This is a genomic window from Kitasatospora sp. NPDC032121, assembly GCF_055580145.1.
On record NZ_JBVILX010000008.1, the window covers coordinates 1 to 95,752 of the forward strand.

Here is a 95,752-nt window from a genome sequence, read left to right on the forward strand (position 1 = left end):
ACATTCCGAACCCGGAAGCTAAGCCTCACAGCGCCGATGGTACTGCAGGGGGGACCCTGTGGGAGAGTAGGACGCCGCCGAACAATTCTTCTGAAAAGCCCCTGATCCATTCGGATCGGGGGCTTTTCGCATTTATCTGAAACCGGACTCGACGGACTCGACGGGCTCTATGGATTCGAGGGATTCGAGGGATTCGACGGATCCGACAGAGCGACGGATTCGATCGACTCGCCAGACGGCCGCGTCAGCCGCGATCAGGGCACCGGACGCACTGCGTCCCCCGCCCAGCCTTGTCTACGCCCGTAGCACCCCTTCACGGCCCGTCTCAAGGGTCGTGGGACCCCATTGGTGTCAGTGGCCGGGTTTGGCGCTGGTGATGACGGCGAAGACGGCGCCGTGGGGGTCGACCAGCTGGGCCAGCCGGCCGACGCCGTGCACGTCCATGGCCGGGATCCGTACGGTCGCGCCGAGGGTGGCGGCGATGGCGAGGCTGGCGTCGGTGTTGGGGACCTCGAAGTAGGGGAGCCAGTGCGAGGTGGTGCCGCGCGCGGTGTGCTCGGGGCCGAGCTGCATGATGCCGCCGTGGGCGTCGTCCGTGCCGCCGCCGGCCGGGGTGAGGACGGTGTACATCACCTCGCCGAGCGGGACGTCCTGCTCCTGCCACTCGAAGACGGCCCGGTAGAAGGACTTGGCGCGTTCGGCGTCGACGCTGTAGCACTCGGTCCAGCAGAGGCTGCCCTCCTCGGTGACGAGGTCCAGGCCGCGGGTGTCGTGCGGCTGCCAGACCGCGAAGTCCGCGCCGGTCGGGTCGGTGTAGCCGGCCATCCGGCCCGCGGAGAAGACGTCGAAGGGGGCGAACCGGACGCGGCCGCCGGACTGTTCGACCAGGGCGGTGGTGTGGTCGGCGTTCTCGGTGGCGAAGTAGATCGTCCAGCCGGGAGCGGCGCCGTCCTCGGCGACCGGGCCGAGGGCGGCGACGGTCCGGCCGTCGAGCTGGAAGAAGCCGTAGCCGCCGGCCTCGGGGCCGGCCGAGTCGAAGGTCCATCCGAACAGCGCGGTGTAGAAGTCGACGGACGCCCGGGTGTCGGGACTGCTCAGGTCGAGCCAGTCCGGGGAACCGGGGCGGAAGTCGGTGTTGAGCATGGCGGCACTGCTCCTCGGACGGGGCCCGGGCGGGCGCGGTCGACGGCGGCCCCCCTCGGTTCCTCCCACCTTGGCACCTCGGCCGGGGCGCTGCACGGCAGCGACGGTTCCGGGGCTGTCGGGGCAGGGCGGTACGGTGCGTAGCGGAATGATCCACCCGTACCGGTCGAAGGGGGTCCGGTGAGCAAGCAGGCGTCGCAGTCCGGGCAGCAGGTGCCGCGCCAGTTGGCGCAGGTCGAGGGCGTGCTGGAGCGGATCACCTACGCCAACGAGGAGACCGGCTACACGGTGGCCCGGGTGGACACCGGCCGGGGCGGGAACGACCTGCTGACGGTGGTGGGCGCGCTGCTGGGGGCGCAGGTCGGCGAGTCGCTGCGGCTGCACGGGCGGTGGGGCTCGCACCCGCAGTACGGGCGGCAGTTCACGGTGGAGAACTACACCACGGTGCTGCCCGCGACCGTCCAGGGGATCCAGCGGTACCTGGGCTCGGGGCTGATCAAGGGGATCGGGCCGCGGTTCGCCGAGCGGATCGTGGAGCGCTTCGGGGTGGACACCCTGGAGGTGATCGAGAACGAGCCGGGCCGGCTGATCGAGGTGCCGGGGCTGGGGCCGAAGCGGACGAAGAAGATCGCGGCGGCCTGGGAGGAGCAGAAGGCCATCAAGGAGGTGATGGTCTTCCTGCAGGGGGTCGGGGTGTCCACCTCGCTGGCTGTGCGAATCTACAAGCAGTACGGCGACGGCTCGATCGGTGTGGTGAAGAACGAGCCGTACCGGCTGGCCTCGGACGTCTGGGGCATCGGCTTCCTGACGGCGGACCGGATCGCCCAGGCGGTGGGCATCCCGCACGACAGCCCGGAGCGGGTGAAGGCCGGCCTGCAGTACGCGCTGTCGCAGAGCACCGACCAGGGGCACTGCTTCCTGCCGGAGGAGCGGCTGATCGCGGACGGCGTGAAGCTGCTCCAGGTGGACGTCGGGCTGGTGATCGACTGCCTGGCGGAGCTGGTGGCGGCCGAGGGGGTGGTGCGCGAGGCGGTCCCGGGGGAGGGCGGCGAGCCGGTCACCGCGGTGTACCTGGTGCCGTTCCACCGGGCGGAGATCTCGCTCGCCAACCAGTTGCTGCGGCTGCTGCGTTCGGACGAGGACCGGATGCCGTGGTTCGGGAACGTGGACTGGCCGGTGGCGTTGGACTGGCTGGCGAAGCGCACCGGGGCGGAGCTGGCGCCGGAGCAGGAGCAGTCGGTGCGGCTGGCGTTGACGGAGCGGGTCGCGGTGCTGACGGGCGGTCCGGGCTGCGGCAAGTCGTTCACGGTGAAGTCGATCGTGACGCTGGCGCTGGCGAAGCGCGCCAAGGTGGTGCTGGCGGCGCCGACCGGCCGGGCGGCGAAGCGGCTGGCGGAGCTGACCGGGGTGGAGGCCTCGACGGTGCACCGGCTGCTGGAGCTGAAGCCCGGCGGGGACGCCGCCTACGACCGGGACCGGCCGCTGGACGCGGACCTGGTGGTGGTCGACGAGGCCTCGATGCTGGACCTGATCCTGGCGAACAAGCTGGTCAAGGCGGTGCCGCCGGGTGCCCACCTGCTGTTCGTGGGGGATGTGGACCAGTTGCCCTCGGTGGGTGCCGGGGAGGTGCTGCGGGACCTGCTGGCCGAGGGCGGGCCGATCCCGTCGGTGCGGCTGACCAGGATCTTCCGGCAGGCGCAGCAGTCCGGCGTGGTGACCAACGCGCACCGGATCAACGAGGGCAGGCCGCCGCTGACGGACGGACTGGCGGACTTCTTCCTGTTCGCCGAGGACGACGCGGAGCGGGCGGCCGGGCTGACGGTGGACGTGGTGGCGCGCCGGATCCCGCAGAAGTTCGGCTTCGACCCGCGCCGGGACGTGCAGGTGCTGGCGCCGATGCACCGCGGCCCGGCCGGCGCGGGGAACCTGAACACCCTGCTCCAGGCGGCGGTGACGCCGGCCCGGGAGGGGCTGGCCGAGCGCCGCTTCGGCGGCCGCACGTTCAGGGTGGGGGACAAGGTCACCCAGATCCGCAACAACTACGACAAGGGGCGGAACGGCGTCTTCAACGGCACAGTGGGAGTGGTGACCGCCCTCAGCGTGGACGACCAGCGGCTGACGGTGCTCACCGACGAGGACGAGGAGGTGGTGTACGAGTTCGACGAACTGGACGAGCTGGCCCACGCGTACGCGGTGACGATCCACCGCTCGCAGGGCAGCGAGTACCCGGTGGTGGTGATTCCGGTCACCATGTCCGCTTGGACGATGCTCCAGCGGAACCTGCTCTACACCGCTGTGACCAGGGCGAGGAAACTGGTGGTGCTGGTGGGGTCACGCAAGGCGATCGGACAGGCCGTTCGGGCCGTCAGCGCAGGTCGGAGGCACACCGCGCTCGATCATCGGCTGTCAACTGGATGATTATCCAACGGGATGGTTGCCTCTAATGTTCTCTTGACGTGAAGAGATTTACGGCAGAGCCTAGGGTGGTGCCGATCTTGTCCGGTTCGTACCGGCTGCGGCGGCAGGTTTTGTAGGGGCGGGCCCTTTCGGGCCACCCCGGGTGCGCGACTGTCCTCCGGATGGGGGATGGTAGAGACAGTCAGGGCACCTTGGAAGAGGATTCATTTCGTCGGTGAGGAAGACGTGAGCGACAACTCGGTAGTACTGCGGTACCAGGACGGCGAGTACGAATACCCCGTCGTCGAGAGCACTGCGGGCAACTCCGGCTTCGACATCTCGAAGCTGCTCCCGCAGACCGGCCTGGTCACCCTGGACAACGGCTTCGGTAACACCGCCGCGTACAAGTCCGCGATCACCTTCGTGGACGGCGACAACGGCATCCTGCGGTACCGCGGCTACCCGATCGAGCAGCTCGCCTCCGATGGCGGCTTCATCGAGACCGCGTACCTCCTGATCAACGGTGAGCTGCCGAACGCGGACCAGCTGGCGGAGTTCAACCGCGAGATCACCCAGCACACCCTGCTGCACGAGGACGTCAAGCGCTTCTTCCAGGGCTTCCCGCGGGACGCCCACCCGATGGCCATGCTGTCCTCGGTGGTCGGCGCGCTGTCCACGTTCTACCCGGAGAGCCACAACCCGTTCGACGCGGCCCAGCGCCACCTGTCGACCGTGCGCCTGCTCGCCAAGCTGCCGACGATCGCCGCGTACGCGTACAAGAAGGCGATGGGCCAGCCCTTCGTCTACCCGCGCAACGACCTGAGCTACGTCGAGAACTTCCTGCGGATGACCTTCGCCGTCCCCGCCGAGGACTACGAGCTCAACCCGGTCGTCGTCAACGCGCTGGACAAGCTGCTCATCCTGCACGCGGACCACGAGCAGAACTGCTCGACCTCCACCGTGCGCCTGGTCGGCTCCAGCCACGCCAACCTGTTCGCCTCGATCTCGGCCGGCATCTCGGCCCTGTGGGGCCCGCTGCACGGCGGCGCCAACCAGGCCGTGCTGGAGATGCTGGAGAGCATCCAGAAGGACGGCGGCGACGTCGACGCCTTCATCACGAAGGTGAAGAACAAGGAAGCCGGCGTCAAGCTGATGGGCTTCGGCCACCGGGTCTACAAGGCCTTCGACCCGCGCGCCGCCCAGGTCAAGCTGCTCGCGCACGAGGTCCTCGGCCAGCTCGGCAAGAACGACGAGCTGCTGGACATCGCGCTCAAGCTGGAGGAGCACGCCCTCAAGGACGACTTCTTCATCTCGCGCAAGCTGTACCCGAACGTGGACTTCTATACGGGTCTGATCTACCGCGCCATGGGCTTCCCGACCAGCATGTTCACCGTGCTGTTCGCGCTCGGCCGGCTGCCGGGCTGGATCGCCCACTGGCACGAGATGATCAACGACCCGACCAGCCGGATCGGCCGCCCGCGCCAGATCTACACCGGCACCGCGATCCGCGACTACGTCCCGCTGGACGCCCGCTGACCGGAGCGGAGCCGACCACCGGCCCGCACGGAAGCTGAAAGGGGCCCGGCCGCTGCCTGAGCGGTCGGGCCCCTTCGCGTCCCGGTGGCGCGCCCGAGGGCCCGCGCGGGGACGGAACCGTACGGCGCACGACTCCGGGGCCGGCCGCAGCCGGGGACGGCCGCTCAAAGCGTCCCAGGCCCGCCAGAACCCCGGCGTCGTGCGCGAAGGCCGTCGAGAGCCGACGACCGTTCCCGGGGCCCGCCGGAGCCCCGTCGACGACAGCCGCTGGAAGCGCGGGGACACGATGCCGTTCAGCGTGTCCCCGCCCATCGGAAAACTGCCGCACTACCAACCTAAGACGTATCAGGGTGCGAGAAGTTACGCCGGGGGGGTGTGAGCTGCCTCTCGCCACGCTCCGTGTGCGCGTCGTACCTCGCTCATACCACATGTTCACACGGGCGGGACGTCACCCTCCCCGCAGTCACGGCAACCGAGCGTGATAGGAATCGTGGCATTCCGGTACGGACCGTCGCGCCATTCGCCACGTGACGGCGGAACTGGGGAGGGAGTGGGCAGATGGCCAGGAACGTCGTCGTCACCGGCGGTGGCACGGGAATCGGGTACGAAGTCGCGCGTCGGTTCGTCGAGGCCGGCGACCGCGTGGTGATCGTGGGCCGCCGCCGGGAGGTCCTGGAGAAGGCCGCGGCCGACCTCGGGCCGAACGTCACCCCGCTGGTGTGCGACCTCGCCGACCCGGACGCCGTCGAGGCCGCGCTCGCCGATCTGCCCGAGCGGATCGACGTCCTGATCAACAACGCCGGCAGCCGGGAGACCGTGATCGGCGGCGGCCCGCACGCCCTGCTGGCGCGCTGGCGCGGCGACTTCGAGCGCAACGTGCTCACCGTGGTGCTGCTCACCGAGTCGGTCCGCGACCGGCTCACCCCGGGCTCCGGCCGTGTGGTCACCATCAGCTCCATCGCCGCCCTGCGCGGGGCCGGTTCGTACGGCGCGGCGAAGGCCTCGCTGCACGCCTGGAACCACTTCCTGGCCGCCCAGTTGGGCACGTCGGGCATCACCGCCAACATCGTCGCGCCGGGCACCGTCGCGGGCACCGAGTTCTTCGGGCCGCGGCTGGACGAGGCCGAGGTCGCCCGCCGGGCCGCCCGCACCCTGCTCGGCCGGATCGGCGAGACCGGTGAGGTCGCGGCGGCGGTGCACTTCCTGGCCTCGCCCGAGGCCGGGTTCATCACCGGCGAGATCCTGCACTGCAACGGCGGCGAGCTGCTGGGGCGTTGAGACGCGCCCGGACAGGCCAGAGGGCCCCGGACCGGTGTCGGTCCGGGGCCCTCGCGCGTGCGGCCGGGGTGTCCGGGCCGCGGGGGTGTCCGGGCGGGGGTGTCCGGGCTCAGGCGGGCCGGAAGCGGCGCAGCCGCAGGCTGTTGGTGACCACGAAGACCGAGGAGAAGGCCATCGCCGCCCCGGCGATCACCGGGCTGAGCAGGCCGGCCGCGGCCAGCGGGATCGCCGCCACGTTGTAGCCGAAGGCCCAGAACAGGTTGCCCTTGATGGTGCCCAGGGTGCGGCGGGAGAGCCGGATCGCGTCGGCCGCCGAGCGGAGGTCGCCGCGGACCAGGGTGAGGTCGCCGGCCTCGATGGCGGCGTCGGTGCCGGTGCCCATCGCCAGGCCCAGGTCGGCCTGGGCGAGTGCGGCCGCGTCGTTGACGCCGTCGCCGACCATCGCCACGACCCTGCCCTCGGCCTGCAGCCGCCTGACGGTGGCGACCTTGTCCTCGGGGAGCACCTCGGCGATCACGTGCTCCGGCGCGATGCCGACCTCGGCCGCCACGGCCCCGGCCACCGCCCGGTTGTCGCCGGTGAGCAGCACCGGGGTCAGGCCCAGTGCCCGCAGTCTGTCGACGGCCTCGGCGCTGGTCGGCTTGACCGCGTCGGCGACCTCCAGCACGGCCCGCGCCTCGCCGTCCCAGCCGACCGCGATCACGGTGCGGCCGGCCGCCTCGGCGGTGGCCTTGGCGCGGGCCAGGGAGGGCGGCAGGTGCAGGGCGCGGTCGGCCAGCAGGGCCTCGTGCCCGGCGACGACCGCGCGGCCCGCCACGACCCCCTCCACGCCCCGGCCGGGCACGTTGCGGAAGTCCGCGACGGCGGGCAGTTCGCCGGCCTCGGCGGCGGCCTCGGCGACCGCCCGGGCGATCGGGTGCTCGGAGGCGTGCTCGACGGCGCCGGCCAGGCGCAGCGCCTCGGCCCCGTCCACGCCCTCGGCGGTGTGCACCGCGACCAGGGCCATCCGGCCGGTGGTGACGGTGCCGGTCTTGTCCAGGACGACGGTGTCCACCGTGCGGGTGGTCTCCAGCACCTCGGGGCCCTTGATCAGGATGCCGAGCTGGGCGCCGCGGCCGGTGCCGACCATCAGCGCGGTCGGGGTGGCCAGGCCCAGGGCGCACGGGCAGGCGATGATCAGTACGGCGACGGCCGCGGTGAAGGCCTCGGTGGGGCTGTCGGTGGTCAGCAGCCAGACCACCAGGGTGGCCAGGGCGATCAGGATGACGACCGGGACGAAGACGGCGGAGATCCGGTCGGCCAGCCGCTGGGCGGCGGCCTTGCCGTTCTGGGCCTCCTCGACCAGCTTGGCCATCCGGGCCAGCCGGGTGTCCGCGCCGACCCGGGTGGCCTCGACCACCAGTCGGCCGCCCGCGTTGACGGTGGCGCCGGTGACGGCGTCGCCGACGGTGACCTCGACCGGGACGGACTCGCCGGTCAGCATCGAGGCGTCGACCGCCGAGGCGCCCTCGACCACCGTGCCGTCGGTGGCGATCTTCTCGCCGGGGCGGACCACGAAGCGGGTGCCGACCGTCAGCCGGTCCACCGGCAGCCGTACCTCCCGCCCGGCCCGGAGCACCGCGACGTCCTTGGCGCCGAGGTCGAGCAGGGCGCGCAAGGCGGCGCCGGCCCGGCGCTTGGAACGGGCCTCCAGCCAGCGGCCGAGCAGGATCAGCACGGTGACGGCGGCGGCGGTCTCCAGGTAGAGCGAGGAGGAGGGGTCGGTGTCGCCGACGGACGGCGAGAACTCGTGGCGCATCCCGGGCCGGCCGGCGTGGCCCCAGAACAGCGCCCAGCAAGACCAGCCGAAGGCGGCCAGGGTGCCGAGCGAGACCAGGGTGTCCATGGTGGCGGCGCCGTGCCGCAGGTTGGTCCAGGCGGCGCGGTGGAAGGGCAGGCCGCCGTAGACCACGACCGGGCCGGTGAGGGCGAAGGCCAGCCACTGCCAGTCGGTGAACTGGAGGGCCGGGACCATCGACAGCAGGACGACCGGGAGGCTGAGGACGGCGCTGATCAGCAACCGGTCACGCAGAGGGTCGGCGGGCTCGGGCTCGGATCCGGGCTCGGGGGCGGCCGGGGCCGGGGGCGGCGGGAGTACGGCGGTGTAGCCGGTGCGCTCGACGGTGGCGATCAGCTCCTCGACCGTGGTGCCGGGGCCGAAGTCGACCCGGGCCTTCTCGGTGGCGAAGTTGACGGTGGCCTCGACGCCGTCCATCCGGTTGAGCTTCTTCTCGATCCGGGCCGCGCAGGAGGCGCAGGTCATCCCGCCGATCGACAGCTCGACCCGGTCCCGGGCCCCGAGGTCCGGGGCGGACGTGCTCATGCGGATCAGCTCCTTGGTCGGGCGGACGGCGGGAGCGGTTCGAGGCCCCCGCCGTGCCGGGGGGTCAGGCGCTGCGGCCGACCAGCTCGTAGCCGGCCTCGTCGATCGCGGCGCGCACCTGCTCGTCGTCCAACGGGGCGGCGGAGGAGATCGTCACGGTTCCGGCCGCGGCGTCGGCGGCGACCTCGGTGACCCCGGCCAGGGCGGAGACCTCCTCGCTGATCGCCTTCTCGCAGTGGCCGCAGCTCATGCCGGACACGGTGTAGGTGATGGTGCTGGACATGGAGGCCTCCGGGAGGTCAGGGCGGCCCGGGTGCTGCCCGGGATGCGGCGCCGACAACGACTCTGCTACCGACAGCATACCCCTCCAGGGTATTTCCGGGCGGGGCGGGGTGGGATGTCCCGCGGTGCGGGGGACGGGCCGGTAGGCCTCGCCCGTGATCGTCCCTTATGTTCGGTATGTGTTTCCGCTCCGCCGCGCCCAGTCTCCCTCGGCTCCCACGGCAGCCGGACTGCCGCCGGACCGGCAGCGCGGCGCCCTGCTCGCCGCCGACCTCCAGGACGTGCCGTTCTGGCGGCGTGCCACCCCGGCACTGATCGCCGTCCTGCTGGTCGGGCTCGCGGACTTCCTCTCCGGCAAGGACCGCTACCTCGCTCCGCTGATGACCGTGGTGCCGACCATCGCGGCGCTGACCCTGAAACCCGGCGAACTGCTCCTGGTCTGCTTCCTCGGGCTGGTCACGGTGTTCGGGCTCAGCCACCACGACGAGGTCGACAACATCAACGACGCCCGCTTCCTCTACGGGGCGATGGTCAGCTACGTCGTGCTGACGCTGTTCTCGGCCTGGGTCGCCAAGATCCGGATGCGGCGGGCGGCGGCCTTCGCGGCCGTCAGCTCCGTCGCCGAGGCCGCCCAGCGGGCGCTGCTGCAGCTGCCGGGGCCGACCGTCGGACCGCTGCGGCTCGCGGTGCGGTACGTGTCGGCGGCGGACGCCTCACAGATCGGCGGGGACCTGTACTCGGTGCTGGAGACCCCGCACGGCACCCGGGTCGCGGTCGGGGACGTCCGGGGCAAGGGGCTGGCGGCGGTGCAGACCGCGGCCGTGGTGCTGGGCGCGTTCCGCGAGGCGGCGTACGACGAGGCCGGGCTGCGGGGCGTCGCCGCGCGGATCGAGGCCAGCGTCGAACGGCACGTGCCGGACGGGGAGTTCACCACGGCGCTGTTCGCGGAGTTCCGGACGCCGGGGGCGATGGAACTGCTGCAGTACGGGCACGTGCCGCCGATCCGGGTGGACGGCGAGGGACGGGCGCACGTGCTGCACGCGCCCGACCCCTGGGTGCCGCTGGGGCTCGGCCGGCTGGCGGCGGGGGAACCGACGACCTGGGAGCAGCCGTTCGGCGCGGAGGACGTGCTGGTGCTCTGCACGGACGGGGTGATCGAGGCGCGGCACCGGACGAACGGGGAGTTCTACCCGCTGGCGGAGCGGGTCGGGCCGCTGGTGCGGGGAGCCGCGCGCTCGGCGGGGGAGCTGGAGGCGGCGGTGGGGCGGGTGTACGCGGACCTGCTGGCGCACACGGGCGGGGAGCTGCGGGACGACGCCCTGCTGCTGCTGATCGCGCGGATGGACGGGTGAGGGGCGCTCCGCAGGGGCCTGGGGGCCGGGGCGGGGCGTGGTGCGGGTGGGGGGCCTCCGCCCCGCGCAGTTCCCCGCGCCCCTGCCGGGGGGCTCGGGGAACTGCGCGGGAAACAGGCAGGAAGGGTCCCGGGGATCTGCCTGAGAGCGAGGGCCGGGAGGGGCGCGCTCGGGGAACCGGGCGAGGGGGCCCTGCGGGGGCTCAGGTGGCGGTGATGTCGGCGAGGGTGCGGAAGACGAGGGCGGTGGAGGTGGCGCCCGGATCCTGGTGGCCGATGCTGCGGTCGCCGAGGTAGGAGGCGCGGCCCTTGCGGGCCCGGAGCGGGACGGTGTCGAGGGCGCCCTGTTCGGCGGCGTCGGCGGCCGCCGCGGCCGCCGCGGGGAGGCCGGCGCCGGCCGCGGCGCGGAAGGCGGCGACGGCCGGGGTCCAGGCGTCCACGATGGTCTTGTCGCCGGGTTCGGCCTTGCCGAGGAGGCGGACGGCGTCCAGGCCGGCCGACAGGGCCTCGGCGACCGCGGCCGGGCCGGCCGGCTCGGGCAGGGCGGCGCCCATCGCGCGGAAGGCCTTGCCGTAGAGCGGGCCGGAGGCGCCGCCGACCTTGGAGATGAGCGTGGTGCCGGTTTTGGTGAGGACGGCGCCCGGGCCGGCCGGCCGGAGGCCGTCCAGGGCGGTCAGGGCGGCGGCGAAGCCGCGCTGGAGGTTGCTGCCGTGGTCGCCGTCGCCGATCGCCGAGTCCAGCTCGGTGAGCCGGGAGCGCTCCTTCTCGACGGCCGCGGCGATCGCGCGGATCCAGGCCTCGGCCAGGGCGGTGTCGAAGTCCATGGGGTCTCCTTCGGTGTGGCTCGGGGCTGGGGCGAATCGCTCGGACACGCCCTACGCCCGCTTGAGGGCGGGGGTGTCGACCGGGGCGTCCCAGAGTTCGAGCAGCTGGGCGTCGGCCTTGGTGAGGGTGAGCGAGAAGCCGGCCATGTCCAGGCTGGTGACGTAGTTGCCGACCAGGCTGCGGGCCACCGTGATGCCGCGCTCGGCGAGCCTGGCGGCGACCTCGCCGTAGACCACGTACAGCTCCAGCAACGGGGTCCCGCCGAGGCCGTTGAGCAGGGCGATCACCTCGTCGCCAGGGGTCAGGTGGTGGTCGGTCAGGATGGTCTCGACCACCTCGGCGGCGAGTTCGCGGGCCGGGCGGAGCTTCTCGCGCCGGCGGCCGGGCTCGCCGTGGATGCCGACGCCGACCTCGATCTCGTCCTCGGGCAGGTCGAAGCCGGGCTTGCCGGCCGCCGGCACGGTGGCCGCGGTGAGCGCGATCGCGAAGGAGCGGGAGGCGGCGTTGACCCGCTCGCCCAGGGCGGCCACCTCGTCCAGCGGGGCGCCGCGCTCGGCCAGCGCGCCGGCGGTCTTCTCGACCAGGACGGTCGCGCCGGTGCCCCGGCGCCCGGCCGTCCAGGTGGAGTCCTCGACCGCGACGTCGTCGTTGACCAGGACGGTGCGGACCTCCAGCCCCTCCTCGGCGGCGAGTTCGGCGGCGAGCTCGAAGTTCATCACGTCGCCGGTGTAGTTCTTCACGATGAAGACCACGCCGGCGCCGGTCTCCACGGCCTTGGCGGCGGCCAGCATCTGGTCCGGCACGGGCGAGGTGAACACCTCGCCGGGGCAGGCGGCGTCGAGCATGCCGGGGCCGACGAAGCCGCCGTGCAGCGGCTCGTGGCCGGAGCCGCCGCCGGAGATCAGCGCGACCTTGGCGGTGGCCGGGCGGGCGGCCCTGGTGATCACCCGGTTGGGGATGTCCACCGCCAGCTCCGGATGGGCGGCGGCGATTCCGGCCAGCGCGTCCTCCAGGACGCCCTCCGGGGTGTTGATCAGCTTCTTCAACGTTCTTCGCTCCCTTGGTGACCTGGGTGACCTGGGCGGGGACGCCACGGCCGTCGACGCCGTCGCCCCGACGCTACGCCAGACGGGGGTGGTGGGCACGGGGTGCGACACGCGGGATTCCGATCACTCTCCCGGAGCAGCGGGTTCCGGCCGTAGGGTCGGCCGCATGAGTGAGAACGTGGGCATTGTTCTGGTCTCGCACAGCGCCCGGCTCGCGGAGGGGCTGCGCGAGCTGCTCGGCGAACTCGCCTCGGACGGCGTGCGGGTGGTGGTCGCGGGCGGCACCGAGGACGGCGGACTCGGCACCAGCTACGACCTGATCGCGGCGGCGATCGCGCGGGCCGACGCCGGGGCGGGCGTGGTCGTGCTGCCGGACCTCGGCAGCTCGGTGCTCACCGCCGTCACGGTGCTGGAGGACGAGCCGCGCCCGGGCGTGAAGCTGGCCGACGCGCCGTTCGTGGAGGGCGCGGTGGCCGCCGCCGTCACCGCCTCGACCGGGGCCGGGCTGGCCGAGGTGGTCGCGGCGGCCGAGGACGCGCGCGGTTTCCGGAAGCTCTGAGCTCCGGGCAGCGCCGAAGGGAGTCCGGAAGGAAGCGCCGGAGGAAGCCCGGACGGGAGCGCCGAAGGGAGCCCCGGCCGAAGGGAGCTCCGGCCGAAGGGAGCCCCCGCGGGACGCCCCCGGGGGAAGCTCCGGTCACTTGGCGTCGGCGTAGCAGTCCACCACCGCCGTGCTGAGCGGGAAACGCACCGGGGTGTCGCCGAACACCAGCCGGCGGGCCTCCTCGGCCGCCTCGGCGATGGCGGCGGCCACCTCGTCGGCGAGGTTGGCCGGGGTGTGCACGATCACCTCGTCGTGCTGGAAGAACACCAGGTGCGGGCGGTCCGCCGGGCTGGGCACCGGCAGTCCGTTCAGTCGGCGGCGCAGCGCCGCGAGCAGGGCGAGCGCCCAGTCGGCGGCACTGGCCTGGATGACGAAGTTGCGGGTGAAGCGCCCACGGGCGCGGGCGGTGCGGCCGCCGGCCTCGCCCGCCGTCTCGCCCTCGGTGAGGTCGAGGAAGTCCGCGGAGGCCGGCGGGCAGACCCGGCCGAGCCGGGAGGCGACCACGCCGCCGTCCTCTCCGGTGCGGGCGGCGGCCTCGACGTAGCCCATCGCGGCCGGGTAGCGGCGGTGCAGGGTGTTCAGCAGCGGGCCGATGTCGCCGCTGGTCTGCCCGTACATGGCGCCGAGCAGGCCGAGCTTGGCCTTCTCGCGGTCGCCCTGGAAGGCGTGGGCGGCGAGTGCCTCGTACAGGTCGCCGCCGGCGGCGGTGCGGGCCAGCCCGGCGTCCTGGGAGAGCGCGGCCAGCACTCGTGGCTCCAGCTGGGCGGCGTCGGCGACGACCAGGTGCCAGCCCGGGTCGGCGACCACGGCGCCGCGCAGGATGCGCGGGATCTGCAGGGCGCCGCCGCCGCGGCTGGCCCAGCGGCCGGAGACCACGCCGCCGACCACGTACTCGGGCCGGAACCTGCCGCCGCGGGCCCAGGCGTCCTGCCAGGCCCAGCCGTGGGCGACGTGGATCCGGGACAGCTCCTTGTAGCGGACCATCAGCCGCGCGGCCGGGTGGTCGACGCCCTTGAGCTCCCAGGAGCGGGTGGAGCCGAGCTGGAGGCCCGCCTCGGCGAAGGCGCGCAGCACCTGGGCGTGCGAGTCGGGGTTGAACGGCTTGGCGCCGAGGGCCTGGTGGAGCTCGACGGCGAGTTCGGCGAGGAGCCTGGGCTGGGTGCCGGAGACGGTCGGACGGGGGCCGAGCAGCTCGGTCAGCAGCCGGTCGTGGACGTCGGCCCGCCAGGGCAGCCCGTCGTGGGCCATCTCGGCGGCGACCAGGGCGCCGGCCGACTCGGCGGCGACCAGCAGCCGGAACCGCTGCCGGGCGGCCGGGTCGGTGAGGGCGGCGATCCGGCGCTGCTGTTCGGCGTGGACGGCGACCACGGCCGCCAGTGGGTCGGCGCCGGGCGGCAGTTGCAGCCGGTCGGGGGCGAACAGGGTGTCCTGGCCGTCGTCCGCGTCGGCCAGGCCGGGCTCGGGCAGGTCGTCGGGGACGGGCAGGCCGCGCAGCCGGGCCCAGGCCGCGCCGAGTGAGCGGGGCGCGCCGAAGCGGCCCTCGTGCGCCAGCAGCAGTGCCTCGACCAGCCGGAGGTCGTGGCAGCGGGCGAGCCGGTCGGGCAGGCGCGGCAGCAGCGGGGTGTACGCCGAGTCGGCCGCGGCCCAGACCCAGCGCGGACTCTCGGCGGCCTCCCGGGCGGCGACGGCGGCGGCGAGGTCGCGCACGGCCTCCGGCGGGCCGAGCGGGGCGCCCGCGTCGTCCAGCGGCTGGAGCCGGCCGCCGGGGCCGTGCGGGTCGGGCGCGAGGGCGGTCCTGGGTGCCACGGGGGCTGCTCCTCTCCGGCGCGCGGTCGGGCGTGCGGGGACGGGGACGGGACGGGGTGCGAGCCCGCGGGCGGGGCGCGCCGCGGCCCGCGACCGACGGGTCCGCGCCGTCGACGTTAACGGGTGGGTCCGACAACGGGCGGCAGGCGGGTGCGGCGGGGGTCGGCGGGCGGGTGCGGCAGGGCCCACGGGCGGCGGTCCGCGGCGGGCGGTAAAGCGTATGAGCGGGGCGGGTGACACGGCGTATGGTCGCGAAATGACCGAGAACCCGTTCTTCCAGGCCAGCCCGCTGGTCTACGAACTCCCGCCGTTCGCCGAGATCCGCGAGGAGCACTACCTGCCCGCGTACGAGCGGGGCATGGCCGAGCAGCTGGCCGAGATCGCGGCGATCACCGCCGACCGGAGCCTGCCGACCTTCGAGAACACCCTGGTGGCCCTGGAACGCTCCGGGGAGCTGCTGCGCCGGGTCGACGCGGTGTTCCTCAACCAGTCCTCCTCGGACACCACCGACGTGCTGGACGAGGTGGAGGCGAAGGTGAGCCCGCTGCTCGCCGCCCACCACGACGCGATCCACCTGGACCTCGCGCTGTTCGCCCGGATCGAGGCGCTGTACGAGGAGCGCGCCGGGCTCGGCCTGGACCCGGAGTCGCTGCGCCTGCTGGAGCGCCGGTACACCGCCTTCGTGCGGTCCGGAGCCCGCCTGGGCGCGGCCGAGCAGGCCCGGCTGCGCGAGCTGAACGCCGAACTCGCCGCGCTCGGCACCACGTTCCAGCAGAACGTGAACGCCGTCACCCGCTCCGCTGCGCTGGTGCTGGACTCCGCCGAGGAGCTGGCCGGGCTGTCGGAGGGCGCGATCGCCGGCGCCGCGGAGAACGCCCGCGTGCTCGGCCACCCCGGGAAGTACGTGCTGAGCGTGCGGAACACCTCCGGCCAGGCGGAGTTGGCCCAGCTCACCGACCGCTCGGTGCGCGAGCGGCTGCTGGCCGCCTCGCTCGGCCGGGGCCTCGACGTCAACGGCCCGCTGGCGATCCGGATGGCCGCGTTGCGCGCCGAGCGGGCCGCGCTGCTGGGGCACCCGAGCCACGCCTCGTACGTGGTGGCGGACGAGACGGCCGGCACCGTCGAGGCGGTCTCCGGGCTGCTGTCCCGACTGGTCGGCCCGGCCGTGGCGATGGCCCGCCGGGAGGCCGGGGAGCTGGCCAGGGAGGCCGCCGCGGACGGGATCGGGGAGACCGCCGCGCACGACTGGGCGTACTACTCGGAGAAGGTCCGGCAGAGCTCCTACCAGGTGGACGCGGCGGTGCTGCGCCCGTACTTCGAACTGGAGCGGGTGCTGAGGGACGGCGTGTTCTTCGCCGCGAACCTGGCGTACGGGGTGAGCTTCACCGAGCGGCCGGACCTGATGGCGCACCACCCGGACGCCAGGGTCTTCGAGGTGTTCGAGGAGGACGGAAGCCCGCTGGGCCTGTTCATCGGCGACTTCCACGCCCGGGCGTCCAAGCGCGGCGGCGCGTGGATGTCCGAGCTGGTCGCCCAGTCCGGGCTGACCGGGCGGCGGCCGGTGGTGCTGAACAACCTGAACATCCCGCGTCCGGCGCCCGGCGAGCCGGCGCTGATGGACTGGGACGAGGTGCGCACGCTGTTCCACGAGTTCGGGCACGCGCTGCACGGGCTGTTCTCGGACGTGCGCTACCCGCTGTTCTGGGGCACCTCGGTGCCCCGGGACTTCGTCGAGTTCCCCTCGCAGGTCAACGAGATGTGGATGGTCCGGCCGGAGGTGCTGGCCAACTACGCCCGCCACCACGCGACCGGGGAGGCGCTGCCGGCCGAGCTGGTCGAGCGGATGAAGGCGGCCGAGGGCTTCGGTCAGGGCTTCCGGACGGTGGAGTACCTGGCGGCCACGCTGCTGGACTGGGCGTGGCACACCGTGCCGCGGGGCACGGAGATCGCGGACGCCGAGGAGTTCGAGGCGCGGGCGCTCGCCGCGGCCGGGATCGCGGTGGACGCGATCCCGCCGCGCTACCGGACGGCGTACTTCCAGCACATCTTCGCCAGCGGCTACAGCGCGGCGTACTACGCGTACATCTGGTCGGAGGTGCTGGACGCGGACACCGTGCAGTGGTTCGAGACCAACGGCCGCCCGGTGCGGGAGAGCGGCGAGCTGTTCCGCCGCGAGCTGCTGTCGCGCGGGTTCAGCCGGGACCCGCTGGAGTCCTTCCGCGCGGTGGTCGGGCGGGCGCCGGAGACCGGGCCGCTGCTGGCCCGCCGGGGGCTGGCGTGAGCGGCCCGGCCACGACGCTCGCCGGGCGGCTCACCGGGTTGCTCGTCGGGCGGCTCGCCGGGCGGTTCACCGCGCGGTGAGCGTGACCGTCACGGTCGTGCCCGGGCGGGCGTGCGGGAGCCGGATGCGTACGGTTCCCGCGTGCCCGCCCGTCGGCTGCTCGACCTCGACCCGGGCGCCGGCCGGGGCGACGGTGACCGCGGCCCCGTGCGGGAACGCGGCCGGGGGAAGCAGGAGTTCGCTGCCGCGTCCGGTGCCGTCGGCGCGCCAGCTCACGCCGGTGGCGGCCGTCCGGACGTCCGTGCCCGCGACGGCCACCGGGTACGGGCCGAAGGCGGGCTCGTCGCCGGGGGCGGGGCGCCCGGCCGGGTCGAGCGCGCAGTAGCCGCCGGCGCCCCGGCACCAGTACCACATCGTCCAGCCCTCGGCGAAGCCGTCCATCGCGGCGACCTGACGGCGGACCAGCTCGGCGTTGCCCGGGGTGCGGGAGTTCGGCGGGCCCCACTCGCCGACCAGGACGGGCAGGCGGTGGGCGGCCGGGTAGTCGGTGATCGTGGCGGTGTACCGCTCGACGAAGCCGCCGGCCGGATCCCAGTCGGCGCCGCCCTCGACCGCGGTGTCGTAGAAGTGCGGCGCGTAGCCGAGCCGGGGTGCGCCGGGGCGCGGGTCGGCGAAGCCGGGCAGCCGGGTGGGTACGCCCTGGCCGACCAGCACGGTGGGTTCCACGAACAGCCAGGCGCGGGAGTCGGACCGGCGCACGGCGGCGATCAGGCGGCGGTACATGTCGGCGAGCCGGCCCTGCTCCAGGGCGGCGGCGGAGGCGGCCAGCACGGCCGGGTCGCTCGGGTCGCCGTCCACCGGGCCGAACGGCTCGTTGAACAGGTCGTAGCCCAACAGTGAGCGGTGGCCGCGCAGTTCGCGGGCGAGTCGGGTGTAGAAGTCGGACTGCCAGGCGCGCAGGTCGGGGTCGTCGTAGAGGTGCCGGAAGGCGGCCTGGACGGCGGGCTGGAAGTAGCCGGCGAACCAGTCGTCCGGGTCCGGGGTGAAGGGCAGGTCGTCGTCCCGGGTGGCCCAGGCGGGGACGCCGTTGTTGCCGCCGACGAACTTCGGCCCGTAGACGTCCTGGTGGAAGTCGACCAGGACCAGCAGGCCGAGTCGGTCGGCCCGGTCGAGGAGCCGCTGGAGGCGGCGCAGCTCGGTGGTGTCGAGGTGGCCGCGCCGGGGTTCCAGCCTGGTCCAGGAGACCGGCAGCCGGACCAGGGTGAAGCCCTGGGCGGCGACGGAGTCGAGGTCGGCCGCGGTGGCCTCGGCGTACTTGTCGAGGTTGAAGCCGCGCAGCCGCAGGTGGCGGCCCTGGGCGTCGGTGAGGGAGGTGCGGCCGTCGGCGGCGGTGGCGGTGCCGGTGGGGAATCGGTCCGGCGGCCCGTCGTGGGCCGAGGCCGGGACGGCGGTGAGGGCGACGGTGGCGGCGAGCAGCAGGGCGACGGCGGTGCGGCGCAGGCGCATCGGGGACCTCGCACGGCGGGGGTGGGGGTGGGGCCCGATGATGCCCGGACTGTCGTGTGCCGCACAAGGGTTCAGTCGGCGGACGGTGCTTCGCAGGTGCTCCGGCCGGCGGGCGTCACGGTCGGCGGACGTGTCGGCCGGCCGGCGGTTCAGTCGGCGGACGGTTCAGTCGGCGGACGGTTCCGGCGCGGGCGGCAGGACGGCGGTCGGCAGGTCCGCGGCGGCGGCCAGCCGGCCCCAGAGCAGGTCGGCCAGCGCCTGCACCATCCGGGTGCGCGAGCAGGGCTTGCTCTCCAGCCACCAGTCCCCGGCGGCCAGCACCATGCCGGTGATGCCCCGGCCCCAGGCCTCGGCGAGCAGGTCGCGGTCGGCGCCGAGGTCGACCTGGCTCTGCACGGCCCGGGTGATCTCCTCGGCGATCTGCCGGAGCGCGGGGGCGAGCGCGTTGCCGGCGCCGCTCGGGTCGCCCGGCTCGGGGTGGGTGAGCAGCCGGTAGACCTGGGGGCGGGCCTCGATCCCGGCGAGGTAGGTGTCCAGGACGTGCTCGACCCGGTCGCGGCGCTCCAGCGGTTCGGCGAGGGCGGCCCGGACGGCGGCCAGCAGGCCGCCGGTGTGGCGTTCGGTCAGGGCTCTGATCAGGCCGTTCCGGTCGCCGAAGTGGCGGTAGAGGATCGGTTTGGTGATGCCGGCCTCGGCGGCGATGGCGTTCATGCTGGCGCCCGGCCCCTCGCGCTGGATGACCCGGTCGGCGGCGTTGAGCAACTGCTCGCGGCGGGGCTCTCGGGACATGCGCTGCTCCTCGGGTCGGGTTTCGGCGGGGTCTGCCTGGGCGTTGACACCGGTTACCAATCAGTAGCAGACTCCGACGATGTTACCCGAGGTAACACCCCGGTCGGCCGCACACGTCTTCGGAGGCAAGCACCATGAGCAGCACGTTCTCGCTGGATCCGGGCGCGGACCAGCTCGCCGTACGCGACTGGCTGCACGGCTTCGCCGCCGACGTGATGCGCCCGGCCGCGGCCGAGTGGGACGAGCGCGAGGAGACCCCCTGGCCGGTCATCCAGGAGGCCGCCAAGCTGGGCATCTACTCGCTGGACTTCTACGCCCAGCAGTACTTCGACCCCTCCGGCGTCGGCATCCCGATCGCCATGGAGGAGCTGTTCTGGGGCGACGCGGGCATCGGGCTGTCCATCGTCGGCACCACCCTCGCCGCCGTCGCGGTGCTGGCCAACGGCACCGACGAGCAGATCGGCACCTGGACCCCGCAGATGTTCGGCACCCCCGAGGACGTCAAGGTGGCCGCCTTCTGCTCCTCCGAGCCGGACGCCGGCTCCGACGTCTCGGCGCTGCGCACCCGGGCGGTGTACGACGAGGCCAAGGACGAGTGGGTGCTCGACGGCGCCAAGACCTGGGCCACCAACGGCGGGATCGCCGCCGTCCACGTGGTGGTCGCCACCGTCGACCCGGAGCTCGGCGCGAAGGGCCAGGCCTCCTTCGTCGTCCCGCCGGGCACCCCGGGGCTGAGCCAGGGCCAGAAGTTCAAGAAGCACGGCATCCGCGCCTCGCACACCGCCGAGGTGGTGCTGGACGGCGTCCGGGTGCCCGGCAGCTGCCTGCTCGGCGGCAAGGAGAAGCTGGACGAGCGTCTCGCCCGGGCCCGCGAGGGCGTCAAGCGCCCGGGCGGCAGGGGCAACGCGGCGATGGCCACCTTCGAGGCCTCCCGCCCGGCCGTCGGAGCGCAGGCGATCGGCATCGCCCGGGCCGCGTACGAGGTGGCGCTGGACTACGCGAAGACCCGGGAGCAGTTCGGCCGGCCGATCATCGACAACCAGGGCGTGGCCTTCCAGCTCGCCGACATGCGGACCCGGATCGACGCGGCCCGGCTGCTGGTCTGGCGGGCCTCCTGGATGGCCGTCAACAACCAGCCGTTCATTGCGGCCGAGGGCTCGATGTCCAAGCTGTACGCGGGCGAGACCGCCAAGTACGTGACCGCGCAGGCGATGCAGATCCTCGGCGGCAACGGCTTCACCCGCGAGTACCCGGTGGAACGGATGCACCGGGACAGCGCGATCTACTCGATCTTCGAGGGGACCAGCGAGATCCAGCGACTGGTGATCGCCCGGGCGATCTCGGGGATGCCGATCCGCTGACTCAGCGGGCCAGCCAGAAGGTGAGCCCGGCGGTGACCGCGCCCACCACCGCGCCGACGACGGTCTGCGCGGTGGTGTGGTCCCGCAGCACCACCCGGGACCAGCCGATCACCGGGACCAGCGGGCCGAGCAGCAGCCAGAGCGGGCCGAGCGCGACGGCGAGGCAGACCACCGCGCCGGTGGCCACGGCGGTGTGCACGGAGACCTTCCACCAGGCGGTGATCACCAGGATCGGGACCAGCGAGGCGAACATCGCCAGCACCAGCGCGGTCAGGTCGGTCGGGGCGTCCAGTGCGATCATCACCGCGAAGCTGAGCAGCACCGAGGCCATGATGAGCGGGAAGACGGTCAGCCGGCGCTGCCGCCGACCGACGTGGCGGTCCGTCACGGTGCCCCTGCGCATGCCGTAGCGGATGATCAGGGTCGGGACGACGGCGGCGAACAGGACGGCGAACAGCGCCCAGCCGATGCCGGGCCAGCCGTAGCGCAGGCCGCCCAGCAGCGGGAGCAGCGCGAGGATCACGTTCTTCGGCTCCAGGCCGTCGGTGATCCGGCGGGCCCATATCGTCCGGCTGGTGGGGGCGGGCGCGGTCTCGGCCTCGGTCGTCATCGGGGTGGTACTCCGGGGGCGTGTGGGGGCGGGCGGGTCTCGGTCGGATGATCGTATGGATCGCGGGGTGCGGCCCGAGCCCTCAGGAACAGGCGGGGCTCAGGAGCGGGCGGGACTCAGGAACGGCGGGGCTCAGAAGCGGGCGGGGCGGCCCTCCAGGAAGGCGGCCAGGCCCTCGCGGACGTCCGAGCCCTCCCGGGAGCGGAGCAGCCAGGGAGCCAGGACCTCGTCGGCCCGCTCGGGCGGGGCGTCCAGGACGGCCTTGGCCGCGCCGATGGTGTGGGTCGAGCGGTGGGTCAGCAGCCGGGCGAAGTCCAGGGCGGCGGCATCCAGTTCGGCGTCCGGCAGGACGCGTTCGGCCAGGCCCAGCGGCAGGGCGTCCCGGCCGGTCACCAACTCGCCCGAGAACAGCAGGTACTTGGCCCGGGCCGGGCCGATCAGCCGGGACAGCCGTACGGTCGGCACCGCCGAGTAGACCACGCCGAGCTTGGCCGGGGTGATCCCGAGCCGGGCGTCCTCGGCGACGAAGCGCAGGTCGCAGGCGACGGCCAGTTGGCAGCCGCCACCGACGCAGGCGCCGTGCACCACGGCGAGGGTCGGGTGCGGGAAGGCCGCCAGCGCCTCCTCGGCGGCGACGTTGGTCGCGTGGTAGGCCTCCGCGCGGTCCGGATCGCCGTACACCTCGGAGAGTTCGGCGATGTCCGCGCCCGCGCTGAAGGTGTTGCCGGCGCCGGTGAGCAGCAGGACGCGCACGCCCTCGTGGCCGGCCAGCTGCTCGAGCACCTTGGGCAGCGCCTGCCAGATCGCCAGGGTCACCGCGTTGCGGCGGTGCGGGCGGGCGAACTCCAGCACCGCGACGCCGTCCTCGCCGACGTACGCGTTGACGCCCTCGGCCTGCGCGGGCAGGGCGGAGCGGTCCCGCGTGAGCAGCGGCTGGTCCATGCGCACCTCCGGTCGGTCGTGGTGCGCCAACTCTCTCAGGCGGCGCCGGAGCCGTAGTCGCCGAGGCCGTGTTCGATCAGGGCGAAGACGCGGCGGGCCTGGTCGAGGGCCGCGGGCAGGGCGTCCGCGGCGCGCTCGCCGGCCAGCATCCGGCGCTGGTTCTCGCCGGTCAGGGTCATTTGGGCGGCGAGCAGTTGGGCGGCGGCGATCCTGGCGGTGAGCTCGTCGCCGGCCGGGTCCTGGGCCAGCAGCTCGGTCGTCAGCAGGGACTGCGCCCGGTGGTCGTAGCCGGTGGTGGCGCGCAGGAGCAGGGCCGGGGTCCGGTGGATCACCCGGACGACGTCGAGCACGACCGGGTCGTCGCTCAGCCCGGTGGAGGGGTCGAACCGCTCCAGCGCGGCCAGGTAGTGCGCGCGCAGCGCCGCCACGGCGGAGGTGCCCGGGGCGCGTTCGCGCACCACCCGGGCCGGCTCGTCGAGGTGCTGCTCCATCGGGCTCATGACCAGGTCTTCCTTGCTGGGGAAGTAGTTGAAGACGGTCATCTTGGACACCTCGGCGGCGGCCGCGATCTCGGCCACCGAGACCTGGTCGAAGCCGCGTTCGGCGAAAAGCCCGACTGCGGTGCGCCAGAGCCGGATGCCGGTCTGGATCTTCTTGCGCTCCCGCAGGGGGAGTGCGTCGAGGTCGAGGCCGGCGTCGAATCCGGGGTGGGTCGCCATGGGGGGACTGTACCAGGCTCAAATGTTGACCAGGCAGAAAGATTGGTCTGGATGAAGAATTGACCCAGTCCAAAAAGACTGCCATGGTGAGGGCGTAGCGCCGACCACCCCGGTTCCGGCGCGAACTCCGCACACCCTGGGGGGACTTGACCATGGCCGTCACCGCCGCACCCGCGCCGCCCGATGCCGCCGCCGCGCTGATGACACCCGTCCAGCGCAAGGTGGGCATGCTGCTCTGCCTGGTCACGATCGTGCTGGCGGTGCTCGACATGAACATCGTGTCGGCGGCCACCGTGCCGATCGTCCGGGACCTCGACCCCGTCCACGGCGTCGACCGGCTGCCCTGGCTGGTCAGCGCGTTCGCCCTGGCCGCCACCGCGCTGCTGCCGCTGTACGGCAGGCTCTGCGACGTGTACGGCGCCAAGCGCGTGCTGCTCGGGGCGGTCGGCACCTTCCTGCTCGGCTCGGCGCTCTGCGGGGCGGCGCAGTCGATGGGCCAGCTGATCGCCTTCCGGGCGGTGCAGGGCATCGGCGGCGGCGGGCTGATGAGCGTCACCATGGTCGTCATCGCCCAGTTCAAGGAGCCGGAGGAGCGCGGCGGCAAGGGCGGCGCGGTGGGCGGGATCGTCGCGGGCCTCGGCATGGCGGTCGGGCCGCTGGTCGGTGCGCTGTTCACCGACCACCTGGGCTGGCGGTGGATCTTCTACCTCAACCTGCCGCTCGGGCTGCTGGTCCTGGTCGGCGTCGCCCTGGTGGTCAGGGTCCCGTCGACGACCGGCCGCCGGAGCCTGGACTTCACCGGCGCGGCCCTCGCTGCGGCCTTCTCGGTCGGTCTGCTGCTGGTCACCGAGTGGGGCGGCACGGAGTACGCCTGGACGTCCCCGGTGATCCTCGGGCTGGCGGCCGCGACCCTGGGCGCGTTCGGCCTCTTCCTGTGGCGCCAGGCCGCCGCCGCCGAGCCGGTGCTGCCGCTGTCGCTGTTCCGGATCCGCGCGGTGCGGCTGGGCTTCGCGATCCAGGGCCTGGTCGGGATGGGCATGATCGGCTCGATCGTCTACGTGATGCTCTACCTGCAGGTCGCCCGGGGCGTCGCCCCGACCTCGGCCAGCCTCTACCTGATCCCGATGGCGGCCGGGATGACGGCGTCCGGGATCGTGGCCGGCCGGCTGAGCGGGCGCGGCCACTCGACCCGGACGTTCCCGGTGGTCGGCGCGGGCTGCTCGGCGCTCGCCCTCGCCCTGCTCGGCCTCAGCGGACCGGACACCGGGCTGTGGGCGGTGCTGGCCGAACTCGCCCTGCTGGGCTGCGGGCTGGGGCAGTTGATCGGCCAGCTGATCACGGTGGTGCAGGAGGCCGCGCCCCGGCACCAGCTGGGGGTGGCGACCACCGGCATCCGGTTCTTCCAGAGCCTCGGCAGCGCGCTCGGCGCGGCGCTGTTCGGCACCGTGCTGTCCCGGGTCTTCGCGGCGGGGGAGCCGGGGCGCTCGCTCGGTGCGGTGGGCGCGCTGGCCGGTGCGGCGCGGGAGCACGCGGTGCGCAGCTTCACGGACGCGGTGGACGTGGTGTTCCTGTCGGCGGGCGGGGTGCTGGCGCTGGCGCTGGTGTGCGCGCTGCGGCTGCGGTCGGCGGAGGAGGCCCCGGCCGCCTGACGGGGGTGGCGGCCGAGGCGGCGGGGCCCGGTGGGCGGGGGAGTCCACCGGGCCCCGCGCTGTCGCGGTTGCGGGCCCGGTCGGCTCCTCAGGCCCGGCCGGTCCACTCCGAGGCCAGGATGGACCAGATCTCCTTGTCGTAGCGGACCCCGTTGTACGGGAACCACTCGCGCAGGACGCCGTCGCGGGTCATGCCGACCCGCTCGGCGACCGCCCGGCTGCGGGCGTTGACGGAGGAGCACCACCACTCGGCGCGGTGCATGCCGCGGGTGACGAAGGCGTAGTCGAGCAGCTGCCTGACGGCCGCGGTGATCAGCCCGTGGCCCTCGCCGGCCGGCTCGGTCCAGGCGCCGATCTCGCAGACGCCGGACCGGGCGTCGAAGTTCACGAACATCACGCCGCCGACCAGCGTGCCGTCCAGCCAGATGCCGTAGATCCGCTTCTGGTCGGCGTTCAGGCCGTCGGCGTAGCGCTGGAGGGTGGCGCGGGCGGAGTCCAGGTCGACCGAGAAGGTGGCCCAGGGGATCCACGGGTCGGTGTGGGCGCGGGCGCGGTCCAGGTGGGTCAGGAACTCGGGGGCCTGCCAGGGCTCCAGCGGGCGCAGTTCGGCGTTCTCGGTGAGCGGTACGGCAAACACGGGGCGGCCTTTCAGGGTGGTGCCGAGGTTGGCTGGATCATTCATAACAAACGTTTGGTATGTACGATAGCCCCTATGACACCGGCCCGCGGAGACCACGACGCCCGACGTTCCGAAGTGTCCGAGGGGGTGTGGCGCGTGCTCTCCAGTCGGGGCTTCGAGGGGCTGACGCTGCGCGCGGTGGCCGCCGAACTGGGCGCCTCCACCGGGATGTTGACGCACTACTTCCCGAACAAGCGGGCGCTGCTGAGCCACGCGCTGGAGGAGTTGGACCGGCGCTCGCTGGCCCGGCCGCGGCGCACCGAGCCGGCGGACGGCGGCCCGCCGCCGTCCGGGCTGGCCCGGGTGCGGGCGTCGCTGCTGGACGTCCTGCCGCTGGACGACGAGGCCGCGGCCGACAACCGGATCTGGGTCGGCTCCTGGGACCACGCCCTGGCCGATCCGGAACTGGCGGCCGCCCACGCGGGCCGCTACGCGCGCTCGCGCACCGCGCTCACGGCGCACGTCGCGGACGCCCAGCGGCTGGGGGAGCTTCCGGCGCAGGCCGATCCGGCGGCGCTCGCGGCGGGGGCGCAGGCCTTCGTGCTGGGCCTGGTGGTGCAGGCGCTGTTCGCCCCGGAGGAGTTCCCGGCGCAGCGGCAGACGGAGCTGCTGGACGCCTATCTGGCCGGGCTGGCGGAGTAGGCCGGATCCGGTGGGCGGAGCGGGGCGGGCTGTTCCGTTCCGTTACGTGCGGGGGATTCGCCGGGAATTCCGGTAGTTCCGGTTGGCCCCGTTTTCGGCTCCGTATTCGCGGCGCTCGCCGACATGCACACGCATGGTCACGAGTTCTGCGCGATGCGTGGGCGGCTTGTTCGCCGCGGGGGATTACGCGGTGGCCCGGAACGGATACGGAAAGTGTTCGCCGGCTCGTTGGCCTGCGGAATTGCCGAGTGGTGCCCCCAGCAGGATTCGAACCTGCGACCTACCGCTTAGAAGGCGGGTGCTCTATCCGCTGAGCTATGGGGGCGGGACGGGCGGCGCCCTGGCGGGCGCGACCGTGGCCGGGATCGGGCTGGCGAGCGCCGGGGCGCGCGCTGTCCGGCCCCGTACCTGAGGGAGGGGTGGGGTGGTGGGCCCTCGCCCTGTCGGGGACAGGATAAGGGTGACCGGTTCCCCGGCCGGGTGTGACGACACCGCCGTTGGTGTGTCGGTTCGGTGGAGCGGTCCGATAATCGCAGGTGAAGGCCGTGAGTGCAGCGGTCTGGGAGTGTTCCGCGCCGGACGTTGTGCAGTCGTTACGGGGCTGCCTCCTCACCCGTTATGGATTCGGCACGGAGAATGTGCCGCCGACGGCGCGGGTGGGGGGCCTTAATCGCGCTTGCCCCGGTCGGATGACGTGCGCGGACGGCCGGCGGGGCGCGTTCCGCCGCGTGTTCCCGGGCGGGTTCGGCGGCGCGTCGGCGGGGCGGAGAGCAGCGGGTTTGTTGTCATGGCCGCGAAGAAGCGGGGGTGAAGCGGCCGCGGAGGGCTGAAATTCACCCCTGCGAGTGACAGCAGTTCCGTAGTGGCGAGTTATCCACAGGATTTCGGAAGTCGGTGGCCGGGATTTCCCCGGAAGTGCACGCTCAAGGCGCACCGGTCGATTCCGTACGGTGCATCGGCGAGAGCGGAGGGTGTGCCGTGAGCGAGACGCAGGTGACGGTGATCGGCAATGTGGCGACGGAGGTGAGCTACGGCGAAACCAGCGGCGGAGTGCCGATGGCCAACTTCCGGCTCGCCTGCACCGAGCGGAGGTACGACCGGCAGCGCGAGTGCTGGGTGGACGGCGAGACGCAGTGGGTGACGGTGACGGCCTGGCGGGCGCTGGCGGTCAATCTGATCGGCTCGCTGGCCAAGGGCGATCCGGTGCTGGTGAGCGGTCGGCTGCGGGTGCGCGAGTGGACGGAGGGGGAGGTGAAGCGGAGCCGGGTCGAGATCGACGCGCGATCGGTCGGACACGATCTCACCCGTGGTACCACGGCGTTCCGGTGGGCGGCGGGGGTGCGCGGGCAGCCGCCGGCCGGCCCCGGGCCGGGCGGCGCGGAGGCCGGGGGCGAGGTGGTGCCGGAGTGGATCGTCAGCGCGGTGGAGGCGCGCAGGGGTTCCGGGGCGCCGTACGGGGCGGCGCCCGCCCCGGCACCGGTGGCGGCAGCCGCCGTACGGGCGCTGCCGGCGGGCCGGCGGTCGGCCACGGGGGAGTCGGGAGAGGTGCCCGGGAGGGAGCGGGGAGGTGACGCCGGAGGGGTGCTCTGATCCGACGGGTCGGTGACCTTCCTGTCGACAAATATGTTGATCGAGACGGTCGTTGTACCCGCGTGCGCAATCCGACGGGATAACAGAAAACTGCACGCGAGTTTCTGGTCGGCCGTCAGCTTGTGTGGGACCTGAGGGGATTGATAACGATCCAGATACGGAATCGTCCTGATTTCGCATGGGGGTTTCGGGGCCTCCGGGGCTCAATAGGATTCGTCTGGTTCATACCCGTAGCGGTGCCACAGGGGGCACGCGCGGGACGGCAAGTCGGCGGGCCGCCCACTCGGTGCGGCCCGGCCCGGAGGGATCCCAGATGTTCCAGAGGCAGGGGCGGAGTCTGTCCCGGATAACCACTGTCATGCTCACGACCAGCTTGGCGTTGGGCGGAGGCCTGTTCGCGGCCGGTGCGGCGGCCGCTGCCGGCGCCGGTGCTCCGACCTCGGGCGTGACCGCCGAAGTCCTGAACGAGATGCTCGGCGAGAAGATCGATGTCGGGAACAGGACCGTCGACGGTGGTCTGTTCACCCTCAAGACGGACGCCGGCGAGAAGCTCCGGACGTACTGCATCGACTTCGACAACCCGGTCTACCTGGACAGCGGCGCCAGGTACCACGAGGCGGACTGGGCGTCGAGCTCCCTCAACAGCAATGCCAACGCGCCCAAGATCCGCTGGATCCTGGACAACTCGTACCCGCAGGCGGGCCTGGCGTCCCTGGCCACGGCCATCCAGGTCGACAGCCTGAGCGAAGCGGACGCCGCCGCCGGCACCCAGGCCGCGATCTGGAAGTTCTCGGACAACAAGAACGCCGTCCCGCGCAACGAGAAGGCCAAGAAGCTGCGCGACTACCTGGTCGGCGACGCCAACAAGGGCGTCGCGGCCGAGCCGAAGCCCTCGCTGACGATCTCCCCGGACTCGGCCTCCGGGAAGTCGGGCGGCAAGCTCGGCCCGTTCCTGCTGAACTCCAGCGCGAACGAGGTCAAGCTGAGCGTCACCGGCGACGCCGCGGACAAGGTCAAGCTGCTGGACAAGGACAACAAGCCGGTCAACGGCAGCCTGGCCGGCCCGATCGGCAAGGACACCCCGCTGTTCCTGGACGTGCCGGCCGGCACCCCGGACGGCAAGGCCGCCATCAGCGCCACCGCTGAGGCCAACGTGCTCAGCGGCCGGGTCTTCATGAGCAAGGTGGACAAGCAGGGCCGCCACAGCCAGACCATGATCCTGGCCAGCTCCACCAAGGTGAACGTCGCGGCCGGCGCCAAGGCCACCTGGAAGCAGGGCAAGGGCGCGCTGATCGACAGCTCCGCCAAGGAGGAGTGCGCCGCCGGCGGCGTGCGGGTGTCCGTCACCAACAGCGGTGACGAGGCCGCCACCGTCACGGTCGGCAAGCAGCAGGTCGCCGTCCAGCCGGGCAAGACCGAGACCGTGCTCGTCAAGGTCGAGGAGAAGGCCAACTACGACTTCACCGTGACCGGCCCGAACGGCTACACCAAGCAGTTCACGGGCGTCCTGGACTGCAAGGTCGGCGTGACCCCGACCCCGGCCCCGACCACCCCGGCCGCGACCCCGTCGGGCACCCCCGCCGCGACCCCGTCGGGCACCCCGAGCAACGGTGCCGGCCAGCCGGCCCCGGCGACCACCAGCGCCGCCCCGGGCACCGGTGGCCTGGCCCAGACCGGCGCCAATGACTCCACCCCGATCCTCGCCGCCGTCGCCGGTGGCCTGGTCGTGGCCGGTGGCGCCGCCGTCTTCGTCCTGCGCCGCCGCGGCCGCCACGGTCGCACCACCGCCTGAACCGGTCGGACCGGTCGAACCGACTGAACCGGTCGAACCGACGGAACCGACTGAACCGCCCGAGTGGGCCGGGAGGCACTGACCTCCCGAGGCCCTGAGAGCGGCGACCGGCCCGGCTCCCCGCACCCGCTGCGGGGAGCCGGGCCGTCCCGCGTTCGGGGCCCGGCCGGCGCACCTGGAGGGCCCGGCCGGGCCGGGGTGTTGCCGGTGGGGCGGGAGCGGCGGGGCCGCGGCGCGTGGGGAGGGGCTCCGAATACCCCCAAGGGGTCACCTGGGCGATTCGGGCCTCCGGGCCGGGTGCGGCACAATGGAAGGCTGCAAGCCGAATACTCCCGACGACGCCGGAGCGATCTCACGTGGCGGAATACATCTACACGATGCGCAAGGTGCGCAAGGCTCACGGAGACAAGGTCATCCTTGACGACGTGACGCTCAGCTTCCTCCCCGGAGCGAAGATCGGCGTCGTGGGCCCCAACGGTGCCGGTAAGTCCACCGTGCTCAAGATGATGGCCGGTCTGGAGCACCCCTCCAACGGCGACGCCTTCCTCTCGCCCGGCTTCACCGTCGGCATGCTGCTGCAGGAGCCGCCGCTCGACGAGTCCAAGACCGTCCTGGAGAACGTCCAGGACGGCGTCAAGGAGATCAAGGGGAAGCTCGACCGCTTCAACGAGATCGCCGAGCTGATGGCGACCGACTACTCGGACGCCCTGCTGGACGAGATGGGCAAGCTCCAGGAGGAGCTGGACCACGCCGAGGCCTGGGACCTGGACGCCCAGCTGGAGCAGGCCATGGACGCCCTGGGCTGCCCGCCCGGCGACTGGCCGGTCACCAAGCTCTCCGGTGGTGAGAAGCGCCGCGTCGCGCTCTGCAAGCTGCTGCTGGAGGCCCCCGACCTGCTGCTGCTCGACGAGCCCACCAACCACCTGGACGCCGAGTCGGTGAACTGGCTGGAGCAGCACCTGGAGAAGTACAAGGGCACCGTCGTGGCCGTCACCCACGACCGGTACTTCCTGGACAACGTCGCCGAGTGGATCCTGGAGCTCGACCGCGGCCGCGCCTACCCGTACGAGGGCAACTACTCCACCTACCTGGAGACCAAGCAGTCGCGTCTCAAGGTCGAGGGGCAGAAGGACGCCAAGCGCGCCAAGCGCCTCAAGGAGGAGCTGGAGTGGGTCCGCTCCAACGCCAAGGGCCGCCAGGCGAAGTCCAAGGCCCGTCTGGCCCGCTACGAGGAGATGGCGGCCGAGGCCGACAAGATGCGGAAGCTGGACTTCGAGGAGATCCAGATCCCGCCGGGCCCGCGCCTGGGCAACGTCGTCATCGAGGTCGAGAACCTCAACAAGGCCTTCGGTGAGAAGGTCCTGATCGACGACCTGAGCTTCACCCTGCCGCGCAACGGCATCGTCGGCATCATCGGCCCGAACGGCGCCGGCAAGACCACCCTGTTCAAGATGCTCCAGGACCTGGAGACCCCGGACAGCGGCACGGTCAAGGTCGGCGAGACGGTCAAGATCAGCTACGTCGACCAGACCCGCTCCAACATCGACCCGAAGAAGACCCTCTGGGAGGTCGTCTCCGACGGTCTGGACTGGATCAACGTCGGCCAGGTCGAGATGCCGTCCCGCGCCTACGTGTCGGCCTTCGGCTTCAAGGGCCCGGACCAGCAGAAGCCGGCCGGCGTGCTCTCCGGCGGCGAGCGCAACCGCCTCAACCTGGCGCTCACCCTCAAGCAGGGCGGCAACCTGCTGCTCCTCGACGAGCCCACCAACGACCTCGACGTCGAGACGCTCTCCTCGCTGGAGAACGCCCTGCTGGAGTTCCCCGGCTGCGCCGTGGTCATCTCCCACGACCGCTGGTTCCTGGACCGAGTGGCCACCCACATCCTCGCCTACGAGGGCGACAGCAAGTGGTTCTGGTTCGAGGGCAACTTCGAGTCGTACGAGAAGAACAAGATCGAGCGGCTCGGCGCCGACGCCGCCCGTCCGCACCGGGCCACCTACAAGAAGCTGACCCGAGGCTGACACCCAGCCGTCACAACGGCCCGGCAGACTGCCCTCCGGGGCGGCCTGCCGGGCCGCGGCCCGTCGCCACCGCCCGTCGCGTGACGCCCTGCGCCACCGCCGGCCGACGCCGAGAAACGGCGCCGGCGGGCGACCGGACACCGAGGAGAACTTCCGTGGCTCGCCACATCTACGCCTGCCCGCTGCGCTGGTCCGACATGGACGCCTTCGGGCACGTCAACAACGTGGTCTTCCTGCGCTACCTGGAGGAGGCCCGGATCGACTTCATGTTCACCCAGGCCGCCGCGGCCGGCGCCGGGGAGTTCGCGGGCGGCTCGGTGGTGGCCCGCCACGAGATCGACTACAAGCGTCCGCTGGTGCACCGGCCCGAGCCGGTCACCATCGAGACCTGGGTGACCAGGATCGGCGGCGCCTCGCTGACCGTCTCGTACGAGATCAAGGACGTCGCCGAGGACGGCGGCGACATCGTGTACGTCCGGGCGTCCACCGTGGTCGTCCCCTACGATCTGGCCGAGGGCCGGCCGCGCCGGATCTCGCCGGTGGAGCGGGAGTTCCTCGGCCGCTTCATGGACGAAGAGCCGGCAGTCGCCACCGTCTGACCCCATCTGACGATTCGAGCTGAACGACCGTGACCATCACCGCCCGTCTCGCCCTGACCGACACCGGGGAGGCCGTCGACCTCTCCGCCTTCCTGCTGCGCCTGCTGCGCTTCGACCGGGCGGCGGCCGTCCGGATCCAGGCGGTGGGCCCGGGTGAGGGGGACGGCGTGCTGGCTGTCTTCGGACGGCTGCCGCTGGGCGGCAGCGGTGCGCTGGCGATCCGCACCGTGCGGCTGAGCGGCCTGGACGAGGCGGTGGACCTGACCGTCTCGGCGGGCCAGTTGCTGGACGGCGTGGACACCGACGCGAGCGCCGTCGCGCTGCCGGCACCGGTGACCGGCCCTGCCTGGGCCGGGATGCTGCCGCCGCGCACCGGCTGGCGGCCGGTCGGCGCCCCGCCGGTGGCCGAGGTGTACCCGGAACTGATGGCCGGGGTGCGGGAGTTCCGCGAGCGCAGCGAGGCCGTACCGGCGCACCACCGCACCCGCGCGGTGCTGGACGCGCTGGCCGACGAGATCTGGTCCCGGCCGGTCACCGCGCTGCCCGAGCTGCCGCTGCGGGTGCCGCACGCCGCGTACGTGATCGGCTTCCTGCGGCCCGACGCCCCGCTGACCGTGCACCGGGCGGGCGGCTGGCTGCGGCTGAGCGCCCCGGCGGGCTCGGTGGTGGTGCGCACCGTGGCCGCGCCGGGCGCGGGGCTGGGGCTGAGCCCGATCCGGTGACCCCCGGCCGGATCCGGTGACGGCCCGCCGGGGCATGGTGTCCCCGGCCGGATCCGGTGACCGCTCGCCGGAGCATGGCGACCCCCGGCCGGATCCCGGGGACGGGCCGGTTCAGCCCGGGGTGTTGATCATCGAGGCGGCGGCGTACGTCAGGTACTCGAGCAGCTGCCGCTCGTGCTCGGCCGACAGCTCCAGGCTCGCCACGGCCGCCCGCATGTGGGTGAGCCAGGCGTCGTGCGCGGCCTTGTCGACCTTGAACGGCACGTGCCGCATCCGCAGCCGCGGGTGGCCGCGCTGCTCGCTGTAGGTGCGCGGGCCGCCCCAGTACTGCATCAGGAAGAGCGTCATCCGCTCCTCGGCCGGCCCGAGGTCCTCCTCGGGGTACATCGGCCGCAGCAGCTCGTCCTGGGCGATGCCCTCGTAGAACCGGTGGACCAGCCGTCGGAAGGTCGGCTCACCGCCGACCTGGTCGTAGAAGGTCTCCTCGCTCAGCGTGCCTCGCCGGATCTCTGTCACCCGACCATGGTCGCAGACGCCGACGGGGTCGTACACCGGGACCAAAGGCGTACGACCCCGTCGGGATCGGTGGACGTCGACCAGCGGACGCCGGTCGGCTGGTGTCCGCGGACAGGTCTGCGGACAGGTCTGCGGACATCAGCCGGGGAGGGTCAGTCCTCCCAGCGGAACAGCTTCCAGGAGATGCCGGTCAGCACCGCCGCGAAGAGCAGCAGGCCGCCCATGGTCGGCAGGGCGTCCATGACGCCGCCGCCGCGGGTGAGCACCGACTGGGCGGAGTCGACCAGGTAGTGCAGCGGCATGACCTGGGAGACGCCCTTCAGCCAGCCCGGGGCCCCGTCCAGCGGGAAGAACGAGCCGGACAGGAAGGACATCGGCAGCACGATGATCTGCGAGATGCCGTTGGCCGCCTCCTCGGTCTTGGCGACCGAGCCGGCCAGCAGGCCGATCGACATGAAGGCGAGCGTCGCGCAGGCCACCAGCGGGATGACCAGCCACCAGTTGCCGGTGAGCTTCAGTCCGAAGAAGCTCGTCGCGACCACCAGGAAGACGGCGGTCTGCAGGAAGGCGGTCAGCAGCGACACCAGGATCCGGGAGCTGACCACGGTTCCGGCGTTGATCGGGGCCAGCCGCAGCCGGCGCAGCACCTTGGACTTGCGCCAGTTGACCAGCGTCAGCGCGGCACCGAACACCGCGCCGGTGGCGACGGCCCAGCCGAGCAGGCCGGGGGTGAGGAACTGGATCGGCTTGAGCGACTTGTCCTCGACCTGCTGGGAGTCCAGCACGAAGGCCGGCTTCTGGCCGGTGGCCGCCTGGTTGGCGTTCTGGACCACCGAGTTGAGGATGCCCTGCAGCGCGCCGGCGCGGACCTGGTCGGCGGCGGTGTAGCGCAGCTCGACCTTGCCGTCCGGGCCCTGCTTGATCAGCGCGTCGTAGTCGCCCTTGCGGACCTTCTCCAGCGTGGCGGCCTCGTCGTCGGTCTTCGTGATGGTGAGGACCTTGTCCAGCCCGGCCCGCTCGTCGCCCTGGATGGAGTCGAACAGCTTCACCGCGCCGACCTGCGCCACCTTGGCGTGGGGGCTGCCGGAGCCCTTGGTCACGGTGCCGAAGAAGACCAGGAACACCAGCGGGAAGAGCAGGATGAAGAAGGTCGCGGTGCGGTCGCGCTTCATCCCGAGCAGCATGGCGCGGGACAGGCTCCAGAACGCGCTGACCCGCTCCCGCTCGCCGGCGGCCGGGCCGCCGCGCCGGGCGGGGGCCTGCGGCTCGGTGGGGGTGGTGGCGGTCATGCGCGGAACTCCCGTCCGGTCAGCTGGAGGAACACGTCCTCCAGGGTGGCGCCGCGCACTTCCAGGCCGCGCAGCGCGTTCTGCTCGGCGAGGACGCTGAGCACCGGGGCCGGAAGGCGGGTGGAGACGGAGAGCGAGACGGTGTCGTCCTCGAGGTTGGCGATGTCCGCGCCGGCCGCGGTCATCAGCTCCCGGGCCCGGTCGAGCGGGAGCTGGCCGGAGGCCACGCTGATCCGGACGGTGTCGTCGATCTCACGGATCAGCGCCGCCGGGGCACCGGTGTGCAGGACCCTGCCGTGGTCCATAATCGAGACCCGGTCGCAGAGCACCTCGGCCTCGTCCAGGTAGTGGGTGGTCAGCACGACGGTGCGGCCCTCGGCGTTGATGTCCCGCAGGAGGTCCCAGAGGTTGCGCCGGGACTGCGGGTCCAGGCCGGTGGTGGGCTCGTCCAGGAAGACGAGTTCCGGGTCGTGGGCCAGTGCGCAGGCGATCGACAGGCGCTGGGCCTGGCCGCCGGACATCTGGTCGGTCAGGGTCTCGGCCTTGTCCGAGAGGCCGACCCGCTCCAGCATCGCGTCGGCCCGCTTGGGGCCGACCCCGTAGAACGACGCGAAGGTGCGGATGGTTTCCCGGGCCGTCAACTTGCGGAAGAAAGCGGTTGCCTGGAACTGCACGCCGATTCGCGGCAGCAGTTTCGGATTGCGCGGCCAGGGCTCCATGCCCAGCAGCTCGATCCGGCCCTCGTCCGGTTTCCGGACGCCCTCCAGGATCTCCATCGTGGTGGTCTTCCCGGCGCCGTTGGGGCCCAGGATCCCGTAGAACTCGCCGGCCTCGACGGTGAGGGACACCCCGTCGACGGCCTGCACATCCCCGTACCGCTGGCGGATGCCGTCAGCGGATATAGCAGCAGTCATGTGCCCTGAGCCTAGGGGTTGTGAAGGCTCCTGTGCACATCTGTGCGAGCGAATTTGCGGACATTTTGAAGGCGGTGCAAACAAAGCCGGGCCGGGCGGATGTCGAATTCCGCCCGGCCCGGCCGGAGTTGGCGATGACCGGCGCTGATCGACCGTCGGAAAATGATCGGACGGACTTTCAGCTCACGGCCTTTCAGCCGCGGTGCACGGTGATGGTGGTCCAGGCTCCGATGTGGATCCGGTCGCCGTCGTTCAGCGGCACGGCGACGTGCGGGGCGATCGGCTCCGCGCCGCCGTTCATGGTGGTGCCGTTGGTCGAGTCCTGGTCCACCAGGACCCAGCTGCCGTCCGCCTGTTCGGCGAGCAGCGCGTGCTGGTGCGAGGCGCCCGGGTCCTCCGGCGGGACGGACAGGTCGATCTCCGGGACGGTGCCGCGGTGCTGGCTGCGCCGCCCGATCCGCAGCTGGCCGCGGCCGGTCAGCGGGATCCGGCGCTCGGGGCAGTACGGCGGGAAGAACAGGCCGGCCGCCTCGGGGCCGCTGCGGGCCATCATCTCGGTGAAGTAGTCCCGGTCGGCCGAGACCACGGCGATCCAGTTGGTGCGCACCGGCTCGGCCGGGGCGGGCTCCTGGGGCTGCGGCGGGGCGAGGTTGAAGGAGGTGCCGAAGTCGCCGCCGCGGTTGTTCGGGCCGGGGCCGGCCGGCTGGGCGTACACCGGGCCGGAGTCCTCGCGCACCGCCGGGTCGGGGAACGCGCCCTCGGGCACGGGCTCCTCCTGCCCGATGCCGGGCGAGGAGGGCGGGTAGCCGTAGGTGTGCGGGTGCGCCGGGGCCTGCGGCTGCTGCGGGACGGGCGGGGCGACGGCCTGCTGGGCCGCCGGCGGCTGCCCGAACGGGGCCTGGCCGAGCGGCGGCTGCCCGAACGGCGGCCGGCCGAGGGGTGGCTGACCGGCCTGGGAGTGGCCGGCCGGGGCCTGCGGCGGGGTGCCGCCGTAGGCCGGCGGGATGTTCAGCGGCGGCTGCTGGGCAGGGCCGGGCGGGGTGTGGCCGGCGCCGGGCACCTGGCGGCGCGACGGCGTGGAGAGCTCGTAGTCGTAGCCGCACTCCTCGCAGAACCGTCCGGTCTGGGGGCTGCGGCAGATCGGGCAGACGGCCAGGCCCGCGGTGAGGCCCTGCGGTCCGGCCTGCGGCGGGACGGCCCCGTGCGGCGGGACGGCGCCCTGCGGGGGAACGGCCCCGTGCTGCGGCGGGGGCACCATGCCGGGCGGCGGCAGCGGAGCCCCGGGCGGCGGGACGGCCCCCGGCGGCATCGGCGGCGGAGGCGGCGGCGCGCCGAAGGAGGCGCCACCGTACCCCGGGTGCCCGGCGTGCGCACCGGGCGCGGGGTCGCTCCCGGGTGCCCCCGGGTAGCCTCCGTGCGCCCCCGGGGTGGGGGCCGGCGGAGTCATCGGGAAGCCGCAGAAGTCGCACCAGTCCTCGGCCTGCGACTCGTGGCCCCTCGGGCAGATCGGCATCAGGTCCCCCTCGTTTCGGGCCGGCGCGGTGCGGCGTCGCGCCGGGGTGCCGGCCCGGTCACGTCTTCAGCGGTCACTTCTTCACACGTACCGTCTTGGTCGACCGGGTCTCAAGGGTCATCGAGTCGGCCTCGCTCACGTTCTTACGGAACCGAACCGTACCCTCCTTCGGGTCCACCACGTCCACCACCTTCTGGAGCAGCTTGTAGGTGCCCTCGTTCCCGGTCGCGTGTGCGATCCGGACGGCGGCGCCCAGCTTGGAGGTCGCGCGGTCGACGTCCCCGGCCCGGTGGGCCTCCAGGCCCTCCTGGATGGAGGAGGCGAGCTCGGCCTGCCCGGTGTAGTGGGCGACCTGCGGGCTGATCCGGGTGGAGGAGGCCAGGTCGTCCGTCCAGACCGCCTTGACCAGGCCCTGGGTGAGCACCTCGGGGGTGCCGCCGGCGACCTGCTCGGGCAGCACCAGGCTGACCCGGGCGGCCAGCATCTCGTTGCCGACCGCGGCGGCCGGCACCTCGACGCAGACGTGGTAGTCGCGGCTCTCGTCGCCCCAGGAGCCGGTCGGGTAGTCGCCGGCCCGGGGGCCGGCCCCGGTGCGGCGGGAGGTCAGGTCCTCGACCGCGGGGGCGACCTGCTTGACGAACCGGACCGTGGCGTTGGCCGGGGTCCAGATCCGCAGCGCGACGTCGGCGACCTGCTTGCCCATCGCGCCGGCCATCATCGAGCGGAAGTCCTCGGCCAGGCCGGAGGGCTCGGCGACGATGTCGGTGGTGCCGAGCAGCGCCGAGGAGATCCGGCGCAGCTCGTCGATCCGCCAGTCGGTGCCCACGCCGCGGCAGTCGGCGGTGAAGTGGCCGGTCACCCGCTCGATGTTGCGGGCCAGGTCCTCGGCCGACTCGTGCTCGTTGTTGCCGTCGGTGAGCAGGACGGCGTGCCGGATGGCGATGTCGCGGCGGGTCAGGAAGAGCTTGTCGGCCTTGGCCAGCCAGGTGCCCATCGCGGTGCCGCCGGCCGCGGTGAGTCGGCGCAGCGAGTCCTTGGCCTGCTCGCGGGTGGTGGCGGAGGCGATCGCGAGGGTGCCGTCGCCGGGGTAGATGTCGCGGGCCTCGTGGGTGCCGGCGACCACGGCGAAGGCGGTGCCGTCGCGCAGCGCGTCGACGGCGGCGGCGGTGGCCTCGCGAGCGCCGTTGATCTTGGTCTTGGGGTAGTCCATCGAGCCCGAGCAGTCCACCAGGATGACCACGGCCGCCGCCGTCCCGGTGCCCGCCGGGGTGGCGTCGGCGAAGCCGAGCGGCCGGCCGCCGGAGGTGCCGCCGCCGGTCGCGGTGACGGTGACGATGGCGTTGACCTCGCGGGCGCCGTCGGCCAGGTACTCGTTCTGGAAGATCTCCACGTGGAACCTGGGCAGGTTCGGCTTCGCCAGTGTTGCCATGGGGCGGTCGGCTCCCGTCGGGTGAGGGGTGGACGTGCTCAGGACGGTGGGGCGGCCCGCCGGGCGGGCCGGCGGGCCGTGGCGCCGGGGCGTCCGGCGGGTGGTCGGTCAGGCCGTCGGTGGGTGCGGCGGCTGCGGCGGGACGGGCGGTGCGACGGGAGGGGCGGGAGCGGCGGGGGCGGTCGGCGGGACGGGCGGCGCCGGGGGGACCTCCGGGGGCGCGGGCGGGACCGGGGGCAGCGGGGCCGCGGCGGAACCGATCACCGGGAGGTCCGGCAGGGTCGGGTCGTGGTCCTCGTCGTCCCCGCCGTCCGCCGCCGGGGCCGGTCGCGGAGCGATCACCGGCAGGTCCAGCGCGGTCGGGGTCTGGTCGGCGTCCTCGGCGGCGGCCGGCGGGTCGATCGGCAGCACGGCGACGGTGATGTTGTCGTGGCCGCCGGCCGCGACCGCGAACTTCACCAGGGTCTGCGCCGTGGCGAGCGGCTCGGTGCGGGCGTCCGGGCGCACGTAGTACGCCAGGTCGGTGGCCGCCTCGGCGTAGTTCCACAGGCCGTCGGTGCAGATCAGCACCACGCCGGGGACGTGCGGGGTGAAGTCGAGGGTGTGCGGCACGACCTCCTCGGCGTCGGCGCCGAGCCAGCCGGTGATCGCGTGCGCGCGGGGGTCGGAGTAGGCCTCGGCCTCGCTCATCAGCCCGGCCTCGACCATCCGGGCCGCCCAGGAGTCGTCCTGGGTGAGCCGGAACGGCTCCGCGGCGGCGCGGTCGTCCGGGATCCAGTACGCCCGGGTGTCGCCGACCCACCCGATGGTGACCCGGCCGCCGGCGGCTATCGCGCTGACGTAGGTGCAGGCGGGCGCGTTGAGGTCGGGCCGGGTGGGGCCGGCGCCGTCGGTGGCGAGGTCGGCGACGGCCTGCGCGGCGTCGGCGATGGCCTGGCGCATCGCCTGGTTCGGGTCCCGGCCGGCCTCCAGGGCGGTCAGCAGCGACTCGGAGGCGGCGTCGACGGCGGTCTCCGAGGCCTCGTCGGGGCGGTCGGAGGAGGAGACGCCGTCACACACCACGGCGACCACGACCGGCTCGCCGCCGGGCAGCGAGGTCGCGGCGACGGTGAAGGAGTCCTCGTTGCGGTGGTGGCGCACGCCGCGGTCGCTGACCCCGGCGACGCCCCCGAGGGCCTTCTCCATGTGGTCGCGCGGGCGCGGCTGGGCGCTGCCGCAGCCCTCGCAGTAGCCGTCCGGGGCGACCTGCGGCTGCCCGCAGTGCACGCAGACCGGTCCGCGCGGCGACGGTACGGCCTCGCCGCGTGCGGCGGCCCAGCTCGCCGGCATCGAGCCGGGGGCCGCCCGGCCGTCCCGGCCCGTCCCGCAGGAGCCGCAGTAGGCGTCCTCCGGCTCCATCGGCTCCGAACAGCTCGGGCACTCGGTCTGCTGCGGCATCTGCTACACCCACGTCCTGGGACGGGCACGGTTGGCCCGCTCCACCATCTCGATCCTGTTCTCGGCCCGGTCGGCCAACCGGGCGAGTACCCGGTAGGACTGCTCCAGGGCGAAGCGCAGTTCCCGCTCCTGTGCGGGACGTCCCAGGACCACCAGTCCGGTGGCCCGCCGGCCGGCGGCCGCCTCGGCGCCGACCCAGCCGAGGGCGGCGTCGAGCACCTCGACGGCGAGCTCCTCGCGGCGGCGGTCGTCCAGCCGCAGCGCGGTCAGCTGCGCGGAGCTCGCGTCGAGGTCGGCGGCCAGGTCGTCGGTGGGCCGGCGCTCGCGCAGCCGGGCCCGGACGGCGGCGATCCGGGCGGCGGTGTACTGGCTGGAGGTGGCCGGGACGGTCTCCAGGACGCGGACCGCGCCGGTCCGGTCCCCCTCGGCCAGCCGGACCCGGGCCAGCCCGAAGGCGGCGCTCAGGTAGGCGTGGTCGGTGGCCCACACCAGCCGGTAGAACTCGGCCGCGTCGCCGCCGTCGCCGAGCAGTTCGGCGCAGATGGCGAGGGCCAGCTTGGGCGCGGCCTCGCCAGGGAAGGCGTCGTAGACCGCGTCGAAGGCCTCCGCGGCGGCTGCGACTCGCCCGTTCGCCTCGGGGCGCTCCTGGCCTGGCGCCGACGCTCCCGCCTGGCTCCCTCGCTCGTCGCTCTCGGTACCGGCGCGCCCTTCGGCCCGGGCGCGGGAGTCCCCGCCGCCGACCAGCGCGGTCAGGCCGCGGTACCAGACCACCCGCCAGTCGTCCGGCTGGTCCCGCTCCAGCTCGGCGAGCCGGCTCGCGGCGTCCTCGTGGCGGCCGAGTTCGAGCAGGGCGCGCAGCTCGCGCAGCCGGCTCTCGACCGAGACGGTGGGTGCGGCGGCCAGCGCGGCGAGCGTCTCCTCGGGGTCGGGGGTGACCAGGACGGCCAGGAAGCCGGCGTTGGGGTCGCCCGGGTCGACCCGCGGGACGGGCAGCGCGAGGGCGGCGGCGGCCGGGTCCAGCGGGGCCACCGCGAGCTTCCCTGCCTGCTCGGTGGGAAGCACCAACTCGGTGTCCACGACGCGCAGTTCGGGGCCGAACAGGGTGGAGGGCGCGGGCCTGGGCCGGTCGTCCTGGAGGGCCAGCACCTCCCGCAGCACGCCGGTGAGCTGGTCGGCCATCTCCTCGGCGGAGGCGAAGCGGCGGGCCGGGTCCGGGTCGGTGGCGCGGACCAGGAAGCGGTAGTACGACTCGTACCGGGCGAAGATCTCGACCTGCTCGGGGCCGGGCAGCGAGTAGCGGTAGGTGCTGCTGTAGCCCTGGAAGTCGAAGGTGAGCACCGCGAGGGTGCGGGCCACGGTGTACAGGTCGGAGGCGGCCGAGGGGCCGTCGGTGGCGATCTCCGGGGCCTGGTAGCCGATGGTGCCGTAGATCGGGCCGTCGTCGTCGAGCCGGCGGACCGCGCCCATGTCTATGATCTTGAGCGCGTCGCCGCTCTGGATCACGTTGTCGATCTTGAAGTCGCAGTAGACCAGACCCCGGCCGTGCAGGTAGCCCAGGGCCGGCAGCGCCTCCAGCGCGTACGCGATCGCCTGCTCGACCGGCAGCGGCTCGCGCCGGCCGTCCGGGGTGCGGCGCTCGTTGGCGATGTCCTTGAGCGACTTCCCGCCGACGTACTCCATCACGATGTAGCCGTCGGTGGCGCCGGTGCGCAGGTCCGGGTGCTCGGCGAAGTTGATGATCCGGACGATGTTCGGGTGGTCCACCTCGGCCAGGAAGCGCCGCTCGGCGACGGCCACCGCGAGCGCGTCCTCGTCCCCGGTGTCCAGCAGGCCCTTGAGCACCACCCACTTGTCGTTGACCCGCCGGTCCACCGCCAGGTAGATCCAGCCGAGCCCGCCGTGCGCCAGGCAGCCCACCACCTCGTACTGCCCGCCGACCAGGTCGCCGCGGCGCAGCTTGGGCGTGAACGAGTACGGCGTGCCGCACTTGGTGCAGAAGCCGTCGGGGCGGCCCGGGCGGCCGTTCTTCTCCCGGCCCACCGGGGCGTCGCACCTGGAGCAGAACCGCTTGCGCTCGGGCACCTCGGCGTCGGCCAGGACGGCCCGGGACGGGTCGGCCGCCTCGACGGTCGGCACGGTGACCAGGCCGGCGCCCAGCCGGTTGCGGGTGCCCGCGGAGGCGCTGCCCCGGGTGGAGCGGACCGAGAGCGAGCGGCCGCTGCCGGTACGGGTCGAGCGGTGCGAGCGGGAGCGGCCGGACATCGAGCGCGCCGAGCCGGTGCGGGCCGACGGCGAACGGGCGGAGCCGGTGTGCCCCGAGCCGGTGTGCCCGGAGCCGCCGGAGACCCGGGCGGAGGGGACGTAGGGCTGGGTGACGCCGGTGTCGTCGGCGGGCGGGGTCAGGCCGCACTCGTCGCAGTAGCCGTCCGGGTCGATGGTGCCGGAGCAGTCGCGCGGGCAGGGCGAGTCGGGCCCGGCGGGCGCGGCCGCCCCGGTCGTGGGTGGCGCGGTGGTCCCGGCCGTGGGCGCCGAGGTGGTCCCGCCCGCCGGGGCGAGCCCGCACTCGTCGCAGTAGCCGTCGGCGTCGATCCTGCCGCTGCCGGAGCACTCCGGCCGTTCGCACGTCCCGCCCATCAACCTCAGCCCCCCTGAGCCTGTCCGTCCTGAGCCTGTCCGTCCTGCACCTGCGAGGCGCCCGGCGCCGGGCCGGTCGCCTCCTGAGCCCGCCCGGGCTCGGCCTCGGCGTGGGCCGGGCGCAGCGACTGCTGGAACCGGGCCACCGCGGCGGCCGCCGCCCGCAGGTCGCAGGGCGCGCTCCAGAGCAGCCAGCGCGCCTTCTCGTACCGTTCGACCACTTCCGGGTCCTCGGCGACCCGCAGCCGGGCCGCCATCGCCTTGTAGGCGTCCAGCCGGCCGCGCAGCTCGGCCCGGACGGCCAGCGGCTGGGTCACCTCGGTGAGCGACTGCCGGGCCCGGCCCAGCTCCTTGGCGGCGGCGTCCTCCAGCGCGTCCAGCAGCGGCGCCAGCCGGCCCCACTGCCCGGCCTGGCGCAGGTCAAGCGCGGCGACGATCCGCTCGCGCAGCGCCGAGGCGGGGCCCGGCACCGCCGGGACGTCGCTGGACGCTATCTTCGCCAGCACCTCGCCGCGCGCCCGGCGGGCCTCGGCCAGGGTGGCGTCGGCCCGCTGGAGCAGGTCGCCGACGCCCTGGAGGCGCTCCTCGGCCTCGTCGCGCAGCCGCAGCAGGTCCTCCAGCTCCAGCCGGACGCCGTCCAGCGCCCGCCCGGCCCGGTCGAACCGCTCGGTGTCCACCACCCCGACCGGGCCGGCGAAGGCCGAGCCCTCCGGGACGGTGCCGCGCTGGGCGGGCACCCGGGCCGGGCGCCACAGCGCCAGCGGGTCCGCGTGCACCTCGGTGCGCAGTGCGGTGAGGTCCTGCTCGATCCCGGCCAGGTCGTCGCCCAGCGGGTGGCCGCCGGTGCGCACGCCGAGCGAGGCGGCCAGGGTGCGTACCCGCTGGAGCTCGGCCAGCAGCAGGTCGATCCGGGCCGGCAGCGCCGACCAGACCGCGTCGGCGGCGCTGACCACCTCCAGCACGGTGGCGTACCAGGAGTTCATCCGGACCATCAGCGCGTCCAGGCTGATCCGCTCGACCAGCTTGGCGGGCGCACCGAGCACCTGCGGGCCGTCCGGCACCACCCCGCCGGGGACGGTCACCGCGTCGCCGGTCAGCAGCTCGCTCAGCTCGGCCAGTTCGGGCGCGCCGGGCTTGGCCTTGCGGGCCCGGACGGCACGGGCCGAGGCCAGCGCCTCGGAGTAGCGGTCGAACAGCGCCCAGAGCAGCGGCAGGCCCTTGCCGGCGACGGACCAGCGCTCCAGGGTGCGCCCGGACAGCTCGGCGCCGTCCAGCAGCCGCAGGCCCGGGTGGTCCTGGAGGGCGAGCAGCGCCGACTCGACCGCGTCCCGCTCCGCGCCGAGGCGGGCGAGCGCGCGGTCGACCTCCTCCCGGCTCAGTGCCGGGCCAGCCGATGCCGCCACCGCGGTGTCCTTCCTTCCTCGCGTGCGATCCCGACGTGCCTGACGTGCGGTCCCACGACAACCCCCGTGTCCACCCACCGGTCTCCCCGTGGTGATCGCCCCGAACCCTAACCGGTGGCCGTTGCGGCGGAGCGGGCGCGGGGCGTCAAGGCACCGTCAACGCCCCCCTGACGGCGCGCGCGCTACCTCCCCCGCGCCGTCCTCCGCGTCGCCCCGCGCCGTCCTCCGCGTCGCCCCGCGCCGTCCTCCGCGTCGCCCCGCGCCGTCCTCCGCGTCGCCCCGCGCCGTCCTCCGCGTCGCCGCGGGCCGGCCCCGCGCGTCGCCGCCGGGCCGGCCGGACGCCGCCTCAGTGCGAGCCGGGCCAATAGTGATCGGCCTCGTTGAGCATGTACGGCTTGAGCCAGTGCTCGTACGAACGGGCCCAGTCGCCGCGCGCGTAGTAGTCGGCCAGGACCTGGTTGACCCGGGCGGTCAGGTCGGTGCTGTCCTTCAGCATGGCGACGCCGATCACCTCCGGCTGCGCCTCGCCGTCCACGATCCGCACGGTCTGGTCCTGCGCGGCCTGGCCGGCCGCCAGGCCGTTGTCGGTCACGGTGGCGTCGACCTTGCCGAGCTGCATCAGGACCAGGCAGTCCAGCTGGTTCTCCACCGTGACGATCTGCCGGGCGGTCTTCTTCTCCTTGACGATGTTCAGCGCGGTGGAGCCGTCGGCGGCGCAGACCGCCCTGTCCTTGACCGCGTCGTCGATGTTCTTCGCCGGCGACGACTTCGGCACCAGGACCCGCTGGCTGATGTTGAAGTACGGCTTGGAGAAGGCGACGTCCTCCATCCGCTTGCAGTTGATCGTCATGGTGCGGACGATCAGGTCGACCCGGCCCTTCTTGATGGCGTCTATCCGGTCGGCCGTGGCCACCGGCTTGAGCACCACCTTCTCCGGGTCGCCCATGACGGCCGCGCCGATCGCCCGGGCGAGGTCGATGTCGAAGCCCTCGATCTGCCCGGTGTTCGGGTTGCGGGCGCCCCAGCGGTAGCTGTTCTGGTCCACGCCGATCACCAGGCTGCGCTTGGCCTTGATGGCCTTGACGGCGGGGCCGTCCTCGGTGCTCGGCGGCACGCTCCGGTAGACGTCGCAGCCGTCGTCCGGTGTCTGCTCCTGCTGTACGGCCAGTGGCGCGGCGGTCGCGGCCGCGGGTGCGGCGCCGACCGGGCCGCCCCCGGCGAGCACGGCCGCGCCGGCCGCCAGCAGGGCCAGCGCGGCGGCGGGCCTGGTGGTTCTCCGGAAGGTCCTGTTGCGCATCGGTCGGTCTCCCCCTTGCCCGTTACCGGTACTCGGCCAGTCGTCGGCCCAGGCCCCGCAGCGCGGCGGCCGCGGCCAGCAGGCCGAGCAGCGCGGCGGCGACGCCGGCGGCACGCAGGTCCCCGCCGGTGCCCTCGGCGGCCTTCGTGAAGCGGTCCTGCTCGATGTCGGCGGCCTGGGCGAGCGCCCTGTCGGTGGCTTTGAAGGCGGCGTCGGCGGTGGCCGCGTCGCCCTTGGCCGTCACGGTGGCCTCCAGGGCGCCCTGGTAGTCGGCGTTGCCGACCTCCAGCGTCCGGGCCTCGTCGTGTCGTCGGCGCCACTCGTCGAACTGCTTCCTTGCCTCCTGGATGCTCGGCTGGGCGGCCTCCGGCGCCTTGTGGAAGGCATCCGCGAGGGAGCCGCTGTACCGGCCCGGTGGAGTCTTCTCGGCGCCGGCCAGGTTCTCGGCGGCCTTCGCCCACTGGTCGGCGTACCTGGTGGTCGAGCCGCGGGCGACGAAGTGCAGGTTCTCCGCCAGCCGGGCCGTCAGCACGTCCGCCCGGGCGGAGTTGAGCGCCTGCAGCGGGTTCGCGCCCTCGCGGCTGCTGCGGTGGAGGGCCGAGTCGGTGGCCAGCCCGGTGACGGTCAGCCACAGGGCGCCGGCCAGTACGGCGGCGGTGGCGCCCAGCAGTCCGATGTTGAACACCCGGTTGGTGCGGCGGAACAGCGTCGACTGCACCCAGGCCAGTGCCGCCAGGGTGACCAGCGCCAGGCCGTACGCCGCCCACGGCACAGCCTCGGCGGCGGCGTAGTCGTCGGCCAGCTCCTGGTTCTCGGCGGCGGCCAGTTCGGCGGCGGTCGGCAGCAGCACCGTCTGCATCTGCTCGGAGGCGTACCGCAGGTAGCCGCCGCCGAGCGGGATGCCCTGCCGGTTGTCGGCCCGCGCCGTCTCCACCAGGCCGGTGTACACGGGGAGTTGCTGGTTCAGTCGGGCGAGCGAGCCCTGGGCGGGGGAGGTCGCCGTGGTCCGGGCGGCGGCCTCGGCGATCAGCTTGGCGGCGGTGGCGACGTCCTGCTCGTAGCGGCTGCGGACCTCGTCGGGCTCGGCGCCGGCCAGCAGGAAGCCGCTCGCCGCGGTGGTGGCGGCGTCGGCCAGGCTGCGGTGGATCTCGGCGGCGTCCCGGCTGAGCGGCTGGCTGTACGAGACCACCCGGTCGGCGGCCTGCGCCCTGGTCTCCAACTGCCAGGCGGTGAGCCCCCCGAAGGCCACGGTGAGCACCGCGAGCACCACACCGGCCAGCCGCAGCCGGCCGGGGGGCGTGCGGGTGGCCTGGGCGAGCCGGGCGCGCACACCGGTGGCGACGGCCGTCGCGGGGCGCTTCACCGGCGCACCGCCGGATCCGGGCGCCGGGGGAGCGCCGCCGGGCCGCGCGGGCGCGGCCGCTCCGGGGACGGCAGGGGCCCCCGACCCGGCCGTCGCCACCGGTGCGGCCGTCGCCACCGCCGTACCCGGCGGCTGGTTCGGCCGTGCCGGGAACGCGGCGCCGGACGCGCCGCTGCCCACTGGTGTTGCCACCCGCCTCATCCTCCCCTGGGGCCGGGCCCGTCCCCGGGGCCCGACCGATGGCAGCAGTATGGCCGTGACTCCCCGCGACCACACCCGACTTACGCCGATCTTGAGCAGGTCGTGCACGTTCCCCGGGGCGGTTCGTATCGCCGGTGCCGCTCGTACCGCCAGTGTCCGTACCGCCAGTACCGGTCGTGCCGGTCGTGTCGCTCGTGCCGGTCGCCCCGGGAGGCGGCGAACCGTCCGACGCCGGCCGTGCCCTCCGTGGTTCCCCGACGGGCGGAGCGCGGGGTCGGGTGCGGGGGCCGGGTGGGGGAGTGCGCTCCCGGGTGCGGCATCCCCCCGCTCCGTACGATGGAAGTATGCGACTGCTTGGAACGATCTCGCCCGACCGCCCGCTGCTCGTCGTCGCCGTGCGCGAGGAGGCCGCCCACCTGGACGACCGCCTGCCCGTGCTGCTCACCGGGATCGGGAAGGTCAACGCCGCCGTCGCGCTGGCCACCGTCCTCGCGCAGGGCGAGAAGCCCTCCGAGGTGATCAACCTGGGCACGGCCGGTGCGCTGCGTCCCGGTTGGGAGGGCATCCACCACGTGGTCCAGGTGATCCAGCACGACCTGGACACCGCCACCCTGCACGCGCTCACCGGGCGTGAGTACGGCGCACCGCTGGTGATCGGCAAGGGCGACGGCCCGGTGCTGGCCACCGGCGACCTCTTCGTCTCCGACCCGGACGCCCGCGACCGGCTCGCCGAGCACGCCGACCTGGTGGACATGGAGGGTTACGCCGTCGCCACCGTCGCGCACCGGGCCGGCGTTCCCGTGCGGCTGGTCAAGCACGTCAGTGACGAGGCCGGGGACGGCGCGGGGCACAGCTGGAAGGAGTCGGTGGACGACTGCGCCCGGAAGCTGGCCGACTGGGTGGTCGCGCAGGGCTGGTGACGCCTCCTCAGGGGGTGCGTGCCGCGCGGCCGCGCGGGCGCTGAGCGGGGGCGGCCGCCCTCCCACCCCCGCCGCCCGGTCAGGCGTCCCGGAAGTCCGAGAGGTCCAGCGCCGCCAGCCGCTCCGGGTCGTTGAGCACGTCGATCGCGACGATCGCGCCGTCCACCACCGTGAACGCCATGATCGACAGCGCCCGGCCGTTGTCGCCGATGACCACCGCGCCCGCGGTGCCGTTGACCAGCGCCGGGCGGGCGAACGGCGACAGCGTGCCCCACAGGACGGCCTGGCCGGCCACCGTGCCGGCGCCCGAGAGCACCACCGTGTGCCGGGCCAGCACCGTGCCGCCGTCCGAGCGCAGCACCACGTCCGGGTCGAGCACGGCGACCAGCGCGTCCAGGTCGCCGTTGCGGGCGGCGGCGAAGAACGCGTCCACGGCCGCGCGCTGCCGGCCGAGGTCCGGGTCGGGAGCGGGCGCCTGCCCCCGCACCTTGCGGCGGGCCCGGCTGGCCAGCTGGCGGGTGGCGGCGGCGGTCTTCTCGATCAGCGGGGCGATCTCCTCGAACGGCACCGCGAACAGGTCGTGCAGCACGAAGGCGACCCGCTCGGCCGGTGACAGCGACTCCATCACCACCATCAGCGCCAGCCCGACCGAGTCCGCGAGCACCACCTCCTGCTCCGGGTCCACCACGCCCTCGCGCCGCAGCAGCGGGTCCGGGATGCGCGGCGGCCCGGGCTCGCCGCCAGGGCCTGTGGGCTCCAGCGGCTCCTCGCGGCGCTGGGCGCGGGTGCGCAGCAGGTTCAGGCAGACCCGCGAGACCACCGTGGTCAGCCAGCCGCCGAGGTTGGCCACGTCGGCGGTGTCGGTGCGGTCGTAGCGCAGCCACGCGTCCTGGAGGGCGTCCTCGGCCTCGCCGACCGAGCCGAGCATCCGGTACGCGACGGCGCGCAGGTGCGGGCGGTGCTCCTCGAAGAGCGCGGCCCGGGCGGTTCGGTCGTCCACCTTCTCGTCCACGTGTCACGGTCCTTCGTCGCCGGGGGCAGGGCAGCAGGAGCCACCCAACAACGGCGGCGGCGGGGAGATCAACTCCCTTCCGGCGAATCGCCCCGGTGGGGCGGCCCGGCGAATCGCCCCGGCGGTGCGGCCCTGCCGGCCGCCGGGGCGCCGGAGCCGGCCCGGCTGCCGCCGGCGGTGCCGTGGTGGCGGGACTGCCGGCGGCTGACGGTCGAGGAGAGCGAGGCGGCGGCCGAGGAGTACCCGGAGGACGGGCCCGGGCTGTGCGCCGAGCGGGACACGGCGGCCGCGCTCGGGCTGGACGTCCCCTCCCCGGCCGAGGCCCTGGCGCGGCTGCGGGAGCACGCGCCGGGCCTCGGGGCCTCGTACGTGCCGCTGGACGCGGCGGAGGAGGGCGCCTCGACGCGGCGGAGGAGGGCGCCGCGTACGAGCCGCTGTTCAGGCCGTGGCGGCTTCGGTGACGTCCCTGGTCGTGACCACCTTGGCGAAGCGGTTGGCGTGCAGGGTCGTCGCGGTGGCGCGGGCGAGCTCGGCGGCGGGGACGGTGGTGCCGTCGGGGCCGGTCATGTCGAAGGAGTGCATGGCGTCGGTGGGGAAGATCGCGTCGTAGCCGAGGTTGCCGGCCATCCGGGTGGTGGTCTCGCAGCACACGTTGGTGATGATCCCGGCGACGACCACCTGCCGGGCGCCGCGCTCCTGGAGCCAGGCGTGCAGGTCCGGGGTGCCGTAGAAGGCGCTGTTGACGGTCTTGGTGACGTGCAGGGCGGGGGTGACGCCGGCGACGAAGTCCTTCAGCTCGTACCCCGGGGTGCCCTCGGCGAGCGGGCCCGCCTTCGAGGCGTGCTGGACGGTGACGATCGGCCGGCCGGTGGCCTGCCAGGCGGCGATCAGTTCGGCCATCCGCTGCTCGGCCCGTGGGTTGTCGCGCGGGCCCCAGAAGGAGGCGTCCTCGAAGCCCTTCTGGACGTCGACGAGCAGCAGGACGGCGTCCGGGTCGAGGGTGAGCGGGGCGTCGAAGGCGTCGGTGTTGGTCATGCCGACCATGGTGGTCGGGGCCGCCGGGGACACGTGATGGGCGGAGAAGCCACCCATCGATGGATTCCTGCCACGGGTTCCCGTGCCATAGGTTCCTGCCATGCGAACGGTGGGGTGTCTGATCTTCGACGGTGTCCGGGCCTTCGACTACGCGGTGGTCGGCGAGGTGTGGGCGAACGGGACCTCCCGGCCCGGCCTGCCCGCCTTCGACCTGCTGGTCTGCGGGCCGGAGGGCGCCCGGGTGCGGCTGGACGGCGGGCTGGAGCGGGTCCCCGACCGCGGGCCCGCGGCGCTGGCCGACTGCGACCTGGTGGTGGTGCCGGGCGTCGAGGACCCGGCCGTCCGGCGGAGCCCGGAGATCCTGGACGCCCTGCGGGCTGTCCGAGCCGCCGGCGTCCCGATCGCCTCGCTCTGCGCGGGCGCCTTCGTCCTCGCCGAGGCCGGCCTGCTGGACGGCCGCGAGGCCACCACCCACTGGGCGCTCGCCCCCGAACTCGCCCGCCGCTTCCCGGCGGTGACGGTCCGGCCGGAGGTGCTCTTCACCGGCGGCGACGGCCTGTGGACCTCGGCGGGCGTCGCGGCGGGCATCGACCTCTGCCTGCACCTCGTCCGCACCGCCCACGGCCAGCAGGCCGCCGCCGCGATCGCCCGCGCCATGGTCACCGCGCCGTTCCGGGCGGGTGGCCAGGCCCAGTTCATCCCCTCCCCGGTCCCGGACGCCGCTGCCGGTGACGACCCGCTGGCCCGGCTCCGGGCGGAGGTGCTGACCTCCCTCGACGCCCCCTGGACGGTGCGCCGGATGGCCGGCGCCGCCCTGATGTCCGAACGCACCTTCGCGCGCCGGTTCACCGCCGCCACCGGAGCCGCCCCGATGCGCTGGCTCCTCGACCAGCGCGTCCTGGCCGCCCAGCGCCTGTTGGAGGAGACCGACCTGCCCGTCGACGCCGTCGCCACCCACTGCGGCTTCGCCTCGGCGGTCTCGCTGCGGCCGGTCTTCACGGCCAGGGTGGGTGTGGCGCCGAGGGAGTACCGGCGGGCCTTCCGGGGGCGGGAGGAGGGCTGAGGTCTATGGGGTCAGGCCGTGACCGCCGCGCCGACGGGGAGCGCCACGACGATCTCCTCGTCCTCGTGGTCCCCGGTCGGCCGGAAGCCGAGCGAGGTGTAGAGGTGTCCGGCGGAGGTGTTGTCCGGGTGGTAGGAGAGGCGGATCTCCCGGCACTCCGGCAGCGCCGACAGGCGCTCGATCACGGCGTGCATGGTGGCGCGGCCCACGCCTCGGCCCTGTTCGGCCTCGGACACCACCATGCCGCCGATCCAGTGGGTGCCGTCCTCGTCGTCGTACGCCCACATGACGTGGCCCACGATGTCCTCGCCGGCGCGGACGCCGAGGGACGTCCAGACACCGCCGCGCTGGGAGAGCAGGAGGTAGCGCGCGGCGAGTGCGGCCACGTACCGGCGCTGGTCGTCGGCGGGCGCCACGTCGGCGACGTCGCGCCAGTTCTCCTCCGTGATCTCCTCGAGCACCACCGTCCGGCCGTGGCGGTCGATGGTCTGCTGCGGCATGCGTTTCCCCACATCTCTGCTGGTCATGGGGGTGATCATAGGCATGCGAACAGGTGGCCGGGGAGTCATTTTCGCGGGGCCCGGCGAGGCCGGGTAGAGCGGGGGAGGGGCAGGGAAGGGCGGGGCCCGGCGGGGCGGGGTGGCGGCCCTCAGCGCCGCCACCCCGTTGGCTTCTCGGCACGGGGGCCGTGGTCCGTTGAGCCAAACCCCACCATGGGGTGAAGCCGTGGGCCGTGGGCCCGGTGGGCGCCGTCAGCCCGTGGCGGCCGCGCGCAGGCGCTTCTTGTCCGGCTTGCCGACGGGCGTCAGCGGGATCTCGTCGACGACGTGCAGCACCTCGGGGGCGAAGATCCGCCCCTTTCGCTCCGTGACGAAGGCACGGAGCTCGTCCAGCCGCGGCCGCTGCCCCGGCGCGGGGACGACGGCGACGTGGACGTGCTCCGCCTCCTGGGCGTCGCGGACCCCGAAGACCGCGCAGCGGGCGACCGTCGGGTGGGTGAGCAGGAGCTCCTCCACCTCGGAGGGGTAGACGTGCCCGCCGACCACGATGATCAGGTCCTTGACCCGGTCGGAGAGGTAGAGGTAGCCGTCCTGGTCGAAGTAGCCGATGTCGCCGGTGTCCAGCCAGCCGTCCCGCAGCACCGCGGCGGTGAGGTCCGGCCGCTTCCAGTACCCGGCCATGACGACGTCGGAGCGAATGTGGATCTCGCCGTGCTCGCCGGCCGGCAGGTCGGTGCCGTCGAGCGAGCGGATCGCCACCTCGACGCCCGGGACGGGCCGGCCGACCGGGACCCGGCCGCCCTGGCCGATCCGCTCGTGCTCCTGCGGCATGAGCACGGAGATCAGCTGCGCCTCCGACATCCCGTACATGCCCACCAGGACCGGCCCGAAGACCTTGAGCGCCTCGCGGATCCGGGTCGGTGAGGCGGCGCTGCCCCCGTACAGGATCTGCCGCAGGCTGGACAGGTCGGTGCGGCCGATCGCCGGGTGGTCGAGGAGTTGGTGGAGCAGCGGCGGCAGCACCCAGAAGTCGGTGATGCGTTCGCGCTCGATGGCGGCCAGGACCGCGCCGGGATCGAAGGAGCGCTGGAGGACCACCGTGCCGCCGTGCTGGAGGGCCAGGTCGGCGAGGACCCCGCCGAGGTGGGCCAGCGGGGTGGCGGCGAGGAGGCGGGGCGGGCCGTCGGTGCTGACGACCGGGTCGTCGAAGATGCGGCGGTAGGGCCCGTGCAGGCTGAGGATGCCCTTCGGGATGCCGGTGGTGCCGCCGGTGTGGCGGATGCTGAGGTCGTCCTCCGGTCCGATCCGGACGTCCGGGGGCTCGGCCGGGCGGTGGGCGGAGGCGGCGATCACGTCTTCGCCGATGACCGGGGTGCGGCCGTCGAGCGGCCCCGGGCCCAGGGTGAGGACGGTCGGCACGTCGATCAGCGGGAGCAAGTCGGGGGCCTCGGCGTACCGTTCGGCGTCCACGAGCAGCACGGCGGTGTCGACGCTCGCGGTGATCTCGGCCAGGACGGGGGTGCTCATGCCGTCGTACAGGTTCACCACCCGGGCGCCCGCGAGGCCCGCCGCGTACCGGGCACTGAGGGCCTCGGGGGTGTTGCCCGTCAGCAGGGTCACGGTGGTGCCGAGGGCGGCGCCCCGGGCGATCAGCTCGTGGGCGAGGCGGTAGGTGGCGGCGGCGAAGTCGCCGGCGGTGGTCTCGGTGCCGTCGGCGGCGACGACGGCCCGCCGATCGGGGTCGGAGGTGAGGGACTGGAGGATCAGCGCGGGGCCGCTGACGAACTCCGCGTCGGGCATGGCTACTTCTTCCTTGTAGTTTGCAACCATGGCCACAGGCTAACCCCATCCGTGCCGCCGGGTCGGGGACGCCCTGCGGGCAATTGGCGTGAACATAGCGCTGTCAGCGCATTCGTGACGGTTGATCAGCTCAGACTTGGCGCCGCTTCTTCCTCTGTTCGAGTGAATCGCCCGGGAGTTCGGTGCGTCGCCCCGCTGCCCCGTTCAGAACGCCGCCGGGGGCCGCAGGGCGAGGTCGGTGGCGGCGGCCCAGTGTTCGGCGGTGGCGGTGACGATCACGTAGCCCTGCTGAGAGGGGAGCCGGGGGAGCAGGGCGCTGCGGCAGCCGTGGCTGTGGTGGACCTCGACCGGGACGGGGACGCCGTGGAGCAGGATCTCTCCCGGGGTGGGCGGGCCGTCGAGCGGGGCGAGGTGGGTGCGCGGGTCGAGGCGGTCCGAGTTGGCCAGGAAGGTGGAGAGTTGGGACCGCGGGGTGGTGAGGGAGCCCACCCGGTGGCCGTCCGGGACGGGGCGCGAGGTCTGGACGACGGCGACGGGCTCGCCGTCCAAGTGGTAGTTGAGGTCCAGGTGGCAGAGGTAGCCGTCGGAGGAGAGCCGCCCCAGCAGGAAGGACCACCCGGGCGGAGCGCCGCGGAGCGCGGCGATCTGCTCGCCCCACGCCTCGGCGGTCTCGCGGTGGGTCGGTACGCGGATGCCGCGCGGGCGGGTGTCGCGGAACAAGGGCTTCCCCCAACGGGCGGTCGGCGAATGGTCGTTGGGATGAGTATGCGGGTGCCGACCGGCCGTTCGGGGGCGGATCGGACGGTAGGCTCGGGTGCGATGCGGAAGTGATCCGTTCCGGGCGGGAGTGATCCGTGACGACGTACGTTCTGATCCATGGCGCGGCCGCCGATTCCTGGTGCTGGGAGCCGCTGGCCGCCGAGTTGCGCGGGCGCGGCCACGAGGTGCTCGCGCCGGAGCTGCCGTGTGACGACGACGCGGCCGGGCTCGCCGAGTACGCGGACGCGGTGGTCGCGGCGATCGGCGACCGGACGGGCGGACTCGTGGTCGTCGCCCACTCGTTCGGCGGGTTCACCGGACCGCTGGTGTGCGCGCGGGTGCCGGTGGACCTGCTGGTCATGCTCCAGGCCCAGGTGCCGGCGCCCGGGGAGACACCGGGCGCCTGGTGGGAGAACACCGGCTACGGGCCGGCCCGCCGCGAATCCGACCGCGGCCGGGGCGTGCCGGAGGGCGCGGAGGAGGACGAGCGCGCCCTGTTCCTGCACGACACCCCGGCCGCCCTGGCCGAGGAACTCCTCACGGAGCACCAGCGACGGCAGTCGACGACGCCGTTCGGGACACCGTGGCCGCTGGCGGCCTGGCCGGACGTGCCGACCAGGTTCCTGCTGGCCACCGGCGACCGCTTCTTCCCGCCCGCGTTCCTGCGGCGCCACGTCGAGGAGCGCCTCGGCTTCCGGCCCGACGAGATGCCCGGCGACCACCTCCCGATGCTCGGCCACCCGGAGGAACTGGCGGACCGGCTGGAGGCGTACCGGGCCGCGCTGTAGGCGGGATGACCGGCGAGGCGGGTCCTGTCGGCGGGTGGCGGCAGACTTCGTGCCCCGGGCCGGTTCGCGATGCCGGGGCACCGGGAGCGGCGGACTGCTGCTTTCCGCTCCGGGGCCGGTCGGAGGCGGAGCGCACCGGTCGGGAGACCTTCGGACACCTGCTGGCGCCTTGAGCGCTAATCGCTCTGGACGTACCACGCGGGAGGGGCGTAGCCGACGTCGGCCGACCAGTCCGAGTCTGGTACGACCTCGACGGAGGCGCGCTGGGACCGCGTCAGTTGTGCCTGTTCCAGGCCGTCCTTGGTGAATCGCGCGTTGGAGAGGTCGGCGCCGGAGAAGGAGACGCCGCTCAGCCTCGCGTTGGTGAAGTCCGCGCCGATGAGATTGGCCTCGTCGAACTGGCAGCTTGTCAGTACGGCTCCGTCGAAGCCGGCTTCACGCAGGTCTGCTTGGCTGAATGAGGCGCGTTCGGCCATGCACCTCGCCAGCGTGGTGCGGTGGGCTGAGGTGCCTTTCAGGTTCGCTCCCGAGAGGACGGCGTGAGACAGGTCCGCTTCCGAGATGTTGGCTTCTGTCATGGTCGTACCGGAAAGATCGCATCGGATGAGGTTGGCCATGGTGAGATCGGCGAAGTCCAGATCAACGTTGGTGAGTGTCGCCTCCATGAGTTGGACGCCCACGAGCTGCGTGAACTGCAGGGAACCGTCCGACAGCAGGCTTCCGCTCAGGTCGGCGTCCCAGAGCCAGGCTCCGTCCCAGACCAGGTTCCGGAGATCAAGCCCCGCCAGGGCGAAACCACTGACGAGGTACATGCCAGGAAGGCGCCCCAGAGTCAGGATCGCCAATTGGACATCCTCGGGTGGAGTACGTGCCGGACCCGACGGCACCGCGCGCGGACACGCCTCCCGGATGAAGTCGGTCAGTACCGACCGCCACCACTCGGCGGAGGTTCTCCGCTCCTCCGGTGAGGCCCGCCAGGCCAGCCGTTCCAGGCGGTAGAGGGCCGCGATTCGCCGCTCCAGCTCGGCGGACCGGAGATCCGCCCTCAGCGCCTCGTCCGTCGTGGACGGTTGTGCCGGTGCGTCCGGCTCCGCGTCGTCGTCGGCGGCGAGCCAGAGCCGGTGGAAGCGCTCGACCTCGCCCTCGGGGTCCGGCTTCTGCCGTCCGACGGCGGCCTCGGCCAGGTAGCGCACCATGGACTCCACCCTCGCCCAGGAGGGGACGGTCACTCCGTTCAGCAGCTGGCTCGCGGTGTCGTGGCTCACCGTCGTCGGCAGGTCGTCGCGGCGCTTGATGCCGTCGGAGATGTCGCGGAGGCTGGGCTTGCCGGCGCCCCGGTACAGCCCGTGCAGGGCCTCGACCAGGTCCCTTCGTGGCCCGGGCGGAAGTTTCTCGTTGGTCGGAATGACGATTCCCGCCACAGGGCTGCACCTCGATGGGCTGTCAGATTCTATCCGCTGCTGTCAGTTCATCATGGACCGAAGGTGCGTCGCTGTCAGGTGAACGTCGGTTCACGGCAGCCGACTTACGGCTTCATCCGGTCTCATCGGTACGGCGTGGCGCCGTCGCTGTCCGCCTCCAGGGTTGATGAGACGGGCCGTGAGGCGCGGCCGTCCTTGGGGAGGAGAGGCGCGATGTTCGCCAGGTTTAGTGAGCAGGGTCGGGCCGGCAAGGCAGGGCGGCGGCGCCGCCGGTGGCGGGTCGTGCGGCGCACCGTCGCCCTGCACTTCGTCCGGGGCATGGCCGCGGCCGCGGGTGGTGCCACCGTGACCAGCCTGCTCGCTTGGGTGTTCACCCGGCGCGGCTAGGGCTGTACGCGCCCCGGGCGGCGGTAGGCCGGTGAGTGTGCACTGGTGATCAAGCGCCTGGTCCCTGACGGTACATCCGGAAAACGCACGGCTACCTAGCCTGCTGGCAGTGCGTCACGAATGCCGGCCGCGTGTGGAAACCGTCGGCAGGTGAGGCGCGCTGACGACTCGTCTCATCACCATCGAGGAATTCCTGCATGCTAACGACAAACGAACTCAGCGCACCGGCGCGGGCGCTCCGCCGCCTGGTCGGCGTGATGATCGCCCTCGCTCTGGCGGTCGGGCTCACGGGCATGACGTCGCCCGCGGCGCACGCCGACACGAACAACCGTCTCACCAACATCGACTGGGACATCAGTGACCTGGGAGGCGGCGGCGATTCGGCACACGCTCGGTACTACGAGGTGATCCGCCGGCTCCATGAGCTCAGCAGTCACGACTGGTTCAGGACCGACCTGGACGAGACCGTCGTGGCGGACAACGACCAGCTCATCCAGATCAGCATCAACCGGAACGGCGTCTACCAGGGCGCGATCTACATCTGGCCGCACAACCTGTACGTGGCCGGCTTCTACCAGGTCGGCGGCACGCACTGGGTCTTCAGGGAGGACAATCCGGCGGCACCGGAGAGGGCCCGGTTCAACCGGACCCTGGGCGTCAATGCGAACACCCTTCCCTTCACCGGCAACTACAACAACCTCCCCGGTGGCGGCAACAGGCAGAACCAGCGGATCACCGGACCCGCGCTCCAGAACGCCCTGCAGCAGGTGCACAACATCCACCTCCTCCAGAGCACCGGCAGCAACTGGGCCACGCTGGGTGATTCCATCATCATGATGATCCAGGCCACCTCGGAGGCGGCGCGCTTCGGTCGGATCTTCGACAACATCCGCGGCAACATCCGCGACCACGGCAACACCCAGATCGGTGTGGAGAACGTCAACCTGGAGACGAACTGGGGCGCGCTGTCGAACTGGGTGTACCGCGTCATGAACAACGCGGGCGTCCCTCCCATCACGGTCGGCCAGGGCCAGGCGGGCTTCGAGCGCACGTTCTACACCTTGCAGCAACTGATGCAGTACGTGTTCTACATGGACCTGTACAGCGGGTCCCGCCCCAGGTAGTCACACGCCCGGGAAGCCGGCAGGGCAGCTGCTCGGCTTCCGGATGGAAGTGACGCGCGCAGGAAGTCGGCTGGGCCGACTTCCTGCGCGGGGCGCGTGGGGTCCGGCGCATTCGGTGTCCGCTGGGTGCTGGGGGAGGCGGTGGGGGTTCAGGGGTGGGTGGCGGCTTGGGTGCGGCAGTGGGTGAGGGCGAGCTTGAGGCGGGGGTCCGGGTCGGGGGTGGCGGTGAGGAGTTCGCCGGCGCTGGTGAGGGTGCTCCAGTACTGGGCCGGGTCGCCGGTGCGGGGCAGGGGGTGGGTGGCGGTGAGGGAGAGGTAGGCCGCCGTGAGGTTGCCGGTGGTGAACCAGCGCTGGAGACCGTGCTGGTGGCCCGGGCGGATTCCTCCCAGGGCCTCGATGGCGGCCAGGAAGAGGTCGACGACGGCGAGTTCGGTGGTGTCGAGGCTCTTGGGGACGTCGAAGACTCCGAGGGCTTCGAGGAGTTCGCCGGTGTCGCCCTCGGAGTCGGGGCGGGGGTCGGCGAGGAGGGCGTCGTAGCAGTCGTCGAGGCGGCGGGTGGCTTCGGCGTGGGGGATGTCGAGAGCCAGGCAGACCGCGCGGGCACAGGTCAGGGGTTGGTGGCCGAGGCGGGCGATGAGGGCGTAGGTGGCGGCGGGGGTGGCGCCACGGGAGAGGGTGTGGCGGGCGAGGGTGGCGAGATTCATGGGGGTTCGGGCTTTCAGACGGTGACGAGGACGGGGGTGGGGACGGGAGCGACGAGGACCCAGACGAACTTGCCGACGCCGCCGGGGTGGGAGGCGCTGCCCCAGCGTTCGGCGAGCTCGTTGACGAGGAAGAGTCCGCGGCCGTGTTCGTTGTCGGGGGTGGGGGCGTGGAGGGCGGGGTGGGTGGAGCCGGCGTCGTGGACTTCAATCCTCAGGCGGGAGTTAACGAGCGAGAAGCGGACTTCGATGTGCCCGTCGTCGGGGGCGTCCGAGTGCTGGACGGCGTTGGCGAACAGTTCACCCAGCAGCAACTCGGCGGTGTCGCCGTACCGTTCGCCCGAGGGGAGCCCGGAGAGGTACGCCCGGAGCAGGTAGCGCGCGAGGGGCGCGGACTCGGTGCGCGAGTCGAGGCGCGCGACGAACATGCGGGGGCGACGGGCAGTGAGCATGGGGCACCTCGAAGGGGGCGGAGGGGCGTGCGAGTGGGGCGCGAAGTTCACGCTGCGCACGCAGATGATCGCTTTCCGGTGTCAATGATCGGCCTGCGGGGGTACGGTTGCGTCCAAATCCACGTGTTGAGCACGTGACGCACAGGCGGGAGTGGTGATGACACGGCGAAAGCAGCGCGGACCGACGGCGAGCTCCGCGATCATGTTCGGCGAGGAGATCCGCTACGCGCGAGAGCAGGCGGGCTACACCCAGGAGGAGTTGGGCAAGCTGCTCCACCTCGACCGGACGGTGGTCTCGCGGACCGAGGGCGGGCGGCGCAAGCCGCCTCTCGACGAGGTCGTGGAGATCGGGCAGCTGCTGGACGCCGGTGACCTGCTGATGCGGCTGTACGGGCGGGTCGACTGGAATGTGGCGATCGATCACCCGGACTGGTTCGAGGAGTACGTGGACCAGGAGGCCATCGCGATCGGGGTGCGCGCGTACCAGGACTCTGTGATGCACGGGCTGTTGCAGTGCAGGCAGTATGCGCATGCACTCTTTGCCGCTGGCGACGCGGTCGGTAACCCGAAAGAGATCGAGGAGCAGGTCAGGGCTCGGCTCAGTCGACAGAGCCGCTTTTTGGCGCCTGATGGGCCACTGCTGCTCGTCGTGCTCGATGAGAGTGCCATCCGTACCGTCATCGGTGGACCCGGCGTAATGCGCTGCCAGATGGAGCACTTGCTGATGGTCGCTCGGCTCCCGAACGTCATCATTCAGGTGGCGCCCTTCGCGCACCGGCGGACTGACATCAAGACGGCTATGGTGTTGCTGGAGCTGCCGGACGGGCAGCGGCTGGTCTACTCGGAGAGCCTCGATCGAGGTCATCTGATCGACGCCTTCGACACCGTGGCCAAACACCAGCGTCGCTATGATCAGCTTCGAGCCGAATGCCCGTCAGAGGATGACTCGCTTAGGCTGATCGCCGATGCGCTGGAGGGTTTCAAAGATGATGAGCAACGAGCTCGCCGTGGCCGCCTGGCGGAAGAGCAGCTACAGCAACAGCGACGGCGGCAACTGCATCGAGGTAGCCCCCGGATTCCCCGGCCTCGTTCCGGTGCGTGACTCCAAGGACCCGCAGGGCCCGGTCCTCGTCTTCCCCGGTTCCTCCTGGAGCGCCTTCGTCGAGGCCGTCCGCGCCGGCCGCCTGCCGCTCGAAGGCTGATCCACCCCCTCAACGCCCTCGGGGCGGGGCACCCGCCGGTGCTCCGGCCCCGACGACGTTGACCAACTTCCTTTGCTGTGCCGCCGTACCGGCGGCGCAGCGTGTGTGTGCGCTTATCGGATAGACGCGGCCTCCTCTTCGCCCTCAGTGGTCGCCTGGTTCCTCGCCCGGTAGGCCCGCTTCTTCACCAGGGCGCCGCAGGTCTTCATCGAGCACCAACGCCGTGCCCCCGCACGGGAGGTGTCGACGAACGGTGTTCCGCACGCCGGGTTCCCGCAGATGCGGACGCGCGTCCGTTGGTCGGATCCGCAGAGTTCGATCAGGTCCCGCGCGACCATGGAGAGCACGGCCGCGATGTCGTCCCCGTGCCAGCGGACGGTGGCCGCGTCGGGTGAGAGCACGGGCGCCGAAGTCGGCGCGGCGGCAGCGCGGTTGACGAGGTCGACGTCCCCGGGCGCGGGCGTCGTTCCCTCCGCCAGGGTGAGGCCGATCCGCTGGACCGCCTCGCGGAGTCGCCTGGCGCCGTCCAGGTCGGCCTCGCTGCAGGCCGGCGCGGCCGTCGTGCAGCCGCTCTCCACGCACCAGCGGCTCAGGTCCTCCGGTCGGGCCAGCCGTTCGACCCGCACCTCCTTGCCGCGGTCGGCCAGCGTGCCGGCGAAGGCGAAGCACAGTCGCGCGTCGTCGAACCGGAAGTCGGTCTTGGCGCGCTGGCGCCCTTCTCGTCGGCCGTCCCCATCGCTCATGTCCACCACTTTAGGCGGTTGACGCGGTGTGTGGCGAGCACATAGCGTCCAAGTCCACCGCTTGAACAGGTGGACAATCCCTGAGGAGGTGGCGTCCATGCGCGCCGCAGTCATCGAAGAACTCCACAAGCCCCTCGCCATCCGCGAGGTGCCCGACCCCGAGTGCCCTCCGGACGGCGCGATCGTGCGCGTCGGGGCCAACGGCATCTGCCGCACCGACTGGGCGCTGTGGGCGGGGGAGTTCTGGACGGGAGGGCCGCGGGTCGAGCCGCCGTTCGTCCTCGGCCACGAGTTCGCCGGCACCGTCGTGGAGGTCGGCCGGGACGTCCGGGGCTGGCGGGAGGGCGACCGCGTCATCTTCCCGATGAACCCCGGTGAGGGCTCCTGCGAGATGTGCCGCAGTGGCAACCAGCACGTGTGCGAGCACGTGGACTCGCTCGTGCCCGGGGTCTCCTACTGGGGTGCCTTCGCGGAGTACGTCATGGTCCGCTTCGCCGACGTGAACCTCGTCCGGGTGCCGGAGTCCGTCGGCTTCGTCGACGTCGCCGCCCTCGCCTGCCGCTACATGACCGCCTTCCACGGCATCGTCGACCAGGCCGGGGTCCGCGGCGGGGAGTGGGTCGCGGTGTACGGGGCGGGCGGCGGCATGGGACTGTCCGCGGTGGAGATCGCCGCGGCGACCGGCGCCAACGTCATCGCGGTCGACATCGACGGCGAGAAGCTCTCGGCCGCGCGCGCCCTGGGAGCCGTCCACACCGTCAACGCGGCCACGGACGAGCCGGCGGAGGCGGTGAAGGCCCTCACCGGGGGTGGCGCCCACGTGTCCGTGGACGCCGTCGGGATCGCCGAGGCCTGTCGGAACTCCGTGCTCTCGCTGCGCACGCGCGGCCGCCACCTCCAACTCGGGCACACCACCGGCGCGGAGCGGGGGGACGTCGCCCTGCCGGTCGACGTGATGATGGTCAAGGAACTGGAGTTCCTGGGCGCCTTCGGCATGCAGGGCCAGCGGTTCGGCACGATGCTCAACATGATCGAAGCCGGACGCCTCCACCCCGGCCGGATCGTCACCCGTACCGTCGGCCTCCACGAGGCGGGCTCGGTGCTGGAGGCCCTGGAGACGTACGGGCCTACCGGCGTGGTCGTCATCGACGAGTTCGGGGCCTGAGCGGCCATGGCAGCGGACACGAGGACGTCCGTTCCCCGCCTGCGGATCGACCCGGAACTCGGCCGGGCCCTCGACGGCGTTCCGATGACCCCCAACGGCGTGTTCGACCTGACCGACATCGCCGCCACGCGCGAGACGCTCCGCGCCTTCGCCGAGGCGAGCGCCGCCGACGCCCCCGACGACCCGTCGGTCACCGTGGAGGAACACCGCGCGGCGCGGCCGGACGGTGGCCCCGACGTGCCGATCCGTCTGCTGAGGCCCGCGACCGCGAGCGGGCCGCTGCCGGTGCTGCTCTGGTTCCACGGCGGCGGGCAGGTGCTCGGCTTCGCCGCCCAGGACGACCCCTGGCTCAAGCGGCTGTGCGCGCGGGTCGGATGCGCCGTCGCCGCCGTCGACTACCGGCTGGCTCCCGAGACCCCCGCGCCCGGCGCCGCCGAGGACGGGTACGTCGCCCACCGGTGGCTCGTCCGTGAGGCGGGGGCCCTGGGTCTGGACGGCGCCCGGATCGGGATCGCCGGCCAGAGCGGCGGCGGAGGGATCGCGGCGGCCACCGCCCTGCTGGTCCGCGACCGCGGCGGCCGGGCGCCGCTCTTCCAGGCGCTGATGTACCCCATGCTCGACGACCGGAACCGGACCGCGTCGAGCCACGAGATCACCGACATCGGCATCTGGGACCGCTCCGCCAATCTCCTGGCCTGGCGGGCGGTCCTGGGTGAGCGAGCCGGAACCGGCGACGTCTGCCCGTACGCCGCCCCCGCCCGCGCGGAAGACCTCGGCGGACTGCCGCCGGCCTTCATCGCGGTCGGCGAACTCGACTGCTTCCGCGACGAGGACCTGGACTACGCCACGCGCCTGCGTGCCCACGGCGTCCCGGTCGAACTCCACCTGTACCCCGGCGCCTACCACGCCTTCGACCTGTTCGCCCCCGCGTCGCAGCTCGCGCAGGCCTTCGAACAGGCCTGGCTCGGCTACCTCATCCGCCATCTCCGGGCCCCGGCCCCGTAGCGCGACCGGGCGGCGGCCGCCCCCACCCCGGGGCGGCCCCGTCCGTTCGCCGGGGGGTGGTCAGAGGCACCCTTCCGGATGGTCTATAGTTTTCCTCATCACCCAGATGCGCGGGTGGCGGAATAGGCAGACGCGCTGGATTCAGGTTCCAGTGCCCGAAAGGGCGTGGGGGTTCAACTCCCCCCTCGCGCACAGCAAACGGCCGGTCGATCTTCGGATCGACCGGCCGTTTTGTTTTCCGCCGTCGCCGAGGGGGCCTCGCGGGTCTTTTCCTGAGGGGCCGGTCACGCGAGCGGTCGATCACGCCAAGTCTCCGGAGTGCGACGCAACGTAGTGTTCTGGGCGGGCGACGTGCCGAGGGTGGGGGAAGCCGTCGTCAACGCCACGGTCGGCCGACCTCGCCGACCCGAACCTCACCTGGAGACAAGAACCATGAAGAGGAACCTCTCCTCCGCACTCGCGCTGCTCGTCGGAACCGCGGCGCTGTCGATCGCCACCGTGTCCCCGGCTTCGGCGGCGACCGGCAACGTGGTCATCGAGACACTCGCCGGCAACCCCATCGTGTACCACGACCCCGCCGACGGATCGTGTCAGGCCTTCGATGTCCAAGGGGACAGCTTCCGCATCACCAACGAGACGAACCGGGTCATCCGCGTCTACAACTCTTCAAACTGCATGGACAGTCTCGGCAACGGGGACCCGGTCCCGCCGAACACTGCCAAGATCTTCCGGAACAAGAGGAGCTTCAAGGTCGAATCGGCCTGAGGACGACTTCCGGTGAACGGCCGGTCGATCTTCGGATCGACCGGCCGCCCCCTCACGGGTTCCAACTCCCGCTCCCCGAGGCCGGTTTCGTAAGGTACGACTTTCCCGGCCGCTGTTTACCCGTCCCCTCCGGGGTGGGATTCCCCTTCCGACCGGCGAGGCCGCTGCTCGCCGAGGAATCGGAAGGGGGCCGCCGTGCCGTGGTCCATGCGGGGCCGGGCGGCCGTCTCCCTGACCGCGGCGGCGCTCGCGAGCGCCGCCGTGATCCCCGCGGCGGGCGCACCGTCCGTCCCCAGGCGGCTCGGCCGCCCCCGCGGCCACGCGGTGTGCGCGTGCACCGAGGTGGACTACCAGGGCCTGCTGGAGCACATCAGGCAGCCGCGGCCGCTGATCGAACCGCCCGTCGAGAGCGCGGTCAACTGCAGTCAAGTTGCCTGGTGCTTCTACGAGTTGCCCGCGTACGGCGGCCTCCGCGCCGCCGTCGAACCGGGCCGTGGCGCGGCCGGCTTCCCGTACCCCGTCCAGTCCGCGCGACCGGCCGGAGAGGAGTGAGCCGCCCTCAGCGGACCCTCGGCAGACCCTCAGCGGCTCTCCGGACGGCGCGCGCGGCCCGACCGGCCCGACCGGCCCGACCGGTCCGACGGGTCCGACCGGTCCGGCGGAGGACGACGAGGACGGCCGTGCCGGTGGCGGCCGCGAGCGCGAGCAGTGCGGCCACGGTCGTCAGCATCGTCATCAGGAACGCGACGGCCATGCCCAGGGCGCTCACCGCCATGCCCAGGCGGGCGCCCCGTGGTCGACCGAGGGGCCGTGATCGGGCCCACCGGGGCGATGGCGAGCATGAGGGCCGTCAGGACGGCCGTGCCGGCCAGTGGCCGGTTCGTCGTCCACGCCCGCCGCGCCGGTTCCGCGGCCTTGCCGACCCGCGCCATGTGGTGCCCTTCCACCGCGACCCGCGGTGCCTTCACGGGAACGGCCGGCCGACCTCCTGGTCGACCGGCCGTCCAACCGCTCCGGAGCTGTGAGGGCCTCACGACTCCGGCGGTGCGGGGTTCGTCACTCCTTGTTCCACACGGCGCCCGCGCCGGTGTACGAGCCGCTGATGCCCTCGTTGTCGGCGTAGGTCCAGGCGGTGGCGTGGGAGAGGCCGTCCGGGCTGACGGTGGACTGGTTGGCGCCGAAGCCGGCGCCGTTCTGGTTGGCGGTGAAGAAGCCCTGACCGAAGGACGCGTCCAGGCCTTCGGTGGCCGAGGCGAGGCCGGCGCAGCCGATCACGAGCGGGGTGGTGAGGGCGGCGACGGCAAGGACACGCTTGACAGCACGCATGATGGTTCTCTCCGTGGAGTTCGAGATTTAGAAGCGGCGGCGACCGGTCGGCCCCGCCGGAACCAGACAGCCATGGGCCGCGACCGCCCGCAAGCGACGCCGCCATCCGAACAGACCTCACGGCCTGTCAGACACACCGTGCTGACCTGCGAAAACGGCCGATCGGGCGATCTGTGGGCAAGGTCGTTCGGGCGGAGCACGCCGCTCGCCGAACACCACGGAGGCGTCCGGTCGATCCGCGGATCTCACCGGCCGCCGGGCTCACCCGACCGGGGCCCCGCCGGCACCCTGGTCTCCGACGTCCCCCACGCGCTGTGGGTGGCCGCGCACCTCGTGGAGGCCGGCGTCCGCTGCGACCGGCGCGAGGAGGCCGCCGCGCACGTCCGGGCCATGCGCGGGGCCGGGCTGGGCGCCGTGTCCTCCCGGCACGCCATGCTGCTGGAGGCCTCGGCCGCCCTGTGCACCGACGACGACCGGGAGGCCCTGCGGCTCTTCGCCCTCGCGCTGGACACCCCCGGCGCACCATGCTGCGCGACGAGCTCGGCCCGGTGTCGGAGCCGCCGCGGCGCGCGGGCCGAGGCTACGCCCCCGGCGTGCCCAGGGCGGTGTCCGTGTCCCGGCCGCCCCAACCGCCGTCCGGGCGGCGCCAGATGACGTGGACGCCGAAGACGTCGCGGACGGTGTCGGCCGACCAGTCCTCGGTGGGCGCTTCGGCGAGCACCAGGTAGAGGGCGGTGGCGGCCATGGGCAGGGTGTGGTTGATCTCCAGCAGCCGGGTCGCGCCCGAGCGCAGGTCCGGGTAGGAGGAATAGCCGGCGCCGAGCGCCTCGTAGAGGAAGAGGCCCTGCCCCGTGACGCAGCCGACGTCGACGACCGGCGAGTCGGTCGGCTGGAAGTCGGCCCAGAGCAGGGCCGACTTCAGCGCGTGCCGGACCGCCTCGTGCTTCTTGCATCTGCGGTCGGCCTCGGCGGACGCCTCCAGCATGCGGAGGAATCCCTCCTTCGTGGCCGGGGCGGGTGCGGCGGGGGTGCTGACCGCGGGGACCATCGGGCTGTCGTCCTCCTGCTCGGGGTGGCGCGGGGCGGCGGGGGGCGTGTCCGCGTCGGTGGGGGCGGGTTGGGTGAGGCTGGTCTCGGTGGGGCCGGTCTCGGCGGGGGCGGTCTCGGTGGGGGTGGTTGAGGCCGAGGTGGCGGGGGCGAAGCGGGCCCGGAGCCTCTCGCGGGCTGCGGCCAGGCGCTCCGTCCAGCCCGACGCCGTCAGCTCCGTCCGGAGGCGGGCGAGGTCCAGGGCGCCCTCCTTCAGCGCGCGGTTGGTCGTCGCGGCGAGGTCGCGCAGAGCGCCCAGCGCGTCCCGGTCGGGGGAGCCGAGCAGGTGGAACACGTCGACCCAGTCGGCCTGGTCCCGCCGCAGCACGCGGTTGGCCATGCCCTGCAGCTCGGAGAGGTGGACGCGGGCGTCCGGGACGTTCCCGTCCCTCCCGACCAGCTCGCCGAGCACGTCCAGCGCCGCGACGTAGCGCCCCGCCATTCGTTCGGAGACCGGCGACCGGCCCCGCTGGTCGGCGGTGAGGACGGTCTGGGTGGTCTCGTTCGCGAACACCCAGCAGTCCAGCTTCTCGCCCAGCCGCGGCGGCACCGAGCCGTGCCGGACGGTGAGGACGACGGGCCGGTCGATCCCGGGGGAGACGGGCTTGACCCGGTAGCGGCCCCCGGGAGCGCGGCCGACGACCTCGATCCTGACGTCCGCGCCGATCCGGGGGAGGGGGCCGGTGGCCTTGCTCGTCGGATCGGCCTGCTGTGGATCGGCCTGAGGTGCGGCCTGGGGTGCGGCCTGGAGATCGGCCTGCGGATCGGTCTGGGGTGCGGTCGGGCCGGGGGCGGTGAGCGCCTCCGGCAGCGGAGCGGTGTGGAGCACGGTGAGGCTCTGGGTGCTGCGGGTCAGGGCCACGTACAGCTGCCGCAGCCCGGCCGGACCGCGATCGGCGATGGTGGCCGGCTCGACGACCAGGACGTGGTCGTACTCCATGCCCTTGGCCTGGGCGGCGGCCAGGACGGACACCGACTCTCGGCCCCCGGTGCCGCCCGTGCCGTCTGCCACGGCACCGCCCGTGCCGTGGCCCGTGCCGTCGCCAGTGCCGTCGCCCGTGCCGTCGGCCGGAGCGCCGCTCCGGTTGAGCCGACGGTCGATCTCGTCGAGCCAGTTCGAGTCGTCGGGGACGATGACGGCCACGGAACGGGGGGTGTGCCCGTCGTCGGTGCCCACCAGGCGGGCCACCTGGGCGACGGTGTCGTCGAGCAGCCGCCACGGGTCGGTCGCCACCGTCCGCACCGCGTCCGGGCCCACCGAGCGGACGGCCTGGGGAGACTCCAGCGTCGGTGCGACCGCCTGCGCGAGGGGCGCGACGAACCGCATGATCTCGACGGGAACGCGGTAGCTGGTGTCGAGCCGGGCGATGCGCCAGTCGCCGTTGTCGGAGAGGATCGCGCCGAGCTGCTCCCAGGTCGCCGGGATGTGCGGTCCGGTCGCCTGCGCGAGGTCGCCCAGGACGGTCATGGAGCCGTTGACGGCGCAGCGCCGCCGCAGGGTGCGGGCCTGCATGGGCGTCAGGTCCTGGGCCTCGTCGATCACGATGTGCCCGTAACGCCTCGGGGTCTCCCCGCTGATGAGCATCCGGAGCTCTTCGAGGCAGACCTGATCGTCGAGGGTCCAGGGTTCGGCACCGGCGGTGGCGGCGCGGGCCCTGAGCAGCACCGCCTGCTCGTCCGCGTCGAGGATGCCGTCGGCGCAGGCGGCCAGGAGGTCGGGCGAGTCGTAGAGGGTGCGCAGTGCCTCCCGGGCGCCCGGGGACGGCCAGACGCGGTCCACGAGTCGCTCGACCCGGCGGTTGCGCTCCAGGTCGCGGCGGACCGAGTCGGCCTGCCTGCGCCGCGGCGCGACGTCCGAGAGCTCCTTCAGCAGACGGTCCACGAGCAGGCCCCGGAAGCGGTCGCGGCGCTCCCGGTAGGGGCCGTCGCCGGTGTTGGCCCGGGCGAGCAGGGCGAGGACCTCGGACCGCGGCACGCGCAGCGTCGTGCTGCCGGCGGTCACGACGACCGTGGGCTCGTCGCCCTCGAAGGAGGGGGCTTCGGTGAGGTCGTCCAGCGCCTCGGGACGGTACTCGCGCTCGACGCGCCGCCGCAGGACGGCCGCCATCCGCTCGTCCGACTTCACCGTCCTGGCCCGCGGGGTGTCCGTGCCGAGCGCCTCGCCGTCCCACAGGCGGTTCAGCTGGACGGCGTTGACGTCCCGGGTGCCGAGGGTGGGGAGGACCTGGCCGACGTAGTCGAGGAACCGCTGGTGGGGGCCGATGACCAGGATGTCCTGGGCCTTGAAGTGGGCGTTGTCGACGAGCCAGGTCACCCGGTGGAGGCCGACGGCGGACTTGCCGGTGCCGGGACCGCCCTGGATGACCAGGATGTCCGAGGGAGAGCCGGTGACCAGGGCCATCTGGTCGCGCCGGATGGTCTCGACGATGTCCCGCATCCGGCCGTTGCGCGAGCGCTGGAGTTCGCGCAACAGGAAGTCGTCCGGCCGGAGTTCCGGGCGGCGTTCCGGACGGGGCGGGGCGGGGGCGTCGGCCGGGTCCTTCGCCGCGGGGTGGGGGCCGCTCCGGCCGCGGTGCTCGGTGGCCTGCCGGGGGACCGGCCGGGGAGTGGGGCGGGGCGTGGGTCGAGGGGTCGGCCGGGGCACGGGACGGGGCTCGGTGGCCGCCTCGGGGGACGCTTCGGCGACCGCCTCGGGGGCGGGTGCGGGGAGCGCGTCGGGCATCGGTGCGGAGGCCGACGGGGCGATCTCGTCGAAGTAGTCCTTGACGATGTGCCGCACGCACCGCAGCCGGCGTCGCAGGGAGACCTCGCCCGGAGACTCGGGCAGGGCCTCCGTCCACCGCTTCGCCAGCGGACTCGTCCAGAGCACCACCACCGGATCGCGCGCGTCGTCCCGTACGCCCCGGCGCCCGATGTACCAGGGACGGGGCTTCCCGCCGGGGTCTTCCGGGGCGTCGACCCGGGCGAAGACCAGGGCTTCGTCGTTGAGCCCGTCGTACTCCGCGGCCCTGGCCTCCGCCTCCGCCCGGTTGGCGATCCCGTCCTTACCACTCGCCGATGCCTCGGCCGTCGACGATCCGCTCAACTCACCGAGCCGTGCGGCGTAGCAGCGGTAGGCGTGGTCCACCGCGCGCTGTTCGACAGCCAGGACCTGGTCCCGAGTGGTCGTGCCCATGTGCGTCCTCCCTGCGGTGCCTGGGGCACCGCTGCGGGCCTGCGTCACGGGCCTGCGTCCGTGCGTGGTGAAACAACTACCAGAGAGCGGGCGGTGACGAACAGACGGAACTGGCGTTCCCCGGGCGGGGATTCGAGGCCGGCGGGCCGGGCGGCCCGGAGGGCGGGCGGGTGGTCGGTCGGGCGTCGGGCGGGTCGTGGACTGGTGGTCGGCCGGGCGTCGGGCGGGGTGCCCGTGAGCTTCGCGGGGCGGTGGTGGTGACGATGACGGTGGCGGTTGAGATCCTCCCTCGATCGGGGGAGGAGCGGGGCCGGAAGGCCGGTGATACTGGCGCACATGATCAAGGGACTGCGGCTGCTGCTGCGCGGGTCGACGTACAAGGGTGTGCTGTTCGCGGTGGTCGGGGCGCTGGCCGGGCTGCCGGTCGCGATGCTCGCGCTCGCACTGACGCTGGGGCTGGACGGCCGGCCGGAGGCGGCCTGGGTGGCGCTGCCGGTGTGGGTGGTGCTGCTCGGGGTGGCCGGGCTGCCGCGGGTGGTGCGCCGGGTGCTGGCGGCGGGGGCGCGGCGGCTGCTGGGCGTCGCGGTGCCCGACCCGGTGAAGGGGGCCGCGGCGGAGCGGTGGCGGACGCCGGCGTTCGTGGTGGCGCACGTGCTGCTGGGGTGGACGGTGCTGGTCGGCGGCAGCACGCTGCTGGTGATGGGCGTGACGCTGCCCGGCCGCTGGGCGGCGGGCGAGGCGCGGGTGAGCCTCTTCGGCTGGGCCACGGAGCTGACGGGCGTCTGGGCCTGGATCGTCGCGGTGCTCTGCCTGGCCCTGGCGGCCGCCCTGTTCGCGGGGGTGTCGGGCGCACTGCGGTGGCTGGCGCCGCGACTGCTCGGGCCCTCGCCGGCCGAGCGGCTCGCGATGGCCGCCGAGCGGGAGCGGCTGCTGGCCGAACGCAACCGGCTGGCACACGAGTTGCACGACTCGATCGGGCACACCCTGACCGCCGCCACCATCCAGGCGGCCGTCGCGGGCGAGGTGCTGGACGCCGACCCGGCCGCGGCCAGGGCCGCCATGCGCAGCATCGAGGAGTCCACCCGGGCCGCGCTGGAGGACCTCGACTACGTGCTGGGCGCGCTGCGCGAGGAGCAGTCGGGCACCGCGCCGACCCGCACCCTCGCCGATCTGTCCGAACTGGTCGACCGGCTGCGGCACGCGGGCGCGGTCGTGGTGCCGCGGACCTCCGGGGACCTGGCGCAGGTGCAGGGCACGCTCTCCCGGGCCGCCTACCGGATCGTCCAGGAGGGGCTGACCAACGCGCTGCGGCACGGCGCGGGCGGGCCGATCGAGCTGCGGGTGGCGGCGGGGCCGGAGGAGCTGGAGCTGAGCGTGGTCAACGGGACGGGCGGCGGTCCTGGCGGCGGGGCCGGTGCGGCGGGGGCCGAGGCGGGCGGCTTCCCGACCTCGGGGCACGGGCTTCCCGGCCTGGCCGAGCGGGTGCGGCTGCTGCACGGCGAGTTCGAGGCCGGGCCGTACGGGGAGGGGCAGTGGCGGCTGGCGGTCCGGCTGCCGATGCGGTGGTCGGCGTGAGCGGCGTGAGCGGTGCCGATCCGGGTACGCCCGACGTCACCCTCCTGATCGCCGACGACGACCCCGTCACCCGCAGCGGGCTGGGCACCCTGTTGGGTGCCCAGCCGGGCGTCACGGTGGTCGGAACGGCCGCCGACGGGGTCGAAGTGGTCGAGCGGGCAAGGCTGTTGCGGCCCGACGTGGTGCTGATGGACGTGCGGATGCCGCGCCGCAACGGGATCGAGGCGACCCGCGAACTGCTGAGGGAGCACGGCCCGGTGAGCGAGCGCGGCCCGTCGGGGGAGCAGGGCGGCCCTCCCAAGGTCGTGGTGATCACCACCTTCGAGAACGATGGCTACGTCACCGCCGCGCTGAGCGCCGGAGCCTGCGGCTTCGTGCTCAAGCGGCTGCCCGTCCCGCAGATCGCCGAAGCGGTGCGGGTGGTGGCGGCCGGGGAGGCGGTGCTGTTTCCCGCCGCGCTGCGCCGGATGGTCGCACCCCGGCCCCTGGACTCGGCCGAGGCGCTGCCCCGGGCGGGGCTGACCGGGCGGGAGGAGGGGGTACTGCGGCTGATGGCGACCGGACTGTCCAACCCGGAGATCGCGCAGGCGCTCGCGGTGAGCCAGGAGACGGTCAAGACGCACGTGGGGAACGTGCTGAGCAAGCTCGGCGCGCAGAACCGGACCCACGCCGTGGTCATCGCGTACGAGAGCGGGCTGGTGGTGCCGGGCCTGCCGGGGGCCTGACCGGCCCCCGGCGGGGTTCACGGCCGCGGGTCGATCGGGGTGAGGGTGCCGAGGCGGTCCTCGACGGCCTGGGCGGCGGCCAGGCAGAGGTCCTCCCGGAAGGCCCGGCCGATGAGCTGGACGCCGGTCGGCAGGCCGTCCGCGTCGAGGCCGGTGGGGACGGCGACGGCCGGGACACCGACGAGGCTGGTCACCGAGCAGAGCCGCATCGCCGAGGCGACCCGGTCACGGCCCGCCTGGTCCCGCGACTCCAGGCCGGGCTCGACCGGCGGCTCGGTGAACACCGGGCCCAGCAGCAGCGGGTACTCGTGCAGGAACTCCGCCCAGGAGCGGCGGATGCCCATCCGGGCGCTCATCAGCCGGACCAGGCCGGCGACGTCCGCGGGCGGGGCGCTGCGCATCGTCAGCTCGATGTAGCGGTCGCCGCCCTCGCCCAGCAGCTGCCGGACGGCGGGCCAGGTCGGCGCGAACTCGCTGACGGGGAGGCGGTGGTAGGTCTCGTACGCCTCGTCCAGCCTCGGGACGTCGGGGATCTCCCGGACGTCGTACCCGGCGTCGCGCAGTGCGTCGGCGGCGGTCTCGACGGCGCGGCGGACGGCGGGGTGGACGCCGCGGCCGCCCGGGTCGGTGACGACGGCGACCCTGATCGGGCCGTCGAGCGGCTCTCCGTACAGCGGGACGGGCACGGCGCGCGGGTCGCGGACGTCGGTGCCCGCCAGCGTCTCGTAGGCGAGCCGCAGGTCGGCGACCGTACGGGCCAACGGGCCGTCGGTGACCAGGACCTGGGAAGCCGGGCCGGGGTCGTCCGGCCCGATCAGGCGCTGGTCGGTGGGGAAGCGGCCGAGGGTCGGCTGGAGGGCGGCGACGCCGCAGAACGAGGCCGGGACGCGGACCGAGCCGCCGGAGTCGTTGCCGAGCCCGAGTGGGGCCATCCCGGCGGCGACGGCCACGCCGTCCCCGCCGCTGGAGCCGCCGGGGGTGCGGCTCGCGTCCCACGGGTTGCGGGTGTCGCCGTACAGCTCGCTGCGGGTGTGCATCCCGGCGACGATCAGGGTCGGCATGTTGCTGTGGCCGATCGGGATCGCCCCCGCCGCGCGCAGCCGGGCGACCGGGACGGCGTCGGTGGTGGCGACGTGGTCGCGGAAGTGCGGGACGCCGAAGGTGGTGGGCACGCCGGCGATCGGGGTGCACTCCTTCACGGTGAACGGCACGCCCGCGAGCGGGCCCAGTTCCTCGCCCGCGGCCCGGCGGCGGTCGGTGTCCCGGGCGGCCTCGCGGGCCCGGTCGGCGAGGAGCTGGGTGACGGCGTTCAGGTCGGGGTTGACCTCGGCGATCCGGGCCAGGTGGCTGTCCACCACGTCCAGTGCCGACGCCTCGCCCGTGCGCACGGCGGCGGCGAGTTCGGTGGCGGGCCTGCTCCACAGGGGCATGGGGGTGCTCCTCCGACTTTCGCGACTTTCGACGTTCCGATGCGGTCGCATCGGTTGCCGCACACTCTAGCCCGGGAACCGATACGCTTGCATCGGAATAAGTCCGAGACCGGATGACGTGCGGAGGAGACCGGAGATGCCCAAGCAGGTGGACCACGAGGACCGGCGCCGGCGGATCGCCGAGGCCGTCTGCCTGCTGGTGGACGAGCACGGGCTGGAGGGCGTCAGCCTGCGGGACGTCGCCACCCGGGCGGAGGTCTCGATGGGGGCCGTCCAGCGCTGCTTCCGCACCAAGGAGGAGATGCTCCTGTTCGCGCTCACCCATGTCGGCGAGCGGGTCGCCGAGCGGGTGCGCGGCCGGCTCACGGCCGGCCCGGCGCAGTCGGCGGCCAGCGAACTCGGGCTGGTGGCCGGTGAGGTGGCGCTGCTGCGGGAGGAACACCGGGCCGAGGCCAGGATCTGGCTCGCCTTCGTCGCCGGAGCCGCCGTCAACCCGGCACTGGCGGCGACCCTGCGGAGCAGCTACGCGGCGCTGGAGGAACTGATGGTGCGGCTGGTCGCCGAGGCCGCCGGTGCGGCGGTGGTCGGCGGGTCGGCGCTGGGCGGGGAGGCGGCGGGCGCGGCGGTGGTCGCGCGGACCGAGGCCCGGACGCTGCTCGCCCTGGCCGACGGGCTCACCGCGCACGTCCTGGTCGGGCACCGGACGGTGGCGGAGGCGGAGGAGGTCCTGCACGCGCACCTGGCCGGGCTCTGGGCGCGCTGCTGAAACGGGGCGGGGTCCGTCATCCATGGCGAATCCGTGCCGAATCCGCGCCGATGAGATGATCAACGGTCGGGGCGGTCGGCGGCGAGGCGGTCTGACCCCGAGAGCCCGAGAGCCCGAGAGCCCGAGAGCCCGAGAGCCCGAAAGCCCGAGAGTCCGAAAGCCGGAGTCCCCGAATCCCGGTTGCCAGCCGGCGGGCCGGGCGGCGAGGATTCGGTCGTGTCCGAGACGGTGTTCGAGACGGTGTCCGACGGGCCCGAGCTGCGGCCCTACCCCAAAATCCCGGCCCGCGGCCGCTCCGGCGGGCCCGGCAGCCGGGAGTGGACCGCGGCGGAGAAGGTGCACGGGGCGCACTTCGCCGTGGTCTGCGAAGGCGGCTCGGTGCGGGCCGCGAAGCGGCGCGAACTGCTGGATGACGAGGGGCTGGACGGCTTCTTCGGCGTGAGCCGGATCTGGCCCGAACTCTCCGTCGCGGCAGCCCGGTTCGCCGCCGCGGTGCGCGGAACCGGCGGCCCCGACGCCGTGGTGACGATCTACGGCGAACTGGCCGGCGGCCGCTACCCGCACCCCGAGGTGCCCGTCGCCCCCGGCGTCGACCCGGTCCAGACCGGCGTCTGGTACGCCCCCGGCCTGCGCTGGCTGCCGTTCGACGCCACCGTCGAGACACCCGAAGGCCGTTGGTGGATCGCCGACCGCACCCTGCGCACGGCCGCGCTGGCCGCCGACTCACCTGCGTGCCCCTGCTCGGGCACGGACCCCTGAACGCCCTGCACGACCTCCCGGTGCGCTACCCCACCCGGGTGCCCGCCCTGTTCGGCCTGCCCGAGCTGCCCGACAACCTCGCCGAGGGGTACGTCCTCAAGCCGGCCGGCGAGTGGCACGAGTCCGGCCCGGCCCGCCCCCTGGTGAAGGTGAAGCAGCAGGCCTTCGCCGAGGACGACCGCTACGACGGCGCCCGCCCGTACCTCCCCCCGCCCGAGGGTGCGGCCGGCGTCCCCGCCTGGCTCCTCGTCCAGGCCTCCGCCCTGCTCACCCCCACCCGCGCGGCGGCCGCCGTCAGCAAACTGGGCCCGCGCGCGGCCGTGGAGGCGGTGGCGGAGGAGATCGCGGCGGACGTGGCCGACGAACTCGCCGATGCCGTGGGCGGGTTGGAGGCCGAGACGCTGGCCGCGCTGCGTCAGGCCCTGGAACCCGGCACGCGCTCGCTGGCGTCCTTCGACGCACAGGACCGGCGTAACTCCTGACGGCGGGGGAACGGAAGCGGCCCGGGCGAGACGGCGGCTGTCGCGAGCCGAGGCGCGAGGGTCGTGTGCGGGAGGCTTCCAAGTCCGGTGGGCGGGGCCCATCATGGGCTCCCGGTCCCGGTGGGACCGCCCCGACACCGCCCTGGCCCCGGTTCCCGGGCCGCCCTCAGGAGGCAGAAGAGATGACGATCCCACCCGCCGTTCGGATCCAGGCCGCCGCCGTCCGGGCCCTGTACGCCCTGCCGGAAGGGCTGCGGCGGGCGATCGCGGGCAAGCCGGTGGTGCGCGACGGGCAGCGGCTCGCGCCGGACGCGCAGGTGATGCTGAAGCTCCAGCGGCTGTCCGGGGTGTCCCTGGTGGCAGCGGGCGGCGTCGGGGCATCGCGGGCCGCGATGGAGCACTCGCGGCACCTGGTGGGCGGGCCGACGGATCGTACGGTGGCCGGGCGGGGCGTCGGCATCCCGCAGGAGCACGGAGAGTCGGCCGCGACGCTGTACACCCCGGACGGGCTGGCGGCGGGCTCCGGCCTGCTGGTCTTCCTGCACGGCGGGGGCTGGGTGATCGGCAGTCGGGCCAGCCACGACCACGTCGCCCGCTACCTCGCCCGGCGGGCGCGGGTGCGGGTGCTGTCGGTGGAGTACCGGCTGGCGCCCGAGCACGTTTTCCCGGCGGCGGCCGAGGACGCGGTGGCCGCGTTCGACTATGCCTGCGCCAAGGCGGCCGACCTGGGCGCGGACCCGGAGCGGATCGCGGTCGGCGGGGACAGCGCGGGCGGCAACCTGGCCGCCGTCGTCGCCCAGCGGGCCGTCCGGCGGGGCGGCCCCGCGCCGGCGTTCCAGCTGCTGCTGTACCCGGCGACCGACGTCTCGACCCGGCGCCCCTCGCGCGGGCTGTTCGCCGACGGGTTCTTCCTGACCAGCACGGACATGGACTGGTTCGCCGACCGGTACGCGCCCGCGCCCGCCGACCGCACCGACCCGCGGCTGTCGCCGCTGCTCGCCGAGGACCTGACCGGGCTGCCGCCCGCGTACATCGGCACCGCGGGCTTCGACCCGCTGCGCGACGAGGGTGAGGCGTACGCGCGGGCGCTGGCGGAGGCCGGGGTCGCGGTGCGGCTGAGCCGGCAGTCGGACCTCATCCACGGGTACGTCAACTACCTCGGCCTCGGCGGGCGCTTCCGGGAAGCGGCCGCCGAGGCGGCGGAGGCGCTGCGGCAGGCGATCGGCGGGTAGCGGACAGGCGTACGGCCGAGGGCGGGGCCGTGGGGAGGGCCCGCCCTTCGTCGTGCCGTGGGGAGGGGTGAGGGTGGACCGGCTGGGGGCGGGCAGTGCGTGCAGGGGGCGTGAGCCGCGCCCGCGCGCCGGGTCGTTGCCGCACGGGGGGTTCTCGGCGCCCGGCTCTTATTGTACTGTCCGTCTAATAAGCGGGTGAGCGGGAGCCCGCGGCGGAACAGGCACCTGGAGGCAGCCATGGCGCTCAGCTGGCACGCGGGGCACGGCCACACCACGGCCGACGACGACGTCTCGAAGCGGCTGCTGGAGTCGGCCGCCACCCTCTCCTTCGACCCCTCGGCCGAGATCGACTGGGACGCCCCCCTCCCGGACGAGCACTACGGCCTCAATCCGGAGTGGAGCACCCTCTACGGCACCCGGCTGTGGGACGAGATGACCGAGCGGCAGCGGGTCACGCTCACCCGGCACGAGGTCTGCTCGATCATGAACACCGGCATCTGGTTCGAGATGATCCTCCAGCAGATGGTGCTGCGCGACCAGTACCTCAAGAACCCCGCCAGCGCCGAGTTCCAGTTCGCGCTCACCGAGATCGCCGACGAGTGCCGCCACTCGATCATGTTCGCCCGGGCCTGCGAGAAGATGGGCGTCCCCGCCTACCGCCCGCACAAGCTGATCGCCCAGGCCGGACGCGCCTTCAAGGCGCTCGCCAAGGGCGAACTCGCCTACGGCGGCATCCTGGTGGCCGAAGAGGTGCTCGACGTCATGCAGCGCGACTGGATGCGCGGCGAGAACGTCCTGGAGATCGTCCGCGGCACCTCCCGGATCCACGTGGTCGAGGAGTCCCGGCACATGAAGTTCGCCCGGCAGGAGATCCGCGAGCGGATGCGCCACGCGAGCCCCGCCCGCCGGCGCACCTCGGCCACCGGTATAGCCGTGGGCGCGTACGTCATCGTCACCAGCATGGTCCACCCGGGCGTGTACAAGGCCGCCGGGCTCGACGTCCCGCGGGCACTCGCCGAGGTGCGGGCCAACGAGCACCGCAAGGCGATGATGCGCACCAGCTCCCGGCACCTGATGGCCTTCCTCGCCGAGACCGGGCTGCTCACCAGCCGCGCGGCGGCCGTCTACCGCCGGGTGCACATGCTCTGACGCACAGTCAGAGCGCTTCCACCGGATCGTTTCCCGCCCATCGGACACAGCGAGGACCCCACCCCGGCCATGGCCTACGCGATCACCCAGACCTGCTGCAACGACGCCTCGTGCGTGTCCGTCTGCCCGGTCAACTGCATCCACCCGACCCCGGACGAGCCGGAGTTCGGCACCACCGACATGCTCTACATCGACCCGCGGGCGTGCATCGACTGCGGCGCCTGCGCGGACGCCTGCCCGGTGGACGCGGTGTTCCCGGTCGACCGGCTGCGCGGCCCCGACACCGTGTTCGGCGACCTCAACCGCGACTGGTTCCGCGACCACCCCAGCGACCACGCCTGGGGCGCGCCCAGCTTCCCGCGCAGCCTGCCGGGCGGGCTCGGCACGCTGCGGATCGCCGTCGTCGGCACCGGCCCGTCCGCCGGGTACACCGCGCAGGAACTGCTGCGCAGCACCAGCGCCGAGATCACCATGATCGACCGGCTGCCCGTCACCGGCGGTCTGCTGCGGCACGGCGTCGCCCCCGACCACCAGTCCACCAAGCGGATCGTGGAGAGCTTCGCGAGCGTCTTCCACGACCCGCGGCTGCGGATGCACCTCAACGTGGAGATCGGCACGGACGTCAGCCACCAGGAGCTCGCCGCGCACCACCACGCGGTGGTGTACGCGGTCGGCGCGGCCGCCGACCGCCGGCTCGGCATCCCCGGCGAGGACCTGCCGGGCAGCCTGCCCGCGACCACCTTCGTCGGCTGGTACAACGCCGAACCGACCGTGCCCGCCGAGGCGGTGGAGCTGTCGACGGCCGAGCGGGTGGTGGTGGTCGGCAACGGCAACGTCGCGGTGGACATCGCCCGCATCCTGCTCACCGACCCCGACCGGCTCGCGGCCACCGACATCGCCGACCACGCGCTGGCCGCGCTGCGCCGCGGCAGGGTCAGGGAGGTCGTGCTGCTCGCCCGGCGCGGTCCGGAGCAGGCGGCGTGGACCAGGGCGGAGTTCCTGGCGCTGCGGCAGCTGCCGGGCGTCGAGGTGGTGGTGGCGGACGACCCGCAGGTGCGGGCGGCGATCGAGACGGCGGGGGTGGAGCCGGGTGCGGGTGCGGGTGTGCCGGGCTCGGGCTCGGGCGCTGCGCTGCTCGCCGGGCTGCCGCTGGTGCCGTACGACGGGGCCGCGGAGCCCGCGCCGGGGCGGCGGATCGTGCTGCGGTTCCTGTCGGCGCCGGTCGAGCTGTCCGGGGACGGGCGGGTCGAGGCCCTGACCGTCGAGCGGACCACCCTGGCGGCGGACGGCCGGGTCGAGGGCACCGGGGAGCGGGACGTGCTGCGGGCCGGGCTGGTGGTGCGCTCCATCGGGCACCGGGCAGTCCCGCTGCCCGGGCTGCCGTTCGACGAGCGGGCCGGGACGGTCGCCCACCGGGCCGGGCGGGTGGTCGACCCGGCCACCGGGCGGCCGCTGCCGGGGACGTACGTGGTGGGCTGGGCCAAGCGCGGGCCGTCCGGCGGGATCGGCGCCAACCGGGCCTGTGCGCGGGAGACGGTGGACGCGCTGCTGGACGACGCGACCGCCCGCGCGCTGCCCGTCCCGGAGGCCGACCGCAGGGACTTCGAACGGCTGGTGCGCCGCCGGCGGCCGGACGCGGTCGGGCTGCGGGAGCTGCGGGCGGTGGACCGTGCGGAACGCGAGCGGGGCGAGAGCGAGGGGCGGCCCCGGGTGAAGCTCGCCACCGTCCCCGAGCTGCTGGCGGCGGGGCGGCGGCGGTAGCGGGGCCTGCCGGGGGCCGGGGGACTGCCGGCGGCCTGCTGCGGGTGCCGGGGGACTGCCGGTTCTGGCCGGGGTGCCGGGATCAGGCGGTGCCGGGATCGGGCGGTGCCGGGGCGGCGTGACGTGCGCAGGAAGTCGGGTGGGCCGACTTCCTGCGCACCCGGCCGCCCCCCCGCAGGGGGTTGACCTGTGTCGCGCCGGGTTGACGGGACCGTGTCCCGGTGCGGCCGGGGGCGTTGGGTGGGCGTGAGTGGTTTTGGGCGGCTGCCGGGGCCGGAGTGGCAACCGGGTGAAGAAACGATCCTGCGCGGCGCCCCGGACCGGCCGCCGGAAGCGCCGCAGGTGTCGCAGGCGCCGGAGGTGCCCGGCCCACCCGACGCGCCGGAGGCACCCATCTACGCCGAGCTGGCCCGGCGCTGGCAGGCCGAGGGGCGAGCCGTCCCCGGACTGCCCGATCCGGTCTGGGAGTCGCTGGCCGCCCCGGCCGGGGCGCAGTCGGCGGTGTCCGGCTCGGGCCGCAGACCGCTCGAAGGCCCGGCCTGGGGCTCGCCCTGGAGTTCGGAGCGGAACCCGGCGGCGGGCTCGGGGTGGAACCCCGGATAGAACTGCCGCGCCCAGCGGCGGAACAGCCCGATCGAACGCTCCCCGGGCACGAGCCGGGGCTGCGCCAGGTACCGCCCGCCCCGAAGTGCGCGCCCAGGTGAGGGGCAGTGCGGGCCGACCGCGCGCACCGCTCCCCGGCGGGTCCGGTGCGGCACCACGTCCCCGCCCATCAGCCGGATGGTGCGGACCCGCCCGGGCGGCAGGTCCCGGGCCCGGCCGACGCAGAACCAGCCGGTGGGGTACGGCGAGGGGGCGGCGTGCTCGGCCATGGGGAGTTCACCTCGATGGCTTGACGGCCGTGTGAACGTACCAGGCGACGTGCTCGCGCACGGCGTACATCTCCACCGTGGAGCGGAGATTGATCCACTTGGCGGGCTCGCCGAAGCGCCGCACCAGCTCCCACGGCAGCCGGAAGTACGCGTGCACCGCCTCCGAGGTCGGCAGGTAGTACGGCGTCGCGTCCAGTGCCTCCTCGACCTCGAACCCGGCCCCGGCGAGCAGCCGGGGGAGGCTGCCGGCGTGGTAGATCCTGGCGCCGGTCATCGTCATCGCGTCCAGGAAAGGCTCGATCAACGCCCGTGCCGCAGGCTCCAGTTCCTCCAGCGGACCGGTGCTCATCGGGCCGAGCAGCACCAGCCGGCCGCCCGGGCGCAGCACCCGGTGGAGCTCGGCCAGCGCCCGGGACGGGTCGTAGGAGTGGACCAGCGTCTCCATCGAGTACGCGCCGTCGAACTCCCCGTCGCCGAACGGGAGTCGGTGGAAGTCCCCGAAGCGGAACGCCGTCCGCCCGTCCATCCGCGCCCGCGCGCTGAGCCGGCGGGCCTCGGCGAGGTGGAAGTCCAGGACGTCGACCCCGGTCACCTCCAGCCCGAACCGCACCGCCATCGCCCGCGCCACCACCCCGGCCCCGCACCCGGCGTCCAGCGCCCGCGCCCCCGCGGGCAGCGCCAGCTTGCGCCCCAGCACGTCCTGCAACTGCCGCTGTGCCCGCCACAGCCGCCACTTCGACTGCCCCGGTTCCGTCCACCCCCAGTGCCGCGCGTTGCGCGCCACCCGGGTGTAGAACCACCGACTCCCCGCCCGCCCGTACACCCTGCGCAGCCCGGCCAGATCGAGCCCCTCAGCACCCATGGCACCTGGCTACCCGCCCAGCGGCCTCGCTACCCGACGACAGGGGCTGACTCCCCGATGGAGGGAATCATGTGGTCATGTGATGAAGATGGCTCGCGAAAGATCGGCCAGATCGCCTCGACCGTCCGAGCGCGAAGCGCCAAGCCCCGACCTATGGCTCGAACTTGGGGATGGCCTCCGTGTCCGTACGTGATCGCCAGGAGCGCTTCAGCTCCGCCCAGCGGGCCTCCTGTTCCTCGGTGAGGACGCCACGGAGCTCGGCCAGCTTGAGGAGTTGGGCCTCGGCGTCGGCACCCAGGGGCTGGGCCTCGGCGCGGTAGTGGTCGGTGAGGAGGGCGTCGAGTTCGGGGCGGGTGAGGGCGGGGTCGAGGCGTTGGGCGAGCTTGGCCATGTTGCGGTAGGAACCCTGGAGGAGGAAGGGGGGCTCGGTGCGGGTGCGGTCGTCCTGGGCGGCGGAGGCGAGGTAGGCGCGGTTGACGGCCAGGACGGTGGAGCGCAGGTGGAGCAGGCCGGCCAGGACGGCGGTCATCCGCTCGGCCTCGGCGGCGGGCCAGGCGCCGGCCAGGGTGCCGCCGGGCAGGCCGCAGGCGCGGGCGAGCAGGGTGTCCAGGTCGGCGCGCTCGGCGGTGGCGAGCGGGGCGAGGTGGGGGTTGGCGGGCAGGGCGTTCTCGACGAAGCTGAGCGCGAAGAGGTCCTCGCGTCCGGCGACGGCATCGCCCAGGTTCCACACGTCGGCGCGGTTGGCGAGCATGTCGGGCAGCCGGAAGAGGCGGCCGGACTCGGTGTACGGGTTGGCGGCCATGACCACGGCGAAGCGCTTGCCGCGCAGGTCCCACTCGCGGGCCTCGCCGTCCCAGACGCCGTCGATCCGGCGCTGGGCGTCGCACAGCGGGATGAAGCGCTGGAGGAACTCGGGCGAGGTGTGCTGGACGTCGTCCAGGTAGAGCAGCACGTTGTCGCCCGCGTGCAGGGCGAAGTTGAGCTTCTCGAGCTCGCGCCGGGAGGTGGCGTCGGGGGCCTCGGCCGGGTCCAGCGAGGTGACCCGGTGGCCGAGCGCGGGGCCGCTGACGGAGACCAGCAGCAGGCCGAGCCGCTCGGCGAGGTACTCGACCAGGGTGGTCTTGCCGTAGCCGGGCGGGGAGACCAGCAGCAGCAGGCCGCTGCGGTCGACCGGCCCGCCGGACTCGGCGGTGCCGAGCTGCTTGGCGAGGTTGTCGCCGACCAGCGGCAGGTACACCTGGTCGATGAGCCGGTTGCGGACGAAGCCGTTGAGCGGGGCGGGCCGGTACTGGTCGAGCCGGAGCCGGGCGTGTTCGGCGGCCAGCAGGTCGCCGCGCAGCCGCTGGTAGGCCCGGTAACCGGGCATCTCGACCTGCTCGAACTCCTCCACCCGGGCGAGTAGTTCGTCCAGGCGCAGGTCGAGTGCCCCGCCCGTGACTCGCGGGTGGTCGCCGAGCAGCCCGGTGACCCGGGCGCTCACGGCCCCCTCGGCGGGCCGGCGCGGCAGGGACGGGCAGAGCAGCGCGGCGGCGGCCTCGGCGAGGTCGGCCGGATCTGCGTCGGCGGATCCGGACTCCAGCCAAGCGGTGGCGAGTTGGCGCCGCACGGGCAACAGTGCGGGCTCCTCGGGCAGTGCGGCCAGTGCCTCGGTGAGGCCGGCCGACTCGGGGGTGGCGCGGAACTTGTCGAGCAGTGCGGCGGCGCCCGCCGAGTGGGCGAAGCTGGGTGCGGCGGCGGCCAGTTCGGCCACCAGGTAGGGCCCGGCGGGCTCCGCTCCCGGGACGAAGTCGGCGACGGCGGCGGTGAGTTCGTCGGCGAGTGAAGCCAGCGCGTCCAGCGCGGCCGCCGCCGGGGCGCCGCCGAAGGCGTCCCGGGCGAGGCCCAGCGAGCGGGCCCGGGTGTGCCAGAGCAGCCGCTGCCGTTCGTCGGTGCCGTGTGCCCAGTACAGCTGCGCGGCCGCCCGGGCGGCCGCCGGGTGGCGCAGCAGTCCGGCCTCGGCGTCGAGCCGCAGCAGGGCGCGGAGCAGCAGTGCGGCGTCGTGGTCGTGCACGCCGCGCTGGTAGCCCTCGTCCGGGCGTTGCTCGGCGGCCCGCCGGACGTACTCCAGCAGGTCGCCTTCCGCGGGCGGCGGCCCGGCCTCGGCGGCCGACAGCAGGCTCGCCGCGAGGTACTCGGCGCGGTACAGCCGCGGGGTCTCCGAGGGCAGCGGGCGGTTCCAGTACCGCTCGGTGGCGGCGAAGGCCGGGTCGGTGACGGGGGAGCGGTAGTCGGTGCCGGTGAGGGTGAAGGCGGGGCGTCCGCGCCAGGGCACCAGGGCGAGTTCGGGCCGCTGGGTGGTGACGGCGAACAGGTGCCGGCCCAGTCGCAGGGTGCCGGGGCCGTCTCCGGCGAGTTCGGCGCGGTCGCGCAGGGCCCGGTGGGCGCGGCCGCGGGCGGCGCGCAGCCGGCCGGTCAGCTCCTCGGCCCGGACCCGGTCGCCGAGTGCGGTCAACTGCCCTGCGAGGTCGCGGAGTTTGACGGCCGTCGGGTCGGCGGCGAGGGCCGCCTCGATCTCCTCGGCGGAGTCCAGTGCGGCCAGTCGGCGGTACAGGGTGTCGAGGATGCGTTCGGCGGAGGCGGCCAGCCGGTCGGCGCGCCGGGCCCGCTCCTCCAGCAGGTGCTGGCGGCGGGCGGTGAGTGCGTCGTGGATCTCGGTGCGCCGGGCGGTGAGCTGCTCGCCGAGGGCCGGGTCGGCGTCGGCGAAGCGGGTCTCCAACTGCTCGATCCGCAGCAGCAGTCGACCGAGCTGATCGTCGCAGGCCTCGGGGGTGTCGGCGGCGGCGAGCGCGGCGGTGGTGGCCTGGCCGAGCAGGGCGGTCTCGGCGGCGAACTCGGCGGCGGCCTCGCGGGTGCGCAGCTCGCGGCGGCGCACGGTCAGCACGGACCGGGCCCGGTTGAGCAGGCCGAGGACGTCGGCGAGCCGGTCGAGGATCGCGGTGCGGGTGGTGGCGTCGGCCAGGTCGAGGGTGCCGACCAGCTCCGAGACGGTCTGCAGCGCCTCGCTCTGGGAGCCGAGTTCGAGCCCCAGCGGCTCGGCCTCGGCGGCGGTGGCGATGGCGGAGCAGCGCTCGGCGAGTTCGCCGGCCCGACGCCGGTGCGGCTCGAAGGCGGTCGGTTCGGCGAGCTGGACGACGGCGCGGTCGGCGGCCTCGGCCAGGCCCTCGGCGAGGTGCGCGGCGAGCGCGTCGATCCGCTGGACGTCGGCGCGCGGCAGCTCGCGCAGCGCCTCGACGCGCCCCTGGGCGCGGCGCAGAGCGGCCAGCCGGTCGACCCACTCGGCGGCGTCGGCCAGTGTCTCGCCGCGGGCGGTGCGCAGCAGGCCCTCGACGTGCTCGGCGGCCTCGTCCGTCCGCCGGGCGGCGTGCGCGGTGAGCTGGGCGACGGCCTCGTACTCGGCGACGACCTGCCGGGCGGTGTCGCGGATCTCGGCGAGCGGCGCGGCGAGGTCGCCGAGGCCGCTCTGGCCGAGCCAGTGGTGCCGGTCGGCGGTGCGGGTGCAGGCGGCGAGGACGGCCTGGTGGCCGGCCGGGGTGTCGGCGCCGGCCGCGGCCAGCCGGGCCAGGGCCAGGCAGTCGGCCAGGCCGCGGACCAGGTCGGCGTTGCCGATCCGGGCCAACGGGCCGCTGCCGGAGGGCTGTTCGGCGGCGAAGCGCTCGCTGGTGAACGGGGTCTGCCAGAGCTGGACGGCGTGCAGCCGGCTCGGCCCGTCCTCGGCCGGGCGCAGGGCGATCAGGGTGCCGTCGGCGAGCAGCGCGTAGCCCTGGCAGGGCAGCGGGGCGGCGGCCTCCTGGCGGACGCTGTTGTACGGCTGGAGCAGGGCGCGGCCGTCGACGGGGGAACGGAACTCGTACAGCACGTCCTCGCCGTTGGGCGACACGACGGTGCGCTCGTACACCAGGCCGTCGACCGGCTGGTCGAAGGTGCGCACGGTGCCGTCCACCAGGTGGCAGCCGCCGGGGAAGGCGACGCCCTGGTCGGCGGGCAGCCGAAGGCAGGCCTGGCCGAGCGCGTCGATCCGGGTGACGGTGCCGGTGGGCAGGTGGACCACCAGGTGCCGCTCGGTCTCCTCCTGGTACGGGCGCACGCGCACCAGCAGCAGGGTGCCGATCCGGGCGTGGGCGATCCGGGCGTCGGCGAGGGTCTGGAGGGCCTCGGCGAGCGGCTCGCGGTGCAGCTCCCGGCCGTCCGGGGTGGTGATGCTCAGTCGGCCGCCGTCGACGCCGACCAGCAGCTCGCCGGCCAGGTCGGCGCGGGGCGGGCGGCCCGGGCCGGCGGGCAGCTGGTCGTCCCGGGTGAGCGCGGTCCAGGGCAGCTGCCGGCCGTCGGCTGGGGTGTGGTCGCGTTCGCCGCGCCCGTCCAGGTAGGACGGCCGGGCGCCGTCGGCGAGGTCGCCGTCCAGGCGCCAGCGCAGCACCCGGACGTCGGTGGCGGCCGGGCCGGTGCGGAAGACGGCGAGCAGCCGGCCGTCCACCGGGCGCAGCCGCTCCAGCCGGGCGTCGCGGAAGTAGCGGCGCAGGTCGGCGAGGTCCTGGCGCAGCCGGGGGTCGTCCAGCAGGGAGCCCTCGGCGGGCGCGGGGGAGAGGTCGGGGTGGTGCAGGCCGAGGACGTCGGTGAAGTCCTCGTCGCCGTCGGCGGGTTGGGCCGGGCGGGTGCCGAGCAGCAGCTGCCCGCCGGCGGCGGTGAGGTCCTGCGGCAGGCAGGCCCGGGCGGTGGTGAGCCGCCCGGTGCCGACCAGCCGCAGCTCCCCGCCGCCGAACTCGGCGACCCGGCGGGCGTTCAACGCCTGGGCCCGGTCGGCGAGTTCGGCGGCGGCTCGGGCGAGCCGGTCGCGCAGGACCTCGTAGGTGCCGGTGTCGAGCCGGGCGTCGAGGGCGTCCACGGTCACGGTCACGTTCCTCGGTTGAAGCGGGTTGAGTCAGGTGAGTCGGTCGGAATTGGGTGAGTCGGTCGGCTCGGGCGAAACGGTCGGCCCGGGTGAGCCGCCCGGCTCGGGTGGGTCGGCTGACGTGGCCGCTCGGCCGGTCACTTGGAGCCGTTGGCCGCGGCGAGGCCGCCGGCCAGTGCCCCGATCGGGGTCTCCGCGACGCCCAGCTTCCGTGCCGAGTCGAGCAGTTGGCGCAGCTGACCGGCCTGGTCGCCGGCCCCGGAGCCGATCAGCTTCATCAGCAGGGCGGACACCGTCAGGTTCTGCACGTCCGCCGTGGAGACCGAGGAGAGCACCCGGGTGAGGTCCTCGGTGAAGCTCGCCCGCCCGTCCAGCCAGGGGCCGGCCAGGGTCTGCGCGGTCTGCGAGTGGCCGACGAAGGCGTCCACGCTCTTGCCTGCCGTCACCGACTGCACCAGCCGGTCGAAGAACACCGAGTCCCCGCCGACGATGTCGATCTTCGCCTTCTCCAGCCCGGCCGCGACCAGCGCCGCCTGGGCCTCGGCGATCTGCCGCTGGGCGTCCAGCCCGGCCAGCCGGACGTCCTTCTCGGCGGCCAGCCGCAGGCGGTACTCCTCGTGCCCGCGCGAGGCCTCGTCCAGCTTGGCCATCGCCGCGGCCTTCTCGGTCAGGCCCTCGGCCTCGGCCTTCAGCTTCCCGCCGATCTCCAGCGCGGCGGCCTTCGCCTTCTCGGCCTGGACGGCGGCCTCGGCGCGGCCGACCTTCTCCACCGCCGCGGCCTCCTGCTCGCGGACCTGGACCCGGGCCAGCCCCTCGGCGGCGGCCTCCGCCCGGACGCCCTCGGCCATCCGGATCTTGGCGGCCGCGTCCAGCTCGGCGGCCTGCTGCCGGGCCTCGGCCATCACCAGCGCCTCGCGGGCCTTGTGCGCGGCGGCCTGCTCGGCGGCCTCGGCGGCCTTGATGTCCTTGACGAGCTTCTCCTGCGCCTCGGCCTCGGCCTGGATCACCACGGCCTTGCGGACGCGCTCGGCCTCCTCGGTGGCGCGCAGGGTCTTGACGGCCTCCTCCTGCTCGGCGACGGTGCGGTCCACCGCGACCCGCTCGCGGACCACGTCGGCGACCTCGCGCTTGGCGGACTCGACCTCCTTCGCCTTGGCGATCGTGGCCAGTTCGGTCTCCCGCTCGCGGCCGACGACCTCCAGCAGACGGTCCTTCTCGATCCGCTCGTTCTCCACCGCGATCACCCGCTCGCGGTTCTTCTGCGCCACCGCGACCTCGCGGGCCTGGTTCTCCCGCTGCACTCCGAGCAGTTCCTCGGTGCGCAGGAAGGCGGTCTGGGCGTTGAGCCGCTCCTCCTCCTGCACCCGGGCGATCACCGCGTCCTCCTTGGCCCGCAGGGTCTCGATCTCGCGGCGCTGGCGGATCTCGGCGTCGGCCTGCCGGCGCTCCAGCTCCAGGACGGCCTCCCGGGCGTCCACGTTCTGCCGGGTGATCTCCTTCTGCTCGTTGCGCTGGTACTCGTTGGTGCGCACGTGCTCGATCGCGGTCAGTTCGGTGATCTTGCGGATGCCCTGGGCGTCCAGGATGTTGTCGGCGTCCAGCTGGCTCATCGGGGTCTGTTCCAGGTGGTCGATGGCCGCGTCCTCGAGGGTGTAGCCGTTGAGGTCGGTGCCGATGACCGCGATGATCTGGTCCCGGAACTCGTGCCGGTGGGTGTACAGGTCGGTGAAGTCCAGCTGCTTGCCGACGGTCTTGAGCGCCTCGGCGAACTTGACCGCGAAGAACTCCTGGATCGCCTGCGGGTCGCTGGCCCGGGCGGTGCCGATCGACTGCGCGACCTTGATGACGTCCTCGACGGTCTTGTTGACCCGGACGAAGAACGAGATCCGGATGTCCGCGCGGATGTTGTCGCGGCAGATCAGGCCGTCCCGGCCGGCCCGGTGGATCTCCACCGTCTTGGCGGTGATGTCCATCAACTCGGCCTTGTGGAGCACCGGGAGGACGATCGCGCCGGTGAAGGTCACGTCCACCTTCTTCGTCCGGGAGACGATCAGTGCCTTGCCCTGCTCGACCTTCTGGAACAGGCGGCCCACGAACAGCAGCATGGCGAGCAGGATGAGCAGCACGACGGCGACGAGCACGCCGAAACCCACGGCGATGGTGTCCATCACGGAGTCCTTTGACGAGATGGCGAGTTGGTGCGAAGAGAAGAAGCGAAGAGAGAAGAGAGGTGCGATGAAGGCGGGGGTGAACGGTGAAGGCGAGCGTCGGTGAACCGGTGGGGCGTCAGGTGACGGACGGCGGATCGAAGGGCGCCACCAGGAAGTGCTCGCCCTCGGCGTCGTAGTCGAAGATCAGGGCGGTCCGCCCGGCCGTCAGAGCCGGTTCGGGCTCCGCCGTACGGACCTGGACGGTCGCGGTGGAGCCGTCCTCCGCGGTGACCTCGGCCTGCCCGAAGTCGGCCGTCACCCGGCCGGTCCGGATCACGCAGACCCGGCCGACGAAGTCCCCCCGGGTGAGCGGCCGGTCCTGCGGGAACAGCCGCGACAGCGGCCGGACGAGCGCCCTGGTGCCCGCCCAGGAGGCGACCAGCGCGACGGCGAACACGCCGCCGCGCGCCGGTGCCCCCGAGGTGAGGACGGTGCCGGCCAGGCTGACGAACCAGGCGAGCGCGACCAGCAGCGACACCGCCACCGTCACGGGCACCCCGCCCAGCCCCAGCGCGGCCAGCACGCCCGCGTGGTGGCCGGAGCCGCTCCGGTCGGATCCCCCGTCGGCATCGTGCCCCCCGGCACCGTGCCCACCGTGACCGTGTCCCCCGTGACCGGCGTCCGCGACGTGTCCGGCGTGTCCCCCGTGCGCGGCACCCAGGTGGTGCCCCGCGTGCCCGACGTCCACGTGGTGCCCGCCGCCGTGCCCCCCGTGCACGGCGCCGGGCACCAGGCCCCCGAACAGCATCAGCAGCCAGTACCCGACCACCACCACCAGCGCGAAGCTGAACAGCGCCGTCGGAAAGGCCAGCGCGGCCGCGAAGAATCCCCCCATCCCGGCCACCCTCCCCCGCCCTTCCGACGGCACCGCGCTTCGGCGCCGGGGAGATCATGGCAGTGCCGGGCGCGGCCGCACATTGCCAGGATCCGGCAATCTTTACGCCCTCTTGACACCCTGGTACGCGCGGCCCGCGTGACACTGCAACAACCGGGCAACAGGACGACCGTCGGACAGCCGCAACGGGGCCCCGCGGGTTTGGCGCGGCGGGTCGCGGTGGCGGCCCCGCAGGGCGGCGGGACCACAAGCGTAGTGAGCGGTACTACAGCCGCAGTGGCCGGAACGCACCGGAACTACAGCGATCGTTCCGGCCAGTTCAGCAGCCGCGCCCCCATGGCCGCCGTCTCCAGGGTGAAGCGCTGGAGCGCGTCCGCCGGGTCGTACCCGGTGAGCGCCTTGATCCGCTCCAGCCGGTAGCCCAGGGTGCGCACGCTCAGGCCCAGTCGGCGGGCCGCCTCCGCGTTCACGTACGCCGCCTCCGCATGCACCACGATGGTGTCCAGCAGCGGCCGGGCGCCGCCACGCGCCTCGGTCAGCGGGCCGAGCACGGTGCGCACCAGGTCGGCCATGGCGGCCCGGTCTCGCATCAGCACCGGGAAGACCAGCAGTTCCTCGGCCCGCAGCTGCCGGGCCGGCAGGTCCAGCCGGTGCGCGTAGTCCAGTGCGTCCAGCGCCTCCTCGTAGCTGCGCGGCACCCCGCTGGGCCCCGAGTGCCGGCGGCCGGTGGCCACCCGGCGCACCGGCTGGTAGCCCGGCCCGGGGCGCAGCGCCAGCTCGGCGAAGGCCTCCAGCACGGCCCGCTCGGCGTCGGGGGCGATGCAGATCAGCCGGCCGTCCTTGCTGGCCAGCAGCACGTCCCGCTCGCCGAACCGCCCGCTCAGCTCCCGCTCGACCCGGTGCACCAGCGGATGCACGTCCGCGAACGGCTCGTCGCCCACCGCGACGGCCACCGTGTACGCGCCCGCCAGCCGCAGCCCGAAGCGCTCCGCGCGCTCCGCGAGCAGTCCGAGGTCACTGCGGCCGAACAGGAGGTCGTCGATGAACTCCCGCCGCGCCGCCTCCTCCTGGCGGACGGCCAGGCGCTGCGCCCGCTCGTGGCCCTCGCCCAGCGCGGCCAGCGCGGCGTCGGTGGCGCCGAGCACCGCGTCGCCCATCCGGCGCAGCTCGGTGACGCTGCTCGCGCCGGTCGTCCCTGGCAGGGTCTGCCAGGCCCGCCGGGCCGCGGCCAGGCAGTGCGCGACCACCTCACGCAGCCCGTACCCGGCCTCCGCGCAGTGCTCGCCCAGCTTGCGCAGGCGCTCCAGCTCCTCGCGGCGCAGCAGCCGGCCGGTTCTGGAGACGTCGGCGAGCAGGACGAGGTAGACCTCGGCCAGCTCGGTGGGTATGTCGTGGTCGTTAGCCTCGATCACCGTGTCCTGCCATCCCCCGTACGGCCTGGTGTTTCGGCGCTGAATTTATCAGGGACGCCCCAGGTCGGGACGGCTGCGGCGGCCCGCGCGAGCGGTCGTGGGCGGCCCGGGCGAACAGCCCCGGACGGCCCGGTCGAGCGGTCGCGGACGGGACGGCCGGTGCGCGCGCCACCCCCGCCGATCCGCCGCCGATCCGCGCCGCCCGTACGGCGCCGGGTCGCCCTGGCCCGCCGACGAGGGTGGGATGGAGGGATGCACCGGTCCGGGCTTGCCGGGCGGCCCCCGGAGGGGTTAGACATCCAGACGTCGCCGCCGTGCCCCGCCTCCGGGGCCCCCGTCTCCGGAGCCCCGTCCAGTCCCGGGTGCGGCCCCACCGAAAGGCCCCGCATGTCCCTGGTCAACTTCCGCGACGCCGCCACCCTCGGCGACCCCGAGGGCCGGCGGGTCCGTCCCGGTGTGCTGTACCGCTCCGCCCAGCCGTTCCCGGCCGCCGACGAGGCCACCGTCACCCAGCTGCGCGGCTGCGACATCCGCACCATCGTGGACCTGCGGGACCCGCGGGAGACCGACCCCGCCGACTGGGCCGCCGCCGAGGCCGCCGGCATAGCCGTCGTCGCCGCCCCGGTGAACCCCGCCACCGACGCCCTCACCGCGCGGATGAGCACCATGGCCACGGCCGCCGACCTGGGCGACTTCTACGTCCTGCTGGCCGAGTCCGCGCCCGACGCGGTGGCCGCCGCCGTCGACGCCACCGTCCGCCCCGGCGCCGTCCTGCTGCACTGTGCCGCCGGCAAGGACCGCACCGGACTGCTGACCGCCCTGCTTCTGGACCTCCTCGACGTCCCCGCCGAGCACATCGTCGCGGACTACACCCGCACCGCCGACGCCCTCCCGCAGATCTTCGCCGGCCTCGCCGAGCGCCACCGCACCGCCCTCAACAACCACACCAGCTCCCGCGTCACCGACTCCCAGGGCCGCAACCTCACCATCCCCGCGCCCCTCCTGGAGGCCCCGGCCGAGGCCATGTCGGTGTTCATCGACCGCGTCCGCACCCACCACGGCGGCGCCGCGTCCTTCCTCCCCGGCTGCGGCGTCCCGGCCGCCACCCTCGGCGCCTTCCGCGCCAAGGCGGCCGCCGCCTGAGCCGAAGGCCCGCCGCTGCGTGCCGAGCCGTAGGCCGGCGGGAGCGCGCCCCGTGCCGCCCCGTAATCCCGTTGCGCCGCCCCGCCCCGCGCTGGCAGCGTGCTCGGGGAGGGGCCGGCGAGGCGAAGGGGGTGCCGGGGATGGCCGTGCTGCGGGAGATCCGCGCCGACTACGACGAGCGGACGATCGTGCTCTACCAGGCCTACCCGCCGGCCGTCGCCGACGCGGCACTGGCGGCGGGCCGGTTCGTGGCGCCGTTCGGCTTCCACCGGATGACGTGGATCAAGCCCTCGTTCCGCTGGCTGATGCACCGCAGCAACTGGGCGCAGAAGCCCGGCCAGACCAGGGTGCTGGCGGTCCGGATCACCCGGGAGGGCTGGGAGGAGGCGCTCGCCCGCGCCGTCCTGACCACCGCGCACCCGGACGAGGTGGCCCGCGCCGGGGTCCACGTGCAGTGGGACCCGGAGCGGTCGCTGCGCGGGGCGGCGCTGAACCACTACAGCATCCAGGTGGGCATCGGCCGCGGGCTGATCCGCGCCTACGCCGAGGAGTGGGTCGTCGGGCTCACCGACCTCACCCCGCAGGTGCGGCGGATCGCCGCGCTGGTCCACGGTGGGCAGGCGGCGAAGGCGCAGCGGCTGCTGCCGCCCGAGCGCCCGTACCGGCTGCCCGCCGCGACCGCGCGGCGGCTCGGCCTGGGCTGAGCGCGACCGCCCCGCCCGGGCCGAGGAGACGGATTCACACGTCCCGGCGCCGCACGACGACCACCGTCACCACCACCGCGGCCACGCCCCACGCCCCCATGGTGATCCACGAGTCCAGCACGCTCGGCGCGTACTTCCCCATCGTGGTCGTGGAGGCGGGGTTGATGGTGAGCCGCTGCACGGTGGCCGTCGGCAGGTGGGTGCCGATCTCCTTCAGCCACCGGTAGCGGTCCCCGCCGAACAGCATCGGCAGGATGAACAGCACCAGCACCAGCGAGACGATCGAGGCGGTGGCGTGCCGCAGCAGCGCGCCCAGCGCCATCCCGATCAGCGCGCAGACCGGCACGATCGCCGCGAATCCGAGCACGGCCCGCAGACAGCCGTCGTCGGTGATGGAGAGGCCGACGTGCCGGGAGGCGAGCATCGCGTTGACGGTGAAGAAGGACACCGTCGAGACCACCAGCCCGGCGAGCGCGGTGATCCCGCCGATCAGCAGCACCTTGGCCGCGATCACGGCACGCCGGTCCGGCACGGCGGCGAAGGTGGTGCGGATCAGGCCGGTGGTGTACTCGCCGAACACGGTGATCGCCCCGAGGCTGCCGGCCGCGAGCGCCATCAGGTCGCTCGCGATGCCGCCGAGGCCGTGGAACAGCGGGTCGTACGTGTACGGCGGCTGGCCGGGCATCCGCGGCGGCGGGTGGTCGATGTACGTCAGGTCGGTGTGGACGGCGTTCACGTCGACCGCGATCGCCACCAGCGAGGCCAGCGCCAGCACCCAGTACGTGGAGCGCAGCGAGCGCAGCTTGATCCACTCGGCGGCGAGCAGGTCGAGGAAGCGCGGTGCCGGGTCCGCGATGGAACCGGCGGTGCGGCCAAGGGTCGTGGTGCTCATCGGGCGTCTCCAGCCGGGTACTCGACACTGTCGGCGGTCAGGGACATGAACGCCGACTCCAGCGACGACGTCCGGGCGGCCAGTTCGTGCAGCACCACGCCGTGCCGCAGCGCGAGTTCGCCGATCCGCGCGGCCGGCATCCCCGTGACGATCCCGAACTGCGGCTCCGCCAGCCGTACTTCCGCTCCCTCGGCGCGCAACGCCTCGGCCAGCGAGGGGAGTTCGGGTGCCCGTACGGTCACCGAGGAGACCGCGTCGCGGGCCGAGAACTCCGCCAGGCCCTCGTCCGCGATGAGGCGGCCGCGGCCGATCACCACCAGCCGGTCCGCGGTGTGTTCCATCTCCGCCATCATGTGGCTGGAGACGAACACCGTGCGCCCCTCGTCCGCGAGCCGCCGGAAGAGCCCGCGCACCCAGAGCACGCCCTCCGGGTCCAGCCCGTTCAGCGGCTCGTCGAACAGCAGCACCGGCGGGTCGCCGAGCAGTGCGCCGGCGATGCCCAGGCGCTGCTTCATGCCCAGCGAGTAGCCGCCGATCCGCCGCCCGGCGGCCTTGCCGAGGCCGACCTCGGCCAGCACCTCGTCCACCCGCCCGAGCGGGATGCGGTTGCTCCTGGCCAGCGCCGACAGGTGCGCCCGGGCGCTGCGTCCGCCGTGCACGTCGCCCGCGTCCAGCAGGGCGCCGACGTGCCGCAGGCCGCGGGGCCGGCCGGCGAAGGGCACCCCGGCCACGGTGACGGTGCCCGCGGTGGGGGTGTTGAGGCCCAGGATCATCCGCAGGGTGGTGGACTTGCCGGCGCCGTTGGGGCCGAGGAAGCCGGTCACCGTGCCCGGTCGCACGGTGAAGGTCAGCCGGTCGACGGCCGTGGTGGCGCCGTACCGCTTGGTCAGTCGCTCGATCTCGATCACGGCGACAACGCTGCCGCCCGCGCCCCGCCCCGGGCATCGGGCCGCGGGCCACAACCGCGGGCCACCGCACTGGCCCCGGGGATTACGCCCCCGGGTCGATGTGCCGTCTCCCGGCCCGCCGCTACCATCGCGTCATGATCACCGAACACCGTCCGCCGCTGCTCAGGCGCCTGCCCGCGGGCGTGTGGGTGGGCGCGCTGTGGACGTCCCTGGTGGTGTTCCGGTTCTTCACGCGCGAGGACGAGCTGCGCCACCTGTTCGACTACCACGGCAACCCCGAGGACATGCCGCTGGTGGTCACCGCGGTGGTCACCACCCTGGTCGCGGCGCTGCTGGTCCGGCTGCCGCTGCTGGCCATCGCGGTGGCGCTCGCGGGTGCCGTCTTCGCGCTCGGGATGTGGGGCGTCCCGGAGACCGGGCCGCTCCAGTTCCTGATCGCCGACTCGGTGGTCGGCTACTGCGCGGCCACCCGCTCCCGGCGGGTCTCGCTGAGCGCCCTGGCCCTGCCGCTCGCCACCCTCGCCGGACTGCTGGCCTGGGGCGCCGTCGAGGACTACCCCGTCAACCCGCTCGCCTACGCGGGCTTCGCCGCGACCGCGCTGATCGCCTGGCTGGTCGGCAACACCGTGCACCAGGGCCGCGCCCACACCGAGGCGCTGCGCGGCCGGGCCGCCGAGCAGGCCATCACCGCCGAACGGCTGCGGATCGCCCGCGAGTTGCACGACATGGTGGCCCACAACATCGGCATCATCGCGATCCAGGCCGGCATGGGCAGCCGGGTCATGGACACCCAGCCCGCCGAGACCCGCAACGCGCTCACCGCGATCGAGGCCACGAGCCGGGAGACCCTGGCCGGGCTGCGCCGGATGCTCGGCGCCCTGCGGGAGGGCGAGGGGGAGCCCGCCCCACTCGAAGTCGCGCCCGGGCTGGGCGAGTTGGACCGGCTGGTGGCGAGGGCGGCGGGCGCCGGGGTGCGGGTGGCGCTCACCCGGCGCGGCGCGGCCCGTACCCTGCCGCCCGAGGTGGACCTGGCCGCCTACCGGATCGTCCAGGAGGCGGTCACCAACGTGGTCAAGCACGCCGGCACCCGCGACTGCCACGTCACCGTCGAGTACGGATCCCGGGAACTCGCCGTCACCGTCGTCGACCAGGGCGCCGGGGTGCCCACCACGGCGCCCGGCAGCGGCTACGGCCTGGCCGGCATGCGCGAGCGGGTCGCCCTGCTGCACGGCGAGTTCAGCGCCGGCCCGCGCTCCGGGGGCGGTTTCCTGGTCGCCGCCCGACTGCCGCTCCCCGAGCACGTCCCCGCCGAAACCCCCGGCGGGACGCCCGCCGAGACCGCCCTGGAGGTGGCGCCGTGATCCGCGTCGTCCTGGCCGACGACCAGCCGCTCATCCGCACCGGCCTGCGGGTGCTGATCGCCGACGCCCCCGACCTGGAGGTGGTCGGCGAGGCCGGCGACGGTGCCGAGGCCGTCGACCTGGTGGCCCGGCTGCGCCCCGACGTCGCCGTCATGGACATCCGGATGCCGGGTACGGACGGCATCGAGGCCACCCGCCGGATCACCGCCGATCCGGATCTGCCCACCCACGTCCTCGTCCTCACCACCTTCGACGACGACGACTACGTGTACGGCGCGCTGCGCGCCGGGGCGAGCGGCTTCCTGGTCAAGGACCTCTCCCTGGAGACCATCCTGGACGGCATCCGGGTGGTCGCCGCCGGGGACGCCCTGCTGGCCCCCGGCATCACCCGCCGGCTGATCGGCGAGTTCGCCGCCCGCCCGCAGGGCCCGGCCCGGCCCCGCAGGCCCGTCGCCGAGGCCGTCACCGAGCGCGAGCGCGAGGTGCTCACCCTGGTCGGCCGGGGCCGGTCCAACGCCGAGATCGCCGCGGAGCTCACCATCAGCGTGGCCACCGCCAAGGCCCACGTCGCCCGGCTGTTCACCAAGCTCGGCGCCCGCGACCGGGTCCATCTGGTCATCCAGGCCTACGAGTTCGGCCTGGTCGCCCCGTGATGGGAAGCGCCGTGACGGGAGCGCCGTGACGGGAGCGGGGGGGGGGGGGGGGGGGGGGGGGGGGGGGGGGGGGGGGGGGGGGGGGGGGGGATGGGGGGGGGGGGGGGGGGGGCGGAGGGGGGGGGGGACCCGGGAGGCGCAGT

80 protein-coding genes, 2 tRNA genes and 1 rRNA gene are annotated in these 95,752 nt (G+C 73.8%); 39 read left to right on the plus strand and 44 right to left on the minus strand.

Annotation, left to right across the window (positions count from 1 at the left end; genetic code table 11):
• A 5S ribosomal RNA gene (gene rrf, locus ACZ5OX_RS21055) occupies window positions 1-83 on the plus strand; the annotation flags it as partial.
• 268 nt (window positions 84-351) lie between these two features.
• On the opposite strand, the gene ACZ5OX_RS21060 is transcribed toward rrf, so the two are convergent.
• A complete protein-coding gene (locus tag ACZ5OX_RS21060; protein WP_465631908.1) occupies window positions 352-1,143 on the minus strand; it encodes a VOC family protein in 792 nt (263 codons plus the stop codon).
• A 180-nt stretch (window positions 1,144-1,323) separates the two neighbouring features.
• On the opposite strand from ACZ5OX_RS21060, the gene recD2 reads away from it, so the two are divergent.
• From recD2 to ACZ5OX_RS21075, 3 genes are all read left to right on the plus strand, one after another.
• Window positions 1,324-3,561 carry an SF1B family DNA helicase RecD2 gene (gene recD2, locus ACZ5OX_RS21065; protein ID WP_449792341.1) on the plus strand — a complete coding sequence of 746 codons (2,238 nt, stop codon included), beginning with the start codon at window positions 1,324-1,326 and terminating at the stop codon, window positions 3,559-3,561.
• A gap of 225 nt (window positions 3,562-3,786) precedes the next feature.
• Window positions 3,787-5,076, plus strand: coding sequence for a citrate synthase (locus ACZ5OX_RS21070; protein ID WP_355264308.1), 1,290 nt, complete (start codon window positions 3,787-3,789; stop codon window positions 5,074-5,076).
• 558 nt (window positions 5,077-5,634) lie between these two features.
• Window positions 5,635-6,354 (plus strand): SDR family NAD(P)-dependent oxidoreductase, encoded by a 720-nt coding sequence (locus ACZ5OX_RS21075; RefSeq protein WP_465631911.1) that lies wholly within the window; start codon window positions 5,635-5,637, stop codon window positions 6,352-6,354.
• A 109-nt stretch (window positions 6,355-6,463) separates the two neighbouring features.
• On the opposite strand, the gene ACZ5OX_RS21080 is transcribed toward ACZ5OX_RS21075, so the two are convergent.
• Window positions 6,464-8,716: a heavy metal translocating P-type ATPase gene (locus ACZ5OX_RS21080; protein ID WP_465631913.1), complete on the minus strand. Its 2,253-nt coding sequence runs from the start codon at window positions 8,714-8,716 to the stop codon at window positions 6,464-6,466.
• A gap of 64 nt (window positions 8,717-8,780) precedes the next feature.
• Window positions 8,781-8,999 carry a heavy-metal-associated domain-containing protein gene (locus tag ACZ5OX_RS21085; protein WP_465631915.1) on the minus strand — a complete coding sequence of 73 codons (219 nt, stop codon included), beginning with the start codon at window positions 8,997-8,999 and terminating at the stop codon, window positions 8,781-8,783.
• A 178-nt stretch (window positions 9,000-9,177) separates the two neighbouring features.
• On the opposite strand from ACZ5OX_RS21085, the gene ACZ5OX_RS21090 reads away from it, so the two are divergent.
• Window positions 9,178-10,350: a PP2C family protein-serine/threonine phosphatase gene (locus ACZ5OX_RS21090; protein ID WP_465631917.1), complete on the plus strand. Its 1,173-nt coding sequence runs from the start codon at window positions 9,178-9,180 to the stop codon at window positions 10,348-10,350.
• A 202-nt stretch (window positions 10,351-10,552) separates the two neighbouring features.
• On the opposite strand, the gene dhaL is transcribed toward ACZ5OX_RS21090, so the two are convergent.
• Window positions 10,553-11,173 (minus strand): dihydroxyacetone kinase subunit DhaL, encoded by a 621-nt coding sequence (gene dhaL, locus ACZ5OX_RS21095; protein WP_465631919.1) that lies wholly within the window; start codon window positions 11,171-11,173, stop codon window positions 10,553-10,555.
• A gap of 51 nt (window positions 11,174-11,224) precedes the next feature.
• Window positions 11,225-12,220 (minus strand): dihydroxyacetone kinase subunit DhaK, encoded by a 996-nt coding sequence (gene dhaK / locus ACZ5OX_RS21100; RefSeq protein WP_465631921.1) that lies wholly within the window; start codon window positions 12,218-12,220, stop codon window positions 11,225-11,227.
• A 166-nt stretch (window positions 12,221-12,386) separates the two neighbouring features.
• Here dhaK and dhaM point away from each other — a divergent pair, with 166 nt between their 5' ends.
• A complete protein-coding gene (dhaM, locus tag ACZ5OX_RS21105) occupies window positions 12,387-12,779 on the plus strand; it encodes a dihydroxyacetone kinase phosphoryl donor subunit DhaM (RefSeq protein ID WP_449792335.1) in 393 nt (130 codons plus the stop codon).
• Window positions 12,780-12,914: 135 nt separating this feature from the next.
• Here the strand turns inward: dhaM and ACZ5OX_RS21110 are convergent, their stop codons facing one another.
• Complete coding sequence (locus ACZ5OX_RS21110; protein ID WP_465631924.1) at window positions 12,915-14,627, minus strand: bifunctional 3'-5' exonuclease/DNA polymerase; 1,713 nt, start codon at window positions 14,625-14,627, stop codon at window positions 12,915-12,917.
• Between the two features lie 256 nt (window positions 14,628-14,883).
• On the opposite strand from ACZ5OX_RS21110, the gene ACZ5OX_RS21115 reads away from it, so the two are divergent.
• The gene (locus tag ACZ5OX_RS21115) at window positions 14,884-16,908 is read left to right on the plus strand and encodes a M3 family metallopeptidase (protein ID WP_465631926.1); all 2,025 of its coding nucleotides are present in this window, start codon (window positions 14,884-14,886) and stop codon (window positions 16,906-16,908) included.
• Window positions 16,909-16,974: 66 nt separating this feature from the next.
• On the opposite strand, the gene ACZ5OX_RS21120 is transcribed toward ACZ5OX_RS21115, so the two are convergent.
• Both ACZ5OX_RS21120 and ACZ5OX_RS21125 read right to left on the minus strand, forming a co-directional pair.
• Window positions 16,975-18,414 (minus strand): cellulase family glycosylhydrolase, encoded by a 1,440-nt coding sequence (locus tag ACZ5OX_RS21120; protein WP_465631928.1) that lies wholly within the window; start codon window positions 18,412-18,414, stop codon window positions 16,975-16,977.
• A gap of 165 nt (window positions 18,415-18,579) precedes the next feature.
• On the minus strand, window positions 18,580-19,203 hold the full coding sequence (locus ACZ5OX_RS21125; RefSeq protein WP_449792331.1) for a TetR/AcrR family transcriptional regulator: 624 nt from the start codon (window positions 19,201-19,203) through the stop codon (window positions 18,580-18,582).
• 134 nt (window positions 19,204-19,337) lie between these two features.
• Here ACZ5OX_RS21125 and ACZ5OX_RS21130 point away from each other — a divergent pair, with 134 nt between their 5' ends.
• Window positions 19,338-20,564 (plus strand): acyl-CoA dehydrogenase family protein, encoded by a 1,227-nt coding sequence (locus ACZ5OX_RS21130; RefSeq protein WP_465631931.1) that lies wholly within the window; start codon window positions 19,338-19,340, stop codon window positions 20,562-20,564.
• A gap of 1 nt (window position 20,565) precedes the next feature.
• Here the strand turns inward: ACZ5OX_RS21130 and ACZ5OX_RS21135 are convergent, their stop codons facing one another.
• The 3 genes from ACZ5OX_RS21135 to ACZ5OX_RS21145 form a co-directional block, all read right to left on the minus strand.
• The gene (locus ACZ5OX_RS21135) at window positions 20,566-21,174 is read right to left on the minus strand and encodes a hypothetical protein (protein WP_465631933.1); all 609 of its coding nucleotides are present in this window, start codon (window positions 21,172-21,174) and stop codon (window positions 20,566-20,568) included.
• Between the two features lie 132 nt (window positions 21,175-21,306).
• Window positions 21,307-22,116, minus strand: a complete 810-nt coding sequence (locus ACZ5OX_RS21140; protein ID WP_449792328.1) for an enoyl-CoA hydratase/isomerase family protein — start codon at window positions 22,114-22,116, stop codon at window positions 21,307-21,309.
• 35 nt (window positions 22,117-22,151) lie between these two features.
• Window positions 22,152-22,835 (minus strand): TetR family transcriptional regulator, encoded by a 684-nt coding sequence (locus ACZ5OX_RS21145; RefSeq protein WP_465631935.1) that lies wholly within the window; start codon window positions 22,833-22,835, stop codon window positions 22,152-22,154.
• 152 nt (window positions 22,836-22,987) lie between these two features.
• Between ACZ5OX_RS21145 and ACZ5OX_RS21150 the strand changes: the two genes are divergently transcribed.
• Window positions 22,988-24,484, plus strand: coding sequence for an MFS transporter (locus ACZ5OX_RS21150; protein ID WP_465631937.1), 1,497 nt, complete (start codon window positions 22,988-22,990; stop codon window positions 24,482-24,484).
• An 88-nt stretch (window positions 24,485-24,572) separates the two neighbouring features.
• Here ACZ5OX_RS21150 and ACZ5OX_RS21155 read toward each other — a convergent pair whose 3' ends face one another.
• Window positions 24,573-25,121: a GNAT family N-acetyltransferase gene (locus ACZ5OX_RS21155; protein WP_465632341.1), complete on the minus strand. Its 549-nt coding sequence runs from the start codon at window positions 25,119-25,121 to the stop codon at window positions 24,573-24,575.
• Between the two features lie 75 nt (window positions 25,122-25,196).
• Between ACZ5OX_RS21155 and ACZ5OX_RS21160 the strand changes: the two genes are divergently transcribed.
• Window positions 25,197-25,805 carry a TetR/AcrR family transcriptional regulator gene (locus ACZ5OX_RS21160; RefSeq protein ID WP_449792325.1) on the plus strand — a complete coding sequence of 203 codons (609 nt, stop codon included), beginning with the start codon at window positions 25,197-25,199 and terminating at the stop codon, window positions 25,803-25,805.
• 249 nt (window positions 25,806-26,054) lie between these two features.
• Here ACZ5OX_RS21160 and ACZ5OX_RS21165 read toward each other — a convergent pair.
• Window positions 26,055-26,130: transfer RNA gene (locus ACZ5OX_RS21165), tRNA-Arg, on the minus strand.
• 653 nt (window positions 26,131-26,783) lie between these two features.
• Here ACZ5OX_RS21165 and ACZ5OX_RS21170 point away from each other — a divergent pair.
• The 5 genes from ACZ5OX_RS21170 (at window position 26,784) to ACZ5OX_RS21190 (ending at window position 32,529) form a co-directional block, all read left to right on the plus strand.
• The gene (locus ACZ5OX_RS21170) at window positions 26,784-27,395 is read left to right on the plus strand and encodes a single-stranded DNA-binding protein (RefSeq protein WP_465631940.1); all 612 of its coding nucleotides are present in this window, start codon (window positions 26,784-26,786) and stop codon (window positions 27,393-27,395) included.
• Between the two features lie 358 nt (window positions 27,396-27,753).
• Window positions 27,754-29,187, plus strand: coding sequence for a Cys-Gln thioester bond-forming surface protein (locus tag ACZ5OX_RS21175; RefSeq protein WP_465631942.1), 1,434 nt, complete (start codon window positions 27,754-27,756; stop codon window positions 29,185-29,187).
• Window positions 29,188-29,543: 356 nt separating this feature from the next.
• A complete protein-coding gene (gene ettA, locus ACZ5OX_RS21180) occupies window positions 29,544-31,208 on the plus strand; it encodes an energy-dependent translational throttle protein EttA (protein ID WP_465631944.1) in 1,665 nt (554 codons plus the stop codon).
• Window positions 31,209-31,363: 155 nt separating this feature from the next.
• Window positions 31,364-31,807, plus strand: a complete 444-nt coding sequence (locus tag ACZ5OX_RS21185; RefSeq protein ID WP_392878771.1) for an acyl-CoA thioesterase — start codon at window positions 31,364-31,366, stop codon at window positions 31,805-31,807.
• Between the two features lie 29 nt (window positions 31,808-31,836).
• The gene (locus tag ACZ5OX_RS21190) at window positions 31,837-32,529 is read left to right on the plus strand and encodes a DUF8185 domain-containing protein (protein ID WP_465631946.1); all 693 of its coding nucleotides are present in this window, start codon (window positions 31,837-31,839) and stop codon (window positions 32,527-32,529) included.
• A gap of 111 nt (window positions 32,530-32,640) precedes the next feature.
• Here ACZ5OX_RS21190 and ACZ5OX_RS21195 read toward each other — a convergent pair whose 3' ends face one another.
• From ACZ5OX_RS21195 to ACZ5OX_RS21240, 10 genes are all read right to left on the minus strand, one after another.
• Entirely contained in the window at window positions 32,641-33,045 is a 405-nt protein-coding gene (locus tag ACZ5OX_RS21195; RefSeq protein ID WP_392878766.1) for a globin, read from the minus strand.
• Between the two features lie 152 nt (window positions 33,046-33,197).
• Window positions 33,198-34,334 carry an ABC transporter permease gene (locus tag ACZ5OX_RS21200; protein WP_449792320.1) on the minus strand — a complete coding sequence of 379 codons (1,137 nt, stop codon included), beginning with the start codon at window positions 34,332-34,334 and terminating at the stop codon, window positions 33,198-33,200.
• Window positions 34,331-35,248 carry an ABC transporter ATP-binding protein gene (locus ACZ5OX_RS21205; protein ID WP_465631949.1) on the minus strand — a complete coding sequence of 306 codons (918 nt, stop codon included), beginning with the start codon at window positions 35,246-35,248 and terminating at the stop codon, window positions 34,331-34,333. Before ACZ5OX_RS21205 ends, ACZ5OX_RS21200 begins: the two co-directional genes overlap by 4 nt.
• Before the next feature lie 193 nt (window positions 35,249-35,441).
• Window positions 35,442-36,761 carry an FHA domain-containing protein gene (locus ACZ5OX_RS21210; protein WP_465631951.1) on the minus strand — a complete coding sequence of 440 codons (1,320 nt, stop codon included), beginning with the start codon at window positions 36,759-36,761 and terminating at the stop codon, window positions 35,442-35,444.
• 73 nt (window positions 36,762-36,834) lie between these two features.
• Window positions 36,835-38,190, minus strand: coding sequence for a vWA domain-containing protein (locus ACZ5OX_RS21215; RefSeq protein WP_465631953.1), 1,356 nt, complete (start codon window positions 38,188-38,190; stop codon window positions 36,835-36,837).
• A 108-nt stretch (window positions 38,191-38,298) separates the two neighbouring features.
• Window positions 38,299-39,627: a protein phosphatase 2C domain-containing protein gene (locus ACZ5OX_RS21220; RefSeq protein WP_465631954.1), complete on the minus strand. Its 1,329-nt coding sequence runs from the start codon at window positions 39,625-39,627 to the stop codon at window positions 38,299-38,301.
• Between the two features lie 3 nt (window positions 39,628-39,630).
• Window positions 39,631-42,261 carry a serine/threonine-protein kinase gene (locus tag ACZ5OX_RS21225; protein WP_465631956.1) on the minus strand — a complete coding sequence of 877 codons (2,631 nt, stop codon included), beginning with the start codon at window positions 42,259-42,261 and terminating at the stop codon, window positions 39,631-39,633.
• Between the two features lie 5 nt (window positions 42,262-42,266).
• Window positions 42,267-43,664 (minus strand): hypothetical protein, encoded by a 1,398-nt coding sequence (locus tag ACZ5OX_RS21230; RefSeq protein ID WP_465631958.1) that lies wholly within the window; start codon window positions 43,662-43,664, stop codon window positions 42,267-42,269.
• Between the two features lie 346 nt (window positions 43,665-44,010).
• Entirely contained in the window at window positions 44,011-44,961 is a 951-nt protein-coding gene (locus tag ACZ5OX_RS21235) for a glutamate ABC transporter substrate-binding protein (RefSeq protein WP_465631960.1), read from the minus strand.
• Window positions 44,962-44,983: 22 nt separating this feature from the next.
• Window positions 44,984-46,324 (minus strand): hypothetical protein, encoded by a 1,341-nt coding sequence (locus ACZ5OX_RS21240; protein WP_465631962.1) that lies wholly within the window; start codon window positions 46,322-46,324, stop codon window positions 44,984-44,986.
• A 545-nt stretch (window positions 46,325-46,869) separates the two neighbouring features.
• Here ACZ5OX_RS21240 and ACZ5OX_RS21245 point away from each other — a divergent pair.
• A complete protein-coding gene (locus tag ACZ5OX_RS21245; RefSeq protein ID WP_449807565.1) occupies window positions 46,870-47,445 on the plus strand; it encodes a nucleosidase in 576 nt (191 codons plus the stop codon).
• A gap of 79 nt (window positions 47,446-47,524) precedes the next feature.
• Here ACZ5OX_RS21245 and ACZ5OX_RS21250 read toward each other — a convergent pair whose 3' ends face one another.
• Window positions 47,525-48,457: a sigma-70 family RNA polymerase sigma factor gene (locus tag ACZ5OX_RS21250; RefSeq protein ID WP_465631964.1), complete on the minus strand. Its 933-nt coding sequence runs from the start codon at window positions 48,455-48,457 to the stop codon at window positions 47,525-47,527.
• 438 nt (window positions 48,458-48,895) lie between these two features.
• A complete protein-coding gene (locus ACZ5OX_RS21255; RefSeq protein ID WP_465632343.1) occupies window positions 48,896-49,492 on the minus strand; it encodes a cysteine hydrolase family protein in 597 nt (198 codons plus the stop codon).
• Window positions 49,493-49,592: 100 nt separating this feature from the next.
• On the opposite strand from ACZ5OX_RS21255, the gene ACZ5OX_RS21260 reads away from it, so the two are divergent.
• Window positions 49,593-50,555: a GlxA family transcriptional regulator gene (locus ACZ5OX_RS21260; RefSeq protein WP_449792308.1), complete on the plus strand. Its 963-nt coding sequence runs from the start codon at window positions 49,593-49,595 to the stop codon at window positions 50,553-50,555.
• 11 nt (window positions 50,556-50,566) lie between these two features.
• Here the strand turns inward: ACZ5OX_RS21260 and ACZ5OX_RS21265 are convergent, their stop codons facing one another.
• The 3 genes from ACZ5OX_RS21265 to ACZ5OX_RS21275 form a co-directional block, all read right to left on the minus strand.
• Window positions 50,567-51,082 carry a GNAT family N-acetyltransferase gene (locus ACZ5OX_RS21265; protein WP_465631966.1) on the minus strand — a complete coding sequence of 172 codons (516 nt, stop codon included), beginning with the start codon at window positions 51,080-51,082 and terminating at the stop codon, window positions 50,567-50,569.
• A 225-nt stretch (window positions 51,083-51,307) separates the two neighbouring features.
• Window positions 51,308-52,885, minus strand: coding sequence for an AMP-binding protein (locus tag ACZ5OX_RS21270; protein WP_465631968.1), 1,578 nt, complete (start codon window positions 52,883-52,885; stop codon window positions 51,308-51,310).
• Between the two features lie 174 nt (window positions 52,886-53,059).
• Window positions 53,060-53,575 carry a hypothetical protein gene (locus ACZ5OX_RS21275; RefSeq protein ID WP_465631970.1) on the minus strand — a complete coding sequence of 172 codons (516 nt, stop codon included), beginning with the start codon at window positions 53,573-53,575 and terminating at the stop codon, window positions 53,060-53,062.
• A 134-nt stretch (window positions 53,576-53,709) separates the two neighbouring features.
• Here ACZ5OX_RS21275 and ACZ5OX_RS21280 point away from each other — a divergent pair, with 134 nt between their 5' ends.
• Complete coding sequence (locus ACZ5OX_RS21280) at window positions 53,710-54,402, plus strand: alpha/beta fold hydrolase (protein WP_465631972.1); 693 nt, start codon at window positions 53,710-53,712, stop codon at window positions 54,400-54,402.
• A 176-nt stretch (window positions 54,403-54,578) separates the two neighbouring features.
• Here ACZ5OX_RS21280 and ACZ5OX_RS21285 read toward each other — a convergent pair whose 3' ends face one another.
• Entirely contained in the window at window positions 54,579-55,823 is a 1,245-nt protein-coding gene (locus ACZ5OX_RS21285; RefSeq protein WP_465631973.1) for a pentapeptide repeat-containing protein, read from the minus strand.
• Between the two features lie 213 nt (window positions 55,824-56,036).
• On the opposite strand from ACZ5OX_RS21285, the gene ACZ5OX_RS21290 reads away from it, so the two are divergent.
• Window positions 56,037-56,210 (plus strand): hypothetical protein, encoded by a 174-nt coding sequence (locus ACZ5OX_RS21290; protein WP_465631975.1) that lies wholly within the window; start codon window positions 56,037-56,039, stop codon window positions 56,208-56,210.
• Between the two features lie 197 nt (window positions 56,211-56,407).
• Window positions 56,408-57,334, plus strand: a complete 927-nt coding sequence (locus tag ACZ5OX_RS21295; RefSeq protein ID WP_465631977.1) for a ribosome-inactivating family protein — start codon at window positions 56,408-56,410, stop codon at window positions 57,332-57,334.
• Window positions 57,335-57,483: 149 nt separating this feature from the next.
• Here ACZ5OX_RS21295 and ACZ5OX_RS21300 read toward each other — a convergent pair whose 3' ends face one another.
• Both ACZ5OX_RS21300 and ACZ5OX_RS21305 read right to left on the minus strand, forming a co-directional pair.
• Window positions 57,484-58,038, minus strand: coding sequence for a hypothetical protein (locus ACZ5OX_RS21300; protein WP_465631979.1), 555 nt, complete (start codon window positions 58,036-58,038; stop codon window positions 57,484-57,486).
• Between the two features lie 14 nt (window positions 58,039-58,052).
• Window positions 58,053-58,487, minus strand: a complete 435-nt coding sequence (locus tag ACZ5OX_RS21305) for an ATP-binding protein (RefSeq protein ID WP_465631981.1) — start codon at window positions 58,485-58,487, stop codon at window positions 58,053-58,055.
• A gap of 157 nt (window positions 58,488-58,644) precedes the next feature.
• Between ACZ5OX_RS21305 and ACZ5OX_RS21310 the strand changes: the two genes are divergently transcribed.
• Both ACZ5OX_RS21310 and ACZ5OX_RS21315 read left to right on the plus strand, forming a co-directional pair.
• On the plus strand, window positions 58,645-59,589 hold the full coding sequence (locus ACZ5OX_RS21310; protein WP_465631983.1) for a helix-turn-helix domain-containing protein: 945 nt from the start codon (window positions 58,645-58,647) through the stop codon (window positions 59,587-59,589).
• Window positions 59,495-59,689: a DUF397 domain-containing protein gene (locus tag ACZ5OX_RS21315; protein ID WP_465631985.1), complete on the plus strand. Its 195-nt coding sequence runs from the start codon at window positions 59,495-59,497 to the stop codon at window positions 59,687-59,689. Before ACZ5OX_RS21310 ends, ACZ5OX_RS21315 begins: the two co-directional genes overlap by 95 nt.
• Window positions 59,690-59,802: 113 nt before the next feature.
• Here ACZ5OX_RS21315 and ACZ5OX_RS21320 read toward each other — a convergent pair whose 3' ends face one another.
• The gene (locus tag ACZ5OX_RS21320) at window positions 59,803-60,432 is read right to left on the minus strand and encodes a CGNR zinc finger domain-containing protein (protein WP_465631987.1); all 630 of its coding nucleotides are present in this window, start codon (window positions 60,430-60,432) and stop codon (window positions 59,803-59,805) included.
• Between the two features lie 97 nt (window positions 60,433-60,529).
• On the opposite strand from ACZ5OX_RS21320, the gene ACZ5OX_RS21325 reads away from it, so the two are divergent.
• The 5 genes from ACZ5OX_RS21325 (at window position 60,530) to ACZ5OX_RS21345 (ending at window position 63,919) form a co-directional block, all read left to right on the plus strand.
• Entirely contained in the window at window positions 60,530-61,597 is a 1,068-nt protein-coding gene (locus tag ACZ5OX_RS21325) for an alcohol dehydrogenase catalytic domain-containing protein (RefSeq protein ID WP_465631989.1), read from the plus strand.
• A gap of 6 nt (window positions 61,598-61,603) precedes the next feature.
• Entirely contained in the window at window positions 61,604-62,602 is a 999-nt protein-coding gene (locus tag ACZ5OX_RS21330; RefSeq protein ID WP_465631991.1) for an alpha/beta hydrolase, read from the plus strand.
• Between the two features lie 108 nt (window positions 62,603-62,710).
• A tRNA-Leu gene (locus tag ACZ5OX_RS21335) sits at window positions 62,711-62,794 on the plus strand.
• Window positions 62,795-63,034: 240 nt separating this feature from the next.
• A complete protein-coding gene (locus ACZ5OX_RS21340) occupies window positions 63,035-63,367 on the plus strand; it encodes a hypothetical protein (protein ID WP_465631993.1) in 333 nt (110 codons plus the stop codon).
• A gap of 195 nt (window positions 63,368-63,562) precedes the next feature.
• The gene (locus ACZ5OX_RS21345; protein WP_465631994.1) at window positions 63,563-63,919 is read left to right on the plus strand and encodes a hypothetical protein; all 357 of its coding nucleotides are present in this window, start codon (window positions 63,563-63,565) and stop codon (window positions 63,917-63,919) included.
• 7 nt (window positions 63,920-63,926) lie between these two features.
• On the opposite strand, the gene ACZ5OX_RS21350 is transcribed toward ACZ5OX_RS21345, so the two are convergent.
• From ACZ5OX_RS21350 to ACZ5OX_RS21360, 3 genes are all read right to left on the minus strand, one after another.
• Window positions 63,927-64,142 carry a hypothetical protein gene (locus ACZ5OX_RS21350; RefSeq protein WP_465631996.1) on the minus strand — a complete coding sequence of 72 codons (216 nt, stop codon included), beginning with the start codon at window positions 64,140-64,142 and terminating at the stop codon, window positions 63,927-63,929.
• A gap of 281 nt (window positions 64,143-64,423) precedes the next feature.
• Window positions 64,424-64,693 carry a hypothetical protein gene (locus ACZ5OX_RS21355; protein ID WP_465631998.1) on the minus strand — a complete coding sequence of 90 codons (270 nt, stop codon included), beginning with the start codon at window positions 64,691-64,693 and terminating at the stop codon, window positions 64,424-64,426.
• Window positions 64,694-65,273: 580 nt separating this feature from the next.
• The gene (locus ACZ5OX_RS21360; RefSeq protein WP_465632000.1) at window positions 65,274-68,954 is read right to left on the minus strand and encodes a HelD family protein; all 3,681 of its coding nucleotides are present in this window, start codon (window positions 68,952-68,954) and stop codon (window positions 65,274-65,276) included.
• A 336-nt stretch (window positions 68,955-69,290) separates the two neighbouring features.
• On the opposite strand from ACZ5OX_RS21360, the gene ACZ5OX_RS21365 reads away from it, so the two are divergent.
• Together ACZ5OX_RS21365 and ACZ5OX_RS21370 are read left to right on the plus strand one after the other, a co-directional pair.
• Window positions 69,291-70,529, plus strand: coding sequence for a sensor histidine kinase (locus ACZ5OX_RS21365; RefSeq protein WP_465632002.1), 1,239 nt, complete (start codon window positions 69,291-69,293; stop codon window positions 70,527-70,529).
• A gap of 5 nt (window positions 70,530-70,534) precedes the next feature.
• Window positions 70,535-71,254 carry a response regulator transcription factor gene (locus ACZ5OX_RS21370; RefSeq protein ID WP_465632345.1) on the plus strand — a complete coding sequence of 240 codons (720 nt, stop codon included), beginning with the start codon at window positions 70,535-70,537 and terminating at the stop codon, window positions 71,252-71,254.
• Window positions 71,255-71,271: 17 nt separating this feature from the next.
• Here ACZ5OX_RS21370 and ACZ5OX_RS21375 read toward each other — a convergent pair whose 3' ends face one another.
• Window positions 71,272-72,684, minus strand: a complete 1,413-nt coding sequence (locus ACZ5OX_RS21375) for an amidase (RefSeq protein WP_465632004.1) — start codon at window positions 72,682-72,684, stop codon at window positions 71,272-71,274.
• A 136-nt stretch (window positions 72,685-72,820) separates the two neighbouring features.
• Between ACZ5OX_RS21375 and ACZ5OX_RS21380 the strand changes: the two genes are divergently transcribed.
• The 6 genes from ACZ5OX_RS21380 (at window position 72,821) to ACZ5OX_RS21405 (ending at window position 78,833) form a co-directional block, all read left to right on the plus strand.
• The gene (locus ACZ5OX_RS21380; protein ID WP_449789272.1) at window positions 72,821-73,450 is read left to right on the plus strand and encodes a TetR/AcrR family transcriptional regulator; all 630 of its coding nucleotides are present in this window, start codon (window positions 72,821-72,823) and stop codon (window positions 73,448-73,450) included.
• Between the two features lie 216 nt (window positions 73,451-73,666).
• A complete protein-coding gene (locus ACZ5OX_RS21385) occupies window positions 73,667-74,209 on the plus strand; it encodes an RNA ligase family protein (RefSeq protein ID WP_465632006.1) in 543 nt (180 codons plus the stop codon).
• Complete coding sequence (locus ACZ5OX_RS21390; protein WP_465632008.1) at window positions 74,182-74,691, plus strand: hypothetical protein; 510 nt, start codon at window positions 74,182-74,184, stop codon at window positions 74,689-74,691. Before ACZ5OX_RS21385 ends, ACZ5OX_RS21390 begins: the two co-directional genes overlap by 28 nt.
• Before the next feature lie 182 nt (window positions 74,692-74,873).
• Window positions 74,874-75,923, plus strand: coding sequence for an alpha/beta hydrolase (locus ACZ5OX_RS21395; protein WP_465632010.1), 1,050 nt, complete (start codon window positions 74,874-74,876; stop codon window positions 75,921-75,923).
• A gap of 237 nt (window positions 75,924-76,160) precedes the next feature.
• Window positions 76,161-77,072, plus strand: coding sequence for an AurF N-oxygenase family protein (locus ACZ5OX_RS21400; RefSeq protein ID WP_465632012.1), 912 nt, complete (start codon window positions 76,161-76,163; stop codon window positions 77,070-77,072).
• 69 nt (window positions 77,073-77,141) lie between these two features.
• Complete coding sequence (locus tag ACZ5OX_RS21405; protein WP_465632014.1) at window positions 77,142-78,833, plus strand: FAD-dependent oxidoreductase; 1,692 nt, start codon at window positions 77,142-77,144, stop codon at window positions 78,831-78,833.
• A gap of 395 nt (window positions 78,834-79,228) precedes the next feature.
• Here the strand turns inward: ACZ5OX_RS21405 and ACZ5OX_RS21410 are convergent, their stop codons facing one another.
• From ACZ5OX_RS21410 to ACZ5OX_RS21435, 6 genes are all read right to left on the minus strand, one after another.
• A complete protein-coding gene (locus tag ACZ5OX_RS21410) occupies window positions 79,229-79,705 on the minus strand; it encodes a Rieske 2Fe-2S domain-containing protein (protein WP_465632016.1) in 477 nt (158 codons plus the stop codon).
• A gap of 7 nt (window positions 79,706-79,712) precedes the next feature.
• On the minus strand, window positions 79,713-80,567 hold the full coding sequence (locus tag ACZ5OX_RS21415) for a class I SAM-dependent methyltransferase (RefSeq protein WP_465632018.1): 855 nt from the start codon (window positions 80,565-80,567) through the stop codon (window positions 79,713-79,715).
• A 151-nt stretch (window positions 80,568-80,718) separates the two neighbouring features.
• Window positions 80,719-85,491 carry a DNA repair ATPase gene (locus ACZ5OX_RS21420; protein WP_465632020.1) on the minus strand — a complete coding sequence of 1,591 codons (4,773 nt, stop codon included), beginning with the start codon at window positions 85,489-85,491 and terminating at the stop codon, window positions 80,719-80,721.
• Between the two features lie 137 nt (window positions 85,492-85,628).
• On the minus strand, window positions 85,629-87,659 hold the full coding sequence (locus ACZ5OX_RS21425) for a flotillin family protein (protein WP_449789279.1): 2,031 nt from the start codon (window positions 87,657-87,659) through the stop codon (window positions 85,629-85,631).
• Between the two features lie 118 nt (window positions 87,660-87,777).
• Entirely contained in the window at window positions 87,778-88,536 is a 759-nt protein-coding gene (locus ACZ5OX_RS21430) for a hypothetical protein (RefSeq protein WP_465632022.1), read from the minus strand.
• 296 nt (window positions 88,537-88,832) lie between these two features.
• Complete coding sequence (locus ACZ5OX_RS21435; RefSeq protein ID WP_465632024.1) at window positions 88,833-89,948, minus strand: PucR family transcriptional regulator; 1,116 nt, start codon at window positions 89,946-89,948, stop codon at window positions 88,833-88,835.
• Window positions 89,949-90,335: 387 nt separating this feature from the next.
• On the opposite strand from ACZ5OX_RS21435, the gene ACZ5OX_RS21440 reads away from it, so the two are divergent.
• Window positions 90,336-91,091 carry a tyrosine-protein phosphatase gene (locus tag ACZ5OX_RS21440; RefSeq protein WP_465632026.1) on the plus strand — a complete coding sequence of 252 codons (756 nt, stop codon included), beginning with the start codon at window positions 90,336-90,338 and terminating at the stop codon, window positions 91,089-91,091.
• Between the two features lie 140 nt (window positions 91,092-91,231).
• Window positions 91,232-91,795 (plus strand): DUF4291 domain-containing protein, encoded by a 564-nt coding sequence (locus ACZ5OX_RS21445; RefSeq protein ID WP_465632028.1) that lies wholly within the window; start codon window positions 91,232-91,234, stop codon window positions 91,793-91,795.
• Window positions 91,796-91,829: 34 nt separating this feature from the next.
• Here ACZ5OX_RS21445 and ACZ5OX_RS21450 read toward each other — a convergent pair whose 3' ends face one another.
• The gene (locus tag ACZ5OX_RS21450) at window positions 91,830-92,687 is read right to left on the minus strand and encodes an ABC transporter permease (protein ID WP_465632030.1); all 858 of its coding nucleotides are present in this window, start codon (window positions 92,685-92,687) and stop codon (window positions 91,830-91,832) included.
• Window positions 92,684-93,595: an ABC transporter ATP-binding protein gene (locus ACZ5OX_RS21455; protein WP_465632032.1), complete on the minus strand. Its 912-nt coding sequence runs from the start codon at window positions 93,593-93,595 to the stop codon at window positions 92,684-92,686. Before ACZ5OX_RS21455 ends, ACZ5OX_RS21450 begins: the two co-directional genes overlap by 4 nt.
• A gap of 134 nt (window positions 93,596-93,729) precedes the next feature.
• Here ACZ5OX_RS21455 and ACZ5OX_RS21460 point away from each other — a divergent pair, with 134 nt between their 5' ends.
• Window positions 93,730-94,956 carry a sensor histidine kinase gene (locus tag ACZ5OX_RS21460; RefSeq protein WP_465632034.1) on the plus strand — a complete coding sequence of 409 codons (1,227 nt, stop codon included), beginning with the start codon at window positions 93,730-93,732 and terminating at the stop codon, window positions 94,954-94,956.
• Entirely contained in the window at window positions 94,953-95,609 is a 657-nt protein-coding gene (locus tag ACZ5OX_RS21465; RefSeq protein WP_465632036.1) for a response regulator, read from the plus strand. Before ACZ5OX_RS21460 ends, ACZ5OX_RS21465 begins: the two co-directional genes overlap by 4 nt.
• Window positions 95,610-95,752 lie beyond the last annotated feature (143 nt).

Excerpts from the sequence above, each read along its gene's own strand:
- ACZ5OX_RS21060 (WP_465631908.1), bottom strand. The coding sequence starts at position 1,143 with ATGCTCAACACCGACTTCCGCCCCGGTTCCCCGGACTGGCTCGACCTG.
- ACZ5OX_RS21075 (WP_465631911.1), top strand. The coding sequence starts at position 5,635 with ATGGCCAGGAACGTCGTCGTCACCGGCGGTGGCACGGGAATCGGGTAC.
- ACZ5OX_RS21080 (WP_465631913.1), bottom strand. The coding sequence starts at position 8,716 with ATGAGCACGTCCGCCCCGGACCTCGGGGCCCGGGACCGGGTCGAGCTG.
- ACZ5OX_RS21085 (WP_465631915.1), bottom strand. The coding sequence starts at position 8,999 with ATGTCCAGCACCATCACCTACACCGTGTCCGGCATGAGCTGCGGCCAC.
- dhaL (WP_465631919.1), bottom strand. The coding sequence starts at position 11,173 with ATGGACTTCGACACCGCCCTGGCCGAGGCCTGGATCCGCGCGATCGCC.
- dhaM (WP_449792335.1), top strand. The coding sequence starts at position 12,387 with ATGAGTGAGAACGTGGGCATTGTTCTGGTCTCGCACAGCGCCCGGCTC.
- ACZ5OX_RS21115 (WP_465631926.1), top strand. The coding sequence starts at position 14,884 with ATGACCGAGAACCCGTTCTTCCAGGCCAGCCCGCTGGTCTACGAACTC.
- ACZ5OX_RS21120 (WP_465631928.1), bottom strand. The coding sequence starts at position 18,414 with ATGCGCCTGCGCCGCACCGCCGTCGCCCTGCTGCTCGCCGCCACCGTC.
- ACZ5OX_RS21125 (WP_449792331.1), bottom strand. The coding sequence starts at position 19,203 with ATGTCCCGAGAGCCCCGCCGCGAGCAGTTGCTCAACGCCGCCGACCGG.
- ACZ5OX_RS21130 (WP_465631931.1), top strand. The coding sequence starts at position 19,338 with ATGAGCAGCACGTTCTCGCTGGATCCGGGCGCGGACCAGCTCGCCGTA.
- ACZ5OX_RS21135 (WP_465631933.1), bottom strand. The coding sequence starts at position 21,174 with ATGACGACCGAGGCCGAGACCGCGCCCGCCCCCACCAGCCGGACGATA.
- ACZ5OX_RS21140 (WP_449792328.1), bottom strand. The coding sequence starts at position 22,116 with ATGGACCAGCCGCTGCTCACGCGGGACCGCTCCGCCCTGCCCGCGCAG.
- ACZ5OX_RS21145 (WP_465631935.1), bottom strand. The coding sequence starts at position 22,835 with ATGGCGACCCACCCCGGATTCGACGCCGGCCTCGACCTCGACGCACTC.
- ACZ5OX_RS21150 (WP_465631937.1), top strand. The coding sequence starts at position 22,988 with ATGGCCGTCACCGCCGCACCCGCGCCGCCCGATGCCGCCGCCGCGCTG.
- ACZ5OX_RS21160 (WP_449792325.1), top strand. The coding sequence starts at position 25,197 with ATGACACCGGCCCGCGGAGACCACGACGCCCGACGTTCCGAAGTGTCC.
- ACZ5OX_RS21175 (WP_465631942.1), top strand. The coding sequence starts at position 27,754 with ATGCTCACGACCAGCTTGGCGTTGGGCGGAGGCCTGTTCGCGGCCGGT.
- ACZ5OX_RS21200 (WP_449792320.1), bottom strand. The coding sequence starts at position 34,334 with ATGACCGCCACCACCCCCACCGAGCCGCAGGCCCCCGCCCGGCGCGGC.
- ACZ5OX_RS21205 (WP_465631949.1), bottom strand. The coding sequence starts at position 35,248 with ATGACTGCTGCTATATCCGCTGACGGCATCCGCCAGCGGTACGGGGAT.
- ACZ5OX_RS21210 (WP_465631951.1), bottom strand. The coding sequence starts at position 36,761 with ATGCCGATCTGCCCGAGGGGCCACGAGTCGCAGGCCGAGGACTGGTGC.
- ACZ5OX_RS21215 (WP_465631953.1), bottom strand. The coding sequence starts at position 38,190 with ATGGCAACACTGGCGAAGCCGAACCTGCCCAGGTTCCACGTGGAGATC.
- ACZ5OX_RS21220 (WP_465631954.1), bottom strand. The coding sequence starts at position 39,627 with ATGCCGCAGCAGACCGAGTGCCCGAGCTGTTCGGAGCCGATGGAGCCG.
- ACZ5OX_RS21225 (WP_465631956.1), bottom strand. The coding sequence starts at position 42,261 with ATGGGCGGGACGTGCGAACGGCCGGAGTGCTCCGGCAGCGGCAGGATC.
- ACZ5OX_RS21235 (WP_465631960.1), bottom strand. The coding sequence starts at position 44,961 with ATGCGCAACAGGACCTTCCGGAGAACCACCAGGCCCGCCGCCGCGCTG.
- ACZ5OX_RS21245 (WP_449807565.1), top strand. The coding sequence starts at position 46,870 with ATGCGACTGCTTGGAACGATCTCGCCCGACCGCCCGCTGCTCGTCGTC.
- ACZ5OX_RS21255 (WP_465632343.1), bottom strand. The coding sequence starts at position 49,492 with ATGACCAACACCGACGCCTTCGACGCCCCGCTCACCCTCGACCCGGAC.
- ACZ5OX_RS21260 (WP_449792308.1), top strand. The coding sequence starts at position 49,593 with ATGCGAACGGTGGGGTGTCTGATCTTCGACGGTGTCCGGGCCTTCGAC.
- ACZ5OX_RS21265 (WP_465631966.1), bottom strand. The coding sequence starts at position 51,082 with ATGACCAGCAGAGATGTGGGGAAACGCATGCCGCAGCAGACCATCGAC.
- ACZ5OX_RS21270 (WP_465631968.1), bottom strand. The coding sequence starts at position 52,885 with ATGGTTGCAAACTACAAGGAAGAAGTAGCCATGCCCGACGCGGAGTTC.
- ACZ5OX_RS21290 (WP_465631975.1), top strand. The coding sequence starts at position 56,037 with ATGTTCGCCAGGTTTAGTGAGCAGGGTCGGGCCGGCAAGGCAGGGCGG.
- ACZ5OX_RS21295 (WP_465631977.1), top strand. The coding sequence starts at position 56,408 with ATGCTAACGACAAACGAACTCAGCGCACCGGCGCGGGCGCTCCGCCGC.
- ACZ5OX_RS21300 (WP_465631979.1), bottom strand. The coding sequence starts at position 58,038 with ATGAATCTCGCCACCCTCGCCCGCCACACCCTCTCCCGTGGCGCCACC.
- ACZ5OX_RS21305 (WP_465631981.1), bottom strand. The coding sequence starts at position 58,487 with ATGCTCACTGCCCGTCGCCCCCGCATGTTCGTCGCGCGCCTCGACTCG.
- ACZ5OX_RS21310 (WP_465631983.1), top strand. The coding sequence starts at position 58,645 with ATGACACGGCGAAAGCAGCGCGGACCGACGGCGAGCTCCGCGATCATG.
- ACZ5OX_RS21320 (WP_465631987.1), bottom strand. The coding sequence starts at position 60,432 with ATGAGCGATGGGGACGGCCGACGAGAAGGGCGCCAGCGCGCCAAGACC.
- ACZ5OX_RS21325 (WP_465631989.1), top strand. The coding sequence starts at position 60,530 with ATGCGCGCCGCAGTCATCGAAGAACTCCACAAGCCCCTCGCCATCCGC.
- ACZ5OX_RS21330 (WP_465631991.1), top strand. The coding sequence starts at position 61,604 with ATGGCAGCGGACACGAGGACGTCCGTTCCCCGCCTGCGGATCGACCCG.
- ACZ5OX_RS21340 (WP_465631993.1), top strand. The coding sequence starts at position 63,035 with ATGAAGAGGAACCTCTCCTCCGCACTCGCGCTGCTCGTCGGAACCGCG.
- ACZ5OX_RS21350 (WP_465631996.1), bottom strand. The coding sequence starts at position 64,142 with ATGGCGGTGAGCGCCCTGGGCATGGCCGTCGCGTTCCTGATGACGATG.
- ACZ5OX_RS21355 (WP_465631998.1), bottom strand. The coding sequence starts at position 64,693 with ATGCGTGCTGTCAAGCGTGTCCTTGCCGTCGCCGCCCTCACCACCCCG.
- ACZ5OX_RS21360 (WP_465632000.1), bottom strand. The coding sequence starts at position 68,954 with ATGGGCACGACCACTCGGGACCAGGTCCTGGCTGTCGAACAGCGCGCG.
- ACZ5OX_RS21365 (WP_465632002.1), top strand. The coding sequence starts at position 69,291 with ATGATCAAGGGACTGCGGCTGCTGCTGCGCGGGTCGACGTACAAGGGT.
- ACZ5OX_RS21375 (WP_465632004.1), bottom strand. The coding sequence starts at position 72,684 with ATGCCCCTGTGGAGCAGGCCCGCCACCGAACTCGCCGCCGCCGTGCGC.
- ACZ5OX_RS21380 (WP_449789272.1), top strand. The coding sequence starts at position 72,821 with ATGCCCAAGCAGGTGGACCACGAGGACCGGCGCCGGCGGATCGCCGAG.
- ACZ5OX_RS21395 (WP_465632010.1), top strand. The coding sequence starts at position 74,874 with ATGACGATCCCACCCGCCGTTCGGATCCAGGCCGCCGCCGTCCGGGCC.
- ACZ5OX_RS21400 (WP_465632012.1), top strand. The coding sequence starts at position 76,161 with ATGGCGCTCAGCTGGCACGCGGGGCACGGCCACACCACGGCCGACGAC.
- ACZ5OX_RS21405 (WP_465632014.1), top strand. The coding sequence starts at position 77,142 with ATGGCCTACGCGATCACCCAGACCTGCTGCAACGACGCCTCGTGCGTG.
- ACZ5OX_RS21410 (WP_465632016.1), bottom strand. The coding sequence starts at position 79,705 with ATGGCCGAGCACGCCGCCCCCTCGCCGTACCCCACCGGCTGGTTCTGC.
- ACZ5OX_RS21415 (WP_465632018.1), bottom strand. The coding sequence starts at position 80,567 with ATGGGTGCTGAGGGGCTCGATCTGGCCGGGCTGCGCAGGGTGTACGGG.
- ACZ5OX_RS21425 (WP_449789279.1), bottom strand. The coding sequence starts at position 87,659 with ATGGACACCATCGCCGTGGGTTTCGGCGTGCTCGTCGCCGTCGTGCTG.
- ACZ5OX_RS21430 (WP_465632022.1), bottom strand. The coding sequence starts at position 88,536 with ATGGGGGGATTCTTCGCGGCCGCGCTGGCCTTTCCGACGGCGCTGTTC.
- ACZ5OX_RS21440 (WP_465632026.1), top strand. The coding sequence starts at position 90,336 with ATGTCCCTGGTCAACTTCCGCGACGCCGCCACCCTCGGCGACCCCGAG.
- ACZ5OX_RS21445 (WP_465632028.1), top strand. The coding sequence starts at position 91,232 with ATGGCCGTGCTGCGGGAGATCCGCGCCGACTACGACGAGCGGACGATC.
- ACZ5OX_RS21450 (WP_465632030.1), bottom strand. The coding sequence starts at position 92,687 with ATGAGCACCACGACCCTTGGCCGCACCGCCGGTTCCATCGCGGACCCG.
- ACZ5OX_RS21460 (WP_465632034.1), top strand. The coding sequence starts at position 93,730 with ATGATCACCGAACACCGTCCGCCGCTGCTCAGGCGCCTGCCCGCGGGC.